Annotated in this window: 108 protein-coding genes, 2 tRNA genes and 1 other RNA gene (2 of these 111 cut by a window edge); 18 read left to right on the top strand and 93 right to left on the bottom strand. The window is 64.3% G+C overall.

Going from position 1 to position 113,791, the window contains the following annotated elements; genetic code table 11:
• From EV678_RS08025 to EV678_RS08170, 30 genes are all read right to left on the bottom strand, one after another.
• On the bottom strand, positions 1–775 hold the 5' portion of the coding sequence (locus EV678_RS08025) for a glycosyltransferase family 4 protein (RefSeq protein ID WP_130459109.1). It extends 329 nt beyond the left edge of the window; only the first 775 of its 1,104 coding nucleotides appear in the window; it begins with the start codon at positions 773–775; its stop codon lies off the left edge, out of view.
• Positions 772–1,746 carry a hypothetical protein gene (locus EV678_RS08030; RefSeq protein ID WP_207222206.1) on the bottom strand — a complete coding sequence of 325 codons (975 nt, stop codon included), beginning with the start codon at positions 1,744–1,746 and terminating at the stop codon, positions 772–774. Before EV678_RS08030 ends, EV678_RS08025 begins: the two co-directional genes overlap by 4 nt.
• Before the next feature lie 109 nt (positions 1,747–1,855).
• Complete coding sequence (locus tag EV678_RS08035; RefSeq protein ID WP_130459110.1) at positions 1,856–2,596, bottom strand: class I SAM-dependent methyltransferase; 741 nt, start codon at positions 2,594–2,596, stop codon at positions 1,856–1,858.
• 37 nt (positions 2,597–2,633) lie between these two features.
• On the bottom strand, positions 2,634–3,827 hold the full coding sequence (locus EV678_RS08040) for a glycosyltransferase family 4 protein (protein ID WP_165397471.1): 1,194 nt from the start codon (positions 3,825–3,827) through the stop codon (positions 2,634–2,636).
• Positions 3,828–3,868: 41 nt separating this feature from the next.
• Positions 3,869–4,906 carry an FkbM family methyltransferase gene (locus EV678_RS08045; protein WP_130459112.1) on the bottom strand — a complete coding sequence of 346 codons (1,038 nt, stop codon included), beginning with the start codon at positions 4,904–4,906 and terminating at the stop codon, positions 3,869–3,871.
• A gap of 1 nt (position 4,907) precedes the next feature.
• The gene (locus EV678_RS08050) at positions 4,908–5,651 is read right to left on the bottom strand and encodes a TylF/MycF/NovP-related O-methyltransferase (protein ID WP_165397472.1); all 744 of its coding nucleotides are present in this window, start codon (positions 5,649–5,651) and stop codon (positions 4,908–4,910) included.
• Positions 5,652–5,718: 67 nt separating this feature from the next.
• A complete protein-coding gene (locus tag EV678_RS08055) occupies positions 5,719–7,359 on the bottom strand; it encodes a hypothetical protein (RefSeq protein ID WP_207222208.1) in 1,641 nt (546 codons plus the stop codon).
• 42 nt (positions 7,360–7,401) lie between these two features.
• Entirely contained in the window at positions 7,402–8,304 is a 903-nt protein-coding gene (locus EV678_RS08060; RefSeq protein ID WP_207222209.1) for a hypothetical protein, read from the bottom strand.
• An 11-nt stretch (positions 8,305–8,315) separates the two neighbouring features.
• Entirely contained in the window at positions 8,316–8,858 is a 543-nt protein-coding gene (locus EV678_RS08065; protein ID WP_130459116.1) for a GNAT family N-acetyltransferase, read from the bottom strand.
• The gene (locus EV678_RS08070; protein WP_130459117.1) at positions 8,855–10,147 is read right to left on the bottom strand and encodes a DegT/DnrJ/EryC1/StrS family aminotransferase; all 1,293 of its coding nucleotides are present in this window, start codon (positions 10,145–10,147) and stop codon (positions 8,855–8,857) included. Before EV678_RS08070 ends, EV678_RS08065 begins: the two co-directional genes overlap by 4 nt.
• A complete protein-coding gene (locus EV678_RS08075; RefSeq protein ID WP_165397473.1) occupies positions 10,144–11,106 on the bottom strand; it encodes a Gfo/Idh/MocA family protein in 963 nt (320 codons plus the stop codon). The genes EV678_RS08070 and EV678_RS08075 overlap by 4 nt, the downstream gene beginning before the upstream one ends.
• Before the next feature lie 68 nt (positions 11,107–11,174).
• Positions 11,175–12,230 (bottom strand): pseudaminic acid synthase, encoded by a 1,056-nt coding sequence (gene pseI, locus EV678_RS08080; protein ID WP_130459119.1) that lies wholly within the window; start codon positions 12,228–12,230, stop codon positions 11,175–11,177.
• Positions 12,223–12,753 carry a UDP-4-amino-4,6-dideoxy-N-acetyl-beta-L-altrosamine N-acetyltransferase gene (gene pseH / locus EV678_RS08085; RefSeq protein ID WP_328590243.1) on the bottom strand — a complete coding sequence of 177 codons (531 nt, stop codon included), beginning with the start codon at positions 12,751–12,753 and terminating at the stop codon, positions 12,223–12,225. The genes pseI and pseH overlap by 8 nt, the downstream gene beginning before the upstream one ends.
• On the bottom strand, positions 12,746–13,885 hold the full coding sequence (pseG, locus tag EV678_RS08090) for a UDP-2,4-diacetamido-2,4,6-trideoxy-beta-L-altropyranose hydrolase (protein WP_207222211.1): 1,140 nt from the start codon (positions 13,883–13,885) through the stop codon (positions 12,746–12,748). Before pseG ends, pseH begins: the two co-directional genes overlap by 8 nt.
• A complete protein-coding gene (pseF, locus tag EV678_RS08095) occupies positions 13,846–14,544 on the bottom strand; it encodes a pseudaminic acid cytidylyltransferase (RefSeq protein ID WP_130459121.1) in 699 nt (232 codons plus the stop codon). The genes pseG and pseF overlap by 40 nt, the downstream gene beginning before the upstream one ends.
• Positions 14,545–14,596: 52 nt before the next feature.
• The gene (gene pseC / locus EV678_RS08100; RefSeq protein ID WP_130459122.1) at positions 14,597–15,757 is read right to left on the bottom strand and encodes a UDP-4-amino-4,6-dideoxy-N-acetyl-beta-L-altrosamine transaminase; all 1,161 of its coding nucleotides are present in this window, start codon (positions 15,755–15,757) and stop codon (positions 14,597–14,599) included.
• A gap of 2 nt (positions 15,758–15,759) precedes the next feature.
• Positions 15,760–16,758: a UDP-N-acetylglucosamine 4,6-dehydratase (inverting) gene (gene pseB / locus EV678_RS08105; RefSeq protein ID WP_130459123.1), complete on the bottom strand. Its 999-nt coding sequence runs from the start codon at positions 16,756–16,758 to the stop codon at positions 15,760–15,762.
• A 10-nt stretch (positions 16,759–16,768) separates the two neighbouring features.
• Positions 16,769–18,544, bottom strand: coding sequence for an ABC transporter ATP-binding protein (locus EV678_RS08110; RefSeq protein WP_130459124.1), 1,776 nt, complete (start codon positions 18,542–18,544; stop codon positions 16,769–16,771).
• A gap of 64 nt (positions 18,545–18,608) precedes the next feature.
• Positions 18,609–19,718: a UDP-glucuronic acid decarboxylase family protein gene (locus EV678_RS08115; protein ID WP_235832419.1), complete on the bottom strand. Its 1,110-nt coding sequence runs from the start codon at positions 19,716–19,718 to the stop codon at positions 18,609–18,611.
• 80 nt (positions 19,719–19,798) lie between these two features.
• Positions 19,799–20,890, bottom strand: coding sequence for a GDP-mannose 4,6-dehydratase (gmd, locus tag EV678_RS08120; RefSeq protein ID WP_014235211.1), 1,092 nt, complete (start codon positions 20,888–20,890; stop codon positions 19,799–19,801).
• A gap of 14 nt (positions 20,891–20,904) precedes the next feature.
• The gene (fcl, locus tag EV678_RS08125; RefSeq protein ID WP_130459125.1) at positions 20,905–21,876 is read right to left on the bottom strand and encodes a GDP-L-fucose synthase; all 972 of its coding nucleotides are present in this window, start codon (positions 21,874–21,876) and stop codon (positions 20,905–20,907) included.
• Positions 21,873–23,309 carry a mannose-1-phosphate guanylyltransferase/mannose-6-phosphate isomerase gene (locus tag EV678_RS08130; RefSeq protein WP_014235213.1) on the bottom strand — a complete coding sequence of 479 codons (1,437 nt, stop codon included), beginning with the start codon at positions 23,307–23,309 and terminating at the stop codon, positions 21,873–21,875. The genes fcl and EV678_RS08130 overlap by 4 nt, the downstream gene beginning before the upstream one ends.
• A 178-nt stretch (positions 23,310–23,487) precedes the next feature.
• Positions 23,488–23,563 (bottom strand) — tRNA-Ala (locus EV678_RS08135).
• Positions 23,564–23,618: 55 nt separating this feature from the next.
• Complete coding sequence (locus EV678_RS08140; protein WP_130459126.1) at positions 23,619–25,253, bottom strand: methyl-accepting chemotaxis protein; 1,635 nt, start codon at positions 25,251–25,253, stop codon at positions 23,619–23,621.
• A 132-nt stretch (positions 25,254–25,385) separates the two neighbouring features.
• On the bottom strand, positions 25,386–26,396 hold the full coding sequence (locus EV678_RS08145) for an L-threonylcarbamoyladenylate synthase (RefSeq protein WP_130459127.1): 1,011 nt from the start codon (positions 26,394–26,396) through the stop codon (positions 25,386–25,388).
• A 19-nt stretch (positions 26,397–26,415) separates the two neighbouring features.
• Positions 26,416–27,570, bottom strand: a complete 1,155-nt coding sequence (locus tag EV678_RS08150) for a 5-(carboxyamino)imidazole ribonucleotide synthase (RefSeq protein WP_130459312.1) — start codon at positions 27,568–27,570, stop codon at positions 26,416–26,418.
• Between the two features lie 23 nt (positions 27,571–27,593).
• Entirely contained in the window at positions 27,594–28,094 is a 501-nt protein-coding gene (purE, locus tag EV678_RS08155) for a 5-(carboxyamino)imidazole ribonucleotide mutase (RefSeq protein WP_014235217.1), read from the bottom strand.
• Positions 28,091–28,945 (bottom strand): bifunctional methylenetetrahydrofolate dehydrogenase/methenyltetrahydrofolate cyclohydrolase FolD, encoded by an 855-nt coding sequence (gene folD, locus EV678_RS08160; RefSeq protein WP_130459128.1) that lies wholly within the window; start codon positions 28,943–28,945, stop codon positions 28,091–28,093. The genes purE and folD overlap by 4 nt, the downstream gene beginning before the upstream one ends.
• Before the next feature lie 122 nt (positions 28,946–29,067).
• Entirely contained in the window at positions 29,068–29,685 is a 618-nt protein-coding gene (locus EV678_RS08165) for an indolepyruvate oxidoreductase subunit beta (protein WP_207222213.1), read from the bottom strand.
• A 9-nt stretch (positions 29,686–29,694) separates the two neighbouring features.
• The gene (locus tag EV678_RS08170; protein WP_130459129.1) at positions 29,695–31,560 is read right to left on the bottom strand and encodes a thiamine pyrophosphate-dependent enzyme; all 1,866 of its coding nucleotides are present in this window, start codon (positions 31,558–31,560) and stop codon (positions 29,695–29,697) included.
• A 267-nt stretch (positions 31,561–31,827) separates the two neighbouring features.
• Between EV678_RS08170 and EV678_RS08175 the strand changes: the two genes are divergently transcribed.
• Complete coding sequence (locus tag EV678_RS08175) at positions 31,828–33,645, top strand: methyl-accepting chemotaxis protein (protein ID WP_130459130.1); 1,818 nt, start codon at positions 31,828–31,830, stop codon at positions 33,643–33,645.
• Positions 33,646–33,764: 119 nt separating this feature from the next.
• Positions 33,765–34,205 carry a DUF411 domain-containing protein gene (locus EV678_RS08180; RefSeq protein ID WP_014235222.1) on the top strand — a complete coding sequence of 147 codons (441 nt, stop codon included), beginning with the start codon at positions 33,765–33,767 and terminating at the stop codon, positions 34,203–34,205.
• Positions 34,206–34,294: 89 nt separating this feature from the next.
• Here EV678_RS08180 and EV678_RS08185 read toward each other — a convergent pair whose 3' ends face one another.
• From EV678_RS08185 to EV678_RS08195, 3 genes are read right to left on the bottom strand one after another with little or no spacing between them, the layout of a single operon-like run.
• Positions 34,295–34,489, bottom strand: coding sequence for a YqaE/Pmp3 family membrane protein (locus EV678_RS08185; RefSeq protein WP_014235223.1), 195 nt, complete (start codon positions 34,487–34,489; stop codon positions 34,295–34,297).
• 3 nt (positions 34,490–34,492) lie between these two features.
• A complete protein-coding gene (locus tag EV678_RS08190) occupies positions 34,493–35,152 on the bottom strand; it encodes a BON domain-containing protein (RefSeq protein ID WP_130459131.1) in 660 nt (219 codons plus the stop codon).
• A complete protein-coding gene (locus tag EV678_RS08195; protein ID WP_014235225.1) occupies positions 35,149–35,742 on the bottom strand; it encodes a phosphoheptose isomerase in 594 nt (197 codons plus the stop codon). The genes EV678_RS08190 and EV678_RS08195 overlap by 4 nt, the downstream gene beginning before the upstream one ends.
• 166 nt (positions 35,743–35,908) lie before the next feature.
• Here EV678_RS08195 and EV678_RS08200 point away from each other — a divergent pair, with 166 nt between their 5' ends.
• On the top strand, positions 35,909–37,375 hold the full coding sequence (locus EV678_RS08200) for a 3'-5' exonuclease family protein (RefSeq protein ID WP_130459132.1): 1,467 nt from the start codon (positions 35,909–35,911) through the stop codon (positions 37,373–37,375).
• A 45-nt stretch (positions 37,376–37,420) separates the two neighbouring features.
• Here the strand turns inward: EV678_RS08200 and EV678_RS08205 are convergent, their stop codons facing one another.
• Both EV678_RS08205 and EV678_RS08210 read right to left on the bottom strand, forming a co-directional pair.
• Positions 37,421–37,870, bottom strand: coding sequence for a GreA/GreB family elongation factor (locus EV678_RS08205; protein ID WP_130459133.1), 450 nt, complete (start codon positions 37,868–37,870; stop codon positions 37,421–37,423).
• 356 nt (positions 37,871–38,226) lie between these two features.
• Positions 38,227–38,817 (bottom strand): TetR/AcrR family transcriptional regulator, encoded by a 591-nt coding sequence (locus EV678_RS08210; RefSeq protein WP_130459134.1) that lies wholly within the window; start codon positions 38,815–38,817, stop codon positions 38,227–38,229.
• Between the two features lie 109 nt (positions 38,818–38,926).
• Here EV678_RS08210 and EV678_RS08215 point away from each other — a divergent pair, with 109 nt between their 5' ends.
• Positions 38,927–39,421, top strand: coding sequence for an HPP family protein (locus EV678_RS08215; protein ID WP_130459135.1), 495 nt, complete (start codon positions 38,927–38,929; stop codon positions 39,419–39,421).
• Between the two features lie 64 nt (positions 39,422–39,485).
• Here EV678_RS08215 and EV678_RS08220 read toward each other — a convergent pair whose 3' ends face one another.
• The 6 genes from EV678_RS08220 to EV678_RS08245 all read right to left on the bottom strand — a co-directional run bounded on the left by EV678_RS08220 (position 39,486) and on the right by EV678_RS08245 (position 45,003).
• Positions 39,486–40,916 carry an aldehyde dehydrogenase family protein gene (locus EV678_RS08220; RefSeq protein ID WP_130459136.1) on the bottom strand — a complete coding sequence of 477 codons (1,431 nt, stop codon included), beginning with the start codon at positions 40,914–40,916 and terminating at the stop codon, positions 39,486–39,488.
• Positions 40,917–41,168: 252 nt separating this feature from the next.
• Positions 41,169–41,945, bottom strand: a complete 777-nt coding sequence (locus EV678_RS08225; protein ID WP_130459137.1) for a ferritin-like domain-containing protein — start codon at positions 41,943–41,945, stop codon at positions 41,169–41,171.
• 425 nt (positions 41,946–42,370) lie between these two features.
• Positions 42,371–42,700, bottom strand: a complete 330-nt coding sequence (locus EV678_RS08230; RefSeq protein WP_130459138.1) for a hypothetical protein — start codon at positions 42,698–42,700, stop codon at positions 42,371–42,373.
• A gap of 31 nt (positions 42,701–42,731) precedes the next feature.
• On the bottom strand, positions 42,732–43,160 hold the full coding sequence (locus EV678_RS08235; protein ID WP_130459139.1) for a hypothetical protein: 429 nt from the start codon (positions 43,158–43,160) through the stop codon (positions 42,732–42,734).
• Between the two features lie 41 nt (positions 43,161–43,201).
• Positions 43,202–43,987 carry a LytR/AlgR family response regulator transcription factor gene (locus EV678_RS08240; RefSeq protein WP_130459140.1) on the bottom strand — a complete coding sequence of 262 codons (786 nt, stop codon included), beginning with the start codon at positions 43,985–43,987 and terminating at the stop codon, positions 43,202–43,204.
• Positions 43,984–45,003 carry a sensor histidine kinase gene (locus EV678_RS08245; protein WP_235832420.1) on the bottom strand — a complete coding sequence of 340 codons (1,020 nt, stop codon included), beginning with the start codon at positions 45,001–45,003 and terminating at the stop codon, positions 43,984–43,986. The genes EV678_RS08240 and EV678_RS08245 overlap by 4 nt, the downstream gene beginning before the upstream one ends.
• A 119-nt stretch (positions 45,004–45,122) precedes the next feature.
• Between EV678_RS08245 and argH the strand changes: the two genes are divergently transcribed.
• Positions 45,123–46,508, top strand: coding sequence for an argininosuccinate lyase (gene argH / locus EV678_RS08250; protein ID WP_130459141.1), 1,386 nt, complete (start codon positions 45,123–45,125; stop codon positions 46,506–46,508).
• A 127-nt stretch (positions 46,509–46,635) separates the two neighbouring features.
• Positions 46,636–47,946 (top strand): protein kinase domain-containing protein, encoded by a 1,311-nt coding sequence (locus EV678_RS08255; protein ID WP_207222215.1) that lies wholly within the window; start codon positions 46,636–46,638, stop codon positions 47,944–47,946.
• 21 nt (positions 47,947–47,967) lie between these two features.
• On the opposite strand, the gene EV678_RS08260 is transcribed toward EV678_RS08255, so the two are convergent.
• The 3 genes from EV678_RS08260 to EV678_RS08270 all read right to left on the bottom strand — a co-directional run bounded on the left by EV678_RS08260 (position 47,968) and on the right by EV678_RS08270 (position 50,382).
• On the bottom strand, positions 47,968–48,231 hold the full coding sequence (locus EV678_RS08260; RefSeq protein ID WP_014235238.1) for a hypothetical protein: 264 nt from the start codon (positions 48,229–48,231) through the stop codon (positions 47,968–47,970).
• Positions 48,232–48,244: 13 nt separating this feature from the next.
• Entirely contained in the window at positions 48,245–49,684 is a 1,440-nt protein-coding gene (locus tag EV678_RS08265) for an ammonium transporter (protein WP_130459142.1), read from the bottom strand.
• Positions 49,685–49,887: 203 nt separating this feature from the next.
• Positions 49,888–50,382, bottom strand: a complete 495-nt coding sequence (locus tag EV678_RS08270) for a hypothetical protein (RefSeq protein ID WP_130459143.1) — start codon at positions 50,380–50,382, stop codon at positions 49,888–49,890.
• A gap of 116 nt (positions 50,383–50,498) precedes the next feature.
• Between EV678_RS08270 and EV678_RS08275 the strand changes: the two genes are divergently transcribed.
• The gene (locus EV678_RS08275) at positions 50,499–50,858 is read left to right on the top strand and encodes a carboxymuconolactone decarboxylase family protein (protein ID WP_014235241.1); all 360 of its coding nucleotides are present in this window, start codon (positions 50,499–50,501) and stop codon (positions 50,856–50,858) included.
• 42 nt (positions 50,859–50,900) lie between these two features.
• Here the strand turns inward: EV678_RS08275 and EV678_RS08280 are convergent, their stop codons facing one another.
• From EV678_RS08280 to EV678_RS08325, 10 genes are all read right to left on the bottom strand, one after another.
• Positions 50,901–52,544, bottom strand: coding sequence for a methyl-accepting chemotaxis protein (locus tag EV678_RS08280; protein WP_130459144.1), 1,644 nt, complete (start codon positions 52,542–52,544; stop codon positions 50,901–50,903).
• Between the two features lie 153 nt (positions 52,545–52,697).
• Entirely contained in the window at positions 52,698–53,018 is a 321-nt protein-coding gene (grxD, locus tag EV678_RS08285) for a Grx4 family monothiol glutaredoxin (RefSeq protein ID WP_014235243.1), read from the bottom strand.
• 31 nt (positions 53,019–53,049) lie between these two features.
• Positions 53,050–53,895: a peptide chain release factor N(5)-glutamine methyltransferase gene (gene prmC / locus EV678_RS08290; RefSeq protein ID WP_130459145.1), complete on the bottom strand. Its 846-nt coding sequence runs from the start codon at positions 53,893–53,895 to the stop codon at positions 53,050–53,052.
• A 1-nt stretch (position 53,896) separates the two neighbouring features.
• Complete coding sequence (gene prfA, locus EV678_RS08295; protein ID WP_130459146.1) at positions 53,897–54,994, bottom strand: peptide chain release factor 1; 1,098 nt, start codon at positions 54,992–54,994, stop codon at positions 53,897–53,899.
• Between the two features lie 61 nt (positions 54,995–55,055).
• On the bottom strand, positions 55,056–56,321 hold the full coding sequence (gene hemA / locus EV678_RS08300) for a glutamyl-tRNA reductase (RefSeq protein ID WP_043798505.1): 1,266 nt from the start codon (positions 56,319–56,321) through the stop codon (positions 55,056–55,058).
• Between the two features lie 106 nt (positions 56,322–56,427).
• Positions 56,428–56,898 (bottom strand): D-aminoacyl-tRNA deacylase, encoded by a 471-nt coding sequence (gene dtd / locus EV678_RS08305; RefSeq protein WP_130459147.1) that lies wholly within the window; start codon positions 56,896–56,898, stop codon positions 56,428–56,430.
• Between the two features lie 4 nt (positions 56,899–56,902).
• The gene (locus tag EV678_RS08310; RefSeq protein ID WP_130459148.1) at positions 56,903–57,559 is read right to left on the bottom strand and encodes a LutC/YkgG family protein; all 657 of its coding nucleotides are present in this window, start codon (positions 57,557–57,559) and stop codon (positions 56,903–56,905) included.
• Positions 57,560–57,568: 9 nt separating this feature from the next.
• Positions 57,569–58,537: a D-2-hydroxyacid dehydrogenase gene (locus tag EV678_RS08315; protein WP_130459149.1), complete on the bottom strand. Its 969-nt coding sequence runs from the start codon at positions 58,535–58,537 to the stop codon at positions 57,569–57,571.
• Between the two features lie 4 nt (positions 58,538–58,541).
• Complete coding sequence (locus EV678_RS08320; RefSeq protein ID WP_014235250.1) at positions 58,542–59,279, bottom strand: aldehyde dehydrogenase family protein; 738 nt, start codon at positions 59,277–59,279, stop codon at positions 58,542–58,544.
• Positions 59,280–59,387: 108 nt separating this feature from the next.
• Complete coding sequence (locus EV678_RS08325) at positions 59,388–60,827, bottom strand: LutB/LldF family L-lactate oxidation iron-sulfur protein (protein ID WP_130459150.1); 1,440 nt, start codon at positions 60,825–60,827, stop codon at positions 59,388–59,390.
• Between the two features lie 160 nt (positions 60,828–60,987).
• Between EV678_RS08325 and EV678_RS08330 the strand changes: the two genes are divergently transcribed.
• Positions 60,988–61,821 (top strand): IclR family transcriptional regulator, encoded by an 834-nt coding sequence (locus EV678_RS08330; RefSeq protein WP_014235252.1) that lies wholly within the window; start codon positions 60,988–60,990, stop codon positions 61,819–61,821.
• Between the two features lie 82 nt (positions 61,822–61,903).
• Here the strand turns inward: EV678_RS08330 and pbpG are convergent, their stop codons facing one another.
• From pbpG to EV678_RS08345, 3 genes are all read right to left on the bottom strand, one after another.
• Entirely contained in the window at positions 61,904–62,923 is a 1,020-nt protein-coding gene (pbpG, locus tag EV678_RS08335; protein ID WP_014235253.1) for a D-alanyl-D-alanine endopeptidase, read from the bottom strand.
• Between the two features lie 116 nt (positions 62,924–63,039).
• Positions 63,040–64,221 (bottom strand): patatin-like phospholipase family protein, encoded by a 1,182-nt coding sequence (locus tag EV678_RS08340; protein WP_014235254.1) that lies wholly within the window; start codon positions 64,219–64,221, stop codon positions 63,040–63,042.
• Positions 64,222–64,398: 177 nt separating this feature from the next.
• On the bottom strand, positions 64,399–66,675 hold the full coding sequence (locus tag EV678_RS08345) for an NADP-dependent malic enzyme (RefSeq protein WP_130459151.1): 2,277 nt from the start codon (positions 66,673–66,675) through the stop codon (positions 64,399–64,401).
• Between the two features lie 445 nt (positions 66,676–67,120).
• Between EV678_RS08345 and EV678_RS08350 the strand changes: the two genes are divergently transcribed.
• Together EV678_RS08350 and EV678_RS08355 are read left to right on the top strand one after the other, a co-directional pair.
• A complete protein-coding gene (locus tag EV678_RS08350; RefSeq protein ID WP_014235256.1) occupies positions 67,121–68,980 on the top strand; it encodes a phosphoenolpyruvate carboxykinase (GTP) in 1,860 nt (619 codons plus the stop codon).
• A 104-nt stretch (positions 68,981–69,084) separates the two neighbouring features.
• Positions 69,085–70,242, top strand: a complete 1,158-nt coding sequence (locus EV678_RS08355) for a pyridoxal phosphate-dependent aminotransferase (protein WP_130459152.1) — start codon at positions 69,085–69,087, stop codon at positions 70,240–70,242.
• 145 nt (positions 70,243–70,387) lie between these two features.
• Here EV678_RS08355 and EV678_RS08360 read toward each other — a convergent pair whose 3' ends face one another.
• The 7 genes from EV678_RS08360 to ispB all read right to left on the bottom strand — a co-directional run bounded on the left by EV678_RS08360 (position 70,388) and on the right by ispB (position 76,721).
• Complete coding sequence (locus EV678_RS08360) at positions 70,388–71,248, bottom strand: hypothetical protein (RefSeq protein WP_130459153.1); 861 nt, start codon at positions 71,246–71,248, stop codon at positions 70,388–70,390.
• A 471-nt stretch (positions 71,249–71,719) separates the two neighbouring features.
• On the bottom strand, positions 71,720–72,292 hold the full coding sequence (gene ampD, locus EV678_RS08365) for a 1,6-anhydro-N-acetylmuramyl-L-alanine amidase AmpD (protein WP_130459154.1): 573 nt from the start codon (positions 72,290–72,292) through the stop codon (positions 71,720–71,722).
• The gene (locus tag EV678_RS08370) at positions 72,292–73,665 is read right to left on the bottom strand and encodes a sigma-54-dependent transcriptional regulator (RefSeq protein ID WP_130459155.1); all 1,374 of its coding nucleotides are present in this window, start codon (positions 73,663–73,665) and stop codon (positions 72,292–72,294) included. Before EV678_RS08370 ends, ampD begins: the two co-directional genes overlap by 1 nt.
• Entirely contained in the window at positions 73,646–75,259 is a 1,614-nt protein-coding gene (locus EV678_RS08375) for a two-component system sensor histidine kinase NtrB (protein ID WP_014235261.1), read from the bottom strand. The genes EV678_RS08370 and EV678_RS08375 overlap by 20 nt, the downstream gene beginning before the upstream one ends.
• A gap of 9 nt (positions 75,260–75,268) precedes the next feature.
• Positions 75,269–75,493 carry a PP0621 family protein gene (locus EV678_RS08380; protein WP_130459156.1) on the bottom strand — a complete coding sequence of 75 codons (225 nt, stop codon included), beginning with the start codon at positions 75,491–75,493 and terminating at the stop codon, positions 75,269–75,271.
• 154 nt (positions 75,494–75,647) lie between these two features.
• Positions 75,648–75,724: transfer RNA gene (locus EV678_RS08385), tRNA-Pro, on the bottom strand.
• Positions 75,725–75,752: 28 nt separating this feature from the next.
• Positions 75,753–76,721, bottom strand: coding sequence for an octaprenyl diphosphate synthase (ispB, locus tag EV678_RS08390; protein ID WP_014235284.1), 969 nt, complete (start codon positions 76,719–76,721; stop codon positions 75,753–75,755).
• 233 nt (positions 76,722–76,954) lie between these two features.
• Here ispB and rplU point away from each other — a divergent pair, with 233 nt between their 5' ends.
• From rplU to proB, 4 genes are all read left to right on the top strand, one after another.
• Positions 76,955–77,266 (top strand): 50S ribosomal protein L21, encoded by a 312-nt coding sequence (rplU, locus tag EV678_RS08395; protein WP_014235285.1) that lies wholly within the window; start codon positions 76,955–76,957, stop codon positions 77,264–77,266.
• A gap of 18 nt (positions 77,267–77,284) precedes the next feature.
• Positions 77,285–77,545 (top strand): 50S ribosomal protein L27, encoded by a 261-nt coding sequence (rpmA, locus tag EV678_RS08400; RefSeq protein ID WP_014235286.1) that lies wholly within the window; start codon positions 77,285–77,287, stop codon positions 77,543–77,545.
• Between the two features lie 63 nt (positions 77,546–77,608).
• Positions 77,609–78,700 carry an Obg family GTPase CgtA gene (cgtA, locus tag EV678_RS08405; RefSeq protein WP_130459157.1) on the top strand — a complete coding sequence of 364 codons (1,092 nt, stop codon included), beginning with the start codon at positions 77,609–77,611 and terminating at the stop codon, positions 78,698–78,700.
• Positions 78,697–79,830: a glutamate 5-kinase gene (gene proB / locus EV678_RS08410; protein ID WP_130459158.1), complete on the top strand. Its 1,134-nt coding sequence runs from the start codon at positions 78,697–78,699 to the stop codon at positions 79,828–79,830. Before cgtA ends, proB begins: the two co-directional genes overlap by 4 nt.
• Before the next feature lie 147 nt (positions 79,831–79,977).
• On the opposite strand, the gene EV678_RS08415 is transcribed toward proB, so the two are convergent.
• The 7 genes from EV678_RS08415 to rpe form a co-directional block, all read right to left on the bottom strand.
• The gene (locus tag EV678_RS08415; RefSeq protein WP_130459159.1) at positions 79,978–81,063 is read right to left on the bottom strand and encodes a porin; all 1,086 of its coding nucleotides are present in this window, start codon (positions 81,061–81,063) and stop codon (positions 79,978–79,980) included.
• 222 nt (positions 81,064–81,285) lie between these two features.
• Positions 81,286–82,089, bottom strand: a complete 804-nt coding sequence (gene trpC / locus EV678_RS08420; RefSeq protein ID WP_130459160.1) for an indole-3-glycerol phosphate synthase TrpC — start codon at positions 82,087–82,089, stop codon at positions 81,286–81,288.
• Positions 82,086–83,108 (bottom strand): anthranilate phosphoribosyltransferase, encoded by a 1,023-nt coding sequence (gene trpD / locus EV678_RS08425; RefSeq protein ID WP_130459161.1) that lies wholly within the window; start codon positions 83,106–83,108, stop codon positions 82,086–82,088. Before trpD ends, trpC begins: the two co-directional genes overlap by 4 nt.
• Positions 83,105–83,677 carry an aminodeoxychorismate/anthranilate synthase component II gene (locus EV678_RS08430; RefSeq protein ID WP_130459162.1) on the bottom strand — a complete coding sequence of 191 codons (573 nt, stop codon included), beginning with the start codon at positions 83,675–83,677 and terminating at the stop codon, positions 83,105–83,107. The genes trpD and EV678_RS08430 overlap by 4 nt, the downstream gene beginning before the upstream one ends.
• Before the next feature lie 10 nt (positions 83,678–83,687).
• Complete coding sequence (trpE, locus tag EV678_RS08435) at positions 83,688–85,163, bottom strand: anthranilate synthase component I (protein ID WP_130459163.1); 1,476 nt, start codon at positions 85,161–85,163, stop codon at positions 83,688–83,690.
• Between the two features lie 205 nt (positions 85,164–85,368).
• Positions 85,369–86,031, bottom strand: a complete 663-nt coding sequence (locus EV678_RS08440; protein ID WP_130459164.1) for a phosphoglycolate phosphatase — start codon at positions 86,029–86,031, stop codon at positions 85,369–85,371.
• Positions 86,032–86,173: 142 nt separating this feature from the next.
• Complete coding sequence (gene rpe, locus EV678_RS08445) at positions 86,174–86,863, bottom strand: ribulose-phosphate 3-epimerase (protein ID WP_014235343.1); 690 nt, start codon at positions 86,861–86,863, stop codon at positions 86,174–86,176.
• A 126-nt stretch (positions 86,864–86,989) separates the two neighbouring features.
• Between rpe and apaG the strand changes: the two genes are divergently transcribed.
• Both apaG and EV678_RS08455 read left to right on the top strand, forming a co-directional pair.
• Positions 86,990–87,373: a Co2+/Mg2+ efflux protein ApaG gene (gene apaG, locus EV678_RS08450; protein WP_130459165.1), complete on the top strand. Its 384-nt coding sequence runs from the start codon at positions 86,990–86,992 to the stop codon at positions 87,371–87,373.
• Positions 87,374–87,380: 7 nt separating this feature from the next.
• Entirely contained in the window at positions 87,381–87,974 is a 594-nt protein-coding gene (locus EV678_RS08455; RefSeq protein WP_130459166.1) for a class I SAM-dependent methyltransferase, read from the top strand.
• Between the two features lie 9 nt (positions 87,975–87,983).
• Here the strand turns inward: EV678_RS08455 and EV678_RS08460 are convergent, their stop codons facing one another.
• Positions 87,984–88,889: a LysR substrate-binding domain-containing protein gene (locus EV678_RS08460; protein ID WP_130459167.1), complete on the bottom strand. Its 906-nt coding sequence runs from the start codon at positions 88,887–88,889 to the stop codon at positions 87,984–87,986.
• A 280-nt stretch (positions 88,890–89,169) separates the two neighbouring features.
• Between EV678_RS08460 and EV678_RS16065 the strand changes: the two genes are divergently transcribed.
• The gene (locus EV678_RS16065) at positions 89,170–89,313 is read left to right on the top strand and encodes a hypothetical protein (RefSeq protein WP_165397474.1); all 144 of its coding nucleotides are present in this window, start codon (positions 89,170–89,172) and stop codon (positions 89,311–89,313) included.
• Between the two features lie 155 nt (positions 89,314–89,468).
• Here the strand turns inward: EV678_RS16065 and argJ are convergent, their stop codons facing one another.
• The 3 genes from argJ to EV678_RS08475 form a co-directional block, all read right to left on the bottom strand.
• On the bottom strand, positions 89,469–90,710 hold the full coding sequence (gene argJ / locus EV678_RS08465; protein WP_014235348.1) for a bifunctional glutamate N-acetyltransferase/amino-acid acetyltransferase ArgJ: 1,242 nt from the start codon (positions 90,708–90,710) through the stop codon (positions 89,469–89,471).
• A gap of 77 nt (positions 90,711–90,787) precedes the next feature.
• Positions 90,788–93,505 (bottom strand): preprotein translocase subunit SecA, encoded by a 2,718-nt coding sequence (gene secA, locus EV678_RS08470; RefSeq protein WP_130459168.1) that lies wholly within the window; start codon positions 93,503–93,505, stop codon positions 90,788–90,790.
• Between the two features lie 122 nt (positions 93,506–93,627).
• A complete protein-coding gene (locus EV678_RS08475; protein ID WP_130459169.1) occupies positions 93,628–94,572 on the bottom strand; it encodes a M23 family metallopeptidase in 945 nt (314 codons plus the stop codon).
• Positions 94,573–94,595: 23 nt separating this feature from the next.
• Here EV678_RS08475 and EV678_RS08480 point away from each other — a divergent pair, with 23 nt between their 5' ends.
• Positions 94,596–95,036 (top strand): DciA family protein, encoded by a 441-nt coding sequence (locus EV678_RS08480; protein ID WP_014235351.1) that lies wholly within the window; start codon positions 94,596–94,598, stop codon positions 95,034–95,036.
• On the opposite strand, the gene EV678_RS08485 is transcribed toward EV678_RS08480, so the two are convergent.
• The 18 genes from EV678_RS08485 to rnpB all read right to left on the bottom strand — a co-directional run.
• Positions 95,023–95,211 (bottom strand): hypothetical protein, encoded by a 189-nt coding sequence (locus EV678_RS08485; protein WP_014235352.1) that lies wholly within the window; start codon positions 95,209–95,211, stop codon positions 95,023–95,025. The two genes, EV678_RS08480 and EV678_RS08485, sit on opposite strands and share 14 nt — an antisense overlap.
• Before the next feature lie 19 nt (positions 95,212–95,230).
• Positions 95,231–96,154: a UDP-3-O-acyl-N-acetylglucosamine deacetylase gene (lpxC, locus tag EV678_RS08490; protein WP_130459170.1), complete on the bottom strand. Its 924-nt coding sequence runs from the start codon at positions 96,152–96,154 to the stop codon at positions 95,231–95,233.
• A 224-nt stretch (positions 96,155–96,378) separates the two neighbouring features.
• Positions 96,379–97,530 (bottom strand): cell division protein FtsZ, encoded by a 1,152-nt coding sequence (gene ftsZ, locus EV678_RS08495; protein WP_014235354.1) that lies wholly within the window; start codon positions 97,528–97,530, stop codon positions 96,379–96,381.
• A gap of 66 nt (positions 97,531–97,596) precedes the next feature.
• Complete coding sequence (ftsA, locus tag EV678_RS08500; RefSeq protein WP_014235355.1) at positions 97,597–98,826, bottom strand: cell division protein FtsA; 1,230 nt, start codon at positions 98,824–98,826, stop codon at positions 97,597–97,599.
• A gap of 36 nt (positions 98,827–98,862) precedes the next feature.
• The gene (locus EV678_RS08505) at positions 98,863–99,597 is read right to left on the bottom strand and encodes a cell division protein FtsQ/DivIB (protein WP_130459171.1); all 735 of its coding nucleotides are present in this window, start codon (positions 99,595–99,597) and stop codon (positions 98,863–98,865) included.
• Between the two features lie 15 nt (positions 99,598–99,612).
• Positions 99,613–100,533: a D-alanine--D-alanine ligase gene (locus tag EV678_RS08510; RefSeq protein WP_130459172.1), complete on the bottom strand. Its 921-nt coding sequence runs from the start codon at positions 100,531–100,533 to the stop codon at positions 99,613–99,615.
• A gap of 19 nt (positions 100,534–100,552) precedes the next feature.
• A complete protein-coding gene (gene murC, locus EV678_RS08515) occupies positions 100,553–101,956 on the bottom strand; it encodes a UDP-N-acetylmuramate--L-alanine ligase (RefSeq protein WP_130459173.1) in 1,404 nt (467 codons plus the stop codon).
• Positions 101,953–103,020, bottom strand: coding sequence for an undecaprenyldiphospho-muramoylpentapeptide beta-N-acetylglucosaminyltransferase (gene murG, locus EV678_RS08520; RefSeq protein WP_130459174.1), 1,068 nt, complete (start codon positions 103,018–103,020; stop codon positions 101,953–101,955). Before murG ends, murC begins: the two co-directional genes overlap by 4 nt.
• Positions 103,017–104,183, bottom strand: a complete 1,167-nt coding sequence (gene ftsW / locus EV678_RS08525) for a putative lipid II flippase FtsW (RefSeq protein ID WP_130459175.1) — start codon at positions 104,181–104,183, stop codon at positions 103,017–103,019. The genes murG and ftsW overlap by 4 nt, the downstream gene beginning before the upstream one ends.
• Entirely contained in the window at positions 104,180–105,538 is a 1,359-nt protein-coding gene (gene murD, locus EV678_RS08530) for a UDP-N-acetylmuramoyl-L-alanine--D-glutamate ligase (protein WP_130459176.1), read from the bottom strand. The genes ftsW and murD overlap by 4 nt, the downstream gene beginning before the upstream one ends.
• A 30-nt stretch (positions 105,539–105,568) precedes the next feature.
• A complete protein-coding gene (mraY, locus tag EV678_RS08535) occupies positions 105,569–106,672 on the bottom strand; it encodes a phospho-N-acetylmuramoyl-pentapeptide-transferase (protein WP_014235362.1) in 1,104 nt (367 codons plus the stop codon).
• On the bottom strand, positions 106,672–108,081 hold the full coding sequence (locus EV678_RS08540; protein WP_130459177.1) for a UDP-N-acetylmuramoyl-tripeptide--D-alanyl-D-alanine ligase: 1,410 nt from the start codon (positions 108,079–108,081) through the stop codon (positions 106,672–106,674). The genes mraY and EV678_RS08540 overlap by 1 nt, the downstream gene beginning before the upstream one ends.
• Positions 108,078–109,583 carry a UDP-N-acetylmuramoyl-L-alanyl-D-glutamate--2,6-diaminopimelate ligase gene (locus tag EV678_RS08545; protein ID WP_207222216.1) on the bottom strand — a complete coding sequence of 502 codons (1,506 nt, stop codon included), beginning with the start codon at positions 109,581–109,583 and terminating at the stop codon, positions 108,078–108,080. Before EV678_RS08545 ends, EV678_RS08540 begins: the two co-directional genes overlap by 4 nt.
• Complete coding sequence (locus EV678_RS08550) at positions 109,580–111,313, bottom strand: peptidoglycan D,D-transpeptidase FtsI family protein (RefSeq protein ID WP_130459178.1); 1,734 nt, start codon at positions 111,311–111,313, stop codon at positions 109,580–109,582. Before EV678_RS08550 ends, EV678_RS08545 begins: the two co-directional genes overlap by 4 nt.
• A 1-nt stretch (position 111,314) precedes the next feature.
• Entirely contained in the window at positions 111,315–111,584 is a 270-nt protein-coding gene (ftsL, locus tag EV678_RS08555; RefSeq protein ID WP_014235366.1) for a cell division protein FtsL, read from the bottom strand.
• A gap of 1 nt (position 111,585) precedes the next feature.
• Positions 111,586–112,545, bottom strand: coding sequence for a 16S rRNA (cytosine(1402)-N(4))-methyltransferase RsmH (gene rsmH, locus EV678_RS08560; protein WP_130459179.1), 960 nt, complete (start codon positions 112,543–112,545; stop codon positions 111,586–111,588).
• Positions 112,542–112,991, bottom strand: coding sequence for a division/cell wall cluster transcriptional repressor MraZ (gene mraZ / locus EV678_RS08565; protein WP_014235368.1), 450 nt, complete (start codon positions 112,989–112,991; stop codon positions 112,542–112,544). Before mraZ ends, rsmH begins: the two co-directional genes overlap by 4 nt.
• A gap of 398 nt (positions 112,992–113,389) precedes the next feature.
• Positions 113,390–113,791, bottom strand: an RNA gene (rnpB, locus tag EV678_RS08570) — RNase P RNA component class A (it continues 35 nt past the right edge of the window).

Raw genomic sequence — 113,791 nt, forward strand, 5'->3', positions numbered from 1 at the left:
CGCCGCCTCCCATCTGCACCACCTGGTCGGGGCCCAGCCCGGCATCAACGATCATCTGGCGCTCGGCGGTCTGCAACTGGCCGCCGCCAAAGCAGAGCAGGTCAAACTCCTGGCGCAAACGCGGAGAAAGGGCAAAGGCCCGAACGAAACGCTCAAAGTTCTTGTATCCACCACGAGCCCCCACATAGAGGAGGAAGGGGCGAGGATGGTACTGCCGGCGGGGAGTGACGGCCTGCACGAAATCCACGTCGACACCGAGATAGACGACTGAGGTCTTCTCCTCGGGAACACCGCAATAGCTCACCAGATCACGGCGCGTACTCTCTGAGATGCAGATCACATGATCGACACGGTTGGCGGCTACGCGCTTGGGTCGGGTGGTTCCTTCGCTATTGACGAAGAGGTCCGGGTAACGCTCATGAATGAGATCGTAAACCGTCAGCACACGCCGCGCCCCATTGGGACGGAAATCGTCTTCGCAGTAATAGGTTTCATGGACGATATCGGGCTTGAAGCGTGCCATCTCGCGCCGTGCCATGACCTTGCTGGCGAACATGACCGGCCGCAGCAACTTCGGCGGCAGCCGGGACAATGCCCGTCCCCGCGACAGTTCATTCCCCAACCCGGCCAGATTGCGATTGACATGGAGGGGAGCAAACACCTGCGCCGTAATCGCCGGCATGGTCGCCAACTCGCGCACGAGACTGCACAAATAGCGGGAAATCCCGCCATATTCCTGCAGCAGGAAAACCTGCTGGTCAAATGCAATCTTCAAACGCTTACCTTCAGACTGGCTTTCCACTCAGGGGAGTACAACTCGCCCAACTGCCCCAAGGTGGTCAGTTCATTACGCTCCAGATCAACGAGCGGAAGATCGGCGATCAGGCAGGAGCGGTCTTCTCCGTTAAGGAAAAGCAGTCGCCCCTGGGCATCACGAGCCTCTCGGACCATGGAGGGAAACGCCCAAGCAGCCCCAAGCCCAGACGTGATGGCTGCAGCCATGTCATTCCGCACAAAAAAGGCGTTACAGCCCGTCGACGTGGTACCGACAAACGTATAGCCTTTGCTGGAGGCCAGGGATTTCAAGGCCGGCAGGGAGGCTCCAAAGTAAAGATTGGAATGATGGGCCCGGGTTCGCTGGAAGTCCGCCTGATACGGAACAGTCAGCGCATATCGGTCACCCAGCACGGCGTTGTACTCGCACACGACGATAACCGGGTCGGCAACGGTAATGGCTTGCCAGACCCAGTAATCATTACCATCGATATCCACGCTCAACAGCCCGATCTGGCCTCCGAACCCTTCTTCGGCCAGCAAATCGTTAATGTTGTCCTTGTCGATAAATGCGCATTTGGCAGTCAAGCCGTGACGCCAGTAAATATCCTGCCCCTGGATATCCCGTATGTGCGCCGAAGAGCCATCCATGACCAGACCACGCCAGTTGTGCAGTTGCAACAACAGACGGGTATTAGATTCACGATAATCCTCGACCCCGAATTCCACAAAGCTTCTGGGAATATCTGGCAACCGGGACACAAGCCAATCGATGATGCCGTCTTCCCCCCATTGCGAGAACGCACAAAATTCAGCTTCATAAAGCCCGGCCAATGTCTGAAGACGACGGTTATCCTTCGCTGCGATCAGCGCCTGAAGTACCGTCTGGCGCTCCGAAGTGCGCAAAAGAGGGGCATTTGCATGACGGAACTGTCGATGCAGATACTGACTGATTTTTGAAAGAAACCTCATGAAACCCCTTAGGCACCGATTGCCAAGCAGTGACAGGCACAAAACGACGTTACGATGCCTGTTGCACACACAAATCAGCACATGCTGACCACGAACATAAAAGCTATCCCTATTCTTTGGCTAGGGGCTTGAATACTAGCGTCACACCTGAGCCACCACTGGTGGCCAGAGAGATTACCGGCAATCCGGCTGCAAATAGTTCGGCGGCGGTTTTCCGGACCCCCTCCCACATAATGCTGTCGTGCAGGACCAAAGCTCCGCCCGGCATTAGAAGGGGCCAGTATTCATCCACATCTTTCCGCACCCCTGCATAGCTGTGGTCAGCGTCGATAAAGATGAGATTGGCGTTGGGCAACTTTCCGGCGGCGGCGATGGCCGCGCTGTCACCATGAAGGAACTGGGCATCGACCCCTCCGCCAAGCTCTTTGACTGCCGCCGCAATAGGAGAAAAGAAGGCGTCGGAGATATCCACACAGTGCACAGTCCCGCCCCCGTTGTCCTTGAGCGCCTGGGCAATGGCCAACGAGCAAGCACCTTTATAGATACCCACTTCGATGACTGTTCTTGCCTTGAGAAAACGGGACAAGTCGTACATCAAATTGATGACGTCCAACTCCGTGGACAACGGACTTTCCGGACTACGGCTAAGGGCCAATGAATAGGCAGGAGGCCCGCCTTCCCACACCCGGACCCCGGGGACCGTCTGGAAGAAATTAGACCAGCCCACGACATCCTGAATCTCGGCTCTGGAGAAAAAACGCCCAAGCTTTTCACCGTTCATAAAAAGAACAGCGAACAAGGCTTTTGACCGGAACGCCAAGGATTTAGCAATTCTATTGAAGATACTCAAACCATTCCCCGAGAAAAAACCAACAGATGACAAACCGTCAGCTGCGGATAACCTTGCTCACAGCATCGTAGATATTACGATGCATGACTTCCAATGAAAAACCCTCTTCAACCGTTTTACGCGCTTGGGCACCAAGCCTTGCCGCGCGGGAGGCGTAGGTGTCGATGAGTACCTGGAACTTTTGCTCCAGCTCGCCAGGAACTCTCGAGTTATAGACAAGCGAATTGACCTCACCCTTCAACGGCTCCGCCGCACCACCGGTAGCACTGCTGACGATTGGCAAACCAGCCGCCATCATTTCGATTTGGGCGATACCAAACGGCTCCTCCCAGGTGGAAGAGAAAACCCCCGCGTCGTAGCCGGACAGTTGCCGATACAGATCGGCACGGTTGACGAATCCCCTATGTACGACATTGACAGCGGAGGGGGCGAGAAGGCTGTTTACATACTCAGATTCACCATTGCCAATCAAAGTGAGCGTCAAATTCAACGCCGGGTTATTGGCGGCAATCCGATTCAGCGCCTCCTTGACTTCCGAGACCCCTTTATGTGGAGCCAACTGCCCTAGGAATACGACATTGAAGCTATTGTCTCGAATTTCGTACCGGTCCTTACACGTGATGGTTTCCACAGCAATCCCGGGGTAAACCACGGGCGCATACTCCGGACACACACCTTCTTTCCGGTAGAAATCCTTCATATAGCTGCTGAGAAAAACGATGTTCTTCAGGTGCCTGTCCGCAAGCCGATAGTCCCGCCAGGTGGAGTAGCGAATGCTGCGCAGAAATTCCCGGATGGAGGCGAAAAACGTCGCCCCTCGCCGCCGATAGGAAAGAAGATCGTACCCCATGATGTGATGGAGGACCGGCACCCCTTCCGCTTCGGCAGCCACAGTCGGACCTGCCCCCAGATTCGCCTGATTCCAGGCATAAACAAGTCTCGGCTTCAGTTTACGCAGGAATTCCTGGGTGACTAGGAAGTTATGCCGGGAGTTTTCCAGGGGATCACTCACTGGGTAATCCTCATACCAGCTTCCCATCAACTTCAGGTCCCGGGATATATCCTGCTCATCAGCCAGAGAAAACTCTTCTTTACGGTAATCGGAGGCGAGCACATGGACAGTCAGTCCACGTGCTCGCAACCCCTCGGCCACATCTCTGGCGGCAATCTCGTAGCCACCGATCTGAATCGGCGGATAGAGGTTTGATACAAGAAGAACATCACAGTGCATAAACACTCCGGGCATACGTCGCCTGACTGGTAGCAGGCATATTATCGAATGCCCTTACGCTCATCGTTATCGTAATAATGCTGGTTGAGATGCCGATAATGGGCATCGTCCGATATCTTGGAAATCCGGCTGGCAATGGCACGACTTACCATAGCCACCGCCCTCGCCCAGACTGAACGTGATGGCTGGTGAACGGGAGGAAAGTCACGACGACGAACATACTTGACACTCAGCGCCTCGAATGACTTGCCATCAATGAATGCCGCCCTCTTGAAGTGATCAAGCAAGGCCACGGCAAAATCCGAATACCCAAGCACACAGGAAAGCGCAACCATCCGTTCGATAGCACTGGGATCGCTCCGCAAGTTGTCCCAGTACAGGGCGGAGGAGGATAACGCGGGATCGCGCAAATAAATCGCGTCGGCGAACATCACTTGTCCCCGGCTTTCAACACCTTGCTCAGCACTCCGCTTCCACCAGTGACGGTTCAAGTCGAAAAGCGAAAACCCCTTGCTCCTAAGGTAGGCGTCAATATCGCCAAACAAGGGTTGTCCTGCATAAAGAGGGGAAAACTCAACCTCTACGGCGATACCGAAGACGTCATCCAGGGTCTTGTCGCCACCACGCAGGATTTCCAGTTCGGACCCCTGCGTGTCTAGCTTGATGAAATCCACCTTACCAACCTTTTCCCGTTGGCAGAATTCGTCCAGGGAAATACAGTCCAGATCGACCTTGGCATCTACAGAAAAGGCCCCCTCGCTCAGCAAACGAGGAACGGGGAACTGGGAGAGTAGGGCCTCGTTGGGCAAATAGAAGGAACTGAGGCGACGATCCTTATATAGGTACAAGGATCTTTGGGAGCGATCCTCAGCCAGAGCCCAGGGGAAATAGCGGGCCTGCACCAAGTGATCGGAAGCGTCGGGAGTACGGGCATTCAAAGCATCGCACTCTTCTGCATCCGGCTCAAAGCCAAGGACCAGAACGGGGTAGCGGGCCTTCTCCCAGATTGCCTGGACACCACTCCTGGCACCGACGTCGACAACAACGATGGGGGGCTTTTTCAGCTCGGACGAATTCACCTCAAACCCCCTTCCCGGCTACCACACCCATGCGACCGGTGTAATCAATCCGGTTCAGCAGTATTTTCACGTTGTGTTCCCGGAAATACTGGTCCACTGCTTCCCGCGCGCCCTTGAAATGACCGTAATCATCGATGATGACTACACCTCCTGGGACAATCCTGGGGAACAGATGCACCAGCTCATGATAGGTCGATTCATACCAATCGGTATCCAGATGCAGCAAGGCGATTTTTTCCGGCAGAACCTTGGGAATGGTCTGTAGCACATCACCCTGAACAAACACCTGATTGTCTTGCGGGTAACCGGTCATACTCATGTTGCTCTTCACTACATCGAGCGACACGCATGTCCATTCCCAGCCCTTGGTCTGCCACCACTTTTCCTTGGCTGCATCCCCCAGATAATCGACGTCCTTGCTGGTCGGCTCGGTCATGCCAGCGAAGGTGTCGTAAAGAAACAGTTTGCGGTGTGCCTGATTGCGGGACATCAGGGTTGATGCACCAAGCATCATGCTCCCGCCACGCCACACCCCGCACTCAACCACATCCCCTTCAAGACCACTGGTGGAGATGTAATCCAGGGCCTGATAAAACGCGTACATCCGCTCTATGGATGTCATTGAATAGGCTTTGAAACGCTCGTACAGTTCAATGAATTCCGGCTCCATATCGGGAGGAGGTGCCGCACTCCCCTCAACTTGCGGCCCTTGGGATCGGTCGACGATACGACGCAGTACATTCATAGCTCTACCCAACATAAAACCCCCACAGAAAATTCTATAAATAGTGCAGCTACAACTATCGTTGCAGTCAATTCTTGTAAATCAGCATCTCGGCTTCCGACAGGTAGTCAGATGCGACGAATTCATCAACAGCCTCAATGACCTGAGCCAATCGACCGTCACCTTCCCGCATGACCGTTTCAAAAATCTCATCGGAACGTACGTTCTTGGTCGCATAGGCAATCATTGATCCCCAGGAATCGAAATAACTACTCTGGTTAAGGCGCGACAAGCGATGGTGAACAAAGTAAAACTCATAAATTTTGTTGAGTTCCCTTATGTCCCCCAAACCATCCAGATCAAGCAGCATTCGCCGATACATATCTATCGATTTCGCGTGCCAATTGAATTCATATGCAATATGGGGGTTATAACCCGCATTGATCACTTTAAAACCGAGCAATGGAAGCTCGTGACCGACGGAACCATAGCAGGTGAGGATGTATCCGACACCTTCGGCCTTCAACTGATGCCATGAGGTATTGGGGTTGATGAGCTTGATACGCGGATACTTCTCAACCAGATCCTGGATCACCTTTGCAGTACCGGGCAGAAAATCCCGATGCGTCTTGATGTACCACTCATAATCGGTCTGCTCAGCCAGCGTGCCAAGAAAACTGATCCACTCGTAAAAGTCCGGAAACAACATCCCGCCATAGGCCCGGGGATTGTCAAAGAAACAATGGGTGGCAATGACAATCTTCTTTTTCTCAGTGGCCGCCGTCTGCCGATCAATGAAATCGCTGATATACGCACTTTTGGAGGAGTACGGCATGTTAACACCCACTGCCCCACCAAGACGCTTGCTGAGTTGCTCCTCGGCCCAGCGAATGCCGGCCTCTTGACTCCCCTTATCCAGCTGAGAGAAATACTCCGGATACTTTGAAAACTCGGACCATTTTTGATCCGGCCCTAGTGTCCGCTTCAGATCATGAGCATTGGCCAAATAGACGGGGACTTCATTTTTCCAAGCAATTTTCGCCAGGATACCCATCTGTATATAGATGTCGTGGGACAACACCGCACCCAGCACATTGTGCTGCTTGAAGAAGTCTTCAAAGAATACGAAATACCCAATTGCGACATAGATCAGGTATTGGCAAAGGAATCGATCCAACTCCGCCGTGGGGCGACTGAACGTCCTCAGATAGGACTCGTATATTTCATCACCGATCTGAACCCCGTTGATTGAATAGGAGAACAAGTCCTCCTTTGTCTTCAACGTGCGCAGGGCTTCCATATATAGCTGTCGATGCCGACGACGTTGCTCCGCCTGAAGGTCAATCACCACATGGCCATTGCATCCAAACGATGCATAAACCTTGTTCACCCAGGGGGAACGGCGACTATCTCCATAGCTGAGCAGTTCTGCGTCACATCTTGCAGCTAACCGATTGGCCAGGACCCCGTTAGCCACTACCCACACGGGAATGGGGAAGCAATCCATAAGGATGACCCCCTTACTTCCGCCCCCGGCTGCGCCCAGATTCCTCTTGTTGAACTCACAGTATTTTTGGGTCACCTCCGAGGCAGCCCATACCGCCTCAGCCTCATTGGGCTTACGTCTACGCCATGCATTTTTCAACTGAACGTACTGATCAGCCAAGCGCATGGCAATGTAAAACGAATAATGGCGTAAAAACTTCAGACTGCTTTTAACCGACCACATCAAGAAAACTTTCAAAAAGGATAAGGCGAACCTACCGGTTAATTACATCGAGGCCTGAGAATCCCGACGGGCTACCAACTCCGACAAAGACTCAATTTCTCGGTGAGGAAGGACGCAAGGCCGCCCGCCAGGAGGAATGGCCGAAACAACCCGACGACCGGCAATTAATGCCACCGCCATTGCCATTGATTCGCACCCCACTACCACATCGCTCTCCATTATCTCGCGTATCAGCGGCATGCCGCCGCCCAATCTTGCCAGCGGCTGCATTTCGGCTATCAGTGAGTCGTACTTTCCCACCGCCTCAGCTGGGTGGGGGCGAATAACGAGAGATTCAACATACCCCCCGAGAGCAGTCACGCCTCCATGCAGATAACGAATGGCGTCAAATTCTGTATACCCCCACTGCCGCGGATTCCCATGGGCCAAGAGTGCATGCTCGCTGATGGGCTCGCTCACGAAGAGGACACGCAGCCCCCGCCTCGCGGAGCCCCCCCTCACCTCTTCGTAGCAAAGGGAGAATTCATGCTTCATATCCTCAAAGTAGGGATTCATAACCAGCATGACTTCAATATCCGGGAAAACCCGGCTCGCCACCGCTTTAGCGTAGTGGTCGCCGACCAAAATAGCATCTGGCAGATGTTCTATCCCAGTACGAATAAAACGTTCCCGATAATTGACCCAGTGATCGAGGAAAGTCACCACACGTTTGCCTGCCTGGCGCGCGGCGCCAATAGCCCGCCACTCGAGATCAGACTGCCAACTCGAACCGGTCAGTACCTCATCGCAAGCTTCGATGGCATCAACGAGGGAAGAACAAGCCACCGCACCCAAGCGACGTGTGAACACCTTCCGAGCAGGGCCCTCCAGCACAAACAGCCAGTCACCGCCTTCTCGCACGACATAACTGGCCAGAATCTCGGCCCCGCCAGCGTCATGACTCACGACACAGCGCATCAGTTCGATACCAACCGTTCAATATCCTGGCGCAGCAGACCATACTCGACGACGTCCACCCATTGCCCATCAAGGTATAGGTGGGCTTTACGCCGCCCCTCCTCCCTGAAACCGAGGCTCAGGGCCAGACGTTGCATCCCCAGATTGGTGGCTGCGGTCCCACAGAAAATCCGGACCAGATTAAGTTTGTTGAAGCCGTGTTCAATCAGGCATTGGCCCGCCATCCTGCTCACCCCCCGTTGCCAGTGGCGACGATCCCCCAAAAGAATGGCGAATTCCGCATGTTGATTGATACTGGAAATGCCCTGCAGGCTGATGTTGCCGATATGGCCGTCCTGATCGTGGCAAATGGCCCACACCAACTTGTCGGCGCCATTCAAGGAATCGTAGAAGGCGCGGAAATACTCACGGTTCCGCGGATACTTGCCGTGGGAGTTGTAGCGGCAAACCTCCTGATCTTCAAACCAAGAAAGGTAGGGACCGTCCAGGTCCGTTTCACGGAGAGGACGGACAAAATATGAGTCACCAAGGCGGTAGATCATTTCAGCGCCTCCAGATTGGCCCAGACCTTGTGGAAGGCGGCGACAATGAGATCCACGTCGGCTTCACTCAGGTCGTGCAGGCACATGGCAAAGCCCAGGAAAGACGACTCATGCAGCTCTTCAGCCACCGGACAGACACCCTTGGCATAACTGACCTCACGCTTGCAGATTTCGGATGACCAGGGGAAGCCCCTCGAGCCATAAGCAATTTTCTTCTGGTACATGGGCAGCATATGTACATTGACATAGCCGGCAGCGAGTCCGGCAACGCCTTCTGCAGTGAGGGCTTCGACAATTCTGGCCCGGGAAACTCCAAGCTGGGCAATGTCTAGCACCATGGGGTACACATAATAGACATGGGTACAGCCCTCGCGCACCTTGGGCGTCCGGAGCCCGGGCAAGCCTGCCAGCCCTCGGTTTAGGTATTCGGCGACCCGCTGACGCCCCTGGACCAGCGCTTCCAGCTTGTTCAACTGACTCAGGCCGATGGCACACTCGATTTCACCGAGACGAAAGTTGTAGCCAATCATGTTGGCCAGGTTGGTTTCGCCCATGGGGCCGACCACGGCTTCGGCGTGATTGCGGATCAGGCGCAGACGGTCGGCGATCCTGTCGTTATCCGTAACCAGGATGCCGCCTTCGCCGGTATGAATGTGCTTGTGATAGTTGAGGCTGAAGCCCCCCACATGGGAAACGGTACCCGCGTACTTTCCCTTGTATAGCGCCCCAGGAGCCTGAGCCGTGTCGGTGATAACCTTCAGATTATGGCGACTGGCTATCTCCATCAGGGCATCAATGTCCGCAGACTGGCCAAAGATGTCCACCGCCATGATGGCCTTGGTCTGGGGAGTGATATTGGCTTCAACGGAGCGGGGGTCCAGGCAGAAGGTATCGGGCTCGATATCGGCAAAGACCGGAATGGCATTCCAGTGCAGGATGGCTGTCGCGCTTGCACACATGGTGAATGGAGAAACGATGACTTCGTCCCCCGGTTCGATATCCAGCGCCCCAACGGCGGCGATCAGCCCGGAGGTCCAGGAATTGACCGTTATCGCATGCTTGACGCCGAAATAGGCCTCGCACTTACGCTCAAACTCCCGCACCCTGGGACCACCAAGGAAGTCTTCACCCCAGGCACCGATGAACTGGGAAAGAACCCCGCTTTCCACCACGGCTTTGGCCGCTTCCACCTCTTCCTGGCCGATCGGGTTGTAGCGGACAAAGGCCCGATCAATTGCTTTGGGGCCGCCAAATAGGGCCAGTGCATCCGTGTTCGATTGAGTGCTCATAGGGAATTTTTGATGGAAGTGAGATGTTCGAGGGCGCCCAAAGCCTCCTGCCCGGAGCACAGGCAATGCTGTTCTCCGCTCAAGGCCAGCTTCAACTGGTCGGCTACAAGCCATTGAATGCGCGCCAGATGGCTGGGGATTTCATGCTCCACCCGGTCCAGGACCGTATAGCCGCTATTGGTCGGGCTCGGCACAGCCGGCTGCCAGACCAGTTTCCAGCCCCCCAGGTCGTAGCGCAAACGGCCGGAGGGGGAAACCAGCTCAGCGGTGTAGTGGGAATAATCCTCTTCCCGGGCAGCCAGGAAATGGATGCGTCCCCGGGCAAAGCTCAGTAGCAGGTCGGGCTCCGGATCACCCTGCCAGTCGCGCCCCGGTGCCACCACCTGGGCGGAAACCAGGTCGCCCAGCCAATACTGCATCAGGTCGAAAAAGTGGGAACCGTTATGCAGCAGGCCTTTGGAATACCAGACAACCCCCTTGAGGGGCGTGGATATTTCACCTGCATCGATACGCCGCCGCACCTCCTGCACCGCCGGGTCGGCACGCCGGATGTAATTGACGAACAGCTCGCAGCCGGCCGCCTGACAGGCGGCTACGATCTCCCTGGCTTCTCCGATATCGTGGGACAGCGGCTTCTCGCACAGAATGGCCCGGGGACGGGAATGCTCCAATACCTGGTGCACCAGGGAGCCATGGACCGCAGTCGCTGCCGCAATAGCGACCACCTCCGGCTGGCAGGCCGTCAACAGTTCGGGAACAGAGGCACAGGCCGGACACCCGTAGGTCTCGGTCATTTCCTGGCAACGCGTCCGGTCCGGATCCATCCCGCCGAGCAGGCGGAAAGCCGGATGTATGGCAAATGCCCGGGCGTGGGTGAAGATGAACCCCTCGGAACTCGACGGCAAGTCCGAAGTAAGACCGATCCTTCCCAGACCAATGACAACGGCGCCCAGACTCACACATTCTCCCTGCCACATTGCGCCGGGGCGGAGGGCCGCCCCGGCCTAAAGGTGCAAGTTTACCGGAGTCACTCGAAAGAATCAGGGGTAACCGGTGTATTTCGCATTATTTTGCGTGCTGCCCGGCGTCCCAGGACACTATCCAGGTGCTTCGGTGCCAGCCCGAAGCCGGGGCGAACGCTGCGAACAGCATCCACGCCAATTATCTCGCCAGCATCAAGATCCCGGACATAGTACAAGGAGCGGCGAAACTGGGCATTGCCCTGCTCGCTGGACTTACGCCCGTAATCCACCCGCCCCAGGGCCTCCCATGCTGTACGCGCGCCCTGGCACAGCGCCGCCAACTCCGGCGGCTCCAGGGAAAAGCTGTCATCTGGACCGCCACCAAGGCGGTCCAGAGTGAAGTGTTTCTCGATGATGCAGGCCCCCAGCGCCACGCTGGCAATGGCGGTCGTGTTATCCAGTGTGTGATCTGAAAGCCCCGTCACCAGACCGAAACGCTCCATCATGTCGGGGATGGTTCGCAGGTTATAGTCCGCCGCCGGCGCGGGATAGCCGCTGACGCAATGCAGGATTGCCAGTTGCTGACAGCCCCCTTCGCGGGCGGCCGCAATGGCCTCGGCGATTTCTTCCGCATCGGCCATGCCGGTGGAAATGATCATCGGCTTGCCGGTCGACGCCACGTAGCGGATCAAGGGCAGGTCGACGGCTTCGAAAGAGGCGATCTTGTAGGCAGGTGCGTTCAAATCTTCCAGCAGATCCACCGCAGTGGGATCGAAAGGAGTACTGAACACGGTGATGCCCAGCTCCCTGCCACGCTTGAACAGGGGCGCATGCCATTCCCAGGGCATATGGGCCTCTTGGTACAGGTCATACAGGCGACGCCCATCCCACAACCCGCCCTGAATGACGAAGCCCTCGCTGCTGCTGTCTAGGGTAATGGTGTCAGGCCTGTAGGTCTGCAGCTTGACGGCGTCGGCCCCAGCCTTCTGCGCTTCCTCCAGGATACGCAATGCCGTTTCAAGGCGGCCATTGTGATTGGCGGAAAGCTCGGCAATCACATAAGGGGGAAACGTGTCACCGATGGCACGACCATCGATACGAATGACTTCCTTACTATTCATCCTCTGCACTCTCTGTTCTGCAACACCACTCCTGCTCCAAGAGACCAAAGCAGATCAGGTCATGGTATTTGCCGTCAATTTGATACTGCTGCCGCAACGCTCCCTCCTGCTGGAAGCCAAGAGATAGGTGAAAGCGGATGGAAGCCGTATTAAAGCCCAGCGCCTGACCACACACCTTATGCAAAGCCAGGGAGTGAAAGGCGTACTCAAGCGCAGCAGCCCCCAACTGCCTGCCGGAACCACGGACGGCCTCCGGTGCAGTATAAAATCCCCAGTCGGCTGCCCCTGCCTTTGAGACACCGGAAAAGCCGACGAAACCAAAAGGACCGCCCTCGTCTTCAGCAATCAGCAGGGCACGGGATGCATCGGCATGAACTTTCTCAAACCATGCGCGATGCTCGGCAAGAGTTATTTCATGCTGGGTCAGCATAAATGTCCGCACCTCCGGAGAGTTCCGCCATACTAGGACCCGCTCCAGATCACCCTCATCCATGGGGCGGACAGTGCACTTCGATTTAGACATCGTTATCGGCAATTATTCTGGCCATCCTATCGGCGCCGCTACCATCGGTTATCTGCAGGCACGCTTCCCGCATTGCCGCATGCTGCTCAGGGCATAGAATCTGCGAGAGCTTCCCGGCGAAGTCACCATCGGAAAAGTCATTATCCAACAATAGGGCCGCACCTGCCGTAACCAAGGCGGTGGCGCCATCCCGTTGATTGTCGGCAAGAACCATCATCAAGGTCGGCAGACCAAGGCAACAGCGCTCCCACGCACTACCTCCTGCGGCGCCGATAGCGATATCACTGCCAGCCACTAAGTCAGCCATATTGGACACTCCGACCAGAACCCGGGTGGCACAGGGCATTTTTGCGGCCATTTCCTCAACGATCCGGCGCCATGGAGCATGGACTCCCAGCACCACGGAGATGGTAGAGCCCTCGGGCAAACCACGATGAGCCAAAGCGTTAAGCATGCGGGTCGTGATGTTGTCCCGATCCACCCCCCCCATAGCAATCAGTATCCGGGGAGCCTCTCCGCCATATCGACGCACGACACCGAGAGCCCTCCTAGCGGCGAAATCCGGCCGGAGCAGGGCAAACTGCGGACCAACGAGCAGCCGACATGACGCAGGCACCAGGGAAGAATAATCCTGCGGCGAACGGCCAAGGTTCTGGTCAAGCAGTACGGTGCAAGAATGAGGACGATCAGCCAGATCATCAACCACCATCAAGTGACGGCATGAGGACTGAAGCTGCGATTCCCACCGGGCGTCCAGTCCATAATGGTCGACCACCAGCCAATCTACAGAACCGGCCCCCAACGCGACTTGGGTTTGTTGTGCATCAAGAGCCCAGTCCGCGCCCAACCAGGAGAGGTGGGACGTAGAGGGATGAGGCAGGGGAGGCTCTTCCTGGTGACAACCTGGCAGAATCCGGATAGGAAAACCTGCGGCGCGTACAATTTCGGTCAAATTACCCGGATGCTCCCGGGAAATAAAGAAGACGTCGCATCCGAGAGCGCGCAAAGAGCCGGCCAACGTCAGGCAGCGCATGACATGGCCGGTCCCGATGATTAGGGAGGCATCGACGCGAAAAGCGACCCTCGCTGCGCTCATGCAGCCGTAGCTTGTTGTTGCGCCCTGAACATCCATTCGGCACGCTCCCAATCCTCAGGCGTGTCGATGTCTTGGACGCGGTGGCGCGGCAGAATCACTGGCGCCGCGTCCGGGGAAAAAATTGGCTTTCCGGCCAGCCAAGCATCGGCCCTCCCCCAATAGAATTGACCAGCATCATGAAATGCTTCTTCCAGATCCTGGGAGCGGGTGTGGAAATGCTCAGGATGGAACATTTCCACTCTGTGTTCCTTGGTGATGCGAATGGCCCGCTGAATTGGAAAGGCAAAACTGGTAACAGAGAAAGCGTAATCCGCCCCGGTATTCAGCAGCGTCTGAAAACCTGTTTGCAAATCCTGCGCATGCACGAACGGTGCCGTCGCGTAGATGCAGCAAACCTGGTCCGCCGCCTTCCCATTGGCCTGCTGCCACTGAACAGCGTGGGCAATCACAGGAATAGTGCCTGCATGGTCCCCCGAAAGCTCGGCTGGCCGAAAGAAAGGTACTTCCGCTCCCCAATCCCGTGCAACGGCGGCAATTTCTTCGTCGTCGGTGGAAACGATGATGCGGTCAAAACAGGTGCTCGCCAATGCCGCCTCGATGGACCAGGCAATCATCGGCTTGCCACAAAAGGTCTTGATGTTTTTCCGCGGGATGCGCTTGCTGCCCCCACGGGCGGGGATGACGGCGAGTCTCATAGATATTCCAGGTTCATGAACAGCAAATGACTGACAGCTTGCCCCTTCCCGGTCAGCTAGCCAGGGCCTCACTCAAGGCTTGAACAACCGCATCCTGGTCGTCCAGACTCATTCCCGGGTAGAGAGGAAGGCTGATGGCTTGCCGATAGTAGTCTTCAGCATGGGGGAAATCCCCCTCCCGAAACCCCATGTCCCGATAGAACGGCTGGGTATGCACGGGAATGTAATGGACATTGACACCGATTCCGCGACTGCGCAAAGCCTCGAAGACCTGCCGATGCCGCTCCGGCGACACTTCTCCCTGCAAGCATGCGATATAGAGGTGGAATCCGGAATAGCCGTCCGGATGCTGCCACGGGATGGAAACCGGCAGAGGGGCGAGAAGCGCATCATAGCGCCGGGCCAGTTCATGGCGACGAGCCACATAGGCATCCAACCGCTCCAGCTGGCTCACCCCAAGGGCCGCCTGCAGTTCGGTCATCCGATAATTGAAACCGAGGGCCACCTGTTGGTAATACCAAGGACCGTCAGGCTCGTGGGTCATTCGTGCCGGGTCCCGGGTGATCCCATGGCTGCGCAGCAAAGCCATCTGCTCGGCCAGGGAGGAGTCGTTGGTGAGGGACATCCCGCCTTCGGCCGTGGTAATGATCTTGACCGGATGGAAGCTGAATACCGTCACATCGCTAAAACGGCAGTTACCGATGTACTCATCCCGATATTTCCCGCCGATGGCGTGAGAGGCATCCTCAATGATCCTGATGCCGTAACGGCTCGCCAGCTCATGAATCGCCGCCATATCGCAAGGCTGCCCGCACATGTGGACGGGCACCAATATCTTGGGCAGACGCCCGGCCTTTTCCGCCGCCGCCAGCTTCGCTTCCAGTGCCCGGGGGCACATGTTGAAGGTGCGGGGATCGATATCGACAAAATCGACCTGGGCGCCGCAATACAAAGCACAGTTGGCAGAAGCGACAAAAGTTATGGGGCTGGTCCACAACCAATCACCAGGCCCCAGCCCCAACGCCAAACAGGCAATATGCAAGGCCGAGGTAGCGCTGTTCACTGCAACACCGTGGGCAGCTCCGACATGAGCGGCTACCCGTTCCTCGAAGCGGGGGACTACGGGCCCCTGGGTCAGGAAATCGGAGCGGAGAACCTGAAGCACCGCCTCGACGTCCCGGTCGGTGATTTCCTGGCGTCCATAGGGAATCATGGTCAGATGTTCCCGATCTTTTCCTGGTTGATGGCGATCCAGCGCTGCAGTTCCTCGATTCCCATCCACTCCGAATTATTGTCGCTGGTGTAGCTGAAGCCTTCCGGCACCTTCTTGCCATCCTTGATCCGGCCAGGACTCAAATGCCAGTTATGGATTGCCGGGAGTATCTTGAAATGCTCGGGGTATTCATAGGAATACAGGGCATCTTCTTCGCTGATCATCTGTTCGTGGAGCTTTTCCCCCGGACGGATGCCGACATATTTGAGACTGGCATTGGGAGCGATGGCCCGGGCCAAATCGGTCACCTTCATGGACGGAATCTTCTTGACGTAGATCTCGCCGCCCTCCATATCGCCGAAGGCGTGCCAGACCAGTTCCACCCCTTGCTCCAGGGAGATCATGAACCGGGTCATACGTTCGTCGGTGATAGGCAACACTCCCTTGTCCTTGATGGACATAAAGAAAGGGATGACCGAGCCGCGGGAGCCCATGACGTTGCCGTAGCGAACGACGGCGAAACGGGTGTCATGGCCACCGGCATAGGAATTCCCGGCAACGAACAGCTTGTCGGAGGCCAGCTTGGTAGCGCCATACAGGTTAACCGGACTGCTGGCCTTGTCGGTGGACAAGGCCACCACCCGTTTCACCCCCTTGTCGATGCAGGCATCGATGAGGTTCATGGCGCCATTGATATTGGTTTTCACGCACTCGAACGGGTTGTACTCGGCTGTCGGCACGATCTTGGTCGCCGCTGCGTGAACCACATAATCGATGCCATCGAGAGCCCGGTACAAACGCTCCCGGTCACGTACATCGCCGATGAAGAACCGGACCCGCTCGTCTCCGCCAAATTTCTTGGCCATTTCCCACTGTTTCATTTCATCCCGGGAAAAGATGACGATCTTCTTGGGGTTGAACTTGGCCAACGTCATCGGCACGAATGTGTTACCAAACGAACCGGTGCCCCCAGTGATCAGGATCGAAGTATTTGTCAGCATGGTGCTTCTTCTAGGAATTGGAGAGGATGTCTCGATAGGAGCCTACGCGGGCTACCTGCCCCTTTCCGAGCTCGACGATGATATTGCAACTATTAAGCGTATTCAGGCGATGTGCAATGATGAGCACGGTCGTATCGGCACCCAAGGCCTGAATCGATTCCATTACAGCCCGTTCGGTCTCATTGTCCAGCGCGCTGGTGGCCTCATCGAAAACGAGGACATCGGCACGCTTATACAGGGCGCGGGCAATGCCAATGCGCTGCCGCTGGCCGCCGCTTAAACGCACTCCGCGCTCCCCGACCCGGGTATCAAATTGCTCCGGCCACGACTGGATGGTATCCAGCAGTTGGGCCCGCAAAGCCGCCTCCCGAACACGTTCCATGTCTATCTCATCGACAGGAACGCCAAACGCTATATTGCTGGCGATGGAACTGTCTGCCAGGAAAACGCTCTGGGGCACATGGGCGATATGGGCTTGCCAGCCATTCCCGTTTTCCGCCCCAATGACCACCCCATCCACTGCCAGCGAACCTGAGGTTGGGGACAACAGTCCCATCACGATGTCCAGCATGGTGCTCTTGCCGCAGCCGGTTTCCCCCATCACCCCGACCCTGCTGCCCTTGGGTATTTCGAGCGACACTCCCCGGAGTACCCAGTCCGATTCGGGGGAATAGCGGAAGTACACGTCATCAAGCCTGATGTTCCGCTCGAATACCAGGGGGGGCACATCACCTTGCCGCGCATGTTCGGGCATGGGCTGCTCAAGCAGATCCAGCGTGTCCGCCAGGGATGCCTGATTGCTTCGAATGGACGACCAGGCCTGGAAACACTGCTGCAGCAGCGGCAACAGACGTTGCGCTCCAAGCGCCAGGGCACCCAGGACCGGCATGGCCGAGACAATCCCTCCATCGCCCTGCGCCAGGTTGTACGCCAGGGTTGCAATCAGCAGCATCCCCAATGCCTCCATGGCAAAACGGGGGCTCTGGGCAATGAAGGTGCTGTTGATCTGGGCCGCGCGCATGGACAAATCCGCTTTCCTGAAGGCGCCGCAGTACACATCCTGGGTCCTGTCGATCAGGACATCGCGAATCCCCCCAAGCCCCTCCTGCAGCGACTTGATCACCCTTCCTGCCTCGTCCGCCACCAGGCGGCTGTTACGGAACAACCGGCGATGGGTCAGCTTGATCACGCCACCGTAGATGACGCCGAATCCTGCCAGTGCCAGCAAAGAGGTAAACGGGTCCACTCCGATCAGGGTGACCAGTATCGCGGCAACCAGCGTGGCGGTACTGACGATGGTGACCAGGGGCAGGATCACATAGCTGCTGATTCCGCTCGCCTTGCTATAGACGCCGTTGATGATTTCGCTGCTGTTGCGGCTGGTATGAACGGCGTAAGGCTGGTACAGGGTCCGCCGGTAGACATCCAGGGCCAAATCTGAACCGATAGCATAGGAAATGTTGGTCTGCACCCAAACCAGCAACAGCCGCATACAGCCAGCCAGCACAATCGCCACAGCGAACAGGAGCGTAATGGGCAACAGCAACTGCCGGGGCTCCACCAATCCGAACAGGAAGGCGAAATACTGGCCGAGAGGATGATTGAAGACCCTTTCAGGCCCTGTCAGTACCGCCAGGAACGGGAAAATCGCGCCGATACTGACCATCTCGGCCAGGGCAACAACCATCATCAGCAGGATGAGAAGGAACAGCTGCCGCCGCTGGCCCTGGCCGATATGGGCCCACAGACGGGACAACAGGGGAAAGAGGGAATTGGCTGCGGCCATAGGCTAACGGAATCTGAGACTGCAACGGGACGGTTCAGGCATTGAACCTCCGCGTTGAGTAATATCAGCCTGCATCTTCAGTCGAGAGAAACTTGTCGAAATAATCGATCGTCTTGCGCAACCCCACTTCGACTTCAGTTTTGGGCGCCCAATCCAGCAGTTCACGCGCCCGGCTGATATTTGGCTGACGCTGCTTCGGATCGTCCTTCGGTAGAGGGCAATTGATCAAGCGTGATTTGGCACCGGTCATTTCGATCACCATCTCTGCCAACTGACGAATCGTGAACTCTCGGGGATTGCCAATATTCACAGGCCCCGGACAAACCCTTCCCGGTACATCCATGTACCGCAGGAAGCCCTCTACCATATCGTCTACAAAACAGAAGCTGCGGGTCTGGGAGCCGTCCCCGTAAATCGTGATGTCTTCCCCACGCAATGCCTGTACGATGAAATTGCTGATTACCCGACCATCGTTAGGATGCATGCGCGGGCCATAGGTATTGAAAATCCGGGCAATCCGGATATCGATACCGTACTGGCGGTGGTAATCGAAGAACAGGGTTTCGGCGCAACGCTTCCCCTCGTCGTAACAGCTGCGGGGGCCAATGGGATTGACATTCCCCCAATACTCTTCTGACTGGGGATGCACCACCGGGTCCCCGTACACTTCACTTGTGCTAGCCTGAAATACACGCACATTGAGGCGGCGGGCCAGCTCCAGCACATTGATTGCGCCATGCACCGAGGTCTTGATCGTTTGTACCGGATCATGCTGGTAGTGCACCGGGCTGGCAGGGCATGCCAGGTTGTAGATTTCATCAACCTCCAGGCTGATGGGATTGGTTACGTCGTGGCGGATGAATTCAAAGCGAGGATGGCCGAGCAAATGCTCGATGTTCTGCTTGATTCCCGTGAATAGGTTGTCCAGACAGACAACTTCATCGCCACGGGCAATCAGGCGCTCAACCAGGTGTGACCCCAGGAACCCTGCTCCTCCAGTCACCAGAACCCGCTTCCGAATACTATAGCCACGCATACAACATTCCTTTAACAATTCTTTGAGCAGACACTGTCGTTTGACCTGTCGCTGAACGACATTGAGCTTCGACGTCGACAACATGAGACGCGACCAGCGAAGGGCTTCGCTTCCAACACCCATCCAATGGGCGATCACGCTCCGACAACAACAGTGCTGCGCAATAGCTCTGCAACGAAGCGGGCGTTCCAGCCATTATGGCTGCAACACGGTCAACATCACTCGTGATAGTCCATGGCTTTGAAGCCATGCTTCTTGACCAGTTCGTCGCGCTCGGCACTCTTCAGGTCTTCGCGCACCATCTCGGCCACCAGTTCGGCGAAACTGGTCCTGGGGGTCCAGCCAAGTTTTTCCTTGGCCTTGCTGGGATCACCCAACAGGGTTTCGACTTCCGTCGGACGAAAATAGGCAGGATCGACGGCGACAATGCACTTGCCGTGGGCGTCGTAACCCTTTTCATCCACCCCGCTGCCCTCCCAGCGGATCTGCATACCCAGTTCCTGGGCGGCCGCATTGACGAAGTCCCGCACGCTGTACTGCACACCGGTGGCGATGACGAAATCTTCGGGCTTTTCCTGTTGCAGCATCAGCCACTGCATTTCCACATAATCCTTGGCGTGACCCCAGTCCCGTTTGGCATCCATGTTGCCGAGGAACAGGCAGTCCTGCAGCCCCAGCTTGATACGAGCGAGGGCCCGGGTGATCTTGCGGGTCACAAAGGTTTCGCCGCGAATCGGGCTTTCATGGTTGAACAGGATGCCGTTACAGGCATAGATACCGTAGGCTTCACGATAATTGACGACAATCCAGTAACCGTAAAGCTTGGCCACCGCGTAAGGACTGCGGGGATAGAAGGGCGTGGTTTCCTTCTGAGGAATTTCCTGGACCAGACCATAAAGTTCAGACGTGCTCGCCTGATAGAAGCGGGTCTTCTTCTCCAACCCTAGAATACGGATAGCCTCAAGAATCCGCAGCACCCCAAGTGCATCGGAATTGGCGGTGTATTCCGGCTCCTCGAAGCTGACGGCGACATGGCTCTGGGCCGCCAGGTTGTATATTTCATCGGGCTGGGTTTGCTGAATGATGCGGATCAGGCTGGAACTGTCCGTCATGTCGCCGTGGTGCAGGAAAAAGCGAACGCTCTCTTCGTGCCGATCCTGGTAAAGGTGATCGATACGGTCCGTATTGAACAGGGAAGTGCGGCGTTTCAGTCCGTGGACGATGTAGCCCTTGCTCAGCAATAGTTCAGCAAGATAGGCGCCATCCTGGCCGGTAACGCCCGTGATGAGGGCGACTTTGGGTTTAGACATACGGTTTATTCCCTCTATGAGCGGGGTAATTGAATTTCTACGAAATCCCTGTAGGCAGCAGACAACCCCTCTTCCAGGGATACTTTGGCCTGCCAGCCGAGAGCGTTGAGCCGGGAACTGTCCATCAGCTTGCGCGGCGTGCCATCCGGCTTGGAGGCATCAAACTCGATCTTTCCCGAAAAACCGGTTACCCGGGCAACGGTCTCCGCCAACTCGCGGATTGTAATGTCATAACCGCAGCCGACATTGATATGGCTCAGCATGGGCTGGGTATGCTGGTCATAGCGGGACTTGTCCAGATTCATAACATGCACGCTGGCAGCCGCCATGTCGTCCACATAGAGGAATTCCCGCATCGGCGTGCCGCTGCCCCATACCGTCACCACAGGCACATTGGCGCTTTTCGCCTCATGGAAACGCCGGATCAGGGCCGGGATCACATGGGAATTTTCGGGATGGTAATTGTCGCCGGGACCATACAGATTGGTTGGCATGACACTACGATAGTCCACACCATATTGCCGGTTGTAGCTTTCGCACAGTTTGATCCCGGCAATCTTGGCCACCGCATAGGGTTCGTTGGTCGGCTCCAAGGTTCCTGTCAGCAACGCCCCTTCCGCGATCGGCTGGGGTGCCAGCTTGGGATATATGCAGCTGGAGCCGAGGAACAACAGCTTCCGGACACCTGCACGAAAAGCCGCATCGACAACATTGGCCTCGATCATCAGGTTGTCGTAGATAAACTCGGCCGGGTAGGTGTTGTTGGCATGAATACCACCGACCCTGGCGGCTGCCAGATAGACCTGCTCCGGACGCTCGGCCGCAAAGAAGGCACGTACCTCCGCCTGGTTTGTCAGGTCCAGTTCCGCATGAGTGCGGGTAATGATGTCCTGGGAACGAACACCTTGCCCGAGTAAGGTCCGGACGATGGCGGAACCGACCATCCCGCGATGGCCTGCTACATAAATTTTGGGCATGGGACTCATTGTTGCTGGGGGGCTCTACCGTAGGTGTCGTGCAGGCGCACGATGTCATCCTCGCCCAGATAACTGCCGGACTGGATTTCCACAATCTCGAGTTCAACCACGCCCGGATTCCGAAGGCGATGCACTTCGCCGATGGGGATATAGGTGGACTGATTTTCGCTGAGGAGGAAGGTGTTTTCGCCACAGGTGACTTCCGCCGTACCCTTGACCACCACCCAATGTTCGGCCCGGTGGTGATGCTTTTGCAGGCTGAGGCTGGCGCCCGGCTTGACACCGATACGCTTGACCTGGAAACGCTCGCCCCGGTCTATGCTGTCATACCAGCCCCAGGGACGAGCCACCTTGCGATGGGTAACCGCCTGGGTGCATTGGGCCTGCTCAAGGCGGGTCACCACGTCCTTGACCTGCTCGGCCTTGTCCCGGTGGGCCACCAGCACCGCATCAGGCGTATCGATAATCAGCAGATTATCGGTCCCCAATGCCACCACCGGACGATGAGGAGCATGAATGAAGGTATTGCTGGAGTGGTGAACCATACCCTGGCCTGCCACCCGATTTCCGTCCCCATCCGGAACCTGAAGATCGGCAACTGCATTCCAGCTGCCTACATCGCTCCACTGCCCCTCGAAAGGGACTACCGCCACATTGTCATGCTGTTCCATGACAGCGTAGTCGATGCTCTGGGAGCGGCAGGTGCCAAAACTCCGGGCTTCAGGCCGAACAAAGGCATGACCGCTGGGAGACACCTCGACCTGCGCATCAGCCATGGCCTGACGGCACGTCAGCAGGATATCCGGAGCATGAGCCTCAAGCGCTTCCAGCAAAATGACTGCCCGACAGAGGAAAATACCGGCATTCCACAGGTTATCCCCGGCCAGCAGTAACTCCTGGGCCCTGGCCAGGTCTGGCTTTTCGATGAAACGCCCGGCATGGAAACTGCCATCGGCACGAGAATCGCCGCGCTGGATGTAGCCGTAAGCGGTACTGGGAAAAGAAGGAACAACCCCGAAGGTCACCAGCGCACCGGCCTGGGCTGCCGGCACACCCTGACGGATGGTCCGGAGGAAGCCTTCCACATCAGGGACATGATGATCTGCGGGGCAGAAGAGCAGCAGATCGAGGCCATCCTGGATCGCCTGCAAGGCCGCCAAGGCCATGGCAGCAGCTGTATTACGCGCAGCCGGCTCCAGAATGACGGCGCCCGCCACACGGGCTGCCAGCATGTCGTCCGTCACCATGAAGCGATGATCTTCCGCCGCCACGGCCAAGACCCGCTCTCCCAGTCCGCTGGTACGTTCAAAAGTCAGCTGCAGCAGGCTTTTGTCACCCAGGAGGGGCACAAACTGTTTGGGAAAACTCTTGCGGGACAGAGGCCAGAGCCGGGTCCCGGATCCACCACAAAGGATGACCGCTGTAATGGTGGGATTCTTCATGAAATGACTGCATCCTCTTGGTCTAGGAAACACCGCGCACCGACATGTACCCCCGTCGAGCTGGGTCTTGCCCTCCTCTGCCGCTTCCGGACCACCTTGCCAGACTCGGCAGCCGGAACGTCCAACCCTTGAGAGGAAAGATTGCAGGCCTGCCCCCGAAAGGGCTGCCTTGAAATGGTGGTGGAGAGGAGGAGGATCGAACTCCCGACCTTCGCATTGCGAACGCGACGCTCTCCCAACTGAGCTACCCCCCCACGAAGAGGAAAGAATTATAGCAACAAGGTCTTAGCTGTCAAAAAGACAACGTCTTCACGACACCCGGAAATAGCTGACGGTCTGGCGCAACTGGTCGGCCAAACCTTCGAGTTGCTCGGCCTCGGCGGCATTGTTCTGCATGGTGGCGTTGGTTTCCTCGGCCATGGAGGCAATGTGCTCCACATGTTTGGCAATGTCGGTGGCGGTGGTAGCCTGCTCGGTGGTGGCCAGGGCCACATCCCGCACCTTGCCGAGGGAATCCAGGGCCTGGCGATGGATTTCGTCGAGCATGGCGGTGGCCTGGGTCGCCAGTTCCAGCCCCTTGTCCACCTGGGGCGCAGCCGTCGCCATGGCCTGCACGGCGGTCTGGGTCTCCTCCTGGATGGAGTCGATCATCTGGGCGATTTCCGTGGTGGCCTTGGCGGTCCGCTCTGCCAGCTTGCGCACCTCATCGGCGACGACGGCGAAACCCCGGCCCTGTTCGCCGGCCCGGGCTGCCTCGATGGCGGCGTTCAGCGCCAGCAGGTTGGTCTGGTCGGCAATCTCCTTGATCACATTGGCGATGCCGCCGATCTCCTGGGAGCGCTGCTGCAGCAACTGGATCTGCTCCGACGAAGTGGCCACGGTGCGGGAAATGAGCTCGATTTCCTGGGCCGCGTTCTTCACCAGACCGGCCCCCTCCTCCGCCAGGGCAGCGGTCTGGGAGGAGTTCGCTTCGGTCTGGGTGGCGATTTCGGAAACTTCGCTGATGCTCACCGTCATCTGCTCGATGGAGGCGGCCGAGGCCGAGGTGGACTGGGCCTGGTTATGGGCCGCCACGCTGGTTTCCCGGGCCGCCACCGACACATGCTCGGCGCCGGAAGAGAGGCGGGAAGCCATGCCGTTGATGTCGCCGAAAATGTTGGCCAGCTTCTGTTGCATGGTCTGCATGGCAGCCAGAAGACTGTCGGGGGAACTGTACTCCACCGGCCGTACCAGATCGCCTTCGGCGATGTGGCGCACCACTTCCACCGCGTAGGCCGGCTCACCTCCCAGTTGGCGCAGGATGCTGCTGTTGATCAGCCAGGAGATGACGGAAAGGATGGCCAGGGTAATGACCACCATGATGCTGAACATCAGGGCCTGCTGGCGGAATACGGCATTGACGTCATCGACGTAGATGCCCGACCCAACCACCCAGCCCCAGGCCGGGAATTCGGCCACGTAGGAAATTTTCGGCGCCGGCTGGTCGAAACCCGGTTTCGGCCACAGGTAGTCCACAAAGCCCTTGCCGCTGGCCTTGACCACGTTTTCCATTTCCTGGAAGAACAGCTTGCCGTTAGGGTCCTTCAGGGCGGCCTGGGACTTGCCTTCCATATCCGGCTTGATGGGATGCATGAGCATGACCAGGTTGCGGTCCTGAACCCAGAAGTATTCCTTGCCGTCGTAGCGGACGTTGCGCAGGGAATCCATGGCCTGGCGCTTGGCCTCTTCTTCACTCAGCTTGCCGGCCTGCTGCTGCTTGTAGAAATAGTCCACCACCCCCAGCACCGACTCCACCACATTGCGGGTCTTGAGGCGGCGGTCTTCCATCAGGTTGTCCCGCAGGACGTAAAGGGAAAATATCCCGACCGCGAGCAGGCCAAGCACCACTCCGGCGAAGAAAATCATCAGGCGCGTACGCACCTTGATCCGTTCGAAATTAAACATTCGACCCCCTGACTAGAAGCCCCTCTGCGGGGGCCGCAACACGAACCGTTGAACCACCATCGGCGCTCCGACGCCTTTTTTTCATGGTGGCAGAAAAAGCAAAAGGGGCCAACAAGTGCCGGCCCCCAGGAATCACTCGCCCGAACCGAAGGCGGCCCGCCGTAGACGGTCGGCAACCGCCGCCCAGGCCGGGCCTTCCGGCAACGCCTCGACCACGATGGTGTCGGCACCGGCGCCATCCAGCTCCCGCAGGGCCCCATAGAAGCCGTGGGCATAGCCCGCCGGATCGGCCGGCAGCATCTTCCACACATGGGGCATGCCCGCATGGGGCGGCTGACTGTGGCAGATGACGCCGCAGAAGCCGCCGCGGTGGCGCACCACGTTGAGAAAATCGAGAAGACGCTCCCGGGCCACCACTTTGAGCCGGGTGCGGGGGGCGTAATGGGCTTCCAGGGTGCCGGAGGCTCGGGGCACGGCGCCCAGGGGCTTTTCCGGCCGGACACCGATGACGGTCTCGATCTGCTCCGGGGTGATGTGGCCAGGGCGCAGCAGCCGGGGGACACCGGAAGAAAAATCGATGATGGTGGATTCGATCCCCACCGGGCAGGCTCCGCCGTCCAGGATGAAGGGCACCCGCTCGCCCAGTTCGTCGGCCACATGCTGGGCGGCGGTGGGGCTGATACGGCCGAAACGGTTGGCCGAAGGAGCTGCCACACCACCGCTGCCGCCGGCCTGGGCAAAGGCCCGCAGCAGTGCCAGGGCCACCGGATGGCCGGGCACCCGCAGCCCCACCGTGTCCTGGCCGCCGGTCACGGCATCGGGCACCCAGGGCTGCTTCTTGAGAATCAGGGTCAGAGGACCGGGCCAGAAGGTCTCGGCCAGCTCCCAGACGGCATCGGGAATATCTGCGGCCCAGCGTTCGATCCAGTCGTGTCCGGGCAGATGGACGATGAGGGGATGATCCGCCGGACGCCCCTTGGCGGCGAAGATCTTGGCCACCGCCTCCGCATTGGAGGCATCCGCCCCCAGACCGTACACCGTCTCGGTGGGAATGCCCACCAGCTCGCCGGCCTGGAGCAGTTGCACCGCCCGGTCGATATCGGCCGGGCTGGGCGGACAGGCGGAAATGGCGGCGGCTTGCATCAGGATTCCGGCGCCCCTTTTACTCGTCCCGAATGCCGATGGCGGCGCGGGCCGCCATCGCGGCCTGCTGCACCTGCACCGAGTCTTCGCCGATGACGGTGAAGTGGCCCATCTTGCGGCCCGGGCGGGCGTGGTGCTTGCCGTAGAGATGCAGCTTCAGATTGGGTACCGCATAGAGCTTGGACCAGTCCGGCTCCCGGTAATGCTCGACCCCATCCTTCTCTTCGTACCAGATGTCGCCCAGGATATTCACCATGACGGCGGCGCTGTGGGCCCGGGCTTCACCCAGGGGCTGGCCGCAGAGAGCCCGCACCTGCTGCTCGAACTGGTCGGTGACGCAGGCATCCAGGGTGTAGTGGCCACTGTTGTGGGGCCGGGGCGCCATTTCATTGACCACCAGCCGGCCGCGGGAGATGAAGAACTCCACCCCCAGAGTGCCGATGTAGCCCAGCTTCTCGGCGATGCGCTCGGCGATTTCCTGGGCGCTGTCGGCGGTGCAGGCGGAGGCCCGGGCGGGGACGATGGAGACATCCAGGATGCCCTTGCGGTGCTGGTTCTCGCCCACGGGGAAGCAGGCCACCTTGCCGTTTTCATCCCGGGCCAGGACCACGGAGACTTCGTAATCCAGGGGCAGCTTCTGCTCCAGCACGCAAGCCTCGCCCTTGAAGCCGCGGAAGGCGGCCAGGGCCTCCTCCCGGCTGTTCACCACGGCCTGGCCCTTGCCGTCGTAGCCGAAGCGGGCCACCTTGAGGATGCCCGGGAACAGGCCGGCACTGGCCGCCTCCAGGTCGGCCTCGCTGCGGATGGCGGCGAAGGGGCCGTGGGGCAGGCCGTTATCCTGGAGGAAGGTCTTCTCGACGATGCGGTTCTGGCAGACGGAAACAGCCGCCGCAGCGGGACGCACCGGCAGGAACTTGGCCAGGTAGTCCAGGGTGTCGGCAGGAACGTTCTCGAATTCGGTGGTGATGGCGGCACAGCCCTGGGCCAGTTCGTCCAGGGCGGCATAGTCGTCGTAGGCGGCCGCCAGATGGCGCTCGGCGACCTGACCGGCGGGACTGTGGGGGTCCGGGTCCAGGACCCAGACCTTGTAGCCCATTTCGTGGGCGGCAGAAACGAAGAAGCGGCCGAGTTGGCCGCCGCCGAGCATGCCCAGGGTGGCGGGAGGCAGAATCATGGCCATGGTTTCCCGGTCTCCGCTCACACTTCCGGCAGCTTCATGGCCAGAACCTTCTCGCTCTGGGCCTGACGGAAATTGGCCAGCTTCTCGGCCAGCTCCGCATCATGGGTGGCCAGCTGGGCCACGGCGAAGAGGGCGGCGTTGGCGGCACCGGCTTCGCCGATGGCGAAGGTGGCGACGGGAATGCCCTTGGGCATCTGCACGATGGAATAGAGGGAGTCCTGGCCGGAAAGGTGCTTGGAGGGCACGGGCACGCCCAGCACCGGCACGATGGTCTTGGAGGCCAGCATGCCCGGCAGATGGGCGGCACCGCCGGCACCGGCGATGATGGCCTTGAGGCCCCGCTCGGCAGCCACGGCGGCGTAGTCGAAGAGCAGGTCCGGCGTGCGGTGGGCGGAAACGACGCGGGCCTCGAAGGGCACGCCGAATTCCTTGAGCATGACGGCGGCCGCCTGCATCACGGGCCAGTCGGAATCGGAACCCATGACGATGCCGATCACGGGGTGCTTGGGCTGGTTCATTGCGCTGCCTTTCGCTCGGCGGCCTCGATGGTATTGGCCAGGAGCATGGTGATGGTCATGGGGCCGACGCCGCCGGGCACCGGAGTGATGAGGGAAGCCACTTCCTTGCAGGAATCGAAATCCACGTCGCCGCACAGCTTGCCGTCGGGCAGACGGTTGATGCCCACGTCGATGACCACGGCGCCGGGCTTGATCATGTCGCCGGTGATCATGCGCGGACGGCCCACGGCGGCCACCACGATGTCGGCGCGGGAGGTGTGGAACAGCAAATCCTTGGTCTTGGAATGGCAGATGGTGACGGTGGCGCCCGCATTGGTCAGCAGCAGGCCCATGGGCTTGCCGACGATGTTGGAGCGGCCCACCACCACGGCTTCCTTGCCGGTCAGGTCCACGCCGCCCTTTTCGAACATCTTCATGACGCCGTAGGGAGTGCAGGGGATGAAGCGGGGATTGCCCTGGGCCAGGGCGCCCACGTTCTCGGCGTGGAAGCCGTCCACGTCCTTCTCGGCGGAAATGGCCTCGAGCACGGCTTCTTCGTCGAAATGCTTGGGCAGGGGCAGTTGCACCAGGATGCCGTGCACCTTGGGATCGGCGTTCAGTTCGGCGATCTTGTCCAGCACCACCTGGGGATTCACATCCTTGTCGTAGGTGATCTTCTCGGAATACAGGCCCACCTTCTCGCAGGCATTGACCTTGTTGCGCACGTACACCTGGGAAGCGGGGTCTTCACCCACCAGAATGACCACCAGGCCGGGGCGGTGGCCCTTGGCCGTCAGGACTGCGACGCGGGACTGGAAGCTTTCGCGCAGCTCCTGGGCCAGCGCGTTGCCGTCGAGAATTTGTGCCGTCATGGATTTCTCTGCCAACAAAAAAGAAAAGGGGAAAGGCGAATGCCTTTCCCTTTGAATTGCCGCAATTTTATCAGAACCCCGGGGAGAATGGACCCTCCCCCGGATCGCGGCCTGCCCGAGGCTTAGGCCAGAGCCACTTCGGCGGTGGCGGCCACCGCCGCCCGACCGGCGGCAAAGGCCTTGCGGTTCTGCTCCACCACCTTCTCGCCCTTGCGGGCGAAGCGCTGCAGGATGCAGTTAAGCAGGATGTCGGCGGAGAAGGGCAGATGGTCGGCCACCGCCCCCAGCATGACCGTGTTGCCGAGACGGATGTCCCCCAGATCCTTGGCGATGGCCATGGCGTCGAAGGCCACCACGCGGCAGCCGGAATCCTTCATGGAACCGACGGGATCCGCAGGGTAGTCGTAGAGCCCCAAGTCCACCACCGGCGGGGTCAGCTGGGCGGTGTTCATCAGGGCGATGCCATCGGGCACCAGCATGTGGCGCCAGCGCATGGCCTCGGCCGCCTCGAAGCCCAGCAGCACATGGGCGGTGCCCGGGGTGATCTGGGGCGACAGCACCTTGGGGCCGAAACGCAGATGGGACGAGACCACGCCGCCGCGCTGGGCCATGCCGGCCACTTCGGTCTTCTTCACGTCGTGGCCCAGGGCGATGGCTGCCTCGGCCAGGATTTCTGTGGCCGTCATGACCCCCTGGCCGCCGATGCCGACAACAAGAATATTGGTCGTTGCAATGCTCATGGCGCGCTCTCAGTGCTTCTTGAGGATGTTGATGGGCACCACCGTCTCCGCATGGACGATGGCATCGGGGGCGCAGGGCTGGACGCAGAGGCCGCAGCCGGTACAGGCAGCGGTCTCGATGCGCACGAAGTTGAGGTCCACTTCCCGGCCGTTGGGCTTGATGGCCTTTTCCCGCCGGGTGACGTGGATCGCCGGGCAGCCCACTTCGACGCAGTTGCCGCAGCCGGTGCACTTGTCGTCCATCACCGTGAAGGGCTTGAGCTTGTGGTAGGCCTCGGTCAGCACGCAGGGCTGGTCGGTGATGATGACGGAAGGCTCGGCCACCTTGACCTCCTCGCGGATGGCCTTGAACAGCACCGGCAGCTCGTAGGGGTTCACCTTGTGCACCCGCTCCGGCTTGACGCCCAGGGCCTGCACCAGCTTGACGAAATCCACCCGCGGCGCTTCGTTGCCGTGGATGTCCAGGCCGTTGCCCGGGTTGTTCTGGCCGCCGGTCATGCCCACGGCCCGGTTGTCCAGCAGCAGCACGGTGACGTTGCCCTGGTTGTAGACGATGTCCAGCAGGCCCTGCATGCCCATGTGCAGGAAGGTGGAATCGCCGATCACTGCCAGGATTCGTTTGTCCTTGTCCGACTCGCCCCGGCCCTTGTCCAGGCCCAGCGCCACTCCCATGGATGCCCCCATGGAAATGCAGGTATCCAGGGCATTCCAGGGGTGGCCGGCCCCCAGGGTATAGCAGCCGATGTCGCCGGCGATGGTGATGTTGCGCACCTGGGACAGGGTGTAATAGACGCCCAGGTGGGGGCAGGCCACGCACATGGTGGGCGGCCGCGGGAACACCTGCATCGGCGCCACCGCGGTGACGGCTGGCACCGGTTCGCCGCGCAGCTTGGCGATGGCGGCCTTGAGCACGGGCGGCGCCAGCTCGCCGATGCGGGGCAGGATGTCCTTGCCGCGCAGGGCGATGCCCTGGGCCTTCAGCTCGGTTTCCAGCAGGGGCTCCACCTCTTCCACCACCACCACTTCGTCGCACAGGGCCGCCAGTTCGCGGCACTTGTCGATGGGTGCCGGGGAGGAGAAGCCGAGCTTGAGCACCGGTGCCTCGGGGAAGGCTTCCTTGACGTGCATGTAGGCGGGGCCGGAGGTGATGAAGCCGAGGCGGCGGTCGCTGCCGGCCTCGATCACGTTCAAGGGAGAAACCTCGGCCTCGGCCTTGAGAGCGGCTTCCCGCTCGAACATCAGGGGCAGGCGGCGGGCGGCGCCGGAGGGGGTCATCACCCAGCGGGCCGGCTCCTTCTTGAAACCGGCGCCCACATGCTCCTGACGTTCGCCCACGGTGACCAGGGCCTTGACGTGGCAGATGCGGGTGGTGAGGCGCAGGATCACCGGCACCTGGAAGCGCTCGGACAGCTCGTAGCCGAGCTTGGTCATCTCGTAGGCTTCCTGGGAGTCGGCAGGCTCCAGCACCGGCAGGTGGGCGAAGCGGCCCCAGTAGCGGGAATCCTGCTCGTTCTGGGAGGAGGAGAGGCCCACGTCGTCGGCCACGGCAATCACCAGGCCGCCGGCGACGCCGGTCAGGGTCAGGGTCATGAGGGCGTCGGAGGCCACGTTCATGCCCACGTGCTTCATGCAGCAGAAGGAGCGGGAACCGGCGTAGGCCGCGCCCACCGCCACTTCCAGGGAAACTTTTTCATTCACCGACCACTCTGCGTAGAGGTCCGGATAGGTCGAAATGACTTCCAGCATTTCCGTCGCCGGCGTGCCCGGATAGGCCGCGGCAACCTTGACGCCGGCCTCCCAGACGGCGCGGGCAACAGCTTCGTTGCCGGACATGAGCAACCGGCTCTGGGCCGGCACGGGCGCGATAGCGGCCATGTTGTCTCCCCCTGCTTTGTTTCAGGTGTTGATAAAGCGGGGGATGTTAACAGGCTCCATACGGTAGCGTCTTGACACAAGTCAACGACACGGAGGGGATAGATGCCTGAAAACAATGACTTCTGGCCATGAAAAAGGCATGCATTGCAGTCGCTTTGAAAATGCATCGCATTACCCGGTAACCCCCCTAGTTTCGGCAACCGGATTTGCGTATTACCATTGGTCCCACCGCGAAAAACGTGAAATAGTTGGCACAGGAGACCCGGAATGAATAATGCACCGCAGCAAAAGAGTGCGTTCTGGCAGTTGTACGAAAATATAGAAAAAACCTTCTTCAATTCGCTTTCGAAGAAACTGTCCAGTTTTCTGCTGCTTTTCTGCGTAGACCTGGGTTATCTGGGCGTCTATTTCTACCAACAAAATACCATCCAGCAATTGCTGCATAGCGGCAATGCCAGCCCCGAACTGCTCGCCCGCATCGGCGCCAGCCTGGACAGCGGCCTCTACATCATGGGTGGGCTGACCCTGCTGGCCCTGGCCATGAACATCGGCCAGATCCTCTACCTGCGCCACCTCATCGTGCGGCCGGTGAAGGTCATCACCGGCATCTTCAACGAGATCGCCCGGGGCGAAGGGGATTTCTCCCGGGACCTGCCCCTCATCACCCAGGACGAATTGCGGGAGCTTTCCGCCGGTTACAACCGCTTTGCCGAAAAGATGCGGCAGATCATCGGCGAAGTGCGCAAGATGTCCGTCAGCATCGCCCGGGAGGCCGTGCTGGTGAAGGCCCGGGTCGAGGACACGGTGAAGAGCGCCCGGGAACAGGTACGCCTGACGGAGACCGTGTTCACCGCCAGCAGCGAAAGCACACGGGCCATCCAGGACGTTTCCGGCAGCACCCACGCCATTTCCGACTCGACCCACGGCAATCTGGACATCGCCCGGCAATCCCTGGGCGAGATGCAGGACATCGCCGGCAAGATCAACGCCGTCAGCGACAAGGTGACCCGTTTCAACCAGACGGTGGACGACCTTTCCCACCGCTCCGAGAGCGTCAAGCAGATCGCCGCCCTGATCCGGGACGTGGCCGACCAGACCAACCTGCTGGCCTTGAACGCCGCCATCGAGGCGGCCCGTGCCGGCGAGGCGGGCCGCGGCTTCGCCGTGGTGGCCGACGAGGTGCGCAAGCTGGCGGAGCGGGTGAACAAGGCCACCGCCGAAATCGCCGGCAACATCAACGGTGTCATCACCCTGGTGGAAAACACCCGCAGCGAAAACGACGAGATCAACGCCGACGTGCTGCAGACCCGGGAGGTGGTGAGCCGCTCCGCCGAGCAGTTCCAGCGCATGGTGGGGGATTTCGAAGGCACCAGCGAAAAGCTGCTGCAGATCGCCGCCGCCATGGAGGAACTGTCCGCCACCAACGAGCAGGTGCATGAGAACGTGGACGGCATCCACCGCCTCTCCGGCAGCGTCGCCCAGCACATGGAGGAATCGGAGCAACGTACCCTGGAGCTGGCCCAGGCCACCGAAGCGGTGCAGGAGCTGGTGTCCCGCTTCAAGATCGGCGCCGGCGCCTTCGATCAGGCGGTGGACCGCACCCGCCGCTTCCGCGACGACCTGCAGGCCGAACTGGAAGCCATGGCCAAGCGGGGCATCAACATCTTCGACCGCAGCTACCAGCCCATTCCCGACACCAACCCGCAGAAATACAAGGTCAGCTGGGGCGACACCTATGCCCAGACCTGCCAGGGCCTGCTGGAAAGCTGTCTCAAGGACATTCCGGGCTGCGCCTTCGCCGTGGGCATGACCAGCGACAGCTACCTCTCGGCCCATAACCTGAAGTACTCCAAGCCCCTCACCGGCGATTACGAGACCGACCTGGTGGGCAACCGGGTCTGCCGCAAGTTCGAGCGCCCCTCGGAACTGCGCTCCGCCGCCAACACGGAACCCATGCTGCTGCAGACCTACCAGCGGGATACCGGCGAAGTGCTGTGCGACATCGCCATGCCCATCTACGTCGGCGGCCGCCACTGGGGCAACGTGCGGGTCGGGGTGCCGGCCGACGCCCTGCTCGCCATGTGAGAAGCCGGAGCAGCCCCGGGTTCGCGCCCGGGGCGCCCAATTCCCCGAACCTGATCCAGGACAAAGCCGGGCGAACTTAGTCCGGCGACAATGTGCCACCGACCTGCCGAAGGAAAGCCATGACCAAGACTCCCCTCCTCGCCGCCGCCCTGCTGGCCCTGGGCGCCCAACTGGCCCACGCCGCCCAGCCCCTGCCCGCGGTGGATGTTTACAAGAGCCCCTACTGCGGCTGTTGCGGCCAGTGGGTGGAACACATGCAGGCCGCCGGGTTCACCGTGCGCAGCCACAACGTGGACGACGTGCCCGCCGCCCGCAAGCAGCTGGGCATGCCGGACAGCCTGGGTTCCTGCCACACCGCCCGCATCGGCAACTACGTCATCGAGGGCCATGTGCCCGCCGCCGACGTCCAGCGCCTGCTCAAGGAAAAACCCAAGGCCGTGGGCCTGGCGGTGCCGGGCATGCCCCAGGGCGCCCCGGGCATGGAGACGGCCCGACCCCAGCCCTACGACACCCTGCTGGTGAGCAACGACGGCCAGACCCGGGTCTTCGCCCGGCACTGAGACTAGCCCGCCGGGAAATAGCAGAAAACAGCAGCAAACAAAAAAGGGGCCGATGGCCCCTTTTTTCAATGGTGATGCTCCGCCAGGCGCTAGTCCGGCCGCCCCATGGCGTCGCGGATGGCCTGCTTCGTGTTCTCCTGGTGGATGATGAAGAAGGCGACGATGGTGGCCGGCAGCCAGCCGATCAGGGTCACCTGCAACACCAGGAGGACGATGCCCACCATGACGCGGCCCTTCAGCATGACCGCCAGGAAGGGCAGGAACAGGGCCAGGATGTAGGACATGGCTCAGCCGCCGGCGCGGGGTGAGGTGCTCTGCTTGGGATCCTGCTGCTGGCGCAGGTCCAGATCCTTGGCCTGGGCATCGCTGATGATCTCCAGCACATTCACCACCTTGCGCACGCCGGCGGTGGTGCGCGCCACCTCGATGGCGGCCTTGGCCTCGCGCTCGGTGACCATGCCCAGCAGGTACACCACGCTGGCTTCGGTCACCACCTTGACGTGGTTGGCGGAGAAGCGCTGGGCGTCGATGAAGCGGGCCTTCACCTTGGAGGTGATGTAGGCATCGTTGCTGCGGGCGGAAAGGGAACTAATGCCCGCCACCTGCAGGTCGTTGGTGACGCCGGCCACATTGGGCACGGCGGCGACGATCTGCTCGGCCTGGGCCTTGGCCTCCTCGCTGACCGCTTCGCCCGTCAGCAGCACCTTGCGGTTGTAGCTGGTGACATTGACGTGGAGCTTGTCCTTCAACTGCTCGGAGAGACGGCTGGCGGCCTTCACCTCGATGCCCTCGTCTTCCACATAGGTGCCGGAAGAGCGGCGGTCGGTGGCCATCAGCACGCCGGCGGTGACGCCGCCGGCAACCACGGGGAAGCAGCCCTGCAGGGCCGGCACCAGGGCCGCCAGCAGCAGGGGCAGGGCGATACGGGATTTCAGGGACTTCATCATTCTTCAACTCCCAGCAAGAGACAGTCGATGCCGTCGCAGATGCAGTGGATGGACAGGAGATGGACTTCCTGAATGCGGGCGGTGCGGTCGGCCGGCACGCACAGGTGCACATCGCCCTCCCGCAGCATTTCGCCGATCTTGCCGCCGCCCTTGCCGGTCAGGGCCACCACCCGCATGTCGGCATCGTGGGCAGCCTGGATGGCTTCCATGACGTTGCCCGAATTGCCGGAGGTGGAGATGGCCAGCAGCACGTCGCCGGAGCGGCCCAGGGCCCGCACCTGCTTGGCGAAGATGACGTTGTAGGCGTAATCGTTGGCGATGGCGGTAAGGATGGAGCTGTCCGTGGTCAGGGCGATGGCCGCCAGTTCCTGGCGCTCGGCCTCGAAACGCCCCACCAGCTCGGCCGCGAAGTGCTGGGCGTCGGCGGCGGAACCGCCGTTGCCGCAGGCCAGGATCTTGCCGTCGTTCACCAGGCAATTGACCATGGTTTCCACCGCTTCGGCGATGGGGGCGGCCAGCAGTTCGACTGCATCCAGCTTGGTCTGGGCGCTGTCCTGGAATTGCTGGCTGATGCGGGAAATCAAATCCATAGTGGTTTGAGGCAGTTGCGTTGGAAAAGTGAGGGCCATTCTAACATGGGGCCTTCGCCGCCCCGGGGTAACGGCTTGTAACGGGTGGGGGCGCAGCGGCGGCACGTATTGTCGCCCCCGGGCGAGAGGGCTAGACTTCACCCCCCGCTCAGCCCCGGTGCCCTGCATGGCCGACCAGCCCCTCGCCTCTCCCCCCGCTCCAGCCCCTTTCCGCGAACCTTTGGTGTTCGTGGACCTGGAGACCACCGGCGCCAACCCGGTGCGGGACCGCATCACCGAAATCGGCATCGTCGAGGTCTCGGCCGCCGGCGTGACCCAGTGGAGCAGCCTGGTCAATCCGGGCATCCCCATCCCGCCCTTCATCCAGGGCCTGACCAACATCAGCGACGAGATGGTGGCCGACGCGCCGCCCTTCGCCGACCTGGCCGAAGAGGTGCTGGGGCGCCTCAAGGGACGCCTTTTCGTGGCCCACAACGCCCGCTTCGACTACGGCTTCCTGAAAAACGAATTCCGCCGCCTGGGTCTCAAGTTCCACGCCACCGTGCTGTGTACCGTCAAACTGTCGCGCAAGCTGGAGCCCCAGCACCACCGCCACAGCCTGGACGCCCTGGTGGAACGCCACGGCCTCTACGACGAGCACCGGCACCGGGCTCTCTCCGACGCCCGCCTGATCCATCAGTTCTGGGACCGCCTGCACGGCAAGTACGCCCCCGAACCCATCTGGGCCGCCGTGGAGACCCTGACCCAGCGCCCCAAGCTGCCGCCCCACCTGCCGCCGGAAGCCCTGGACGACCTGCCGGAACTGCCCGGCGTCTATCTGCTGTACGGCCAGGAGGCGGACGGCGAGCCCCTCTACATCGGCAAGAGCAGCAACCTGCGGCAACGGGTCTTCTCCCACTTCTCCGGCGACCAGAAGGACGCCCGGGATACGGCCATGGCCGCCCAGGTATACCGGGTGGAATGGCGGGAGACCGCCGGCGAACTGGGCGCCATGCTGCTGGAGGCCAAGCTGCTGCAGGCCCACCGCCCCAGCCTCAACCGGCACCAGAAGAAGGGCGGCGAACTGTGCGCTTGGCAGCTGGTGCAGGAGGCGCCCGGCGACTTCCGTCCCCGCTTGGTGCTGGCCGACGAACTGGACTTCGGCCGCAGCCCGGACCTCTACGGCCTCTTCAACTCGGCCAAGGAAGCCCGCAACAGCCTGAAGAAGATCGGCGACGCCCACCACCTGTGCCACGTCCTCCTGGGCCTGGAGAAGCAGCGCCCGGGCAAGCCCTGTTTCGGCCACCAGATGCACAACTGCAAGGGCGCCTGCTGCGGCAAGGAGAGCCTCAGCCAGCACAGTGCCCGCCTGATGGCGGCCCTGGCCAAGCTCAAGATTAAGGAGTGGCCTTACGCCGGCCCCATCGGCCTGGTGGAAAAGGACGACTTCAGTTCCACCACCGACCTGCACGTGGTGGACCACTGGGCCTACCTGGGCACCGCCCAGCGGGAAGAGCAGGTGTGGGAAATCCTGCAGCAGCAGGGCAGCCGCCCCGCCGCCTTCGACCAGGAGACCTACCGCCTGATCAACAAGGCCATCGCCCAGGGGGCGGTGGAGGTCCGGGAACTGACGCCGCCCGTGCAGCCGGCATGAAAAAAGGCGCCCGCGGGCGCCTTTTCTACGACTGGGCCGCAGGCCTCACATGGTCAGCCAGCCCCGGGCTTCCGGCTGGAAGGGCAGGTCGGCAATGATCCAGCGGCCTTCGCTCCAGCCTTCCATCTCCAGGCGCACCGGGTCGCCGACGCGCAGGCCGAAAATGGCCGAACCGAGGGGACACAGCACCGACCAGCAGCCTTCGTCCGGATCGTGGTCTTCCGGATAGACCAGGGTCACTTCCCGGCGGCGGCCGCTGTCGGCATCGCTCAGCACCACGGTGGAATTCATGGTTACCAGGTTGGGCGGGATGGCTTCCGGCGGCACCGGGTTGGCGGCCCGCAGACGGCGCAGCACGGTGCCGGCAGAAACGTGGATGCTCTGGTCCCGCAGGTAGAGGCGTTCGATCAGCCCCACCAGGCGCTCCTGGTCCAGGGCGGAAATGATCAGGGCTCCCGGGGCGGGGAAAATCTGGGCGGTTTGGGATTGGGGCATGGCAGCTCCTCACGACAGGCCGTCCGGCTCGAGGGTCGGCGCGGCAACAAACAGTAAACGGGGAATGGGGTACAGGGTGAAACCGGCAACACGCCCGGCAGCGGCCGTCTCGGCAGCGCTACCGGGCCGGCGGGAGACAGGCCGGGAAACGCCGGCCGCCCCACCCGGACTGCACCGCCGGCTGCCGCGCAGCCGCCATCCGGGCCTCGCCACGGCGGGCGCCCCGGAAGAAAATGGCGGCAAAAAAAGCTGACGGCATGATGGCTGCACCAATATGGGGCACAAAGATGATGGCGCCAGTCTAGCCCAACCCCTGGCCGGGGGTAGTCGGCCAAGCACTTACGTCGATATACGGACTATTCGGTGCCAAACTCCGCTTCAACACGCTGCAACAGCCAGCGCCCGTCGTTGGCCAGCAGTTCGCCTTCGCCCATCTGGCTGCGCACGATCAGCCCTTCCACCACCACCATGGCGCAGCGGGCCGCCATGGGGGCCCGCTCGCCCAGGCGGGGGGCCAGCCACTCGGCCAGGAGGCGCTGCAGGTCATCCTTGTGGGCCCGGGCAATGGCGGCGACACCGGCGATGCCCTCCCCCACTTCCGCCACCGCGTTGATGAAGGCGCAGCCCCGGTAGTCCGGCTCCGCCGCCCAGGCCAGCAGGATGTCGACAACGGCGGCCAGTTCCGGCGGCCGGGCCGCCAGACGGGCCTGGAAGCCGGCCAGCCAGCGCCGGTGGCGCCCTTCCAGGTAAGCCCGGATGAGGTCGTCCTTGGCCGGGAAGTGACGGTAGAAGCTCATCTTCGCCACGCCGGACTCGGCAATGATGCGGTCGATGCCGACGCCCCGCAGGCCGTGCTGGTAGAAGAGCCGGGAAGCGGTTTCCAGGATGCGGGCCCGGGCCCCTTCCGGGTTCGGATCGTCGGGCGGGGCCAGCAGTGTATCGGTCATGGGAGGTTCCAGGAAGCGGTGGCTGAAAAATGGAATGGCGCCACATTGACAGACAGATCTGTCTTGCGCAATATACAGACCTGTCTACATCAACTCCCAAGGAATGCCCATGCTCCCGTTGTCCGCCGCCAAGGCGCCGCCCGCGCCACCCCTGGCCTATATCGCCATTTCCATGCTCGGTGCCGCCGTGGCCATCGGCAGCATCGCCGGACTCAGCCTGTGGAGCGGCACTCCCTGGCTCATGGCGCCCTTCGGCGCCACCTGCGTGCTGGCCTTCGGCCTGCCCGACAGCCCCCTGGCCCAGCCGCGCAACATCGTCGGCGGCCATCTTCTGGCCACCGCCGTCGGCCTGGCGGTGCTGCATACCCTGGGGGACGGCGGGCTGGCCTCGGCCCTGGCAGTGGGACTGGCCCTGGGCCTGATGCAATGGACGCGCACGGTGCACGCCCCCGCCGGCGCCAATCCGCTGCTGGTCCTGGCGACCAAGCCGGCCCTCGGCTTTCTCTTCAGCCCGGTACTGCTGGGCGCCCTGGTCATCGTCGCCTGCGCCCTGGCGGTCAACAACGCCCGGCAGCGGGGCAGCTATCCCAAGTACTGGTATTGAGGCCGGAGGCGGCCAGGGCCGGGGCACCAGCCCCGCGCCTGGCCGGCCCGCGGCGACAGAGGCCCTATTGCCGCTGGGGCAGCTGGATGGACTGGGTTTCCAGGAAATCCTCCACCCCGTGGCGCCCCAGCTCCCGGCCGTAGCCGGACTGCTTGAAGCCGCCGAAGGGCGCCAGCAGGTTGAAGAAGGCGCCGTTGATATCCACCTGGCCGGCCCGCAGGCGGCGGGCGAAGGCCAGGGCCCGGGCCTCGTCGGCAGACCACACGCCAGCCGCCAGGCCGTAGTCGGTGCCGTTGGCGATGGCCTCGGCCTCCGCCTCGTCCCGGTAGGTGAGGATGGCCAGCACCGGGCCGAACACCTCCTCCCGGGCCAGGGCGGCATCGGGCCGCACCCGGCCGAACACCGTGGGCCGCACGTAGTAGCCGGTGGGCAAGCCTTCCGGCGCGGCGCTGCCGCCGCACAGCAGCTCGGCGCCGTCGGCCACGGCCTGGTCGATCATGGCCCGCACCCGCTGCCGCTGCTGGCCGGAAACCAGGGGACCGAGACGGCAGCCCTCCGCCAGGGGATCGCCCAGGGTGTAGGCCGCCGCGGCCTGCACCGCCAGGGCGGCAGCCTCGGCATAGCGCTCTTGCGGCACCAGCAGCCGGGTCAGGGCCGAGCAGGCCTGGCCGGAATTGAGGAAGCAGCCGGCCACCGTGCCCTTCACCGCCGCCGCCAGATCCGCATCCGGCAGCACCACGGAGGCGGACTTGCCGCCCAGCTCCAGGGACACGCGCTTCACCGTGGCCGCCGCCACCGCCGCCACCCGTTTGCCGGCGGCCGTGCTGCCGGTGAAGGAGACAGCCGCCAGGGCGGGATGGGCGGCCAGGGCCTCGCCCACCACCGGGCCGTAGCCGGTGACCAGATTGAAGACGCCGGCGGGCAGCCCCGCCGCCTCGATCACCTCGGCCAGGAGGAAGGCGTTGAGGGGCGCCACTTCCGAGGGCTTCAGGACCACCGTGCAGCCGGCGGCCAGGGCGGCGCCGACCTTGGCGGCGATCTGGTGCAGGGGGAAGTTCCAGGGCGTGATGCAGGCCACCGGACCGGTGGGCACCTTCAGCACCAGGGACTGACCGATGCGCTCCTCGGCGAAACCCTCGGCGGCGATGCGGGCGCAGGCGGCGAAGGTGAAGATGGGATTGCCGGCCTGGACCCGGGTGGCCAGTTTCACCGGCATGCCCACCTCGCTGGCGATGAGGCGGCCCAGCTCATCCTGGCGGGCCTTGAGGCCATCGGCGATCTTCTGCAGGAAGGCGCCCCGCTGCGCCCCGGAGAGGGCGGCCCAGGCAGGAAAGGCGGCCGCCGCGGCCCGGGCTGCCCGGTCGGCGTCGGTGGCCGTGCCTTCCGGCACCCGGGCGATGACCGTCTCGGTGGCCGGATTCTCCACGTCGATGAAGGCGTTGCCGTCGGGGGCGACCCACTGGCCGCCGATGTAGAAACGGGAATGCTGCTGCATGGGGAAGTCTCCTCTTCTGGTTTTCTGGCGTGGGCCCGGCGGGGCCGATCGGGGCAGACGCGCGCCGGACCCACTCCCGGATTCTAAGGCAGGGCGGAGCCGGTGCAGGAACTGGCAAGGGCAGCGGCGAGGCATGCCGCCAGGAGGCAGGAAGGACGGCCATCCCGGGCATGGCATGGCGGAGATGGCCGCCGTTGCTGGCTCCCAGGCCATCGCCTGCGGCAGGCCGGCCCGGCCTTCAGCAAGGCCAGATCAGCGCCCGAGCAGGGCCGCCAGTTCCGCCGCATCGAAGCCCGCCGCCCGCCGCGCCTCCAGGTTGAAGGGCCCCCGCACCTTGGGGGCGCCATAGCGGGCCGCCAGCTCCGCCTCCGCCGCCAGGGGCTCCAGGCCCCGCTCGCGGCAGACGTGGCGATACCAGCGGTTGCCCGCCGCCACATGGCCGATCTCGTCCCGCAGGATGACATCCAGGATCGGGCCGGCGGCGACCTCCCCGGCCTGCACCAGCTTGTCGCGGATGCCCCGGTTCACATCCAGCCCCCGGGCTTCCATGGCCCGGGGCACCAGGGCCAGGCGGGCCAGCACGTCGTCCGCCGTCTTCTCCGCCATGTCCCACAGGCCCCGGTGGGCCGCAAAGTCGCCGTAGGCGTAGCCCAGGGTGCGCAGATGGTCGTCCACCAGGGTGAAGTGCTGGGCCTCCTCCCGGGCGATGCGCAGCCAGTCCCGGTAAAAATCCTCGGGCAGATCGGGGAAGCGCCAGACGATGTCCAGGGCCAGGTCGATGGCGTTGAACTCGATATGGGCGATGGCGTGCAGCAGGGCGGCCCGTCCCTCCGCCGTGTGCAGGGAACGGCGCGGCACTTCGGCCGGCGGCACCAGCAGCGGCCGCGGTGGCCGCCCCAGCAGGGGCGCGGTTGGCACAAGCCGCAGGCCCGGCGCCACCGGCCCCGCCGGATCGAGGGCCAGCACCGCCGCCACCTTGGCGGGCACGGTATCGAGCATCAGGGCGGCGAGGGCTTGCTGGCGGAGCATGGGCGGACGTTCATCAAAAGGAAACGGCAGTGTGCCAAAAATAGGGGACCGCTGCAGCGCGGGACAGACGACGGGAACGCCGGGACTGACGCCCGGCGGCAGTGCATCGCTAGCAAACAAGGCGCCACCGTGGTGCATGGCAAGCGCCCCCGGGGGAACGCGCCGGCCAACCTTTCCCACCACCCGGAAAGCCGCGTCCTGCCTTGATCCCGGAGGTCCGACAGCAAGCCTGGGAGCCTGACCGCGCATCGGGCACGGCCTTTGCTGAAAGCAAAGTGGGAGCGTCCGTCACCATCGACCTTTACGGAGAAAAATCATGAACGGAACTGAAATCGAAATGACCCTGCGGGAACTGGAAATCCACCACAAACTGACCCAGGTCCTGCTGCTGGCCGTAGTGGCCTTCTGCGCCGGCGCCGTGGCCCTCAGTCTCTAGGTGGCAGCAAGGAGCAAAGCCCCCGGGCGGCCAGCCAGGCCAGGCCGCCCCACAGCAGCAGCAGGAAGGCCCAGCCCGCCAGGCTCGGCGCACACCAGCCCCAGCCGCAGGCCCCATCGTGCTGCAGCAGCCCGGGGAGGCCCAGGGCGTGGAACAGGTAGATGGAAAGATAGGGAATCGCCGCCAGCAGCCCCAGGGGCGAATCCAGGTAGGCGGGGAAGAACAGCCCCGGCAGCAGCAACAGGCCGTAGAGGCCGACCAGGGCGACGAACACCGGCGCGGTGCGCCGCCGGGCGCTGCCGGAAGTGGCCGCCTTCATGGCCAGACGGGCTCGGCGATCGCCGGGCCGGTCACGGCGCTTCCTTGAGATAGGGGCCCCAGCACCGATCCGGCCGGGGTTCGACGCAGGCAACGTACTTGGCGTAATCCGCCGAGAAACGCACGAAGACGGTCCAGTCCCTGCCGGAAAAATCCTCACTGGAGCCTGAACAGTCGGGGCCGCCGCTGTCCTTCAGGTTGTGCCCGGTCAGGGTGTAAAACCCATTGACGTCCGGCACCGCCGACAGCTCGTAGCGTTCCTCCACATACTCCTCGCCGCTGGTGCCGGAGAGAAAGCCGTTCGCACGGTAGGTGTGTCGCTCCGTGCAGCCATTGGGCAAACGGAAAGACCAGGTCCCAACGATGGGACTGAACTTCAGCTCCACCTCGGACGACGGGGACGCGGCCTGGGCCGACAGGGCAGGGAATACGGCAGCAAGCAGCAGCAGAAATTTCTTCATCCCACTCTCTCTGTATAGCGAAAACTCACGCCAAACACCGCCTACTTGGCGTACTGCTTCACCGTCGCCCACTGGCGGCGGCTCACCGGCAGTTTTTCCGGCACTTCCTTGAGCAGGGCCAGCCACTGTTCGCCGCCCTCTTCCCCGTCCCCCTGGCCCCGCTCGAAACCGGCCAGGGCATCCTTGGCCACCAGCACGCTGCGGTGCAGGCGGATGAAGCGTTCGGCGAATTCCTGCTCCAGATGGGTGAGGGCCTCGTCCAGCAGGTATTCCCGCTCCCGGGTGCGGGCGGTGACGTATTTGAGATCGGCCTTGAGATAGAGCACGTCCTGCACCGGCACCAGCAGGATGCGGCCCCGTTCGTGGCAGGAGAAGTGGCGGCGGGCGCCCTGGCCGGACTCCTGACGCACCTTGGCCAGACGTTCGGCAGTGAGGGGACCCACCAGCCGGGCCTTTTCCAGGGCGGCCTGGAGGCGGGCCAGACGCACCGGCTTGAGCAGGTAATCCACCGCATTGAGGTCGAAGGCCTGGACGGCGTGGCTGTCGTAGGCGGTGGCGAAGATCACCGCCGGCGGCCGCGGCAGGCCGGCCAGGTGGCGGGCCAGCTCCAGGCCGTCCATCTTGGGCATGCGGATGTCCACCAGCACCACGTCGGGCTGCACCTGCTGGATCAGTTCCAGGGCCGCTTCGCCGTCGCCGGCCTCCCCCACCACCCGGGTCGGCAGTTCCAGGGCCAGGTCCTCCAGCAGGGTGCCCATGCGCCGGCGGGCCGGCGCTTCGTCATCCACCAGGACGATGCTGAGAGGGGCGGGCGTGGGCTCGGTCATGGCAACGGTCTCCGCAGGGGAAGGGTGATGCGCACCCGGTAGGTGCCGTTCTGTTCGCTGCTTTCCAGGCGCGCCTCCAGGTCGTAGTAGAGGTCCAGGCGCTCCCGGATGTTGGCCAGGGCCATGCGGTTGCCGGCATGGTGACCCTGGCCCGGGGGACAGGGATTGGTCAGTTCCGCCACCATGGCGTCGCCCTGGCGGGAAAAACCGATATGGATGGTGCCGCTGCCCTCCCCGGGCTCGATGCCGTGGTAGACGGCGTTCTCCAGCAGGGGCTGCAGCATCAGGGGCGGCACCAGGGCGTCGTCGGGCACGTCCACGATGTCCCACTCCACCTTGAGCCGCTCGCCCAGGCGCAGCTTTTCCAGCCCCAGGTATTGGCGGCAGAGGGCGATTTCGTCGGACAGGGGCGAGAGATTGCGGGCATCCCGCATCAGGGCGCGGAACAGGTCGGCCAGCTCCTCCAGGGCCGTCTCGGCCCGCCGCGGGTCCTGGCGGATGAGGGAAAGCACGGCGTTGAGGCTGTTGAAGAGGAAGTGGGGGCGGATGCGGGCGGTCAGGGCCTGCAGGCGGGCCTCGGCCACGGCGGGGGAGAAGGCCCGGGCCCGCAGGCTGAAATAGAGGAGCAGGGGCAGGGTCGCCGCCGCCGCCAGCAGGGCCGCCCGCAGGGCAGCGCCCCAGCCGCCTTCGATGAGGCCCATGAAACGCCAGAAGTCGAAGAACAGCAGGGCCTGGGCCATCACCAGCAACAGCACCAGGGCCTGGCCGGCCCGGGGCTTGAGGCGCCACAGCCAGTCCCGGCCCAGGGCCAGCAGCCCCAGGGTGGACAGCAGCAGGGGCTCGCACCAGGTGGCCAGTTCCACCAGGCGCTGGGGCCAGTCCTCCAGACGGGGCGCCAGCAGCAGGGCAGCGGCAGCCACCAGCAGGTTGGCCCCCAGCAGGATGCGCAGCATGACGCCCAGATTGCGGCAGTCCGGCAGGGGATGGGCAGCGGGGTTTTGCTTTATACTTGCCAACTTATTTGCGCTTTCCGTGCAGTTTTCAGCGGCTTTTCCTGGCAAATGGCGGCGAAATTCCAGCTTTGCGCCTCTTTGCTCCGGTTTGCCTCAAATTCGTCCCAAGTTTCCCACATATCATGACCCAACAGAACTCCTCCTACACCTGGGCCGGCCGTTTCTCCGAGCCCATGTCCGACCTGGTCAAGCGCTACACCGCCTCCGTCGATTTCGACCAGCGCCTGTGGCGCCAGGACATCAACGGCTCCCTGGCCCACGCCCGCATGCTGGCCAAGCAGGGCATCATCGCCGCCGCCGACCTGGCCGACATCGAGAAGGGCATGGCCCAGATCGTGGAGGAGATCGAATCCGGCAAGTTCGAATGGTCCCTGGACCTGGAGGACGTGCACCTCAATATCGAAAAGCGCCTCACCACCCTGGTGGGCGACGCCGGCAAGCGCCTGCACACCGGCCGCTCCCGCAACGACCAGGTGGCCACCGACATCCGCCTCTGGCTGCGCGACACCATCGACACCATCGTCGAACTGATCAAGGCTTTCCAGACCGCACTGCTGGTCCTGGCCGAGAAGGAAGCCGCCACCCCCATGCCCGGCTCCACCCACCTGCAGGTGGCCCAGCCGGTGACCTTCGGCCACCATCTGCTGGCCTACTTCGAGATGACCCAGCGGGACAAGGAGCGCTTCCTCGACTGCCGCAAGCGGGTGAACCGCCTGCCCCTGGGCGCCGCCGCCCTGGCCGGCACCACCTACCCCATCGACCGGGAATTCGTCGCCGCCCAGCTGGGCTTCGACGGCGTCTGCGAAAATTCCCTGGATGCCGTTTCCGACCGGGACTTCGGCATTGAATTCTGTGCCGCCGCCTCCCTGCTGATGACCCACTTCTCCCGCCTCTCGGAAGAACTGGTGCTGTGGATGAACCCCCGTTTCGGCTACGTCAAGATCGCCGACCGCTTCTGCACCGGCTCTTCCATCATGCCCCAGAAGAAGAACCCGGACGTGCCGGAACTGGCCCGGGGCAAGACCGGCCGGGTGAACGGCAGCCTCATCTCCATGCTGACCCTGATGAAGGGCCAGCCCCTGGCCTACAACAAGGACAACCAGGAAGACAAGGAACCCCTGTTCGACGCCGCCGATACGGTCATCGACACCCTGCGCATCTTCGCCGACATGATGGGCGGCATCGAGGCCCGGCCCGAGCGCATGCGCGGCGCCCTGGCCGAAGGCTTTGCCACCGCCACCGACCTGGCCGACTACCTGGTGAAGAAGGGCCTGCCCTTCCGCGAAGCCCACGAAGTCGTCGGCGCCGCCGTCAAGGCTGCCGAGACCCAGGGCAAGGACCTGGCCGACCTCACCCTGGCCGAGCTGCAGGCCTTCTCCCCCCTGGTGCAGAGCGACGTGGCCACCTGCCTGACCATCGAAGGCTCCCTGGCCGCCCGCAACCACATCGGCGGCACCGCCCCCGAACAGGTCAAGGCCGCCATCGCCCGGGCCAAGGCCCGGGTGTAAGCTAGCGACAATAGCAACACAACGCTGCTCCGCCGCCCCGGCGGAGCAGCGGGGCAAGCAGTCCCTGCCCGCATTCCGCCTCACCTGCCTCATCCCGCTTCAGCTGTCGCCGCCTGCAATAACAAACATGGAGCCTGACAGTCCCATGGAAAAGATCGGCAAGTACGACGTCATCCGGGAACTGGGCCGGGGTGCCACCAGCACCGTGTTCCTCGCCCACGATTCCTTCGCCGACCGCGACGTGGCGGTCAAGCTGGCCTTTCCCGAAGTCCTCAAGGACCCGGAACGGGGCAAGCTCTACTCCCACCTCTTCCTCAACGAAGCCTCCCTCGCCGGCAAGCTCAACCATCCCCACATCGTGCAGATCTACGACGCGGTGGTGGAGGAGAACCTGGCCTACATCGTCATGGAGTACGTGCCCGGCGGCACCCTGGAGGATTTCTGCGACCCAGCCAAGCTGCTGCCGGTGGAGCGGGTGGTGGAGATCATCTTCAAATGCACCCGGGCCCTGGATTTCGCCTTCCGCCTCGGCATCACCCACCGGGACATCAAGCCGGCCAACATCCTCCTGGCCGAATCGGACGCCCGGGGCTTCTCCGGCGACATCAAGATTTCCGACTTCGGCGCCGCCCTCACCGCCGGCACCGACCGCACCCAGGTCTCGGGCATCGGCTCCCCGGCCTACATGTCGCCCCAGCAGGTCAAGGAACAGCCCCTGGACCACCGCACCGACATCTATTCCCTGGGCGTGGTGATGTACCAGATGCTCACCGGCCAGCTGCCCTTCCAGGCCAGTACCAACTACAACATGGTGTACCAGATCATCCATCTGGCGCCGACGCCGCCCGGCCAGTTGCGCCACGACCTGCCGCCGGCCCTGGAGGCCATCGTGCAGAAGGCCATGGCCAAGGACCTGGACGACCGCTACGCCACCTGGGAGGAATTCGCCCACGACCTGGCCCAGGCGGTGCGCAACAAGCAGCTGCAGGCCCGGCAGGACGAGTTCGCCGACACGGAGAAGTTCGACACCCTGCGCGCCCTGCCCTTCTTCGCCGGTTTCTCCGACGTGGAGATCTGGGAAGTGCTGCGCTTCTCCCGTTGGGACAAGGTGACGCCGGGAGACGTCATCATGCGCGATGGCGAAAAGGGCGACTTCTTCTGCTTCCTGGCAGAAGGGGAACTGAAGGTGACCAAGGGCGGCAAGATCCTCAACCTGCTCACCGCCGGCGACTGCTTCGGCGAGATGGCGGTCATCGCCGGCGGCCACAAGACCCGGGGCGCCGACGTGGTGGCCCTGACCCAGGCCAAGATCGTCACGGTCAAGGGCGAAGCCCTGCACAAGGCGTCGGAAACCTGCCGCATGCACTTCTACCAGTCCTTCCTGGAAGTACTGGCCAGCCGCCTGGCCCTGGCCAACGCCCGCCTCGCCGCCTTCTAGGCGCCTTCCGGTCGCCCCGCCCTAGCGCAGGGTGAACAGGTACTTGGCCTTGGGCTCCGGGGCCGCAGCCACAGGCTCGGCCGGGTCCAGCGCCATGGCCTGGCGCAGTTTGCCCGCCAGCTGGGCCAGTTCCTCCTGGCCCGAGCCTTCGGCCAGGGCCACGATGGCCCGGGCGTATTCCTTGTTTTCCTTCATGTAATCCACATCGGTGATGCGGTTGAGGCTGCGCCGCATCAGTACGTGGATGCGCCCGATCAGGGCGAATATTTCACTGTCGCTGCTCATGGCCGTTGCGTCCTCATTCCAGATGCTCGCCGTGCTGGGAAATGTCGAGGCCGTCCCGCTCCTCGTCCTCCTCCACCCGCAGGCCCACCAGCAGGCTCACCACCACCAGCACGGCGGCCGTGGCCACGGCGCTGAAGAGGGCGGTGGCGCTGACACCCAGCAGCTGCTTCAGCACCGAACCGTGGGCACCGCCAATGGCCGGACTGGCGAAGACGCCGGTCATCAGGGCGCCGACGATGCCGCCCACGGCGTGGATGCCGAACACGTCGAGGGAGTCATCGTAGCCGAAGACCCGCTTCAGGGCCGTGGCCCCCACATAGCAGGTGAGGCCGCCGGCAATGCCGATGAAGAAGGCGCCGCTGGGCTCGACGAAACCGGAAGCCGGAGTCACCGCCACCAGGCCGCCGACGGCGCCGGAAATGATGCCCAGGGCGCTGGGCCGGCCCCGTACCACCCACTCCACCACCATCCAGGACATGGCGGCGGCAGCCGAGGCCACCTGGGTCACCAGCATGGCCATGCCGGCCCGGGAATCGGCCGCCAGGGCCGAACCGGCGTTGAAACCGAACCAGCCGACCCACAGCAGGGCCGCCCCTACCACGGAGAAGGCCAGGCTGTGGGGCATCATGGGTTCGCTGCCGTAGCCCAGGCGCTTGCCGATGAGGATGGCTGCCACCAGGCCGGCCACCCCCGCATTGACGTGCACCACCGTGCCGCCGGCGTAATCCAGCACCCCCATCCGGGCCAGCCAGCCATCCGGCTCCCACACCCAGTGGGCCACTGGGGCATAGACGGCGAGGGACCATAGGGCGGCAAACAGCAGCAGGGCGGAAAAGCGCATGCGCTCGGCAAAAGCCCCCACCACCAGGGCCGTGGTGATGATGGCGAAGGTCAGCTGGAACATGAAATAGACGGTTTCCGGGATGGGCGCCTCGCTGACGCCGGCCAGGCCGTCCAGGCTGAGGCCGTGCAGCAGCAGCCGGTCCATGCCGCCGACGAAAGCGCTGCCAGGGCGCAGGGCCAGGGTGTAGCCGAGGGCCATCCAGGTCAGGGTGACCACGGCGGCCACGGCAAAGACCTGGGTCATGGTGGACAGCACGTTCTTCTTGCGCACCATGCCGGCGTAGAACAGGGCCACCCCGGGCAGGGTCATGAGCAGCACCAGGGCCGAGGAGGTCAGCATCCAGGCCGTGTTGGCCCCGTCGGCATGGACCGGCAGGGGCACCTTCTCCGCCACCACGGCCAGTGCCGGGGGGGCCGGCTCGGCGGGCGCCACTTCGCTGGCCTGGGCAATCATGGCCCCGGGCGCCAGGCCCACGGTATCCGAATACTGGGCCAGGGCCGGCGTGCCGACGGAAAGGAAGAGGGACAGGGAAACGAGCCAGCGCAGCAGAAACAGGGGCGGCAGCTTGCTCAGGACGGTCAACAGGGGGGAAAACGCGGGCGGTCGCATGTGCTCTCCATTCATTTAATTTTTCGAATGGATGCACTCCTGCAAACCTTATGCCAATTCAATCACCCAGCCATGCCAAAACAATTTATTGCGTCGCATCAGACACTTACCCAACCACCTCAAAATCACTCCGGGGACAGGGGCTGCCCAAGGCTGGTGCGGCGCCGCAGGCGGGCGCACCGGGATAGCCGCCCCGGCTGCCGTCAGCGGCTGCAATAGCTGGGCAGGCGCCAGGTGTCCTCGCGCACGGTCAGGGTACTGCGCACGATGCCAGTGGTGCCGTCGAACAGCACGTTGAAGCGGGCCGGCATGGCCCACACGTCGCAGTAGCGCCATTCCCACACCAGCTCATTGCGCCACTCAAAGAACTGCACCCAGGCCGGCGGTCCGAAGCGGCGCAGGATTTCCTCCTTGCCGTCCTCCCCGGCCCGCACCTTGGCGAACTCTTCCTCCACCAGGGCATTGTGCAGGGACCGCAGCTTGCCGTCCGGAGCGAAGACCAGCACCCGGGTGACGAAACCCAGGGGGGCGGTGGCGTAGAGCAGGCGCTCGCCGCCGTCGGCCTCGGGGAAGCGCACGGTGGGCGCCCCCCAGGCGGCCACCACCTGATCGCGGGAGGTCTCGCCGGGGCGCAGGGGCTGGCCGCCGCAGGCAGCCAGCAACAGGGGCAGCAGAAGGATGAGGAGGATTGGACGCATGAATCGAAGCATGAACCAGTCGGCCGGACAGGGCAAGGTGACCCAGGTCACATACAGGGCGCCCGGCCCTCCCCATACTTGGAATATCAGAAAAACCTCATATATCAGGAGCAGCCATGAGCAAGTCCTTCACCACCATCACCGGCGACGTTTCCAAGGCTCTCGCCACCCTGCGCAAGGAAATCCCGGACACCATGCAGGGCTTCAACGCCATGGCCAAGGGCGCCCTCCAGGGCGGGGCCATCGACGAGCTGCACAAGGAGCTGATCGCCCTGGCCATCGGCGTCGCCAGCCGCTGCGACGCCTGCATCGGCTTCCATGTGAAGGCCCTGATCCGCCTCGGCGTGACCAAGGAACAGCTGATGGAAACCCTGGGCATCTGTGCCTACATGGGCGGCGGCCCCACCCTGATGTATGCCGCCGAGGCGGTACGGGCCTACGAGGAACTGACGGCCAAGCTGCAACCCGCCGCCTGAGCCTCCGGGGGCGCTTCCGGCCGCCTCGGACGGCACTCAGGCCTAGGCGGAGTGCGCTTCCAGGCGGAAGCGCCGCAAGGTCTGGTGCAGGGCCTGGGCCAGGGCTTCCAGGCGCCGCGCCGTATCGGCCGCTTCGTGGGTGGCGGCGCTGTTTTCCTCCACCATCTGGGCCACCTTTTCCACATTGGCGGAAATGTCGCCGCCGGCATGCTTCTGCTCCCGCAGGGCGTCGGCGATGGTATTGACCGCCGCCACCACTTCCTGGGAACTGCTGCGGATGGCCTGCATGGAGTCGCTGGCCTGCTCGGCCATGGCGACGCCCTGCTCGACCCGGGCCGTGGCCCCGCCCATGGCGTCCACCGCCTCCCGGGCGGCATCCTGGACGCCGGCGATCATGTCGCTGATTTCCGTGGTGGCCAGGGCGGTCCGTTCCGCCAGCTTGCGCACCTCGTCCGCCACCACGGCGAAGCCCCGCCCTGCCTCCCCGGCCCGGGCTGCCTCGATGGCCGCATTGAGGGCCAGCAGATTGGTCTGCTCGGCCACCATGCGGATCACCTGGACCACGCTGGAAATCTGCTCGGAGCGGCTGCCCATGGCCTCGATGGAGCGGGCCGCGCCGCCCACCGCCACCGCCACGGCCTGCATCTCCGCCACGGTACGCAGAATGACGTCGTGGCCGTCGCCGGAAAGCTGGCCGGTGCTGTCGGAAATGGCATGGGTATGGCTGGCGCTGTCGCTGACCTGGGCGATGCTGACCGTCACCTGTTCCACCGCCGCCGCCATGGCAGCCGTGGCTTCGCTCTGGGTCGCCGAGCTCTGGGCCAGCTGCACCGAATTCACCGACAGGTCCCGCGCCGCCTCGGACACCTCCCCCGCATTGCCCTGGATCTCGCCCACCATGGCCCGCAGGCTGTTGCGCATGGTGGCCAGGGCGGCCATCAGGCTGTCGCCCCGGTCCTGGGGATGCAAGCGCAGGTCGGCGCTGAGGTCGCCCTCGGCCAGGCGCTGCACCAGGGCCTTGGCCTCCTCCGGCTCGCCCCCCAGGGGTCGGGTGACGCTGCGGATGATCCACAACGCCAGGGCCGTGGCCAGGACGATGGCGGCCGCCAGGAAGACCAGCATCAGGTTGCGGGCCTGGGCATAGACCTCCCGGGCCGTGACGGCGGATTCCTCGAACAGCTCGCCCTGGAAGGCGACGAAGGCATCCACGGCCTGCACGTAGGCTTCCAGCTGGGGCATGCCCTCGCTGGCGAAGAGGCGGCTGGCCTCTTCCCGCCGCCCGGCTTCCAGCAGTTCCAGGACCTTCGGATAGGTGCCGGCAAAGGCCAGGCGCTTGGTCTTCAGGTCGGCCACCAGCTGCTTGCCCTTGGGGCGGTAGAGCAGCTTTTCCAGGATATCCAGGCGCTGGTTCACCATGTCCCGGTAGCCGACGATTTTCTGTTTCTGCTCGGCCAGGCGGGAGGTATCGTGGAACAGGGAGAACATGGTGCGAGCCACATCGTTGGCAGCGTAGGCAATGTCCTTGGCCATCTCCACCTTCTGCCAGTCCTTGGCGGCCATCTTCTCCACCTGCTCGTTCACCCGGGCCAGGGCCTGCAGCGCCACCAGGACCGCGGCCGTCAGGATCAGGGAAAAGATCCCGAAGCCCAGGGCCAGCCGCCCTCCCACCGTCAGCTTGCGTGCCATGTTGTCCCCTCCTATTTTTGGAAGGGCCCATTTAGCACTTTGGAATAACACAAAAACATAACCCAGATCAATTCCGGGCACTAAAGGCGGCACCAATGAAAACGCCGCCCTCCTTGCGGAGCGCGGCGTTGCGGGGAACGGAGCGGAACAGGCTCAGGCCTGGGCCACGCCTTCCAGCATCTGCTGCAGTTCGCCGGCCTGGAACATCTCGCGCATGATGTCGCAGCCGCCGACGAACTCGCCCTTGATGTAGAGCTGGGGGATGGTCGGCCAGTTGGCGTAATCCTTGATGCCCTGGCGGATTTCCGGGTTCTCCAGCACGTTCACGCTGTAGAACTGGTTCACGCCGCAGGCCTTGAGAATCTGCACGGCGGTGGCGGAAAAGCCGCACTGGGGGAACTGGGGGGTGCCCTTCATGTACAGCACCACCGGATTGCCGGTCACCTGTTCCTTGATCACTTGTTGTGCATCCACGCTTCTAAACTCCAGTCGTTGAATCGGTTGGTTAATCTGGCAGCCTGCCGCCGCTGACCCGCTCGATGCCGGCCAGGTCGCGCCAGGAAGTGACCTCTTTGAACCCGCCGGCGCCGAGAAGTTCGCGGACTTTTTCCGCCTGGTCGTAGCCGTGTTCCAGCAGCAGCCAGCCACCGGGCACCAGGTGGGCGGGCGCCCCCTCGATGATGGCGCGCAGACAGGAAAGTCCGTCGCCGCCGTCGGTGAGGGCCCCGTTGGGCTCGAAGGGCAGGCCGTTCTGGGAGAGGTGCGGGTCCTGGGCCGCCACATAGGGCGGGTTGGAGACGATCAGTTCGAACTGTTCCCCCGCCAGGCCGGCGAACCAGTCGCTGTGGCGGAACTCGACCCGGGCACCGAGACGCTCGGCATTCTCCCGGGCCACTGCCAGGGCGGCGGGGGACACATCCACCGCCGTCACCTTGGCCTCGGGCCACTCGCAGGCAATGCTGACGGCGATGGCACCGCTGCCCGTGCCCAGGTCCGCCACCCGGGGCCAGGCCAGGGGCTTGAGGCGTTCCAAGGCCTGCAGCACCAGCAGTTCGGTGTCGGGCCGTGGGATCAGCACGTCGGGCGTCACCTTGAAGCTGCGGCTGAAAAACTCCCGCTCGCCGGTGAGGTAGGCCAGGGGTTCGCCCCGCTCCCGGCGCATGACCAGGGCCATGAAGGCCTCGGAATCGGCGGCAGCCAGGGGCTCGTCGGGGCGGGTGAGGAATTCCACGTGGCTGATGCCCAGGCAATGCTGCAGCAGCAACCGCGCATCCAGGGGGGCGATGCGGCGCCGCACCTGATCCACCGCCTGGCGCCGGGTGAGGCCGGCGCTGCCACTCGCGGCCACCATCTCAGCCCTGTTCTTCGGCCAGGGCGGCCAGCTGTTCGGCCTGGTGTTCGGCCAGGAGGGCGCCGGTCAGTTCTTCCAGGTCCCCGTCCATGATCTGGTCGATCTTGTACAGGGTAAGGTTGATGCGGTGGTCGGTGATGCGCCCCTGGGGGAAGTTGTAGGTGCGGATGCGCTCGGAACGGTCGCCGGAGCCCACCAGGCTCTTGCGCGTGGCGGCCTCCTTGGCCTGCTGCTCGCGCACCTGCACGTCCTTGATGCGGGCCGCCAGCACTTTCAGGGCCGAGGCCTTGTTGGCGTGCTGGGAGCGGCCATCCTGGCACTCGGCGACGATGCCGGTGGGCAGGTGGGTGACGCGCACGGCGGAGTCGGTCTTGTTGATGTGCTGGCCGCCGGCGCCGGAGGCCCGGTAGGTGTCGATGCGCAGGTCCGCCGGATTCAGTTCCACGTCGGCCACCTCGTCCACCTCGGGCATCACCGCCACGGTACAGGCGGAGGTATGGATGCGGCCCTGGGTTTCGGTGGCCGGCACCCGCTGCACCCGATGGCCGCCGGATTCGAACTTGAGCTTGGAATAGGCGCCGAGGCCGGCGCTATTGCCGGCAATGCGCACGATCACTTCCTTGTAGCCCCCCAGGTCCGACTCGTTGGCGGAGACCACTTCCACCTGCCAGCGCTGGCGCTCGGCGTAGCGGCTGTACATGCGGAAGAGGTCGGCGGCGAACAGGGCCGATTCGTCGCCGCCGGTGCCGGCGCGGATTTCCAGGAAGATGTTGCGCTCGTCGTTGGGGTCCCGCGGCAGCAGCAGCTTCTGCAGGTCCAGTTCCAGTTCCGGCAGGCGGGCCTTGGCGGCTTCCACTTCCTCTTCCGCCAGTTCCTTCATGTCCGGATCGGCCAGCATTTCCTGGGCTGCGGCCAGATCGGCCTCGGCCTGGCGGAAGGCGCCATAGAGGCTCACCACCGGCTCCAGCTCGGCCCGCTCCTTGGACAGCTTGCGGAACTGGTCCATGTCCTTGGCCGCTTCCTCGCTGGAGAGCAGGGCATCCACCTCTTCGAGGCGGCGGGTCAGTTGGTCGAGCTTTTCGCGGATGCTGGGTTTCATGGGCAATCAGTAGGCGACAGCCACCCACGGCATGGGGACGGGCGCCGGGCGCCCGCGGGCCCTACTCGCCGTGATGCAGGTGGAAGAGACGGGTGATGAGGTGCTGCAGTTCGCCCCGCTCCTCCCCGGCCTGGCCGAGGACCTGGGTGGGGGCGTGCAGGAACTTGTTGGTGAGGCGCTGGGACAGGGCTTCCAGCACCTTTTCCGGATTCTCGCCCTTGGCCAGGAGCTTCAGGGCATGTTCCATCTCGTGGCGCCGCATGCGCTCGGCGGAGTCGCGCAGGGCGCGGATCACCGGCACGCTGTCCCGGGTGTCCAGCCAGTGCAGGAACTGGCCCACCTGGGTGGTGATGATGGATTCGGCCTCCACCACGGCGGCCTGGCGGGACTCCAGGCCCGCTTCCACCACCTGGGCCAGATCGTCCACGGTGTACAGGAAGACGTCGTCCAGTTCCCCCACCTCGGATTCGATGTCCCGGGGCACGGCCAGGTCCACCATGAACACGGGCTTGTGGCGGCGCGCCTTGACGGTGCGCTCCATCATGCCCAGGCCGATGATGGGCAGGGGGCTGGCGGTGCAGGAGACGACGATGTCGTACTGGGGCAGATGCTCGGCCAGGGCATCGAGGCGGATGGCGGTGGTGGGGATGCCGTCCGCCGCCAGCCGGTCGGCCAGGGCCTGGCCCCGCTCCACGGTGCGGTTGGCGATGGTCACCTGCTTGGGCTTCTGGGCCGCGAAGTGGGTGGCGCACAGCTCGATCATTTCGCCGGCGCCGATGAAGAGAATGCGCTGGTCGGCCACGGATTCGAAGATGCGCTCGGCCAGATGCACGCCGGCGGCGGCCATGGAGACGATGTTGGCGCCGATGGCGGTGGTGCTGCGCACTTCCTTGGCCACGGCGAAGGAGCGCTGGAACAGCTTGTTGAGCATGGTGCCCAGGGTGCCCGCCTCTTCCGCCACCCGCACCGCATCCTTCATCTGCCCCAGGATCTGGGGTTCGCCGATGACCATGGAGTCCAGGCCGGAGGCGACGCGGAAGGCATGGCGCACGGCCTCGGGCTGGGGCAGGGTGTACAGGTAGGGCTGGATGGTGCTGCGGGGCAGGCGATGGTATTCGGCCAGCCAGTCGGCGGCGGCTTCCGGCGTCTCCGTGGCGCAGTACAGCTCGGTGCGGTTGCAGGTGGAGAGGATCGCCGCCTCCTTCACCGGCTTGGCCCGCACCAGCCCGGCCAGGGCCTCGCTCAGGGTTTCGGCGTGAAACGCCACCTGCTCGCGCACGGAGACGGGCGCCGAGTGATGGTTGATACCGAGAGTGAAAAGGGCCAGGGACATGGAGGGGGCTGAAGAAAATCTGGAGCGGATTATAACACCGGCCCCGGAGGGGGCTTTTCTGATGAACATCAAGAGCGGAGCCGATTCCCGTCTGTCATGCTCACTCCGGCTGGCGGCTGTCCAGCACCAGGGTCACGGGGCCGTCGTTGTCCAGGCTCACCGCCATGTCGGCGCCGAAGACGCCGGTGGCCACCGGCCGCCCCAGGCGTTCCTGCAGCAGGGCGACAAAGCGGTCGAAGAGGGGCTCGGCCGCCTGGGGACCCGCCGCCCGGCTCCAGGAGGGCCGGTTGCCCTTGCGCGTCGAGGCGAACAGGGTGAACTGGCTCACCGCCAGCACCTCGCCCCCCACCTCCTCCAGGCTGCGGTTCATGACGCCCTCGGCGTCGGCAAAGATGCGCAGGCGCAACAGCTTGCCCACCAGCCACTCCATGCCGGCGGCGGTGGCCTCCGGCTCGGCCGCGTCGGCCGTCTCGATACCCACCAGCAGCAGCAGGCCGGGGCCGATCTGGCCCACCACCTGCCCCTCCACCCGCACCGCGGCCCGGCTCACCCGTTGCAGCACCACCCGCATGGGCTCAGGCGTCCTGCAGCAGGATCAGGTGCACCCGGTAGGGGCCGTGGGCGCCCAGCACCAGGGTCTGTTCGATGTCGCCGGTGCGGGACGGGCCGGAAACGAAATTGACGGCCCGGGGCGGCGCTCCCCGCTCGGCGCGCAGGCGGGCCCAGCCCTCCTCCATGCCCCACACCAGGCTGGAGGCCGGCACCAGGGCGACGTGGGTTTCCGGCAGCAGGCTGGTGACGCCGTGGTTGTCCACCTCGCCCAGCAGCATCAGGGTGCCGGTTTCGGCGATGGCGCAGTAGCAGGTGGTGAGGCCCAGGCGGTCATCGCCGCGGGCCGCGCCGATCCTGATCTCCAGGCCGGCTGCGGCCCAATCCAGATGGGCCAGGGCGGGCCAGGCCACGCCCTGGCGCGGCAGATTCTGGGCCGCCAGGTAGCGGGCCAGGGCAGCCGGGGCGTCGGCCCAGCCGGAGACCACGTCCACCGTGCTGGCCAGGGCTTCGGCGCGGCGGCGGAACTCGCCCAGCAGATCGGCGCGCTCCGTCGGCCGGGGGCCCTGGCGCTGGCCGGGGCGGGCGGCCAGGACGGCGGCGACCCGCTGCTTGCGGGCTGCGGCCTCGTCGGCGCCGAGGCGCAGGCGCACGCGGTTGAGAATGTCGTTGCGGGCGGACATGGAAACTCCTTAGGCGACGCGGTTCGCCGCACCGGGAGTCATGGCTCCCCGGGCGAAGGCTTCAAGGTTGTCGATCAGCTGGTCGGCCAGGGCCTGCATGGCCGGGGCGCTGGCCCAGGCCACGTGGGGCGTCAGCAGGAAATTGGGGGCAGCCAGCAGGTCCGGGGACAGCAGGGGGTGGTCGTCCGTCGGCGGTTCCGCGGTGAGCACGTCGAAACCGGCGCCGGCGATCCAGCCCTCCCGCAGGGCCCGGGCCAGGGCGGCCTCGTCCACCAGGCCGCCGCGGGCGGTGTTGATGAGCAGGGCCGAGGGCTTCATCGCCTGGAGCTCCGCCGCCCCGATCAGGTGGCGGGTCTCGGCCGTCAACGGGCAGTGCAGGCTGAGGGCATCGGCTTCGGCCAGCACGGTCGCGAACGCGGTGTAACCGGGACGCACCATGGCAGCCCCCTTCCGTTCGGCCTGCAGCACCTTCATGCCGAAGGCCTGGGCCAGACGCACCACGCCCTGACCCAGGCTGCCACCGCCGACCACCCCCAGGGTGGCGCCGTGCAGGTCCCGGATGGGATGGTCGAAGAAGCAGAACTGTTCGGCACGCTGCCAGCGTCCTTCGGCCACGCTCTGGCGGTAGGCCAGGAGGTTGCGGGAGAGGGCCAGGAGCAGGGAAAAGACGTGCTCGGGCACGGTGTGCACCGCATAGCCCTGGATGTTGCTGACGACGATGCCCTGTCGCCGGGCCGCCTCCAGATCCACGTTGTTGGTGCCGGTGGCGGCCACCGCCACCATTTTCAACTGGGGCAGCCGGGCCATCAGGGCGCCGCTGATGGGCAGCTTGTTGACGATGGCGATGCTGGCCCCGGCCAGGCGCTCTTCCAGCTGCGCCGCCGTGGTGCGGGCGTACTCGGTCCACTCGTGGGCGAAGGCGGGGCGCCGCACCTCGGCACGGATGGATTCCCGCTCCAGATAGACGATGCGGTGCATGGGTTCAGTCCTGCAGGGCGGCCTGCAGGGTGCCGGTGACGGCGGCCGGAGCCAGGGCCACCAGGGTGCGGGCACCGATCAGGGACTGGATTTTTTCCGCCAGTTCGGCGGCGCCGGCAAAGGCCAGCAGGTCCACACCCGGATGCTCGGCCAGGGCCTTGAGCACCGCTTCGTCGCCCTGGACCAGGTTGCAGGCGCCGTCAGGCACGCCGGCCCGGGTGAACAGCTCGGCCAGGGCCAGGGCACAGGACGGGGCCAGGGGACTGGGCTTGAGCACCACCACGGCGCCGGCGGCCAGGGCCGAGGCGGCCAGGGCGGCGGGGGCCAGCAGGGGCGCCACGTTGTCGCTGAGGCCGGCCACCAGGCGGGGCTGGCCGTGGGGCGCCGGCATCTGGCGCAGGCAGGCGATGGTGGCAGCCACTTCGGCCTGGGCCACGCCCTGGTCGCAACCGGTCTCTTCCACCAGCAGCTTGGCGAAATGGCCGGCGTAGCGGTCCAGGCTGTCGGCCACGCTCTTGAGGCAGCCGCGGCGGGTTTCCACGTCGGCGGCGGACCAGGTGGGCAGGGCCAGGCGGGCGTTGTCCACCGCCGTCGCCACCTCGTCGGCGCCGCACAGGGGCACCTTGCGCAGCACTTCGCCGGCGGCGTTCTGGATGTCGCGGAACACGGGAGCCATGGTCAGGTAGGCGCGGCCGCCGATCCACAGGGGCAGGGCCGGGGCTTCGTTGGGGGTGAGCATCATGGTGGCTGTCCTCAATAATTTGAAAATTCGTCTGGCCCCGGAGCGTAGGCGGGATCGGCGGTCAATACCTTGATCCGCTTCAATCCTGGCCGGCGCCGGGTGTTCGGCTCAATCCTGCGGGCGGCGGGCGGCGTACAGCTCGCGGAAGGTCTTGCCCTGGGGCGCCGGGAAATCCCGTCCCCGGCTCCATTCGGGCACGCCGGGCAGGGTGCGGATGGAGGCCTTGCCGCCGGCCAGCAGCTTCAGGGCCCGGGCGCCGAGGCCGGCGGCCAGGGCGTACAGGCGCGGCCGGGCGGCGAAGAAGCCCCAGGTGCGCAGGGCCCAGCGTTCCTGCCAGGGGCGCAGTTCCGTTTCCATCTGCTTTTCCCGCAGCTTGCGCAGCAGTTCGGGCAGGGGAATCTTCACCGGGCAGACGATGCTGCACTGGCCGCACAGGGTGGCCGCCTGGGGCAGGTCCGGCGCCTGTTCCAGGCCGGTGTAGAGGGGCGTCAGGACCGAGCCCATTGGGCCCGGATAGACCCAGCCGTAGGCGTGGCCGCCGATGCTCTGGTACACCGGACAGTGGTTCATGCAGGCGCCGCAGCGGATGCAGCGCAGCATCTCCTGGAAATCGCCGCCCACCAGGCCGGCGCGGCCGTTGTCCATGAGCACGAAGTACATGTGCTCGGGGCCTTCCACCGCGCCCTCGGCCCGGGGGCCGGTGAGCAGGGAGACATAGTTGGAGATGGTCTGGCCGGTGGCGGAGCGGGTCAGCAGGCGCAGCAGGGCGGAGAGGTCTTCCAGGGTGGGAATGACCTTTTCGATGCCAACCACCGCCACATGGACCCGGGGCAGGGTCGTCACCATGCGGCCGTTGCCTTCGTTGGTGACCAGGGCCACGGAACCGGTTTCGGCCACCAGGAAATTGCCGCCGGTGATACCCATCTCGGCGGAGAGGAAGTGTTCCCGCAGGGCCACCCGGGCTTCCCGGGTCAGGGCCGGGATGTCGATCTGGCCTTCCGGCGTCACCGGGCGGCCGTGGCAGCGGGCGAACAGTTCGTCCACCTCTTCCTTGTTCTTGTGGATGGCCGGCGCCAGGATGTGGGAGGGCGGTTCCTTGGCCAGCTGCAGGATGTACTCGCCCAGGTCCGTTTCCACCGACTGCACCCCGGCGGCCTCCAGGCCCTCGTTGAGGCCGGCCTCCTCGGACAGCATGGACTTGGACTTGATGACCTTCTTCACCCCGTGGCGCTTGGCGATGTCCACGATCAGCTGCTGCGCCTCCCGGCCGTCCCGGGCCCACAGCACGGTGGCGCCGGTGGCGGTGGCTTTGGCCTCGAAGGCCTCGAGCCAGGCATCCAGGTCCGTCAGGGCCGTATCCCGGATCTCGGCACCGATGCCGCGCAGGGTTTCGAAGTCGCCGGCCTGGCCGACGCTGTCGAATTCGGCCACCACCCGGGCCCGGCCGCCGACGAAGAGTTGCTTGGCGCCGCCCAGCTTGGACTGGAGGGCCGGATCGGCCAGGCGCTCAGCCGCCCGGGCGCGAAATTGGAGGGACTTAACTTCCACGAGAAGAGCCTTATGCAGGGAAGGGCAAGAAAAAAGTCAAAAATATATTGCGACGCACAATTCCATAATGCGAAAATTGCCCGTCACGGCTGCGAAAGCCGAATTATAGTGCTCCCGGGAACAAACCCAGGGATGCGATAAAGAAAGCGACCGAGAGAACATGGCAGAGAGTGCAAGCAGTGCAGGCAAGGCCAGCCCCCGGGCTGCCGCCAAGACGGCCGGCGAGAAGCCGGAAAGCCGCAGTTCCATCCAGGTGATCGAGCGCATGATGTCCCTGCTCGACGCCCTGTCCGCCCAGCCGGACCCGGCCAGCCTCAAGCAGCTGGCCCAGGCCACCCAGCTCCATCCCTCCACCGCCCACCGCATCCTGGCGGCCATGACCCACGCCCGCTTCGTCGAGCGCCACGACCAGGGCACCTACCGCCTCGGCATCCGCCTGCTGGAGCTGGGCAACCTGGTCAAGTCCCGCATCAATCTGCGGGAAGTGGCCCTGCCCTTCATGCAGACCCTGCACGAAACCATCGGCGAGGCCATCAACCTGGGCGTGCGCCGGGACGACGAGATCGTCTATATCGAACGCACCTCCAGCGGCCGCTCCCTGGTGCGGGTGGTGTACCTGGTGGGCGGCAGCGCCCCCCTGCACCTGACCTCCGTCGGCAAGCTGTTCCTGGCCGAGGCCGGCGCCCAGGAGGTGAAGGAATACGCCAAGCGCACCGGCCTGCCAGGCAAGACGCCCCACTCCCTGACCACCATGGCCGCCCTGGAAAAGGAACTGGACAAGATCCGCCGCCACGGCATCGCCTTCGACAACGAGGAAGCGGAAATCGGCCTGAAGTGCGTTGCCGCCCCCATCCACGACGACGAGGGCCATCTGGTGGCCTGCCTCTCCGTCTCCGCCCCCACCGACCGCCACAATCCGGACTGGGTGGACCAGGTGCGGCGCACCGCCGACGAAATCTCCCAGGCCCTGGGCTACAGCAAGCCGCGCAAATAGGCGGGTGGCGGGCGACAGCGCCCGGCCCCGGCAAAAGAAAAAGGCCGCGCAATGCGCGGCCTTTTTGCTGGGTGCCGAAAACTCAGGCGCGGCTGGTTCGGCGACCGAGGGAGGCGCTTTCCATCCAGCGCTTGATGCGGTTGGCGTCGCCGATGCGGGTCATCTTGCCGGCGGAATCCAGCAGCACGATGACCACCGGGCGCTCGGCCACCCGGGCCTGCATCACCAGGCACTTGCCCGCTTCCTGGATGTAGCCGGTCTTGGACAGGCCGATATCCCAGGTGGTGCTCTTCACCAGGGCGTTGGTGTTGTGGTACTCCAGCAGGCGACCATTGGTTTCCACCATGGCGCCGGAGGTGGTGGAGAACTCCCGGATCAGGGGGTAGGTATGGGCCGCGGCCACCATCTTGGCCAGATCGTTGGCGGTGGACACGTTGTTGCTGGTGAGGCCGGTGGGATCCTGGAAGTGGGTGTCCATCATGCCCAGGGAGCGGGCCTTGCGGTTCATGGCTTCGACGAAGGCATGCAGGCCGCCGGGATAATGCCGCGCCAGGGTGTGGGCGGCCCGGTTCTCGGAAGACATGAGGGCCAGCAGCAGGGCGTGTTCCCGGGTCAGCACGGTGCCGACGGAAAGGCGGGAGCGGCTGCCCTTGAGGGTGTCGATGTCCTCTTCGCCGATGGTCACCGGAGCCGACAGGTTGGGCTGGGAATCCAGCACCACCATGGCGGTCATCAGCTTGGTGATGGAAGCGATGGGCACCACGGCGGAGGCGTTCTTCTGGTAGATCACTTCGCCGTTGCCCTGGTCCAGAACCAGGGCGGCGCTGGACTGGACGGCCAGGCGCTGGGCTTCGCCGAAGTCGGCGGGAACGGCGGAAGCACGGCGCACATTGGAGTTGCGCACGTTCTGGGAAATCACTTTGGGCTTGCTGGCGGTGGCCGGCTTGCTCGTCGAGGCCTTGACCGGCTTGGCGGCCTTGGCGGCGGGGGCGGATTTTGAAGTCTTGCGTGCCTTGGACTGGGAGGCTTCGGCGGCCGGCGGAACGGCCACGGCAACAGCTGCCAGACCCAGCAGCAATGCGGGAATGAACGTCTTCCGCATTTATTTCTCCTGCGAGGTGTCGGGTTACAGGGATTTTACGTCAGTTTAATCAGAGTTCTTAATACTTCAAGAAAAATAATGAGATGGCACAGTTTCCTTAAGCAATTCAACAGGTTTCAACCCAGGTCAAGGAAGGCCCGCACCTCGTCGCCCCGGGCCAGGGTGTCCCGGTAGCCCAGATCCATCAGGGCCTGGGTGTAATCGGCCTGAAACAGGAGGTAGCTGGTGAGGGCGCCGCCATTGCGGCGCAGGGCACCGATGCCGGAAAGCAGGGTTTTCACCGGCCAGGGCAGGCTGCGGGCGTGGCGCGCCGCCAGGTGGTCGAGCCGCTCCGAGGGCGACAGCACCAGGGTCTGGATCGGCCGCAGGGCCAGGCCCGAGGCCTGCCGCACTTCCGGCGGGATGACCGAGAGGGTGCGGTTGATGCGGGTCAGGCGTTCGATATCCACCGCCAGGCCGTCGAGGAAAATGGAGGACAGGGCGTGGCCCGCCACCTGGGCCAGGGACGGGTAGCCTTCGCCGCCGCCCCGGGCCTGGCGCTCCTGGCCCAGGCGGCCGGCGGCCACTACCAGGATGCGTTCGGCCCCCAGGTGGATGGCCGGGGCGATGGGCGCCAGCTGGCGCATGGAGCCGTCGCCGAACCACTCCCGGTTGAGCTTCACCGCCGGGAAGATGAAGGGAATGGCGCAGGAGGCCATCAGGTGTTCCACCGTCAGGCGGGCCCGGGCGCCGACCCGCTGGGCCCGCTCCCAGGGGTCGATATGGGCCAGGCCCTGGTAGAAGCTGACGCTCTGCCCGGAGTTGTAGCCGGAGGCGGTGATGCACAGGGCCTGCAGGGCGCCGCTGCCCACCGCCCGGTCGATGCCGTGGAAATCCAGCTCCCCGGCCAGCAGTTCGCGCAGGGGGCCGTTATCGAGCAGGGAGCGGGGATTGCGCCGCAGTAGCCAGCCGAAGGCCAGGGCCGAGAGCCAGCGGGCACCGGCGATGCCGACGCCGAGGGCGTCGCCGCGATAGACCCGGTTGACCTCCATGGCCTCCCACACCCCCACCAGGCGCTGCACGGCGCCGCGAAAATTTTCCGCACCGCAGGCCAGGCCGGCGGCATTGATGGCGCCGGCGGAAGTGCCGCAGATGATGGGGAAGGGATTGCGCCGGGCATCGGGCAGCAGTTCGGCGATGGCCCGCAGCACTCCGGCCTGATAGGCGGCCCGGGCGCCGCCGCCGGACAAGACGAGGGCGGTGGCACCGGCACTGCCGGGAGGCAGGGAGGACGGGGAGTTTGAAGGGGAGTCGGCCATCATCCCAGTGTAAGGCGGGCCCCGGGCGGGATCACGTTGCAATGCAGCAGGGACGGGCCTCGCCGCCATGGCCGGCCCAGGCATGGCGCCCCGCCTGGGCCGGCGGGCAGACGTAAAAACGCCCCGGCGCCGGAGCGTCGGGGCGTTTGGGGCCGGCAGCCGGGGCCAAAGCCCGGATCAGCGCTCGGTGCCCGCATCCACCACCGTCAGGGCCGTCATGTTAACAATGCGGCGCACCGTGGCGGTGGGGGTCAGGATATGCACCGGCCGGGCGGTGCCGATGAGGATGGGACCCACGGTGAGGTTGTCGCCGGCAGCCGTCTTCAACAGGTTGAAGGAGATATTGGCGGCATCCAGGGTGGGCATCACCAGCAGGTTGGCCTGGCCCTTGAGGCGGGAGTTGGGGAAACCCTGCAGGCGGATCTGCTCGTCCAGGGCGGCATCGCCGTGCATTTCGCCTTCGGCCTCCAGTTCCGGCGCCTGCTCGGCCAGCAGCTCCAGCACCTTGCGCATCTTCAGGGAGGTGGGAGTGTCCTCGGTGCCGAAGGTGGAATGGGAGAGCAGGGCCACCTTGGGCGTGATGCCGAAGCGGCGGATTTCGTCCGCTGCCAGCAGGGTCATCTCGGCCAGCTGCTCGGCGCTGGGGTCGTAGTTCACATAGGTATCGCCGATGAACACGGTGCGGCCCGGCAGCATCAGCAGGTTGAGGGTGTAGTAGCTGCTGGAGCGGTCGTTGGTGCCGATGACGTGCTTCACATAGAAGCGGTGCAACTGGTGCCGGCCGAAGGTGCCGCAGATGAGGCCATCGGCCATGCCCAGGCGCACCGCCAGGGAGCCGCACAGGGTGTGGCGGCGGCGCACTTCGCGCTTGGCGTAGTCGAGGGAGACGCCGCGGCGCTCCATCAGGCGGTGGTATTCCTGCCAGAACTCGTCGTAGCGGGGGTTGTTGTCCGGGTCCAGGATGTCGAAGTCCAGGCTCTCGCGGATGCGCAGGCCGGCGGCTTCCACCTTGGCATTGATCACCACCGGGCGGCCGATGAGGATGGGCCGGGCGATGCGCTCTTCCACCACCACCTGCACGGCCCGCAGCACCCGCTCGTCCTCGCCTTCGGCGTAGATGATGCGCTTGGGCGCCGCCTTGGCCTGGGCGAACACCGGCTTCATGATGAGGCCGGAGTGGTACACGAACTCGTTGAGGCTCTGCAGGTAGGCGGGCCAGTCGGTGATGGGCCGGGTGGCGACGCCCGAATCCATGGCGGCTCGGGCCACGGCCGGGGCGATCTTGACGATGAGGCGGGGATCGAAGGGCTTGGGAATCAGGTACTCGGGGCCGAAGCCGGAGACCTTCTCGCCGTAGGCGGCGGCAACGATCTCGCTCTGCTCGGCCCGGGCCAGTTCGGCGATGGCCTTCACCGCCGCCAGCTTCATCTCTTCCGTAATGGTGGTGGCGCCCACATCCAGGGCGCCGCGGAAGATGAAGGGGAAGCAGAGGACGTTGTTCACCTGGTTGGGATAGTCGGAACGGCCGGTGGCGATGATGGCGTCGTCCCGCACCTCCTTCACCAGGTCCGGCAGGATTTCCGGGGTCGGGTTGGCCAGGGCCAGGATCAGGGGATTCTTGGCCATCTTGGCCACCATGTCCTGCTTCAGCACGCCGCCGGCGGAGAGGCCGAGGAACACGTCGGCGCCCTCGATGACCTCGCCCAGGGTGCGGGCATCGGTTTTCTTGGCATAGCGGGCCTTGATCTCGTCCATCTCCTCGACCCGGCCTTCATAGACCACGCCCTTGATGTCGGTGACCCAGATGTTCTCCACCGGCACGCCGAGCATCACCAGCAGGTCGAGACAGGCCAGGGCGGCAGCGCCGGCACCGGAGGTGACCAGCTTGATCTGCTTCAGGTCCTTGCCCAGATAGGTGAGGCCGTTGAGGATGGCGGCGCCGACTACGATGGCGGTGCCGTGCTGGTCGTCGTGGAAGACGGGAATCTTCATCCGTTCCCGCAGCTTCTTCTCAATATAGAAGCACTCGGGGGCCTTGATGTCTTCCAGGTTGATGCCGCCGAAGGTGGGTTCCAGGGAGGCGATGGTCTCGATCAGCATGTCCGGGTCGCGCTGCTCGATTTCCAGGTCGAAGACGTCGATGTTGGCGAATTTCTTGAACAGCACGCCCTTGCCTTCCATCACCGGCTTGGCGGCCAGGGGGCCGATGTTGCCCAGGCCCAGCACGGCGGTGCCGTTGGTGATGACGCCCACCAGGTTGGCCCGGGCGGTGACGGTGGAGACTTCGGCCGGATTGGCGACGATCTCTTCGCAGGCGGCGGCCACCCCGGGGGAGTAGGCCATGGAAAGGTCGTACTGGTTGGTCAGCTGTTTGGTGGGCTGGACCGAGATCTTCCCCGGCTTGGGATGGCGATGGTAGTAGAGGGCGGCTTCGCGCAGCTGCTTGTTGTCCATGGTTCTATCCACTATGCAAAAAGTCGTTTCACGATATGAAAGAATATATCAGGGTAATCCCCCATAGTCGAGTTTCTATTGGACTGATCCTGTGGCATAATCCCGCGCTTTCCTGAATCCCGCCGATTCATTCACTGTAGTCAAGGGCTCACCGCGCCACAACCAAGCCGAGCATGCTTTTCACGGCAAACCTCCGCAGGCAGGCCAGTTCCTCTCCTGCGATCTCCGACAGCGACGCCCTCCGCGCCGTGTGTCTGTGCGCGTGCCCCACAGTGAGCAAACGGTCGCTCCCCAAGAAGAGCCGCACTCAGGAAAACCAGGACAACGCGCTCCGCGAAAAGCTCGCCCGCCCTCACCGAGGTCGGGCGTTTTCGTTTTGGCGGTCCTGATTTCTCTTTAGTTTCATTTTTCGGATTTTTTACCTCTTCCTGGAGACCTGGAGACCATGAGTACTTCCAACACCGTCGCCCCGATCAACGCTCCCGATTACGTCAAACACGAGGGCCTCAAGAAATGGGTGGCAGAAATCGCCGCCCTCACCCAGCCTGACCGTGTTTATTGGGCAGACGGTTCCCAGGAGGAATACGACCGCCTGTGCGCCGAAATGGTCGCCGCCGGCACCCTGATCAAGCTCAACGAAGCCAAGCGCCCCAATTCCTACCTGGCCTTCTCCGATCCTTCCGACGTGGCCCGCGTCGAAGACCGCACCTACATCTGCTCCGAGAAGAAGGAAGACGCCGGCCCCACCAACAACTGGGAAGAGCCCGCCAAGATGCGCGAGACCCTCAACGGCCTGTTCAAGGGCTGTATGAAGGGCCGCACCATGTACGTCATCCCCTTCTCCATGGGCCCCCTGGGTTCCCCCATCGCCCATATCGGCATCGAGATCACCGACTCGGCCTACGTGGTTGTGAACATGCGCACCATGACCCGCATGGGCAAGGCCGTCAGCGAACTGCTGGGCACCGATGGCGAGTTCGTGCCTTGCGTGCACTCCGTGGGCGCCCCCCTGGAGCCGGGCCAGCAGGATTCCAAGTGGCCCTGCAACCCCACCGTCAAGTACATCGTGCACTACCCCGAGACCCGTGAAATCTGGTCCTACGGCTCCGGCTACGGCGGCAACGCCCTGCTCGGCAAGAAGTGCTTCGCCCTGCGCATCGCCTCCACCATGGCCCGCGACCAGGGCTGGCTGGCCGAGCACATGCTGATCCTGGGCGTGGAATCCCCCGAAGGCGAAAAGACCTACGTGGCAGCCGCCTTCCCCTCCGCCTGCGGCAAGACCAACTTCGCCATGCTGATCCCGCCCAAATCCTTCAACGGCTGGAAGATCACCACCATCGGCGACGACATCGCCTGGATCAAGCCCCGCGTGGACAAGGACGGCGTCACCCGCTTCTACGCCATCAACCCGGAAGCTGGCTTCTTCGGCGTGGCCCCCGGCACCAGCGAGAAGACCAACTTCAACGCCCTGGCCACCCTCAAGGAAAACATCATCTTCACCAACGTGGCCCTGACCGATGACGGCGACGTGTGGTGGGAAGGCCTGACCAAGGAAGCCCCGGCTCACCTGATCGACTGGCAGGGCAAGGACTGGACCCCGGAAGACGGCAAGGCCGGTCGCAAGGCTGCCCACGCCAACTCCCGCTTCACCGCTCCGGCCGCCCAGTGCCCCTCCATCGATCCGGCCTGGGAAGATCCCGCTGGCGTGCCCATCTCCGCCTTCATCTTCGGCGGCCGCCGCGCCACCACCGTGCCCCTGGTTTACCAGGCCTTCAACTGGAACTTCGGTGTGTACATGGCTGCCACCCTGGGCTCCGAAACCACCGCTGCCGCCTTTGGCGCCCAGGGCGTGGTGCGTCGCGACCCCTTCGCCATGCTGCCCTTCTGCGGCTACCACATGGGTGACTACTTCAACCACTGGCTGAAGATGGGCCACACCGTGGAAGCCACCCCGAAGATCTTCTGCGTGAACTGGTTCCGCGTGGACGAAGAAGGCAAGTTCATGTGGCCCGGCTTCGGCGACAACATGCGCGTGCTGAAGTGGATCGTGGAACGCTGCAAGGGCACCATCGCCGCCAAGGAAACCAAGCTGGGCTGGATGCCCCGCTTCGAGGACATCGACTGGACCGGCACCGACGTCGACAAGGCCGACTTCGACGCCCTCACCACCGTGGACGCCGATGCTTGGCAGAAGGAACTGGAACTGCACAAGGAATGGTTCGACAAGCTGGGCGAAAAGCTGCCCAAGGAACTGACCCTGAAGCGCGAACTGTTCGAACTGGGCCTGTTCAAGGACGTCGCCTAAGCACCAGCGCCTGCGCTAAGATTGAAAGGCCGCCCCAGGGCGGCCTTTCTTTTTGCCCGCAACCACCAGCCCCCTCTACACCCACCGCCCCACGGAAAACCGCCATGCCCGTCTCCGCCCCCCGCCTCGCCGACATCGCTCCCTTCCACGTCATGGAACTGCTGGGCCGGGCCCGGGAGCTGGAAGCCCAGGGGCGGGACATCATCCATATGGAAGTGGGCGAACCGGACTTCCCCACTCCGGAACCCATCCTCGCCGCCGCCCGGGAATTCCTGCAGGACGGTCGCGTCTTCTACACCCCGGCCCTGGGCCTGCCCGAGTTGCGGGAAGCCATCTCCGGCTTCTATCGGCAGCGCTACGGCATCGCCGTGCCGGCCAGCCGCATCGCCATCACCGCCGGCGCCTCCGGCGCCCTCACCCTGGCCCTGGCCTGCCTCGCCGCCCCCGGCAGCGAGTGGCTGCTGACGGACCCGGGCTATCCCTGCAACCGCCATTTCGTACGCGCCTTCGAAGGCGTTCCGGTCAGCATCCCGGTCGGCGCCGCCAGCAATTTCCAGCCGACCCGCCTGGACCTGGAACAGCACTGGAACGAACGCACCGCCGGCGCCCTCTTCGCCTCACCGGCCAATCCCACCGGCACCATGCTCGACGCCGCCGAACTGGCCGACATCGCCGACTTCGTGCGCCAGCGCCAGGGGCAGTTGATCATCGACGAGATCTACCACGGCCTCACCTACAACGGCGACGCCCCCACGGCCCTGGCGGCCGGCGACGACATCTTCGTCGTCCAGAGTTTCTCCAAGTATTTCCAGATGACCGGCTGGCGCCTGGGCTGGCTGGTCATTCCCGAACCCTTCGTGCGGGACGTGGAAAAGCTGGCCCAGAACCTCTTCATTTCGGCTTCCACACCGGCCCAGCACGCCGCCCTGGCCGCCTTCCAGCCGGAGACCATCGCCCTGCTGGAACAGCGCCGCACCGAATTCAAGGCCCGTCGGGACTATCTGGCACCGGCCCTGGAAGCCATCGGCTTTCGCATCACCGCCCAGCCCGAAGGCGCCTTCTATCTCTACGCCGACTGCAGCGCCCTGACCGACGACAGCTTCGGCTTTGCCCGCCGCCTATTGGAAGAGGCCGGCGTCGCCATCACTCCCGGCATCGACTTCGGCAACCACGGCGCCAGCAGCCACGTCCGCTTCGCCTACACCAACGCACAAGCACGCCTGGCCGAAGGCGTGGAACGGATTCGCCAGCTACTCGCCTGACACCCGCCAGCACCGGGCCCCACTCGCAGCCTCCAGCACCATGCATCCCAATCCGCCTGCTGACTTGCCCGGCGGATTCCCCAAAAGAAAACGGACAACAACCCCCTAGGTAGGGGGTTGTTGTCCGTTGTGCCTGTTCCGCCGCTTATTTCGGGCGGGAGCCGGTCGGAAAAGGCCAGGCGGCAGCCGGGTTCAGGGCGGACTTCAGACCCGGAGTGGCAGCGGTGGAGGGGGTCGGAGCAGGCGCCGGAGCAGCGGCCGGAGCGGCAGCGACTTCGGGCTTCTTCTCTTCCACCTTGGCGGGAGCCGCAGCGGGTTTGGCCGGAGCAGCCTTCTTTGCAGCGGGCTTGGCGGCAGCCTTAGCGGGAGCAGCCTTCTTCGCAGCGGGCTTGGCAGCGGCCTTAGCGGGAGCAGCCTTCTTCGCAGCGGGCTTGGCGGCAGCCTTAGCGGGAGCAGCCTTCTTCGCGGCGGGCTTGGCAGCGGCCTTAGCGGGAGCAGCCTTCTTCACAGCGGGCTTGGCAGCAGCCTTGGCCGGAGCAGCCTTCTTCGCGGCGGGCTTGGCAGCGGCCTTAGCGGGAGCAGCCTTCTTCGCGGCGGGCTTGGCAGCAGCCTTGGCCGGAGCAGCCTTCTTCGCGGCGGGCTTGGCAGCAGCCTTGGCCGGAGCAGCCTTCTTCGCGGCGGGCTTGGCAGCAGCCTTAGCGGGAGCAGCCTTCTTCGCGGCGGGCTTGGCAGCAGCCTTGGCGGGAGCAGCCTTCTTCGCAGCGGGCTTGGCAGCGGCCTTGGCGGGAGCAGCCTTCTTCGCGGCGGGCTTGGCAGCGGCCTTGGCCGGAGCAGCCTTCTTCGCAGCGGGCTTGGCAGCGGCCTTAGCGGGAGCAGCCTTCTTCGCGGCGGGCTTGGCAGCAGCCTTGGCCGGAGCAGCCTTCTTCACAGCGGGTTTAGCAGCAGCCTTCGCCGGGGACTTCTTGTCCTTGGCGGCCTCGGTCTTCGTCTTCTTTGCGGTTGCCATAAATAACCTCCTTCTCCAGGATCGAAAATTGGCTTTAAGACACAACGGACAAAACGAGATCCGCCCGGGAAAAGCACGGACCATTCATCGACCTTCCGGAGGAAGCGCCGGTTGAATACGGAGCGGCAACACGCGAACGAACTGAAGACGCGTGAGCGGCAATACGCAACGACGCCAGCAGGCGTCGGCAGAAAAATTCGGGGAGGAGGCTGGACGTTGCCGCAGGTCGACGGCAACGGAAAGAACCGGGGACAAACGCGATGGGATGGAAAGGGCGGGGCGTCATTCTCGGCTCTTGGCGATTCACGGTCGCGGAGGGGTGAAGAAGCCGAGTCCCGCGCCAGTCTTGGCGCTCCGGGATTTGCTTTGCAGCTGTTTTGGCGTGCTTGCGTAAGTGACCACTAGATTTAGTGTGCCCATTGTGATTTGGGCCTAATTCTAGTAATGGGGTATTTCCTATGCAAGTGTTTTTTAACTCTTTTGCATGGCTGGAAAGCGCACGGTTGCGAACTCGCAACGCAATTGCTGCCAGTCGAAATGGGGGCCGGGATCGGTCTTGCGCTGGGGGGCGATGTGGCAATGCCCGGCCACCGCACTGATGGGGTAGTGCTGGAGAATGGCTTGCAGCAAGGCTTTCAGGGCATCGTACTGGGCCGGCGCGAAGGGCATGGCATCGCATCCTTCGAGCTCGATGCCGATGGAAAAATCGTTGCAGCGCTCCCGCCCCAGCCACTCGGAGACACCTGCATGCCATGCACGCTTGTCGCAGGAAACGAACTGCACCAGCTCGCCATCGCGACGAATCAGGAAGTGGGAAGAGACACGCAGATGGTGAATGGCAGCGAAGTAGGGATGGGCCGCCGGGTCCAGGGTGTTGTCGAACAGATCGAAAATCCAGGGGCCGCCGAAGTCGTCGGGCGGCAGGCTGATGGCGTGGATGACGACCAGGCTCGGCCGCTCTCCCTCGGGCCGCTCGTCCTGATTGGGCGACTCGCGCCGCACTGCGCCGGCCAGCCAGCCCTCGGCATCGAAGCGTTCCGTCATCACTCGATCCCCAGACGGGCCATGCGATAGCGCAGGGATCGGAAGGTGATGCCGAGCAGGCGCGCCGCCGCCGTGCGATTGCCCTGGGTCTGAACCACCGCCTCCTGAATCGCCTGGCGTTCCAGACGGTCCAGATAGGTATCGAGAGACTCGCCGCCGCGCCCTTCGGAACCGGCATCGGGATGACCGTCATCGGCAGGGGAAAGCTGCAGGTCGCCTTCGTCGATCTCGCTGCCACTGCATAGCGCCGTGGCCCGCTCGAGAATATTCTCCAGTTCGCGGACGTTGCCGGGGAAGGTGTAGCGACACAGCGCCGTTTCGGCCGCGGGCGTCAGCGGCAACGCCGACGCCTGATGGGCCAGACGGTCGAGACAGGCACGAGCCAGCTGGGGAATGTCCTCGGCCCGCTCCCGCAGCGGCGGCATGCGCAACTCGATGACGTTGAGACGGTAGTACAAATCCTGGCGGAAGGTGCCGGCCTCGACGCAGGCCTTCAGGTCCTGGTGGGTGGCACAGATGAGGCGCACATCCACCGCCTCCTCCACGGTGGCGCCCACCTTGCGCACCCGCTTTTCCTGGATGGCCCGCAGCAGCTTGACCTGCATGGACAGGGGCAGGTCGGCTACCTCGTCGAGAAACAGGGTGCCGCCTCCCGCTGCCTGGAAGAATCCTTCCCGATCCTGCTCGGCACCGGTGAAGGCGCCCTTGCGATAACCGAAGAACTCGCTTTCCATGAGGTTCTCGGGGATGGCCCCGCAGTTCACCGGAACGAAAGGCGCCTGGCTGCGGTTGCTCTGCTCGTGGATGAGGCGGGCCGCCAGTTCCTTGCCGCAGCCGGATTCGCCGGAGATGTAAACCGGCGCCTGGCTGCGGGCCAGCTTGGCGATGATCTCCCGCACCGTGCTCATGGCCCGGGAATCGCCGAGCAGCTGCAGAGCCTCGCTGCGCTGCGCTCCCTCGGCCGCGGATGCCACCGGCAGATCGATGGCCGACTTGATCAGGGTACGCAGCTGATCCAGGGCCACCGGCTTGGCCAGATAGTCGAAGGCCCCGGCCTTGAGGGCCGCCACCGCGTTCTCGGTGCTGCCAAAGGCGGTGATCACGGCCACCGGCGTCTCGCTGTACTGCTCGCCGATGAGGCGCACCAGTTCCAGCCCTTCCCCATCGGGCAAACGCATGTCGGTCAGGCACAGCTGGTAAGACTCCCGGGCAAGGAACTCCCGAGCCTCGGCCACGGTGCCGGCGCAATCCGCCGCCAGTCCCATGCGCGACAGGGTGAGGTCCACCAGTTCCCGGATATCCGCTTCGTCATCCACCACCAGCACCCGGGCCAGCGCCCCCCTGGCGCGGCGTTCACTTTTGGCCTGAGCCATGCCCTCTCCTTCCCGTTATTCTGAAATGGGCTCCACCGGCCCTGGACTCGCTCAACAACTCCAGCTGCGCCCCGTTGGCTTCGCACAGTTCCCGCGCAATGTGGAGCCCCAGGCCGGTCCCCTTGCCATGGGTGGTAAAGAACGGTTCGAACACCTGCTCCCGGATGGCTTCGGGAATGCCGGGCCCATCATCCTCCACATGCAGCTCCACCATGCCGCCATTGCCGTAGGCAACGCGCAGTTGCACGCTACCGGGTTGTTGCCGACTGTGCCGCAAGGCATTGCTGAGCAGATTCCACAGCACCTGGTGCAGATGGGTGCGATCAAACTCCAGCTCGGCTCCGGCCAATCCTTCCAGACACAGCACACCGGGAGCCGCTTCCGCCTTGGACTGCAACTCGTCCAGATAGGCCGCCAATGCAGCATTGAGGTCGATGGACTCCGGATGGCAGCGGTCCCGCCGTCCCAGCTCAAGCACGTCGCGCACGATGCGCTCCAGGCGCTGGGTATTGTCCAGGATGATGCGCACCAGTCGGGCATCCCCGCCCTTCGGGTCCGCATCTTCCCGCAGCAGTTCACCGGCATGGCTGATGGCGGACAGGGGATTGCGGATTTCGTGGGCGATATTGGCGGTCAACCGCCCCAGGGCCGCCAGCTTCATCTGGCGGGACTCCTCGCGCAGGCGGTCCATGTCCTCCAGCAGAATCAGGGTGTCGCCGGCACTGCTCGGGGTCTCGAGAAAACGGGCAAACAGCTGCTTGCCGTTGCGCGGGACGTGGAAGACCAGGCCACTCTCGTCCTTGCTGCCTTCCCGCCGCCGCCAGCGGAGAAAGTGCCCTTCCAGGGCCGGCGAACAGCGCTCCAGGTTGCCCGCCTCCCCCGCCGTCAATCCCAGGAGCGCCTCAGCCCGGGGATTGTGCAGGTGCACCTCGCCCAGAGGGCTGACCAGCAGGACGCCATCCTGCATTTCCTCGATCACCCGCTGACTGACGCAGACCTGGTTGGCCAGCGCTTCGCCGCGCTTGCGCGCCAACTCTTCGTTGGCCACCACGCGACGGGCCAGGAGACGGGCCGAAATCGCCGAGGTAAAAAAGCCCGCCCCCAGCAGGCCGACCTGGAAAAAAGCGGAGGGGTCGAATTCGCTGCTCAAGGCCAGCAGCAACTGCTGGAACAGCATGGAAAGGGTTGCCAGGGCCGCATAGAAAAGCACCAGCCGCCCCTGCCCGACCAGCCCCGCCCCGGCCAGCGAGACCAGGAGCATGGCCCCCAGGCCACCACGCAGCCCCCCGCTGGCATGCATCAGGACCGTCAGGGCCACCACATCCAGGAGCACCTGGCCCGACAACTGCAGATTGAAATGACGACGCCAGAAGGCCAGCAACAACACCGAGCAGGCAGTGGCCAGGCAATAGACGAAGGCCGTCCACGTATACAGGGACTGATCGGTGGCCGGCACCAGCTCGAAGCTGGACGGATGCAGATAGGCCGCCCCATAGAGGAGGAAGGCGGCAACCAGGCGGTAGAAATTGAAATAGCGCAGCGACTTCCAGTGCGCTTCGGAAACCTCGACAGGCGGAACGTTCAGGAACGACAAGGCACGCCCTCAGCCATCGTCACGAACAACATGCTCGGCGCAGCAATAAGGATGCCCCCGAACCACCAGAGCATCGCTTTCCGGCAGATAGACGCCACAGCCACGACACACCACCATCCGCTCCACCGGCGGGTTGACGGGGGCCCCACCGCCCAATCCACGCGATACGCCGCGCCCCCTGAACCACCACCAGGCGAGGCCGACAAAAAGAATGAACAACAGAAACTTGGACATGGCATTCCGGCTGCACAAGCAATCAGAGCGACAGCATAGCAGAGGCTCCACCACGGCCACGAGGCCCGGGGCCGGCGAAGAACAGCTGCACTCCAAGGGCCACCGACACCCGGAAAACAAAAAAGCCACTCGGATGAGTGGCTTTTCTGAAAATTGGTCGGGGTGAGAGGATTCGAACCTCCGACTCCTGCGTCCCGAACGCAGTACTCTACCAGGCTGAGCTACACCCCGACTCGCTCACTGCAACTTTCGGGAAAAGTCAGAAACTTCTCGTCACAGCGAAGACTGACAATTCTACCAGTGAATCTTTGTATTGAGAAGCCGGAAGCGCTTGCAGTGCGCGCACCGCCACTTCCGACTCGAGCTTGGCCTGCTTCAGGGTGTGCTCCAGGGCACCGGTGGCACGAATGGCTTCCAGCACTGCGGGGAAGTCATCCCGCCCGCCTTCCTCAATGGCGCGACGCACACAGGCAGCCTGCTCCGGGGAACCGTTCTGCATCACATAAATGAGAGGCAGCGTAGGCTTGCCTTCGGCCAGGTCGTCACCCAGATGCTTGCCGGTCTCGGCCTCGTCGGCAGAATAGTCCAGAACATCGTCCACCAGTTGGAACGCGGTCCCCAGATGCATGCCGTAAGCCGCCAAACCTTCCTCGACCTCCGGCGTCGCCCCCCCCAGGATTGCCCCCAGCCGGGCCGCCGCCTGGAACAGCTTGGCCGTCTTGTAGCGGATCACCTGCAGGTAACGCTCTTCATCCACGTCCGCATCGTGGCAGTTCATCAACTGCAGCACCTCGCCTTCGGCGATGATGTTGGTGGCATCCGCCAGCACCTGCATGATGCGCATGTTGCCCACGGACACCATCATCTGGAAGGCGCGGGAATAGAGGAAATCGCCGACCAGCACGCTGGCGGCATTGCCGAACAGGTTATTGGCCGTCTCCCGGCCCCGGCGCAGTTCCGACTCGTCTACCACATCGTCGTGCAACAGGGTGGCGGTATGAATGAATTCCACCACCGCAGCCAATTCATGGTGATTGACACCCTTGTAGCCCATGGCACCGGCAGCCAGCAGCACCAGCACCGGACGCAGGCGCTTGCCGCCGCTGCTGATGATGTACTCGGCCACCTGACGAACGAGCACCACATCGGAATGCAGGCGCTGACGAATGACGGCATCCACCGACTTCATGTCGGGGCCGATCAGAGCATTGATTTTTTCGAGAGCCACGGGAACGTTTCGAGAGCGTAAAGGAAAGGACGGCCACAACAGCCGGAAAAGCAACGGCGGAGGCCTTCAGCACAGGCTCCCAGCCAAGCCGCTGCATGGTAGGCGCGCGCCCGAGGATGGTCAAGCCGCCCGGCCGGCGGACGCGGCGACCAAAGAACGGAAGTCTTTGACGCGACGTCTAAAATCCGTATAATGCACGGTTCTTTGTTACACCCTTTGTTATCGGAGTCCCTATGTACGCGGTCATAAAAACCGGCGGCAAGCAATATCGCGTCGTCGCTGGCGAAAAACTTAAAGTAGAACAGATACCGGCAGACATCGGCGCACAAATCACTCTCGACCAGATCCTCATGGTAGGCGAAGGCGAGGCTGTGAAAATTGGCGCCCCGCTGGTTCAGGGCGCCTCTGTCCAGGCTACCGTGGTTTCCCACGGCCGCCACGACAAGGTCAAGATTTTCAAGATGCGCCGTCGGAAGCACTACCAGAAGCACCAGGGCCATCGTCAGAACTACACCGAGATCCGCATCGACGGCATCTCCGCCTGATCGAGGAGTTAATACACCATGGCACACAAAAAAGCTGGCGGTAGTTCCCGCAACGGCCGCGACTCGGAATCGAAGCGACTTGGCGTAAAGCGCTACGGCGGCCAACTGGTGGCAGCCGGTAACATTCTGGTTCGTCAGCGTGGCACCGAATTCCATCCCGGCGAAAACGTCGGCATCGGCAAGGACCACACCCTGTTCGCCCTCGTTGAAGGTCGCGTGCAATTCACCATCAAGGGTGAAAAGCGCCGCCGCACCGTGAGCATCGTTCCCGCCGCCTAACCCGCGCTTTAAGGAACCAAGGAGAGCCCTATCCTCGCGGTAGGGCTTTTCTGTTTATACCCTATGAAATTCATCGACGAAGCCAAGATCCTGGTCATCGCCGGCAAGGGCGGCAACGGCGTTGCCTCCTTCCGCCGGGAAAAATACATCCCCATGGGCGGTCCGGATGGCGGCGACGGTGGTCGCGGCGGCAGCATCTATGTCATTGCCGACCGCAACATCAACACCCTCATCGACTACCGCTACACCCGCAAATTCCTCGCCCAGAACGGCGAAAGCGGGCGGGGCGCCGATTGCTACGGCAAAGGCGGCGACGACATCATCATGCACATGCCGGTTGGCACGGTCATTAGCGATGCCGTCACCGGTGACGTACTGGCCGACCTGGACAAGGACGGTAAGAAGGTCCTGCTGGCCCAAGGCGGCCGGGGCGGACTGGGCAACATCCACTTCAAGTCCTCCACCAACCGCGCTCCCCGTCAGTGCACCAAGGGAGAGCCGGGAGAGGAAAAAGAACTCAAGCTCGAATTGAAAGTGCTAGCCGACGTAGGCCTGCTGGGCCTGCCCAATGCGGGCAAGAGCACCTTCATCCGCGCCGTATCCGCCGCCCGACCCAAGGTTGCAGACTATCCCTTCACTACCCTGCACCCCAATCTTGGCGTGGTGCGGGTCGATGACAATAAGAGCTTCGTCATTGCCGACGTCCCGGGCCTCATCGAAGGCGCAGCCGATGGCGCCGGCCTGGGCATCCGCTTCCTCAAGCACCTGGCCCGCACACGCGTGCTGCTGCACATCGTCGATATTGCCCCGATGGATCCGGACGCCGATCCGGTTGCCGACGCCATCGCCATCGTCGGCGAACTGGAAAAGTACAGCCCCGAACTCGCCAGCAAGCCGCGCTGGCTGATCCTCAACAAGCTTGACCTGCTCCCCGAGGAAGAGCGCCAGGAACACGTGGACGCCTTCTTGTCCGCCTACCGGGAAAGATCCGGTTTCGACGGCCCCGTATTCCCCATTGCCGCCATCAGCGGCGAAGGCTGCCGCCCCGTGGTCTACGCCATCCAGGCCGCCCTGGAGGAAATCAGGAAGCAGGACGAGGCAACGGAGGAGTCCGGGGAAAGCCCCCTCCCCCCCTCACCAAGCGTAGACGAATGAGCCCAACCACCAGTCGTACGGCCAATGCCGGGCGCCTAGTCGTCAAGGTCGGCTCGGCCCTTGTCACCAACAATGGCGCCGGGCTCGACCTAGCCGCCATTCACGAATGGGCGCGCCAGATCGCCGAGCTCCACCACAACGGCAAACAGGTGGTCCTGGTTTCCTCAGGCGCCATTGCCTGCGGCATGCAACGACTGGGCTGGCAGAAGCGCCCCAAGGCCGTGCACGAACTCCAGGCCGCCGCCGCCGTCGGCCAGATGGGCCTGGCCCAGGTCTATGAATCGGCCTTTAGCGCCCACGGCCTGCACACTGCCCAGATTCTGTTGACCCACGACGATCTGGCCGACCGCAAGCGCTATCTGAATGCCCGGGCCACGCTGACCACGTTGCTCGAACTGGGTGTCGTCCCCATCATCAATGAGAACGACACGGTCGTTACTGACGAAATCAAATTCGGCGACAACGACACCCTGGGCGCCCTGGTCGCCAACCTGGTGGAGGCAGACTGCCTCATCATCCTGACCGACCAGCCCGGCCTCTTCACCGCCGACCCGCGCAAGGACCCGGCCGCCACCCTGATCACCTCAGCCCGCGCCGGCGACCCCGCCCTGGAAGCAATGGCCGGCGGCGCCGGCACCCAGATCGGCACCGGCGGCATGATTACCAAGGTCCTCGCCGCCAAGCGGGCCGCCCGCAGCGGCGCCGACACTGTCATTGCCAGTGGCAGGGAAAAAAGCCCTCTCACTCGTCTTGCCACCGGAGAATCCGTCGGCACTCTGCTGGTCGCCGACACCTTGCCGATGACCGCCCGCAAACAATGGCTGGCAGACCATTTGCAGCTGGCAGGAAAACTGACGCTCGACCAGGGAGCCACCCAAGCCCTGCGCCAAGGGAAGAGTCTGCTGCCAGTAGGGGTGCGGGAAGTTCACGGCGACTTCGAGCGGGGAGCCGCCGTAGCCTGCCTGGATGAAAGCGGCAGGGAAATCGCCAGGGGCCTCTGCAATTACGGCAGCAGCGAAGTTCGCCTCATCGCCAAGCACTCATCCAGCGATATCGAGGACATCCTCGGCTACATGGAAGAGCCGGAACTCATCCATCGCGACAACATGGTCTGCCTGCACGAGAAATAGCGTTCACGACCTCAACAATAAAAAAGGCGCCCTGGAAGGCGCCTTTTTTATTGTCCACTCCCGGCGGCGCCTGGAATGAGCAAAAACAAAACGGGCACCCGAAGGTGCCCGTTTTAACAACAACTGCTTCAGGTCGTCGAAAGACGATTAGAAGGAGTGGTTGATACCCAGGTTGAACTGGGATTCGTTGTTGCCGGAGCCACCGGAGGCGTGAGCCACGGTGTAAGCAGCGTTGTCGTCGTTGCTGATCTTGGAGAAAGCGGTGTACAGCTTGGTACGCTTGCTCAGCAGGTAGTCAGCACCGATAGCGAACTGCTTGGCGTCGGCGTTGTCGTTCAGCTTGTCCTTCAGGTTGTTGTAGGAAGCCTTCAGGACAACCTTGGCACCGATGGGGGCGGACACGCCGATCAGCCAGTTGCGAACCTTGTCAGCGTCGTTGCCGTTGGCTTCAACCTTGTTGGAGCCGTAAGCACCGGACAGGGCCAGCACGCCGAAGTCGTACTTACCAGCCAGGGTGTAGCTGCTCAGCTTGCCGTCAGAGCCAGCGCCGCCGATCAGGGCGTTGCCGTCCAGCTTCACCTGGTGGTAGTTCAGACCGACGGTCAGAGGACCATTGGTGTAGGTGGGAGCGATGGCGAACAGACGGTTCTGGTTGGAGGTGTTAGCAGCAGACTCCTGGTTGTCCAGGGAGTTGGTGCCGTAAGCAGCGGTCACGGACAGGCCGGAGAAGGAGGGGGACACGTAAGCAACGGTGTTGTTCACGCGGACCGGATCGTACAGACCAGCAGCGATGGAGGAGGAAGCGAACAGGTTGTTAGCGCGACCAGCGGTACCCAGGCCGAACGGATCGATCTGAGCCATCAGGGTGTAGTGGGGGGTGTAGATACGGCCACCGATCACGGTACCGAAACCACCGGTCAGGCCAACGTAGGACTGACGACCGAAGGTGCGACCTTGAGCGGAAGCGCCGTCGTCCAGGGTCAGACCCATTTCGAAGTTGAACAGAGCCTTCAGGCCGTTGCCCAGATCTTCGGTGCCCTTGAAGCCCAGACGGGAGCCGGAAGCGATACCGGAATCAAAACGGGTGTTTTGGCCGGTGGTGGTGCCGTTCAGAGCGGAACCGTTCACGGCCAGACCGAAGTCAGCAACACCGTAAACTTGCACGTTGGATTGAGCGAAAGCGGCGCCGGAAGCCAGAGCGGCAACGGCCAGAGCGATGAATTTCTTTTGCATCAGGTTTTCTCCTCTTGCAATTAGGAAAGGTAGCGTTCTTCGCCTACCCCTTTTAAATACCTCTCTTACGAGAAGTTGAGACGGATTGTGGCAAACCCACCTAGGGGGAGCAACGACAACGGCAGGATGCCGACATTCCCGCCTCAAAGTTGTTGTGTTTTTACAACACAACACTAAAAGCCAACGCCATCACCTACGCCCAAAGCCATAAGGGCCAGCCCTTCAGCCCTTGGCGAAGAGTTGTTGCAGGGCTTCCCCGGGGGACGGGCAGCGCATAAAGGCTTCGCCGACCAGGAAGGCTTCGACCTGGTTGGCTCGCATGAGGGCCACGTCCGCTGCACCCAGGATGCCGCTCTCCGTCACCACGATCCGCCCGTCACCGATCTCCGGCAGGAGGCCGAGGGTGGTCTGCAGACTGACCTCGAAGGAACGCAGGTTACGATTGTTGATACCCATCAGCGGAGTCTTCAGCTGCAAGGCCTGCTCCAGCTCCTGGCCGTCGTGGGACTCGACCAGCACCCCCATGCCCAACTCCATGGCCAGGTCTTCCATCTCCCGCATCTGCGGCAGGCTGAGGGCCGCCACAATCAACAGGATGGCATCCGCCCCCATGGCCCGGGCTTCATAGACCTGATAGGGGTCCACCAGAAAATCCTTGCGCAGCACCGGCAAAGCGCACGCGCCGCGGGCCGCCTGCAGGTATTCGGGCGCGCCCTGGAAATACTGCCGGTCCGTCAGGACCGACAGGCAGGCCGCACAGTGGGCTTCATAATCCGCTGCAATGGCGGCCGGATCGAAGTTCTCCCGGATGACGCCCTTGGAAGGACTGGCCTTCTTGATTTCCGCGATCACCGCAGACTGTCCACCGGCAATCTTGCGTCGGATGGCGCCGACGAAATCCCGGGCCGGATCGGTCTTCACCCGGGCTTCGGCGGCGGCGCGAACAGCGGCCAGGGGCATGGCAGGCAGGGCGGCAGCCACCTCTTCCCGCTTGGTGGCGAGAATCTTGTTGAGGATGTCGCTCATGCGGCAACCCCGGTAAAGTGCACGAATTCGTCCAGCTTGGCCCGGGCGGCGCCGCAGGCAATGGCGTCCAGCGCCTTTTCCACCCCCTGGGCCATGGAGTCGGCCAGGCCGGCCACATAAAGGCTGGCTCCGGCATTCAGGGCAACGATGTCCCGGGCCGGACCGTGATGTCCCTCCAGGGCGGCCAGCACCATGGCCTTGGACTCTTCCACATTGCCCACCCGGATCACCCGGGGGTCGTGCACCGGCAGGTTGAAATCCTCCGGATGGATTTCGTATTCCAGAATGCGCCCATCCTTCAACTCACCGATGAGGGTGCGGCCGGAATTGGAAATCTCGTCCAGGCCATCCACGCCGAAGACGGTGAAGGCCCGCTGGGAACCCAGGCGCTGCAGCACCCGGATGAGGATGCCCACCAGATCCGCATGGAACACCCCCAGCACCTGGCGCTGGGCACCGGCCGGATTGGTCAGGGGACCGAGGATGTTGAAGATGGTGCGCACGCCCAGTTCGCGCCGCACCGGGGCCGCATGTTTCATGGCGCCATGGTGGTTGGGGGCGAACATGAAACCGATGCCCACCGTATCGATGCACTCGGCAATGCGCTCCGGCGGCAGATTGAGGTTTACGCCCAGGGCTTCCAGCACGTCCGCCGAGCCGCTCTTGGAGGAAACAGAACGGCCGCCGTGCTTGGCCACCTTGGCGCCGGCGGCAGCACAGACGAACATGGAGGTGGTGGAGACATTGAAGGTGTGGGCACCGTCACCACCGGTACCAACGATGTCCACCACGGCACCAGCATCCTTGACCGGCACCTTGGTGGCGAACTCGCGCATCACCTGGGCGGCGGCGGCGATCTCACCGATGGTTTCCTTTTTCACCCGCAGGGCGGTGGTGATGGCGGCAATCATCACCGGGCTCATTTCGCCGGACATGATCTGGCGCATCAGCTCCAACATTTCGTCGTGAAAGATTTCCCGGTGCTCGATACAGCGGGTCAAGGCTTCTTGCGGGCTCATTTGGCGTGCTCCTTGAGGAAGTTCTGCAGCATGTCGTGGCCGTGTTCAGTGAGGATGGACTCGGGGTGGAACTGCACTCCTTCCACCGCCAGGGTCTTGTGCCGCACCCCCATGATTTCGCCGTCTTCGGTCCAGGCGGTGATCTCCAGGCAGTCCGGCAGGCTTTCCCGCTCGATGGCCAGAGAGTGGTAACGAGTGCAGGTCACCGGATTGGGCAGCCCCTTGAAGACGCCCTGATCGTTGTGATGCACGGGCGAAGTCTTGCCGTGCATCAGCTTCTTGGCATGCACGATGCGCCCGCCGAAGGCCTCGCCGATGGACTGGTGGCCCAGGCACACCCCCAGCAGCGGAATCTTGCCGGCAAACTCGCGGATGGCAGCCAGGGAAACCCCCGCCTGCTGTGGCGCGCAGGGCCCCGGGGAAATCACCAGATAGTCCGGATTGAGACGGGCGATCTCGCCCAGGGTGATGGCGTCGTTGCGATAGACGCGCACCTCCTGGCCCAATTCACCGAAGTATTGGACGATGTTGTAGGTGAAGCTGTCGTAGTTGTCGATCATCAGCAGCATGGCAGCGCCCTCACTCGAAACGGGTATCGAGGCCGTTCTCGGCCATTTCCGCGGCCCGCAGTACGGCCCGGGCCTTGTTCTGGGTTTCCTGCCATTCGGAGGTCGGGTCCGAATCGGCGACGATGCCAGCGCCGGCCTGCACGTGCAGATGACCGTCCTTGATCACCGCGGTACGGATGGCGATGGCCAGGTCCATGTCGCCGTTGAAGCCCAGGTAGCCGATGGCGCCGCCATAGATGCCGCGCTTGACCGGCTCCAGCTCGTCGATGACCTCCATGGCCCGCACCTTGGGTGCGCCGGACAGGGTACCGGCGGGGAAGGCCGCCTTCAGCACATCCAGGGCGGAGAGGCCGGCCTGGAGCTTGCCTTCCACATTGGAGACGATGTGCATCACGTGGGAATAGCGCTCGATGCTCATGCGCTCGGTCAGCTTCACCGAACCGGTCTGGGCCACCCGGCCCACGTCGTTGCGGCCCAGGTCCAGCAGCTGCACGTGCTCGGCAATTTCCTTCTGGTCCGCCAGCAGATCCTCGGCCAGGGCTGCATCCTCCTCCGGCGTCGCGCCCCGCTTGCGGGTGCCGGCGATGGGCCGCACCGTCACGGTATCGCCTTCCAGACGGGTGAGGATTTCGGGGGAAGCACCCACCACATGGAAATCCTCGAAGTCGAAGTAATACATGTAGGGCGAAGGATTGAGGGTGCGCAGGGCCCGGTAAAGGGAGAGCGGGCTGGCGGAGAAAGGCTTGGTCATGCGCTGGGACAGCACCACCTGCATGATGTCGCCTTCGGTGATGTATTCCTTGGCCTTGGCCACCGCCTGCTTGAAAGGTGCCTCGCCGAAGATGGAGACAGCCGGCTGGGAAGTGGCCGGCTTTTCCTCGGGGATGGGCGCCGGGGTACGCAACTGGGCCAGCAGTTCCTTCAGCCGCGCCTTGGCCTTCTGGAAGGCGCCGGGGAAGCCGGGCTCGGCGTAGACCACCAGGCTCAGCTTGCCGGAGAGATTGTCCACCACGGCGATCTCTTCCGAGAGCAGCAGCAGGATGTCCGGCGTGCCCAGGTCGTCGTGCTTGGTGCTCTTGGTCAGACGGGTTTCCACGTAGCGCACCGTGTCGTAGCCGAAGCAGCCCACCAGGCCGCCGCAGAAGCGGGGCAGGCCGGCGTAGGGAGCGACGCGGAAGCGTTTCTGGTAGCTCTCGATGAACTCCAGGGGATTGGTGTCGTTTTCCCGCTCGGCAATGCGCTGGCCGGTGAGCACCATGACCTGGTGGCCATAGACGGCGATGCGAGTGGGGCTGGCCAGGCCGATGATGGAGTAGCGGCCGAAGCGCTCACCGCCCTGCACCGATTCCAGCAGGTAGGTGTAGGGGCCGTTGGCCAGCTTCAGGTAGATGGAAAGGGGAGTATCGAGATCGGCAAAGGTCTCGAGGGTGACGGGGATACGGTTGTACCCCTGCGCGGCAAGCGCGTTGAATTCAGTTTCGGTCATGGGGACCTCGCAAGTACGACAGGTTGTATTTCAATGCTTGCCCGGGAGTTTGGTCTCAACTCGCCGCCCGGGCCCGGACGGGTAATATCAATAATGGCGCGGCGAGCGCCACCAGCCACGCCAGCCCCAGGCGGCGCGGTTACCCATCAGGAAAGCATTGAACTTGCGGGTCACGGTGAAGTGTCGATTCGGAGTCGGTATCGATTTAAGCGCCGGCCGCCCAACGGGCCGCTGCGACGAGGTCCGATACTAGCGCATCGCAATCGGCGCTGTCTACGGGCCGGCCTTCGTTGTAGCCGTAGGGCACGCAAATCACCGGACAGCCGGCAGCCCGGGCCGACTCGATGTCGTTGAGGGAATCGCCCACGTGCAGGTTGAGGCCCGGCTCGGTAGCCAGCAGAGCGCAGGCATGGAGCAGGGGCTCGGGCCGGGGCTTCTTGAAGGCCAGGGTGTCGCCGGCGATGACCACCTCGAAATACCCGGCCAGGCCCATGCGCTCCAGCAGCGGCGAGGTAAAGGCGGCCGGCTTGTTGGTCACCACCCCCAGGGGCAGGCCGAGGGCGCGAAACGCCTCCAGACCTTCCACCACACCGGGATAGACGGTGCTGGCCCGGCCGTTGATGTCGGCGTAGTGCCGGCGGAACGAAGCGATGCCGGCCTCCAGCAGGGACGCTTCGGGGGCGGCATCCCAGGTCAGGCAGCGCTCCACCAGCACCGCCATGCCCTTGCCGACGAAACGGTGGACGTCGCCATCCGTGCGGGGCGGCTGGCCCAGTTCGGCCAGCATGGCGTGGCAGGCGGCCGCCAGGTCGGGGATGGAGTCGACCAGGGTGCCGTCCAGGTCGAAGGTGGCGGAACGAAGGGGCATGGCGAATTTCCGGGGCAAGGCGGCGGCAAGGAGACGGATGGGGCGGGCGAGGCTGTCTAAAAGTCACCTCACCGGAGAAGCAACAGGGACGGCAACTCCAGGCATGCCATGCCGGAGATTGGCGTCCCTATTTGCTTGCAGCCTAGGCGCTGGCGAGCTGCTGGCGCAGGGCGGCGATGACCGAGTCGTAGCGGTTGGGATCGCTGTCCTGGCCGGCGCCATAGACGGCGGAGCCGGCGACGAAGGTGTCGGCCCCGGCCCGGGCGATCTCGGCGATGTTGTCCACCTTCACGCCGCCGTCGATTTCCAGGCGGATCTGGCGGCCGCTACGGGCAGTGTAGGCATCGATCCTGGCCCGGGCTTGGCGCAGCTTGTTGAGGGTCTCGGGAATGAACTTCTGGCCGCCGAAGCCCGGGTTCACGCTCATCAGCAGCACCACGTCCAGCTTGTCCATGACGTGATCCATGTAGTGCAGGGGCGTGGCCGGGTTGAAGACCAGGCCGGCCTGGCAGCCGCTGTCCCGGATCAGGCCCAGGCTGCGGTCCACGTGCTCGGAGGCTTCCGGGTGGAAGGTGATGATGTTGGCCCCGGCCTTGGCGAAATCGGGAATGATGCGGTCCACCGGCTTGACCATCAGATGCACGTCGATGGGCGCCGTGGTGTGGGGGCGGATGGCTTCGCAAACCAGGGGGCCGATGGTCAGGTTGGGGACGTAATGGTTGTCCATGACGTCGAAGTGGATCCAGTCGGCCCCGGCGGCGATGACCGAGCGGACCTCCTCCCCCAGCTTGGCGAAATCGGCGGAAAGGATACTGGGAGCGATGAGATGCATGGCGGCGGCCTTGTGGGGGTTGGTGTGACAGAAAGGTGATTTTATCGTGAACCCACGCCGAGGCCGGCTTGTCAGAGTGCACACAGTGATGTGCAATGAGACTTTCCACCCCACAGACCCGAGACCATGGCCGAAAGCAAAAAATACGAAATCGCCGTGACCACCGTGCCCCAGTACCTGGCCGAGCAGTCGGACCCGGACGCGGAGCGCTACGTGTTCGCCTACACCATCACCATCCGCAACATCGGCACCGGGGCCGCCCAGCTGATCTCCCGCCACTGGCTCATCACCGACGCCAACGAGGAGGTCCAGGAGGTACGGGGCCTCGGCGTGGTGGGACACCAGCCCCTGCTGCAGCCCGGCGAGAGCTTCGAGTACACCAGCGGCGCCTCCCTCAGCACGCCCGTCGGCACCATGCGCGGCAGCTACCAGATGGTGGCGGAGGACGGCACCCAGTTCGAAGCGGACATTGCCGAGTTCGCCCTGGCCGTTCCCCGGGTACTGCACTGAGACGCCAGTGGGCCTGCAACACAGCTATGCCCTGATCGCCCCGTTCTACGATGCAGCCCTGGCGGCGGCAACCCGGGGAGCCCGTCGCCAAAGCCTGGGCGCCCTGCCCCAGCCCCCGTCGGACGTACTGCTGCTGGGCATCGGCACCGGCCTGGATCTCCCCCACCTGCCCCGCCAGCACCGCTACACCGGGCTGGACCTGACCCCGGCCATGCTGGCCCGGGCCTGCCGCCGCAGCGACGGTCTGGACTTCGCGCCGGTCCGCGGCGACGCCCGCCACCTGCCCTTTGCCGATGCCGCCTTTGACACCGTGGTGCTGCATCTGATCCTGGCGGTGGTGCCGGAACCCCGCCTCTGCCTGCAGGAAACCGCCCGGGTGCTGCGCCCCGGCGGTACGGCCCTGATTTTCGACAAGTTCCTGCAACCCGGTCAGCGGGCGCCCCTGCGCCGCCTGCTGTCGCCCCTGGTCAGCCGGCTGGCGACCCATCTGGACGTGGTGTTCGAGACCGTGCATGAAAGCGAGCCGGCCCTGCAACTGGAGTCCGACAGGCCGGCCCTGGCGGCCGGCTGGTTCCGCCTGATCCGCCTCCGCCGCCGCTGACGGCCGCTCCTAGCGCACGTGCAGGTAGCTGGGGTTGTCGATCAGGCCGACGGCCTGACACAGGGCTTCCACCGCCTTGGGCCGGGTGAAGCCGACCCGCCAGGCCAGGGCCACCCGCCGCGACGGGGCCGGGGCCTTGAAGGGCACCACGCTGATGAGGTCCGTGGAATAAGGCTTGCAGAGGGCACCGGCCGGCAGTACGGAGAGGCCGAAGCCGGAGGCCACCATGCAGCGGATGGTCTCGATGGAATGGCCCTGCCGCACTTCCGTGTCGGAACCGCTGATCTGGGGACAGGCGTCCATCACCTGGTCGCGGAAGCAGTTGCCGGCCTTGAGCAACAGCACCTCCTCCGCATCCACCTCGTCCGAGGCGATTTCCTGCTTGCCCTGCCAGGGATGGCCCTGGGGCACCACCACCTTGAACGGCTCGTCGTAAAGGGGCCGCGTCACCACGCCGGGCAGCTCGAAGGGCAGGGCCAGGATGGCCGCATCCACTTCCCCGTGGCGCAGCATGTCGGCCAGGGTGGCGGTCATGTTTTCCTCGATGGCCAGGGGCATGTCCGGGGCAATCTGGCGCAGGGAGACGATCAGTTCGGGCAGGAGGTAGGGGCCGATGGTATGGATCACGCCCAGCTTCAGTCCGCCCTCCAGCTGGTTGCGTCCCCGGTGGGCGATCTGGCGCACCCGGTCGGCCTCTTCCAGGGCCCGGGCCGCCTGGGCCACCACCTGCTCGCCCACATCGGTCAGGGTCACCTGGCCCTTGCCCCGCTCGAACAGGATCACGCCCAGGTCTTCCTCCAGGCGCTGGATGGCAACGCTCAAGGTCGGCTGGCTCACGGAGCAGCGTTCCGCCGCCCGGGAAAAGCGGCCCTCCTGCGCCAGGGCGACGATGTAACGCAATTCGGTCAATGTCATGGCTGTCCTCCCAGAACTCAGCACGTTGGTCTTGCCCGGTATGTTCCGGACTATAGGCAACCGCTATGGCGGCAATAGACAAACCCTATATAACCCATTGATTTGTCGCCGCATTATACCCAGCCAAGAATGTCGGACCGGGCTCGTCTGGGCTTTGGTTGACCTAACGCAAAGAGGCCCGGCATCCGGTGCACGACGGCCCGCCACAGACAGCACGACTCAAGTCCGCGCCCCGGCGGCCGTTAAAGAGACATAAGGACAACGGCGACAGACCAAGGCCATGGCAGACAACCTGGAACGACTGGAACAATTGATCGAGAGCATCCTGCGCGGCGAGCGGGAAAGCAGCATGACCATCACCCAGCTCATGGAGCGCCTCTCCCAGCCCCTGCAATGCGAACGGCTGCTGGAGGAAATGCACTGACCCAGGCCAGCCCTCGGCCCCGCCCCAACGACCCGCCCCAACGACCCGCCCCGGCGGGTTTTTTGTTGCCTGTCGCTGACTGCCGAAGCCCCCGCCGGCCCATAAAAAAACCCGCCGTGAAGGGCGGGTTTCTTCGACGCAGCTGCAGCTGCCGTTCAGCTGCGGTAATCGGCGTTGATCTTGACGTAGTCGTAGGAGAAATCGCAGGAGTAGATGCAGCCCTGGGCGGTGCCCCGGGCCAGATCCACCCGCACGGTGATCTCGGCATTCTTCATGATGCGGGAACCGTCCTCTTCCTTGTAGGCGGCAGCCCGGCCGCCCTTTTCCGCCACCAGCACGGCATCGCTGCCGCTGGCCAGCCAGACGCGGATCTGGCCCACGTCCAGGTCGGTGATGCCGGCATAGCCGATGGCTGCCAGGATGCGGCCCAGGTTGGGGTCGGAGGCGAAGAAGGCGGTTTTCACCAGGGGCGAATGGCCGATGGCATAGCCCACCTTGCGGCACTCTTCCAGGTCCTTGCCGCCTTCCACTGCCACGGTGATGAACTTGGTGGCACCTTCGCCGTCGCGCACGATGGCCTGGGCCAGTTCGATGGAAACGGCGACGATGGCCGCCTTCAGGGGCGCCCAGGCGGGATCGGCGCCATCCTTGATGCGCAGGCCGCTCTGGCCGGTGGCCATGACGATGAAGGAATCGTTGGTGGAAGTGTCGCCATCCACGGTGATGCAGTTGAAGGACTGGTCCGCCGCCTCCTTGGCCACCTGCTCCAGCAGATGCTGGGGAATGCCCGCATCGGTGGCGAGGAAGCCCAGCATGGTGGCCATGTTGGGCTTGATCATGCCGGCGCCCTTGGAGATGCCGGTGATGGTGACGCTCTTGCCGCCGATCTCGACCTTGCGGGAGGCGGCCTTGGCCACGGTGTCCGTGGTCATGATGCCGTGGGCTGCCGCATGCCAGTTGTCGGCCTTGAGGTCGGCGATGGCGGCGGGCAGGCCGGCCTGCAGACGATCGACGGGCAGGGGCTCGAGAATGACACCGGTGGAGAACGGCAGGATCTGGCGGTCCTCATCCAGCCCGAGCAGGCCGGCCAGGGTGGCGCAGGTCTGCATGGCCGCCTGCAGGCCGGTCTCGCCGGTACCCGCATTGGCGATGCCGGTGTTGATCACCAGGGCCCGGATTTCCGACTCGCCGGCCAGATGCTTGCGGCACACCTGCACCGGGGCTGCACAGAAGCGGTTCTGGGTGAACACGCCGGCCACGGTGGAACCGGGGTCCAGGGCGATCACGGTCAGGTCGCGCCGATTGGCCTTGCGGATACCGGCTTCGGCAGTGCCGAGGCGGACACCGGCAACGGGGAACAGGGCTTCGGGGGCAGGCGTGGCGTAATTGACGGGCATGAATCTCTCACCGCAGGGGATAAAAGAAAACGCAGAGGGTAGCAGTTCGCTCCCTCTGCGTCAGTTCAGTTTTTATTTCAGTTGAGCTTGCCGTGGCAGTGCTTGTACTTCTTGCCGCTGCCGCAGGGGCAAGGATCGTTGCGCCCCACCTTGGGACCGGCCTGGGCCGGCTGCTGGCCGGCTTCCTCGCCGTCGCCGTCCGCGGTGCCCAGCACCTCGTCGTAGTCGGCATGGTGGTATTGCACGTTTTCCACCCCGGGCTGTTCCACTTCGCTCACGTCCTCGGGAGAACGGACCTGGACGGTGAGGAGCAGCTTGGAAACCTCGTTGCGGATACTGTTGAGCAGGCCCTCGAACAGTTCAAAGGCCTCCCGCTTGTATTCCTGCTTGGGGTTCTTCTGGGCGTAGCCGCGCAGGTGGATGCCCTGGCGCAGATGGTCGAGGGCGGCCAGGTGCTCGCGCCAGTGGCTGTCCAGGCTCTGCAGCATGACGTCCCGCTCGAACTTGCGGAAGACGGAAGGATCGGAAACCAGGGCCACCTTGTCGGCATAGGCCTGGTCGGCGGCGGCGATCACCCGGTGCAGCAGGTCCTCGACGGAGAGGGAGGTGTCGGCCTGCACCCATTCGGCCACCGGCAGGGTGAGCAGGAACTCGGCCTCCAAAGCCTTTTCCAGCCCGGGCAGGTCCCACTGCTCCTCGACGCTGTCCGGCGGCACATAGAGGTGGAACAGATCGGCCACCACCCCCTGGCGCATGGCCTGGATGGTTTCGGAAATGTCGTCCACTTCCAGCAGATCGTTGCGCTGGGCGTAAATCACCTTGCGCTGGTCGTTGGCTACGTCGTCGTATTCCAGCAACTGCTTGCGCATGTCGAAGTTGCGGGCCTCCACCTTGCGCTGGGCGGATTCCAGGGAGCGGGTCACCAGGGGATGCTCGATGGCCTCGCCCTCGGGCATCTTCAGGCGCTCCATGATGGCCTTGAGGCGGTCGCCGGCGAAGATGCGCAGCAGCGGGTCGTCCAGGGACAGGTAGAAGCGGGAGGAACCCGGATCGCCCTGACGGCCGGCCCGGCCCCGCAGCTGGTTGTCGATGCGGCGGGACTCGTGGCGTTCGGAACCGATGATGTGCAGGCCGCCGGCGGCCAGCACCTGGTCGTGCACCGGCTGCCATTCGGCCTTGAGGGCGGCGATCCTGGCTTCCTTGGCGGCATCATCCAGGGACTCGTCGAGGCGGACGGCATCGATCTGCTTCTCGATGCTGCCGCCGAGGACGATGTCCGTACCGCGGCCGGCCATGTTGGTGGCGATGGTGATCATGCCGGGACGGCCGGCCTGGGCCACGATCTCGGCCTCCTTGCCGTGCTGCTTGGCGTTGAGCACCTGGTGCGGCAGCTTTTCCTGGTCCAGCAGGCGGGACAGCAGCTCGGAGTTTTCGATGGAGGTGGTGCCCACCAGCACGGGCTGACCCCGCTGGTGGCAGTCCAGGATGTCCGCCTTCATGGCCGCGAACTTCTCGGCGGCGGTGCGGAACACCTGGTCGTTGTGGTCCTTGCGCTGGGCCGGGCGGTGGGTCGGGATCACCACGGTTTCCAGGCCGTAGATTTCCATGAACTCGTAGGCTTCGGTATCGGCCGTACCGGTCATGCCGGCCAGCTTGCCGTACATGCGGAAGTAGTTCTGGAAAGTGATCGACGCCAGGGTCTGGTTTTCGTTCTGGATGCGCACACCTTCCTTGGCTTCCACTGACTGGTGCAGACCTTCGGACCAGCGGCGGCCGGGCATCAGGCGGCCGGTGAACTCATCGACGATGATGATCTCGCCGTTCTGCACCACGTACTGCTGATCCTTGTGGAACAGGTTGTGGGCGCGCAGGGCGGCGTTGAGGTGGTGCACCAGGATGATGTTGGCGGCTTCGTAGAGGCTGCGCCCCTCTTCCAGCAGGCCGACGCGGGCGAGGATTTCCTCGGCATGTTCGTGGCCCTGCTCGGACATGTGCACCTGGTGGCCCTTTTCGTCCACCCAGTAGTCGCCTTCGGAGTTTTCGTCGGCAGCCCGGGTCAGCAGGGGCACCACCTGGTTCATGCGCTGGTACAGCTCGGTGTGGTCCTCGGCCTGACCGGAGATGATCAGGGGAGTACGGGCCTCGTCGATGAGGATGGAGTCCACCTCGTCCACGATGGCGAAATTGAGACCCCGCTGCACCCGCTCGCCGGCCGCATAGACCATGTTGTCGCGCAGGTAGTCGAAGCCGAATTCATTGTTGGTGCCGTAGGTGATGTCGGCAGCGTAGGCGGCCTGCTTCTGCTCGTGGGGCATCTGGGACAGATTGACCCCGACGGACAGCCCCAGGAAACGGTGCAGCCGGCCCATCCACTCGGCGTCGCGCTGGGCCAGGTAGTCGTTTACGGTAATGACGTGCACGCCCTTGCCGGAAATGGCATTGAGATAGGACGGCAGGGTGGCCACCAGGGTCTTGCCTTCGCCGGTGCGCATTTCGGCGATCTTGCCGTAGTGCAGCACCATGCCGCCGATCATCTGCACGTCGAAGTGCCGCATGCCCAGGACGCGCTTGCCGGCCTCCCGCACCACGGCGAAAGCTTCCGGCAGCAGGTCGTCCAGGGTTTCCCCCTGGGCGTAACGCTGGCGGAACTCGTCGGTCTTGCCGCGCAGGGCATCATCGGAAAGGGCGCTGATGGCGGCCTCGAACCCGTTGATTTTCTGGACGATCTGGGAGTATTGCTTGATCAGCCGGTCATTTCGGCTGCCGAAGATTTTCTTGAGGAGTCCGGGGATCATCGTGAGAGACGCTTAGGCGTCCGTTAGCGGGAAAGGGGCGATTCTACCACGCTAAGGAAGGCCGCCAATTTGGGGAAAATCAAAGGAAACGGGACGAAGGACTCGTCCCGCCGGGGATGCAACTAGTGACGGGACGCCAGCTGGGAGCCCTGCTGCAGGAAGCGGGCCGGATTCTGGGCCACGCCCTGGAAGCGCACCTCGAAATGCAGATGGGGACCGGTGGAACGCCCGGTATTGCCGGTGGCGGCAATCAGTTGGCCACGCTTGACCAGTTGGCCGACCCGCACGTTGATCTTGGACAGATGGGCGTAGCGGGTGGAAAAGCCGTTGCCGTGGTCGATCTCGATCAGGTTGCCGTACTGGGGATGCATGCTGCCCTCCACCACCACGCCGCCGGCGGCGGAAACCACGGGCGTACCGACTTCGGCGGAGAAATCCACGCCTTCGTGCATGGCATTGACCCCGGCGATGGGATCGGAGCGCACCCCAAACCCGGAGCCGATGCCGGCGCCCTGGATCGGCAAGGTGGTCGGCAGCAGCACCTTCTTGATGCGCTGGTCCATCAGCTGGTTTTCCAGAACACGCATGAAATCGACGCGCTGATCCACCAGCGCAGCCATGCGGTCCAGTTCCCGATGCAGTTCGTCCGAGGACTTGATGGAGGTGTCGCGTAGGGAAGTGGGCAGCAGGGGACCGCCCTGACCGCCGCCCTTGGCCACCGGCAACAACTGCCCCTTGTCTGCCGGCTTCATGCCTGCCAGCACGGAAAGGCGCTCGCCCATGGAATCCAGATGCAGCAGCTGCGCCTGCATCTCGCCCAGGCGGCCGGCCATGACATTCAGGTTTTCCCGCATGAACTCCTGGGTTTTCTGGTTTTCCTGGCGCTGTGCTGCCAGTACCAGATCCTGTACCAGGGGCAGGCGGAAGTGTACGGTGAGCCAGGAAAAGGCCATGGCGGCCAGCAACACCAGCACCATGAAGCCAGCCCCAAGGGAAAGGATCACCTTGGGGGTCAGGCTGACGGTCTTGGTGGTTGCCAGGCGGTCAGACACCAGAATAATATGCACGATGCTTCTCCTCGAAGTGATCCATGCACGAACCAGTTGAAAATTATCTTGGCAGAGCGGACGGAGCGGCCTCGGTCCTGGCCCATGCCCGACTCTTGATGCGCGCCCAGCGCGCCTACGACAGCTTTGCTCCGGGCCCGCTGGCGCGCTCGAGCAGTGTCGCGAATATCAAGTTGGGGAATGTCGTTATCCACGCCGATAACGGCGCGGTCGCTGCCAAATTGCGTCAGATGGCGCAAAGTTTGGCCGGCGAATTCTTGAAAAGGGGCTTTGAGTGTAACGGCGTGACCATCAAAGTGCAAGCACGCCCCCCCGCCGTGGCGCTCCCCTCTTCCACCCTCAAACCCCTGTCGGCAAGCACCGGCAACGAGCTCAAACAGCTGGCAGCCCAGCTGCCGGATGACTCCCCCCTGAAACGCGGCCTGGAAGGATTCCTGGCCCGGGCGGCGATCAAAGCGGAATGACGGCCACCCGCTCCAGCACCAGGAGCGCGAATATCAGCAGGGCCAACATCAGGGAATAGCGGAAGACCCGCCAGGAGAAATTCAGGTATCTGGCCTGGCGGGTGAACACATAGGCCACCACGCCCGCGGCCACGGCGATGACCGTGAGGACGGCCAGGATGCGCAGGAGGAACAAGGCGGCCTCCCGCGCCGGCTCAGGCCGCCTGGACCGGCAGTTCCAGCCAGCGGGCGACGCCTGCCGGAGCCTGGGACTGGTCTTCGAAGGTGGCCCACTCCCAGGACTCGCGCTCCTGCAGCAGCTGGCGGGCCAGCATGTTGTTCAGGGCATGACCCGACTTGTGGGCGGTGAAGGCTGCCAGCAGGGGATGGCCCAGCAGGTAGAGGTCGCCCACCGCATCCAGCACCTTGTGTTTGACGAACTCGTCGCCATAACGCAGGCCGTCGCTGTTGAGCACCCGGTATTCGTCGAGAACGATGGCGTTCTCCAGGCCGCCCCCCAGGGCCAGGCCGTTTTCCCGCAGCATCTCCACATCCTGCATGAAGCCGAAGGTACGGGCCCGGGCCACTTCCCGGGTGTAGGACTGCTCGGCGAAGTCGACGCTGACGGACTGGGCCGACTTGTCGATGGCCGGGTGGTTGAAAATGATGGAGAAGGTCAGCTTGTAGCCGTCGTAAGGCTCGAAGCGGGCCCACTTGTCGCCGTCCCGCACCTCGATGGGGCGCGTGACGCGGATGAATTTCTTGGCTGCCGGCTGCTCTTCGATGCCGGCCGACTGGATGAGAAAGACGAAAGGCGCGGCGGAACCGTCGAGGATCGGCACTTCGGCCGCATCCAGGTCCACGTAGGCATTGTCGATGCCCAGGCCGGCGAAGGCCGACATCAGGTGTTCCACCGTCCCCACCTTGACCCCATCCACCTCCAGGCAGGAACACATGCGCGTATCACCCACCAGCAGGGCGTCGGCACGGATTTCCACGGGCTGGGGCAGATCCACGCGACGGAAGACGATGCCGGTATCGGGCGCGGCAGGACGCAGGGCCATGGTGACCTTGACGCCACTGTGCAGACCGACGCCGGAGGCGCGGATCAGGGATTTGAGGGTACGTTGTTTCAACATGTCGGCAATCGTTTTTCCGCTTCAAAATCAAAGCGAAGACGGAACAAGGGGGGAGCCCGCATTCTAGCACGAAGGCAGGCTCCCCCTTAAGGAGGCGTTTTGTTACAACACGTTACCGCAGGTCTGGGCGACCGCCAGACGCCGGTCACCCCGGCGGGAGGCAGCGCCGTCCGCTTGCCCGTCAGACGGGCAGGCAAAGACGCCCGGCCGGTCGCCCCCGACCCTTAGTCCGCCTGCTTGCGCAGGAAGGCCGGGATGTCGTAACGATCGACGCCGCTGTTGGCCAGGGCTTCGACGGTGGCGTTGCGGCCCTTGCGGATAACGGCAGGCACGGCGTCCAGCTGGCCGTAGTCGATGGCCATGGGAGCGTCGTCGGTACCGGTACGCACGGCGGTGTTGATCACCTCGAAGGACTGGCGGCGGGCTTCCGCCTTGCCCAGGCCGGTGGCGACCACGGTGACGCGCAGCTGCTCGCCCATGGCTTCGTCGAACACGGCGCCGAAGATGATGTGGGCGTCCTCGGCGGCGAATTCCTTGATGGTCTTCATCACCTCGTTCACTTCCTTCATCTTCAGGCTGCGGGAGGCGGTGATGTTCACCAGCACACCGCGGGCACCGGACAGGTTGATGCCTTCCAGCAGGGGGGAAGCCACGGCCTGTTCGGCAGCGATGCGGGCCCGGTCCACGCCGGAAGCGTAGGCGGAGCCCATCATGGCCATGCCCATTTCGCCCATGACGGTGCGCACGTCTTCAAAGTCCACGTTCACCAGACCGGGGAGATTGATGATTTCGGCGATACCGCCCACGGCATTGCGCAGGACGTTGTCGGCAGCCTTGAAAGCCTCTTCCATGGAGACATCGTCGCCCAGGACTTCCATCAGCTTGTCGTTGAGGATCACCACCAGGGAATCGACGTGCTTCTGCAGCTCGGCGATGCCGGCCTCGGCGGCCTTCAGGCGCTTGCCTTCGAAGCCGAAGGGCTTGGTCACCACGGCCACGGTGAGGATGCCCATTTCCTTGGCCACTTCCGCCACGATGGGAGCGGCGCCGGTACCGGTGCCGCCGCCCATGCCGGCGGTGATGAAGACCATGTTGGCGCCCTTCAGCTGCTCGGCGATGCGCTCCCGCTCTTCCAGGGCGGCGGCGCGGCCGGCTTCCGGCTTGGCGCCGGCACCGAGGCCGGAGGCACCGAGCTGCATCTTGTCGGCTGCCATGTTGCGGCTCAGGGCCTGGGCATCGGTGTTGGCGGCGACGAACTGCACGCCGTTCACCCCTTCACGGATCATGTGATCCACGGCATTGCCGCCGGCACCGCCGACGCCAACCACCTTGATCACGGTTCCGCTCGATTCTTCTTTATCAATAATTTCAAACATGGATCGCCTCCTTCAATTAACCACATTCAAACTTGCGTTGAACAAAACAGCTTGCATAGAAACTTTTTAGAAATTCTTCTCGAACCAGGACTTCATGCTGGAAAACACCTGCTTGACGCTGCGCGTCTCCTGCACCTTCAGACCCCGCTTGCGCTGGGTCTGGGCCTCGATCAGCAGGCCGAAGGCAGTGGAGAAGCGCGGGCTCTGCACCACATCCGCGAGGGCGCCGGCGTACTTGGGCACGCCCAGGCGCACCGGCATGTGGAATATCTCTTCGCCCAGCTCGATCATGCCGGGCATCACCGAAGCGCCGCCGGTGAGGACGATGCCGGAAGACAGCACCTCGTCGAAGCCGGAACGGCGCAGCTCGGCCTGAATCAGTTCGAACAGCTCCTCCACCCGGGGCTGGATCACGTCGGCCAGGGCGCGGCGGGACAGCTTGCGGCTGGGACGGTCGTCCACCCCGGCCACCTCCAGCACCTCTTCCGGGTCGGCCAGCTGGGACAGGGCGCAGCCGTACTTGCGCTTGATGTCCTCCGCCTCCCGGGTGGGGGTGCGCAGGGCCATGGCGATGTCGTTGGTGACCTGGTCGCCGGCGATGGGGATGACTGAGGTGTGGCGGATGGCGCCCTGGGTCCACACGGCGATGTCGGTGGTGCCGCCGCCGATGTCCACCAGGCACACGCCCAGGTCCTTCTCGTCCTCGGAGAGCACGGCGAAGCTGGAAGCCAGGGGCTGCAGCACCAGGTCGTTCACCTCCAGACCGCAGCGGCGCACGCACTTGACGATGTTCTGGGCGGCGGAGACGGCGCCGGTGACGATATGCACCTTCACTTCGAGGCGGAAGCCGCTCATGCCGATGGGCTCGCGGATGCCGTCCTGGTCGTCGATGATGAATTCCTGGGTCAGGATGTGCAGGATCTCCTGGTCGGCCGGGATGGGCATGGCGCGGGCGGTCTCGATCACCCGGTCCAGGTCCATGGTGTTCACTTCCTTGTCCTTGATGGCCACCATGCCGTTGGAGTTGAAGCTCTTGATGTGGCTGCCGGCGATGCCCGTATAGACGTTGGCCACCTTGCAGTCGGCCATCAGCTCCACCTCCTGGATCACCCGGGAAATGGCACTGACGGTCTCCTCGATGTTGACCACGACGCCTTTTTTCAGCCCCTTGGAATCCTGGCTGCCCATACCGATGACGTTGAGACGCCCCTCCGGGGTGATCTCCGCCACCAGCGCCACGATCTTCGAGGTGCCGATGTCCAGGCCGACGACCAGTTCCTTGCTATCCCTGCTCATGATGTTCCTTTGCCTTCGCTACTTTTTGCATTGCACTCATTTCCCCGCGGCCGCCAGTCGCAGGGCGAAACCGTTGGGGTACCGCAAATCCACCACCTGGGGCCGGGGCGTGCGCTCCGCCAGCACCGAGTGATAAATCTCGATGAAACGTGACAGACGCTGGCCCACCGGCGCCTTGGGCTGTTCCCGCCCCAGCTCCAGCACCATGCCGTCGTCCAGCTTCAGCTGCCAGGCCAGCCGGGGCGACAGCACCAGCTGCAGCGGCTGCCGCCCGGTGGGCTGCAACTGCCGGGAAAACTCGTCGAAACGGCGCAGCACGTCCGGAGCCGTGCCAATGGGGCCGTTCAGCTGGGGCAGCCCCTCCCCCCGGGACTGGGGCAGGCTGGCGGCGAACACTTCGCCGTAGGTATTCACCAGCTGGCCGCTGCCCTCGCCCCAGCGCGCCGCCGGACGATGCTCCTCGACCCGCACTTCCAGGCGGGAAGGCCAGGCCCGGCGCACCTCCGCCTTGCGCACCCAGGGCAGCTTTTCCAGGGCGGTACGCAGGGCATCCAGATTGACGCTGAAGAAATTGCCCCGCACCAGGCCGGACAGGGCCCGCTCCACTTCGCCCCGCTGCACTTCGCGCAATTCCTGGGCGAACACCACTTCCTTGAGGGGGAACAGGGGCAGGCGGGCGGCGCCCAGGCCCAACGCCACGAGCAAAGCCGCCGCGCCCGCTGCAAGCAGCAGGTCGGCTACGGCCGTCATGAGCTGGGGCTTGTGCCACATGTCGCCTCGCTGTCCTTAGCCCAGGGTGGCGAGGGCCAGGACCCTCAGCACCAGCTGTTCGTAATCCATGCCCGCCACCCGGGCCGCCATGGGCACCAGGGAGTGGTCGGTCATACCGGGGGAGGTATTCACCTCCAGGTAGTAGTGGTTGCCGGCCTCGTCCATGAGGAAGTCCACCCGGCCCCAGCCGCGGCCGCCGATGGCTCGGAAGGCTTTCAAGGCGCCGGCCTGGATCTCGGCCTCCTTCTCGGCGGAAAGGCCGCAGGGGCACAGGTAGCGGGTGTCGTCCCGCAGGTACTTGGCTTCGTAGTCGTAGAACTCGTTGGCCGGCTCGATCTTGATGATGGGCAGGGCCCGCATGTCGTCGCCCTGGCCGATGATGGCCACGGTGTATTCGCCGCCGGTAATGCCCTGCTCCACCAGCACCAATTTGTCGTGCTCGGCGGCGGCGGCGTAGGCGGCCTGCAGGCCGCCCTCGGTCTTGACCTTGGAAATGCCGATGGAGGAGCCCTCGCAGGCCGGCTTGACGAACAGGGGCAGGCCCAGCTCCTCTTCCACCTCGGCGAAATCGCTGTGTTCGTTCACCAGGGCATAGGCCGGCACCGGCAGGCCCACGGCCTGCCACATCAGCTTGGTGCGCCACTTGTCCATGCCCAGGGCGGAGGCCAGGACGCCGCTGCCGGTATAGGGGATGCCCATCAGTTCCAGGGCGCCCTGGATGGTGCCGTCTTCGCCGAAGCGGCCGTGCAGGGCGATGAAGGCCCGGTCGAAGCCCTTCAGCTCGTCCAGGGAACGTTCCGCCGGATCGAAGGCGTGGGCGTCCACGCCCTGGTGCTGCAGGGCAGCCAGCACGCGGGAGCCGCTGTTGAGGGAAACGGCCCGCTCGGCAGACTTGCCGCCGAAGAGAACCGCCACTTTGCCGAAATCCTTGTTCATTGCTTTCTCACACACTCACTTACTTGGCCGCCGGCTGGGCGGCTAATTTGGCCGGGATGCCGCCGATGGAACCGGCACCCATGGTCAGCACCACATCGCCGTCCCGGACGCAATCCAGAATGGTCTGCTGCATGGCGGCGATGTCCTCCACGAACACCGGCTCCACCTTGCCGCCCACCCGCAGGGCCCGGGCCAGGGCCCGGCCGTCGGCGGCGACGATGGGTTGCTCGCCGGCCGCATAGACGTCGGCCAGGAGCAGGGTGTCCACGGTGGACAGCACTTTCACGAAATCTTCGAAGCAGTCCCGGGTGCGGCTGTAGCGGTGGGGCTGGAAGGCCAGCACCAGGCGGCGCCCGGGGAAGGCGCCGCGAGCGGCGGCCAGGGTGGCGGCCATTTCCACCGGATGGTGGCCGTAGTCGTCCACCAGGGTGAAGCTGCCGCCGGTCGGGCAGGCCACTTCGCCGTAACGCTGGAAGCGCCGGCCGACGCCCTTGAATTCGGCCAGGGCGGTGACGATGGCTTCGTCAGCCACGCCCACCTCGGTGGCCACGGCAATGGCGGCCAGGGCGTTGAGCACGTAGTGGCGGCCCGGCAGGTTGAGGGTGATGGACAGGCGGGTGGTGCTGCCATTGACCCGCACCGCGTCGAACTTCATCTGGCCGCCGGCCTCGACGATGTTCTCGGCGTAGACGTTGCAGGTGGCCGGGTCCAGGCCGTAGCGGATCACCTGCTTGGGCACCTGGGGCAGGATCTCCCGCACATTGGGGTCATCCACGCACAGCACCGCCACGCCGTAGAAGGGCAGGCGGTTGAGGAAATCGACGAAGGCGCCCTTGAGCCGGCCGAAGTCGTGGCCGTAGGTTTCCATGTGGTCGGCGTCGATGTTGGTGACGATGGAAATCACCGGGGACAGCAGCAGGAAGGAGGCATCGGATTCGTCCGCCTCGGCCACCAGGAAATCGCCGGAGCCCAGGCGGGCATTGGCGCCGGCCGCATTGAGACGACCGCCGATGACGAAGGTGGGGTCCAGGCCGCCTTCCGCCAGGATGGAGGCCACCAGGCTGGTGGTGGTGGTCTTGCCGTGGGTGCCGGCGACGGCGATACCCTGCTTCAGGCGCATCAGCTCGGCCAGCATCTGGGCCCGGGGCACCACCGGGATGTGGGCCTCCCGGGCCGCCACCACTTCCGGGTTGTCGGCCTTGACGGCGGTGGAGACCACCACGGCATCGGCACCGGCGATATTGGCCGCATCGTGGCCCTTGATGACCGTGGCGCCCTGGGCGGTGAGGCGGGCCGTGGCGGCGTTCTCGCCCAGGTCGGAGCCGGACACCTGGTAGCCAAGATTGAGCATGACCTCGGCGATGCCGCTCATGCCCGAGCCGCCGATGCCGACGAAATGCAGATGTTTGATCTTGTGTTTCATTCTTTGCTCGCAGCTTCCATGCATGCCTTGGCCACCATGGCCGTGGCATTGGGCTTGGCCAGCTCCCGCGCCTTCTCGCCCATCTGGGCCAGCTGGCTGCGGGGCATTTCCTTGAGGAGCGCCAGGCGCTCCGGCGTCAGTTCGTTCTGGGACAGGAGGATGGCGCCCCCCACCTGGGTCAGGAATTCGGCATTGCCGGTCTGGTGGTCGTCCACCGCATGGGGATAGGGCACCAGGATGGCCGGCACGCCGGCGGCGGCCAACTCGGCCACGGTGAGGGCGCCGGCGCGGCAGATCACCAGATCGGCCCATTCGTAGGCGCCGGCCATGTCGTCGATGAAAGGCACGCAGTGGGCGGCGACGCCGGCGGCGTCGTAGCCGGCCTTGAGGGCGTCGATCATCTTCTCTCCGGCCTGGTGCACCACCTGGGGCCGCTCGGCCTCGTCGAACAGGGCCAGGGCCTTGGGTACCGTGTCGTTGAGGGCCTGGGCGCCCAGGCTGCCGCCCACCACCAGCAGGTGCAGGTTGCCTTCCCGGCCTTCGTAGCGCTTCAGGGGATCGCCCAGGGCGGCGATTTCCGGACGCACCGGGTTGCCCACCCACTCCCCGTTCTTCATCACGTCGGGGAAGCCGGTGACCACCCGGTCGGCGACGCCGGCCAGGACCTTGTTGGCCAGGCCGGCGACGGAATTCTGTTCATGCACCACCAGGGGCTTGCCCAGCAGGACGGCCATCATGCCGCCGGGGAAGGTGATGTAGCCGCCCATGCCCAGCACCACGTCGGGCTTGACCACGCGGATGGCGCGGAAGGCCTGCCAGAAGCCCCGCAGCAGATTGAGGGGCAGCAGCAGCTTGCGCAGCAGGCCCTTGCCGCGCAGGGCGCCGAACTTCACCGGCACCAGGGGGAAGCCGCGCTGGGGCACCAGCCGGGCTTCCATGCCCGCCGGATTGCCCATCCACACCACGTTCCAGCCGGCCTCGTGCATGTAGTCGGCCACCGCCAGGGCGGGGAAGATGTGGCCACCGGTGCCGCCGGCCATGACCAGCAGGGTCTTCTGGCTCATACCTTGCCTCCCCGCATCAGTTGTCGATTCTCCCAGTCCACCCGCAGCAGGATGGCCAGGGCCACGCAGTTGGCCACGACGCCGGAGCCGCCGAAGCTCATCAGGGGCAGGGTCAGGCCCTTGGTGGGCAGCAGGCCCATGTTCACTCCCATGTTGATGAAGGACTGCACCCCCATCCAGATGCCGATGCCCATGGCCACCAGGGCCGGGTAGAGGCGCTCCAGGGCCACCGCCTGGCGGCCGATGGCAAAGGCCCGCTGCACCAGCAGGGCGAACAGGCCCACCACCACCAGGACGCCGACGAAGCCCAGTTCCTCGGCGATGACAGCGAGGAGGAAGTCGGTGTGGGCTTCGGGCAGGTAGAACAGTTTTTCCACGCTGCCGCCGAGGCCGACGCCGAACAGCTCGCCGCGGCCGAAGGCAATCAGGGCGTGGGACAGCTGGTAGCCCTTGCCGAAGGCGTCGGACCAGGGGTCCATGAAGCCGAAGAGACGGTCGCGCCGGTAGGGGGAGACGATGATGAGGATGGCGAAGGCGGCCAGCAGCACCACAAACAGCACGGCGAAGAGCCGGGCCCGCATGCCGCCGAGGAAGAGGATGCCGATGGCGATGCTGATGATGACGACGAAGGCGCCGAAGTCCGGCTCCTTCAGCAGCAGGCCGCCGATCACCACCATGGCGCCGGCCATGGGCAGGAAGGCCTTCTTCAGGTCGTGCATGTGGGGCATCTTGCGCACCGTGTAGTCGGCGGCGTAGAGCACGGCGAACAGCTTCATCAGCTCGGACGGCTGCAAGTTGGCGAAGCCCAGGGGCAGCCAGCGGCGGGCGCCGTTCACGTCCCGGCCGATGCCCGGGATCAGCACCACGGCCAGCAGCACGGCACCGGCCAGGAACAGCCAGGGCGCCAGTTCCTGCCACACCTTGACCGGCACCTGGAAGGCCACGGCAGCAGCCACCATGGCAACGCAGAGGAATACGCCGTGGCGGATGAGGAAATAGGCCGGCTGGTAGCCGAAGGCCTTGCTGCCCTCGGCGGTGGCGATGGAGGAGGAATAGACCATCACCAGCCCCAGGGCCAGCAGGCCGAGGACGGACCAGAGCAGGAGCATGTCCACTTCCGTGGGCTCCTGGCGCGGCTGATTGAGAGCCTGGACCATGCTCATGCCCGGCCCTCCAGCTGCTGCACCGCGTCGATGAAGGCCTGGGCGCGGTGGGCGTAGTTCTTGTACATGTCCAGGCTGGCGCAGGCCGGGGACAGCAGCACTGCGTCGCCGGCCTTGGCCTGGGCGGCCAGCCAGGCGACGGCGGCGGCCATGTCGGCGAAGGACTCGGTGGGCAGGCCGCAGCCGGCGATGGCCTGGCCGATGGCCGGGCCGTCCTTGCCGATCAGGGCCACGGCACGGCCGTGCTGCTGCAGGGCGGCCTTGAGGGGCGAGAAGTCCTGACCCTTGCCGTCGCCGCCGAGGACGATGGCCAGGGGCCGGCCCAGGCCCTCGATGGCGGCCAGGGTGGCGCCCACATTGGTGCCCTTGGAGTCGTCGTAGTAATCGACGGCGCCGATGCGGGCCACGTGTTCCACCCGGTGGGGCAGGCCCTTGAAGGCCTTGAGGGCGGGCAGCATGGCGGCGGGAGCGACGCCCACCGCCTCCAGCAGGGCCAGGGCGGCCATGGCATTGGCGGCGTTGTGCAGGCCGGTCAGCTGCATCTCGGCCAGGGCCAGCAGCTTGTCGTTGCCGCGCATCAAGCAGCCGTCGGCAATACCGTAATCCATAGCCCGGCCCGGCTGGTCCAGGCCGAAGGTGACGAAATTGCGGCCGCAGCGGCCCAGGCCCAGGCTGCGGTCGTCGTCCCGGTTGAGGATCATGGCGCCCTTGCCCTGGAAGATGCGGGCCTTGGCCTCGGTGTAGCGGTCCATGGAGCCGGCGTAGCGGTCCAGGTGGTCTTCCGAGACGTTGAGCACGGTGGCGGCGTCGGCGTTGAGGCTGTGGGTGGTTTCCAGCTGGAAGCTGGACAGTTCCAGCACCCACAGCTGCGGCAGGTCGTTGCCGTCGAGGGCGTCCATCAGGGCGTCCAGGGCGGCGGGGGATATGTTGCCGGCAACCCGGGTTTTAAGGCCGGCGGCGGCACCGAGGGCGCCGGTAAGGGCCGTGGTGGTGGTCTTGCCGTTGCTGCCGGTGATGGCGATGACCTTGGCGGCGGGGCTGTAGCGGCCCAGGGCCCAGGCAAAGAGTTCGATTTCGGAAACCAGGGGCGCGGCGCCGGCCACGGCGCTCACCTGCTCCACCGGCACCCCCGGGGAGATGGCGATGAAATCTGCCCCGGAGAAGGTACCAGCCTGGAACGGGCCGGTGACAAGCTCCGCAGACGGCACGGCGCTGCGGAAGGCGTCCGCATTGGGCGGCAGGGCACGGCTGTCGGCGACGCGCACCCGCGCGCCTTCCCGGGCCAGCCATTTGGCCATGGCCAGGCCGGACTCGCCGAGTCCCACTACCACCGCCTGTTTGCCTTGGACGTTCATTTCGTTCTATTGCCTTCGCTTAACGCAGTTTCAACGCAGCTTCAGAGTGGAGAGGCCGAACAGCACCAGCATGATGGTGATGATCCAGAAGCGGACCACCACCTGGGTTTCCTTCCAGCCCTTCTGTTCGAAGTGGTGATGCAGGGGCGCCATCAGCAGGATGCGTCGCCCCTCGCCGTAGCGTTTCTTGGTGTATTTGAACCAGCTCACCTGCAGCATCACCGACAGGGTTTCGACGACGAAGACGCCGCCCATGATCAGCAGCACGATTTCCTGGCGCACGATCACCGCCACGGTGCCCAGGGCTGCGCCCAGGGCCAGGGCGCCCACGTCGCCCATGAACACCTCGGCCGGATAGGCGTTGAACCACAGGAAGCCCAGGCCGGCGCCGCACAGGGCGCCGAGGAACACGGCCAGCTCGCCGGCACCCGGCACATAGGGCAGGAACAGGTACTTGGCGTAGCCGGCGTGGCCGGCGACATAGGCGAACACCGCCAGGGCCGCCGCCACCATGACGGTGGGCATGATGGCCAGGCCGTCCAGGCCGTCGGTGAGGTTCACCGCGTTGGAGGTGCCGACGATGACGAAGTAGGTCAGGGTGATGAAGCCGATCACACCCAGGGGATAGGAGAAGGCCTTGAAGAAGGGAATGATCACTTCGGTCTGGGCCGGGCCGGTGGCGGAAAGCCCCAGATAGACGGCGGCGGCCAGGCCGAAGACGGACTGCCAGAAGAACTTCCAGCGGGAAGCCAGGCCGTTGGGGTCCCGGTACACCACCTTCTTCCAGTCGTCGTACCAGCCCACGGCGCCGAAGCCCAGGGTCACCACCAGCACCACCCAGACGTAGCGGTTGGAGAGGTCGCCCCAGAGCAGGGTGGTGATGCCGATGGCGATGAGGATGAGGACGCCGCCCATGGTGGGGGTGCCGGTCTTCACCAGATGGGTCTGGGGGCCGTCGGTGCGCACCGCCTGACCGATCTTCTTCGCCGCCAGCCAGCGGATGACGCCGGGACCGGCGACAAAGGAGATGAGCAGGGAGGTCATGGCGGCCAGCACCATGCGCAGGGTGATGTAGTTGAAGACGTTGAAGGCCCGGATATCCTGGCCCAGCCATTGGGCGATCAGCAGCAGCATCAGCTGTTCTCCTTGGAATTTTGGTTGGCGGCCGGCGCCGTCAGGGCGTCCACCACCCGCTCCATCTTCATGAAGCGGGAGCCTTTCACCAGCACGGTGGTATCGCCGGTCAGTTCGGCCTGCACCGCCTGCACCAGGGCCTCGAGGTTCTTGTAGTGGTGGCCGCCGGCGCCGAAATTGCGCGCCGCCTGGGCCGCGGCCTCGCCCAGGCAGTGGAGCTGGTCCACGCCCTGGGACTTGGCGTAGCCGCCGATTTCGTCGTGATACTGGCCGCTCATGGCGCCGATCTCGCCCATGTCGCCCAGCACCAGAATCTTGCGGCCCACGGTGGCGGCCAGCACGTCGATGCCGGCCCGCACCGAATCCGGATTGGCGTTGTAGGTGTCGTCCAGGATGACGGCGCCGGCGGCGGCCGGCTTCTGCTGCAGGCGGCCCTTGACGCCACGGAAGGACTCCAGCCCGCCGACCACGGCCGCCAGGGAAATACCGCCGGCCAGGGCGGCGGCGGCGGCGGCCACGGCGTTGCGGGCGTTGTGCAGGCCGGGCACCCGCAGGCGGATGGCGGCATTGCCCTTGGGCGAGGTCAGGTCGATGCGGGTTTCCAGGCCGTGCAGCTGCACCTTGCCGCCCACGTCGGCGGGCTTGTCCAGGCCGAAGGTGACGACACGGCGACGCTCGTTCACACCCTTCCAGTAAGCGGCGAAGGCGTCGTCGGCGCTGACCAGGGCGACGCCACCGGGCTTCAGGCCGGCATAGATGGTGGCCTTTTCCTCGGCCACCTGCTGCAGGTCGCCCATGCCTTCCAGGTGGGCGCGCTGGGCGTTGGTCACCAGGGCCACGGTGGGCTGGGCCAGGCGGGTCAGGTAGCCGATCTCGCCCGGGTGGTTCATGCCCATCTCGATAACGCCGAAACGGTGGGTGGTGCGCAGCTTGAGCAGGGTCAGGGGCAGGCCGATGTCGTTGTTGAAGTTGCCCTGGGTCGCCAGAACCACCATGGCCGGATCGTAGCCATCCAGCACGGCCTGGGCCTGGAGGATGGAAGCGATCATTTCCTTGGTGCTGGTCTTGCCGTTGGAACCGGTGACGGCGATCAGGGGCAGGGAGAACTTGGCCCGCCAGTAGCCGGCCAGGGCGCCCAGGGCGAGGCGGGTGTCGGCCACCGCCACCAGGGGCAGGCTGACCTTGCCCTGCAGCTGTTCCACCGTATCCACGGCCACCACGGCGGCGCAGGCGCCCCGCTCGCTGGCCTGGGCCAGGTATTCGTGGCCGTCGAAACGCTCGCCGCGCAGGGCGACGAACAGCTCACCGCGGCCGACGCTGCGGCTGTCGGTGGAAACGCCGCCGAACAGCACGTTGCTGCCGTAGGCGGTGCCGTTGGTGGCCCGGGCCACTTCGAATAGATCCATCATGCTGCCATGCTCCCGGCGCGCTGTTGCAGGGCCCGCGCCACGGCCTCGATGTCCGAATAGGGGCGCCGCACCAGGCCGGCGGCACCCATGATTTCCTGATAAGGCTCGTGGCCCTTGCCGGCCACCAGCACCACGTCGGCCACGTCCGCCCGCAGCACGGCGTGGGCTACAGCCACCTCCCGCTCCGCCTCCAGCGCCGCCTCCGGCGCTCCGGCGCGGATCTCGGCCAGGATCGCCAGAGGATCTTCGCTGCGCGGGTTGTCGCTGGTCAGCAGCACTTCATCGGCCAGGCGGGCGGCGACGCTGCCCATGAGGGGGCGCTTGCCCTTGTCCCGGTCGCCGCCGCAGCCGAAGACACAGTGCAGGCGGCCGCCCCGGGCCTGGGCCACTTCCCGCAGGGCGGTCAGGGCGTTTTCCAGGGCATCGGGGGAGTGGGCGTAATCCACCACCACCAGGGGCAGGCCCTTGCCGCCAAAACGCTGCATGCGGCCGGCGGGCGGGGTCAGGCGGCACAGGCGCTGGCCCACCGTTTCCAGGGGCAGGCCCAGGGCCAGCAGGGCGCCGGCCACGGCCAGCAGGTTGGCCACGTTGTAGCGGCCCACCAGGCCGGTTTCCACCTCCACCCGGCCCTGGGGGGCGATCAGGGTGAAGGCCAGGCCTTCGGCGCCATGGCGCAGGTTTTCGGCAGACAGCAGCCAGTCGGCCTCGGGCGCCTGGCGGCCTTCCAGGGTGTAGCCGATGCGCAGGCTGGCGGTGGTCTGGGCCAACAGCTCCCGGCCGAAGGGATCGTCCAGGTTGATCACCGCCTCGTTCAGCTCGGGCCAGGCGAAGAGCCGCTCCTTGGCGGCGCCGTAGGCGGCCATGGTGCCGTGGTAGTCCAGGTGGTCCCGGGTCAGGTTGGTGAACACGGCGATGGAGAAGCGGGTACCGTGGCAGCGGCCCTGGTCGAGGCCGATGGAAGAGACTTCCATGGCGCAGGCGACGGCGCCGGCAGCCTTGTACTCGGCCAGCAGGCGGTGCAGGGCCAGGGCGTCGGGCGTGGTGTTGGCGGCTTCGCCCAGGGCGTCGGGAAAGCCGTTGCCGAGGGTGCCGATGACGGCGCAGGGGCGGCCGGCGCCGCCCAGGGCCTGGGCGATCCACTGGCTGCAGGTGGTCTTGCCGTTGGTGCCGGTGACGCCCACCAGGGCCAGCTGCTCCGAAGGCCGGCCATAGACCAGGTTGGCCAGATGGCCGGCAAAGGACTGCAGGTTGTCCACGCCCAGCTGGGGCACGGCGGCCCAGGCGGGATTCCAGGCAAAATCCCGGGCTTCCCAGAAGACGCCGGCAGCGCCCTTCTCCAGGGCGGCGGGGATGAAGCTGCGGCCGTCGGCGGCATGGCCGGGATAGGCAACGAAGACGTCGCCGGGCTGCACCCGGCGGCTGTCGTTCTCCAGCCGGGTGACGGCGACGCCCTGGGCGCGCAGCTGGTCGAGAAGGGCCTGGGCCACGATGGCGCCGCTCACAGGGCCTCCTTGCCGGCGTTGGAGCCGGCCACCTGCAGGGCCGCATCCTGGGGCACACCCAGGGTGCGCAGGGCGCCGCTCATGATGTTGGCAAAGGTGGGACCGGCCACGTCGCCGCCGAAGTGCTTGCCGCTGGAAGGCTCGTCGATCATCACGGCGACGATCAGGCGGGGGTCGCTGGCCGGGGCCAGGCCGACAAAAGAGGCCACGTACTTGCGGGCGTAGACGCCGCCTTCCAGCTTGTGGGCGGTACCGGTCTTGCCTGCCACCCGGTAGCCGGGGATCTGGGCCTTGGGCGCGGTGCCGCCGGGCTGCACCGCCATTTCCAGCATGGCCCGGACCTCGCGCACGGTCTGGGGCGAGAACACCCGCTCGCCCTTCACCGGATTGCCGTCGCCCTTGAGCAGGGTCAGGGGAATCAGCTCCCCGTCCCGGGCGAACACGGTGTAGGCCCGCACCATCTGCATCAGGGAAACGGAAATGCCATGGCCGTAGCTCATGGTGGCCTGTTCGATGGGGCGCCAGGTCTTCCACGGCCGCAGGCGGCCGCCCACTTCGCCGGGGAAGCCGAGCTTGGGCGCCTGGCCGAAGCCCAGGTTGTCGAACATGGTCCACATTTCCTCGGGCGGGAAGGTGCCTGCCACCTTGGCGATGCCCACGTTGGAGGATTTCTGGATCACCTGGGCCAGGGTCAGCAGGCCATGGGCGTGGGAGTCGGAAATGGTGGCGGTGCCGATGGTCAGCTTGCCCGGGGCGGTGTTGATGACCGAATCGAAACGGAACTTGCCCTTCTCCAGGGCCAGGGCCGCCGAGAAGGGCTTCATGGTGGAACCGGGTTCGTAGGTGTCGGTGACGGCGCGGTTGCGCAGCTGGGCGCCGGACAGGTTGGCCCGGTTGTTGGGGTTGTAGGTGGGCCAGTTGGCCAGGGCCAGGATTTCGCCGCTGCGGGCGTCCACCACCACGGCGCCGCCGGCCTTGGCGTCGTTGTCGTCCACCGCCTGCTTCAGCTGGGAGAAAGCCAGATACTGGATCTTGGAATCCAGGGCCAGGGTGATGTCCTTGCCGTCCTGGGGCGGCTTCACCGAGCCCACGTCCTCGACGATCTGGCCGCGGCGGTCCTTGATCACGCTGCGGAAACCGGGGCGGCCCAGCAGCTGGTCCTGGAAGGCCAGCTCGACGCCCTCCAGGCCCTTGTCGTCCACGCCGGTGAAGCCGACGATGTGGGCGGTCATGTCGCCGGAGGGGTAGTAGCGGCGGTATTCCTTGTTCTGGTGGATGCCCGGCAGCTTCAGGGCGGCGATGCGCTCCCCGGTGTCCGGCGGGATCTGCCGCTTCAGGTAGACGAAATTCTTGTCCTCGGCCAGGCGGCGGTTCAGCTCGCGGCCATCCATTTCCAGCATCTTGGCCAGGTTCTGGGACTGCTCCGGGGTCAGCTTGACGTCCGCCGGGATGGCCCAGATGGAGCGCATGGGGGTGGACACGGCCAGCACGTCGCCGTTGCGGTCGGTGATGCGGCCCCGGGAGGCGGAGATTTCCAGCTCCCGGCGATAGCGGGACTCGCCCTTTTCCTGGAGGAAATCGTTGTTGATCACCTGCAGATAGAAGGAACGGCCGGCCAGAACGGCAAAGCCCCCGAGCAAGGCGAGGGCGGCGAGGCGGGAGCGCCAGGCGGGGAAAGCCAGCTGGAGCACCGGGCTTTCGGTGTAGCGGTGGCTGCGGGCCCGGGCCATCTCAGCGGCCTCCTGCAGGCACGTTGATCACCTTCGCCGGCTCCGGCGCATGCATGTGCAGCTTGTCCCGGGCGATTTTCTCGATGCGGGGATGGGTGGCCCAGGTGGACAGTTCCAGCTGCAGCTGGCCCCATTCCACGTCCAGGCTGCGGGCCCGCTCCTGCTCCCCTTCCAGTTCCTGGAACAGCTTGCGCGCCTTGTGCTGGGAGGTGACCACGCCCAGGGCGCAGATCATGGCCGCCAGCAGCAGGAACAGGTTGAGGCGCAGCATCTCAGGCCACCTTCCGGCTCAGGGGCACTGCGGTGCGTTCCGCCACGCGCATGATGGCGCTGCGGGAACGGGGATTGGCCGCCACTTCCTCCCGGGAGGCCCGCACCGCCTTGCCCATCAGCACCAGGGTCGGCTGGGGCAACTGGTCGGCGCGCAGGGGCAGGCCCTTGGGCAGGTGACTGGCAGGCTCGGCTTGGTCACGCAGGAAATTCTTGACGATGCGATCCTCCAGGGAATGGAAGGAAATCACCGCCAGTCGGCCGCCGGGCTTGAGCAGCGCCAGGGCCTGGGAGAGGGCTAGCGAGAGCTCCTGGAGCTCTTGATTGATATGAATCCGTATAGCTTGAAAGCTTCGCGTCGCCGGGTCCTGACCGGGCTCGCGGGTCCGCACGGCTTCAGCGACGAGCGCGGCAAGCTGCCTTGTGGTTGCAACAGGCCGCTCGGACCGAGCAGCCACAATCTTCTTTGCAATCTGCTTAGCAAACCGTTCTTCCCCATAGTCCCTTATAACCTCCGCAATTTCCGTCTCATCGGCGCGGGCCAGCCATTCCGCGGCGGTTTCGCCCCGGGTGGTGTCCATGCGCATGTCGAGAGGGGCATCGAATCTGAAGCTGAAGCCCCGCTCTCCCTCATCGATCTGGGGCGAAGACACTCCGATATCCAGGAGCACCCCGTCCACCAGCCCGATTCCCTGTTGCTGCAACACCTCCCCCATCTCGCTGAAAGGGGTGTGATGCAGCGAAAAACGCTTGTCCTGGATCGCCGCCCCGGCCGCGATGGCCCGGGGATCCCGATCGAAAGCCACCAGCCGCCCCTCGGGCCCGAGGGACTCGAGGATCAGCCGGCTGTGCCCGCCGCGGCCGAAAGTGCCGTCCACATAGACGCCCCACGGGTCAACGCGGAGGGCCGTCACCGCTTCCTGCAGGAGCACGGTGACGTGGGTACTACGTTCGGTGGTCACAGAACAATGCCCTCGAAACTGGCGAGAGCCTCAGGATCCTGGAGCGCCGCCAGGGCCAGCTCGTTCTGCTTGGCCCAGGAGTCCTCGCTCCAGATTTCAAAGTGGTCCCCCATGCCCACCAGCATCACCTGTTTGTCCAGCTTGGCCAGGGAACGCAGGGCGGGAGGGAGAAGAAGACGTCCGGTGGAGTCGGCTTCCTGGACGGAAGCGGTCCCCAGGATCACCCGGCGCACCGCGGCGGTGGCGGGATTCATGGTGGCGATCTTGGACAGCTTGTCGGCGATGGGCTGCCATACCGACTCGGGATAGACCTTGAGGCAACCGTGGGGGTGGTAATTGACCACCAGGCGGCCGGCGGAATTGAGGGCGAGTTCGGGCCGGTGACGTGCTGGCACAGCCAGCCGCCCCTTCGCATCCAGACTCAGCGTATCCGCCCCTTGAAACATGACTTCCCCTGGTTTCCCCCGAGGTCCTTCGGCAGGCGGGAGGATTTCGCTCACTCCACAATTCACCACCGAACACCACGTTTCACCACTTTAGTGCACTCAAACCTTAGCGTCAATGGGGAAATGGCATTTTTTTCTTTTGCGACAAGGGCTTACAGCGCTTTCTGACAAAATTTTACAGAAAAAATTTCCTTAAAAATCAATATTGATACAAATCAAACTGAAAGTACTTTATTAGGAGTTGAAGGGCGCAATCCGCCCTCCGGGCATCCCATGCCATCGGAGTGACAGGCAAAACGACGAGCGCAAGAAAGAAGGATGGGGACAAGCTGAAAAAACGACGGGCGAACGCCTGCCGGCCCCGGCCACGGGCGGGGGTCTGGGAAATACGGGAAGGGATGTGAAGCTGGCCGATAAGCCGGGTTCTGTTGGGCGTTGGAGGCGAACCTCCGCCGCCTGGCAGCCATTCCTCTAGGCGCCGTGTTACCACGGCGCTCAAGCAGCCTACCCGGGAGCAGCGCGAGCCACGCCTGATGCTCCCCTATTTGGCCTTGCTCCGGATGGGGTTTACCGTGCCGTCTGTGTCGCCACAGCCGCGGTGGGCTCTTACCCCGAACCGGCTTGCGCCGGCCCGTCCGGACCTGAGGTCCGGCCACCGTTTCACCCTTGCCTGATCCCCGGTTTGCACCGGAGCCATCGGCGGTCTGCTCTCTGTTGCACTTTCCGTCGCCTTCGCCTTGCGGCTTATAGCGCCTGGCCGTTAGCCAGCATCCCGCTCTATGGAGCCCGGACTTTCCTCT

It is taken from the genome of Azospira oryzae (assembly GCF_004217225.1).
GTDB classification, from domain to species: Bacteria; Pseudomonadota; Gammaproteobacteria; order Burkholderiales; family Rhodocyclaceae; genus Azospira; species Azospira oryzae.

Bases quoted from the DNA above. Each gene is read 5' to 3' on its own strand.
- EV678_RS08030 (WP_207222206.1), bottom strand. From the start codon at position 1,746: ATGAGGTTTCTTTCAAAAATCAGTCAGTATCTGCATCGACAGTTCCGT.
- EV678_RS08040 (WP_165397471.1), bottom strand. From the start codon at position 3,827: ATGCACTGTGATGTTCTTCTTGTATCAAACCTCTATCCGCCGATTCAG.
- EV678_RS08050 (WP_165397472.1), bottom strand. From the start codon at position 5,651: ATGAATGTACTGCGTCGTATCGTCGACCGATCCCAAGGGCCGCAAGTT.
- EV678_RS08055 (WP_207222208.1), bottom strand. From the start codon at position 7,359: ATGTGGTCGGTTAAAAGCAGTCTGAAGTTTTTACGCCATTATTCGTTT.
- EV678_RS08065 (WP_130459116.1), bottom strand. From the start codon at position 8,858: ATGATCTACCGCCTTGGTGACTCATATTTTGTCCGTCCTCTCCGTGAA.
- EV678_RS08070 (WP_130459117.1), bottom strand. From the start codon at position 10,147: ATGAGCACTCAATCGAACACGGATGCACTGGCCCTATTTGGCGGCCCC.
- pseI (WP_130459119.1), bottom strand. From the start codon at position 12,230: ATGAATAGTAAGGAAGTCATTCGTATCGATGGTCGTGCCATCGGTGAC.
- pseH (WP_328590243.1), bottom strand. From the start codon at position 12,753: ATGTCTAAATCGAAGTGCACTGTCCGCCCCATGGATGAGGGTGATCTG.
- pseG (WP_207222211.1), bottom strand. From the start codon at position 13,885: ATGGATGTTCAGGGCGCAACAACAAGCTACGGCTGCATGAGCGCAGCG.
- pseF (WP_130459121.1), bottom strand. From the start codon at position 14,544: ATGAGACTCGCCGTCATCCCCGCCCGTGGGGGCAGCAAGCGCATCCCG.
- pseC (WP_130459122.1), bottom strand. From the start codon at position 15,757: ATGATTCCCTATGGACGCCAGGAAATCACCGACCGGGACGTCGAGGCG.
- pseB (WP_130459123.1), bottom strand. From the start codon at position 16,758: ATGCTGACAAATACTTCGATCCTGATCACTGGGGGCACCGGTTCGTTT.
- EV678_RS08110 (WP_130459124.1), bottom strand. From the start codon at position 18,544: ATGGCCGCAGCCAATTCCCTCTTTCCCCTGTTGTCCCGTCTGTGGGCC.
- gmd (WP_014235211.1), bottom strand. From the start codon at position 20,890: ATGTCTAAACCCAAAGTCGCCCTCATCACGGGCGTTACCGGCCAGGAT.
- fcl (WP_130459125.1), bottom strand. From the start codon at position 21,876: ATGAGTCCCATGCCCAAAATTTATGTAGCAGGCCATCGCGGGATGGTC.
- EV678_RS08130 (WP_014235213.1), bottom strand. From the start codon at position 23,309: ATGAAGAATCCCACCATTACAGCGGTCATCCTTTGTGGTGGATCCGGG.
- EV678_RS08140 (WP_130459126.1), bottom strand. From the start codon at position 25,253: ATGTTTAATTTCGAACGGATCAAGGTGCGTACGCGCCTGATGATTTTC.
- EV678_RS08145 (WP_130459127.1), bottom strand. From the start codon at position 26,396: ATGCAAGCCGCCGCCATTTCCGCCTGTCCGCCCAGCCCGGCCGATATC.
- EV678_RS08150 (WP_130459312.1), bottom strand. From the start codon at position 27,570: ATGATTCTGCCTCCCGCCACCCTGGGCATGCTCGGCGGCGGCCAACTC.
- purE (WP_014235217.1), bottom strand. From the start codon at position 28,094: ATGAACCAGCCCAAGCACCCCGTGATCGGCATCGTCATGGGTTCCGAT.
- folD (WP_130459128.1), bottom strand. From the start codon at position 28,945: ATGACGGCACAAATTCTCGACGGCAACGCGCTGGCCCAGGAGCTGCGC.
- EV678_RS08165 (WP_207222213.1), bottom strand. From the start codon at position 29,685: ATGAGCATTGCAACGACCAATATTCTTGTTGTCGGCATCGGCGGCCAG.
- EV678_RS08170 (WP_130459129.1), bottom strand. From the start codon at position 31,560: ATGGCCGCTATCGCGCCCGTGCCGGCCCAGAGCCGGTTGCTCATGTCC.
- EV678_RS08175 (WP_130459130.1), top strand. From the start codon at position 31,828: ATGAATAATGCACCGCAGCAAAAGAGTGCGTTCTGGCAGTTGTACGAA.
- EV678_RS08180 (WP_014235222.1), top strand. From the start codon at position 33,765: ATGACCAAGACTCCCCTCCTCGCCGCCGCCCTGCTGGCCCTGGGCGCC.
- EV678_RS08185 (WP_014235223.1), bottom strand. From the start codon at position 34,489: ATGTCCTACATCCTGGCCCTGTTCCTGCCCTTCCTGGCGGTCATGCTG.
- EV678_RS08190 (WP_130459131.1), bottom strand. From the start codon at position 35,152: ATGATGAAGTCCCTGAAATCCCGTATCGCCCTGCCCCTGCTGCTGGCG.
- EV678_RS08195 (WP_014235225.1), bottom strand. From the start codon at position 35,742: ATGGATTTGATTTCCCGCATCAGCCAGCAATTCCAGGACAGCGCCCAG.
- EV678_RS08200 (WP_130459132.1), top strand. From the start codon at position 35,909: ATGGCCGACCAGCCCCTCGCCTCTCCCCCCGCTCCAGCCCCTTTCCGC.
- EV678_RS08205 (WP_130459133.1), bottom strand. From the start codon at position 37,870: ATGCCCCAATCCCAAACCGCCCAGATTTTCCCCGCCCCGGGAGCCCTG.
- EV678_RS08210 (WP_130459134.1), bottom strand. From the start codon at position 38,817: ATGACCGATACACTGCTGGCCCCGCCCGACGATCCGAACCCGGAAGGG.
- EV678_RS08215 (WP_130459135.1), top strand. From the start codon at position 38,927: ATGCTCCCGTTGTCCGCCGCCAAGGCGCCGCCCGCGCCACCCCTGGCC.
- EV678_RS08220 (WP_130459136.1), bottom strand. From the start codon at position 40,916: ATGCAGCAGCATTCCCGTTTCTACATCGGCGGCCAGTGGGTCGCCCCC.
- EV678_RS08225 (WP_130459137.1), bottom strand. From the start codon at position 41,945: ATGCTCCGCCAGCAAGCCCTCGCCGCCCTGATGCTCGATACCGTGCCC.
- EV678_RS08230 (WP_130459138.1), bottom strand. From the start codon at position 42,700: ATGAAGGCGGCCACTTCCGGCAGCGCCCGGCGGCGCACCGCGCCGGTG.
- EV678_RS08235 (WP_130459139.1), bottom strand. From the start codon at position 43,160: ATGAAGAAATTTCTGCTGCTGCTTGCTGCCGTATTCCCTGCCCTGTCG.
- EV678_RS08240 (WP_130459140.1), bottom strand. From the start codon at position 43,987: ATGACCGAGCCCACGCCCGCCCCTCTCAGCATCGTCCTGGTGGATGAC.
- argH (WP_130459141.1), top strand. From the start codon at position 45,123: ATGACCCAACAGAACTCCTCCTACACCTGGGCCGGCCGTTTCTCCGAG.
- EV678_RS08255 (WP_207222215.1), top strand. From the start codon at position 46,636: ATGGAGCCTGACAGTCCCATGGAAAAGATCGGCAAGTACGACGTCATC.
- EV678_RS08260 (WP_014235238.1), bottom strand. From the start codon at position 48,231: ATGAGCAGCGACAGTGAAATATTCGCCCTGATCGGGCGCATCCACGTA.
- EV678_RS08265 (WP_130459142.1), bottom strand. From the start codon at position 49,684: ATGCGACCGCCCGCGTTTTCCCCCCTGTTGACCGTCCTGAGCAAGCTG.
- EV678_RS08270 (WP_130459143.1), bottom strand. From the start codon at position 50,382: ATGCGTCCAATCCTCCTCATCCTTCTGCTGCCCCTGTTGCTGGCTGCC.
- EV678_RS08275 (WP_014235241.1), top strand. From the start codon at position 50,499: ATGAGCAAGTCCTTCACCACCATCACCGGCGACGTTTCCAAGGCTCTC.
- EV678_RS08280 (WP_130459144.1), bottom strand. From the start codon at position 52,544: ATGGCACGCAAGCTGACGGTGGGAGGGCGGCTGGCCCTGGGCTTCGGG.
- prmC (WP_130459145.1), bottom strand. From the start codon at position 53,895: ATGGTGGCCGCGAGTGGCAGCGCCGGCCTCACCCGGCGCCAGGCGGTG.
- prfA (WP_130459146.1), bottom strand. From the start codon at position 54,994: ATGAAACCCAGCATCCGCGAAAAGCTCGACCAACTGACCCGCCGCCTC.
- dtd (WP_130459147.1), bottom strand. From the start codon at position 56,898: ATGCGGGTGGTGCTGCAACGGGTGAGCCGGGCCGCGGTGCGGGTGGAG.
- EV678_RS08310 (WP_130459148.1), bottom strand. From the start codon at position 57,559: ATGTCCGCCCGCAACGACATTCTCAACCGCGTGCGCCTGCGCCTCGGC.
- EV678_RS08315 (WP_130459149.1), bottom strand. From the start codon at position 58,537: ATGCACCGCATCGTCTATCTGGAGCGGGAATCCATCCGTGCCGAGGTG.
- EV678_RS08320 (WP_014235250.1), bottom strand. From the start codon at position 59,279: ATGATGCTCACCCCCAACGAAGCCCCGGCCCTGCCCCTGTGGATCGGC.
- EV678_RS08330 (WP_014235252.1), top strand. From the start codon at position 60,988: ATGGCAGAGAGTGCAAGCAGTGCAGGCAAGGCCAGCCCCCGGGCTGCC.
- pbpG (WP_014235253.1), bottom strand. From the start codon at position 62,923: ATGCGGAAGACGTTCATTCCCGCATTGCTGCTGGGTCTGGCAGCTGTT.
- EV678_RS08340 (WP_014235254.1), bottom strand. From the start codon at position 64,221: ATGGCCGACTCCCCTTCAAACTCCCCGTCCTCCCTGCCTCCCGGCAGT.
- EV678_RS08345 (WP_130459151.1), bottom strand. From the start codon at position 66,675: ATGGACAACAAGCAGCTGCGCGAAGCCGCCCTCTACTACCATCGCCAT.
- EV678_RS08350 (WP_014235256.1), top strand. From the start codon at position 67,121: ATGAGTACTTCCAACACCGTCGCCCCGATCAACGCTCCCGATTACGTC.
- EV678_RS08355 (WP_130459152.1), top strand. From the start codon at position 69,085: ATGCCCGTCTCCGCCCCCCGCCTCGCCGACATCGCTCCCTTCCACGTC.
- EV678_RS08360 (WP_130459153.1), bottom strand. From the start codon at position 71,248: ATGGCAACCGCAAAGAAGACGAAGACCGAGGCCGCCAAGGACAAGAAG.
- ampD (WP_130459154.1), bottom strand. From the start codon at position 72,292: ATGACGGAACGCTTCGATGCCGAGGGCTGGCTGGCCGGCGCAGTGCGG.
- EV678_RS08370 (WP_130459155.1), bottom strand. From the start codon at position 73,665: ATGGCTCAGGCCAAAAGTGAACGCCGCGCCAGGGGGGCGCTGGCCCGG.
- EV678_RS08380 (WP_130459156.1), bottom strand. From the start codon at position 75,493: ATGTCCAAGTTTCTGTTGTTCATTCTTTTTGTCGGCCTCGCCTGGTGG.
- rplU (WP_014235285.1), top strand. From the start codon at position 76,955: ATGTACGCGGTCATAAAAACCGGCGGCAAGCAATATCGCGTCGTCGCT.
- rpmA (WP_014235286.1), top strand. From the start codon at position 77,285: ATGGCACACAAAAAAGCTGGCGGTAGTTCCCGCAACGGCCGCGACTCG.
- cgtA (WP_130459157.1), top strand. From the start codon at position 77,609: ATGAAATTCATCGACGAAGCCAAGATCCTGGTCATCGCCGGCAAGGGC.
- proB (WP_130459158.1), top strand. From the start codon at position 78,697: ATGAGCCCAACCACCAGTCGTACGGCCAATGCCGGGCGCCTAGTCGTC.
- EV678_RS08415 (WP_130459159.1), bottom strand. From the start codon at position 81,063: ATGCAAAAGAAATTCATCGCTCTGGCCGTTGCCGCTCTGGCTTCCGGC.
- trpC (WP_130459160.1), bottom strand. From the start codon at position 82,089: ATGAGCGACATCCTCAACAAGATTCTCGCCACCAAGCGGGAAGAGGTG.
- trpD (WP_130459161.1), bottom strand. From the start codon at position 83,108: ATGAGCCCGCAAGAAGCCTTGACCCGCTGTATCGAGCACCGGGAAATC.
- EV678_RS08430 (WP_130459162.1), bottom strand. From the start codon at position 83,677: ATGCTGCTGATGATCGACAACTACGACAGCTTCACCTACAACATCGTC.
- trpE (WP_130459163.1), bottom strand. From the start codon at position 85,163: ATGACCGAAACTGAATTCAACGCGCTTGCCGCGCAGGGGTACAACCGT.
- EV678_RS08440 (WP_130459164.1), bottom strand. From the start codon at position 86,031: ATGCCCCTTCGTTCCGCCACCTTCGACCTGGACGGCACCCTGGTCGAC.
- rpe (WP_014235343.1), bottom strand. From the start codon at position 86,863: ATGCATCTCATCGCTCCCAGTATCCTTTCCGCCGATTTCGCCAAGCTG.
- apaG (WP_130459165.1), top strand. From the start codon at position 86,990: ATGGCCGAAAGCAAAAAATACGAAATCGCCGTGACCACCGTGCCCCAG.
- EV678_RS08460 (WP_130459167.1), bottom strand. From the start codon at position 88,889: ATGACATTGACCGAATTGCGTTACATCGTCGCCCTGGCGCAGGAGGGC.
- EV678_RS16065 (WP_165397474.1), top strand. From the start codon at position 89,170: ATGGCAGACAACCTGGAACGACTGGAACAATTGATCGAGAGCATCCTG.
- argJ (WP_014235348.1), bottom strand. From the start codon at position 90,710: ATGCCCGTCAATTACGCCACGCCTGCCCCCGAAGCCCTGTTCCCCGTT.
- secA (WP_130459168.1), bottom strand. From the start codon at position 93,505: ATGATCCCCGGACTCCTCAAGAAAATCTTCGGCAGCCGAAATGACCGG.
- EV678_RS08480 (WP_014235351.1), top strand. From the start codon at position 94,596: ATGCACGAACCAGTTGAAAATTATCTTGGCAGAGCGGACGGAGCGGCC.
- lpxC (WP_130459170.1), bottom strand. From the start codon at position 96,154: ATGTTGAAACAACGTACCCTCAAATCCCTGATCCGCGCCTCCGGCGTC.
- ftsZ (WP_014235354.1), bottom strand. From the start codon at position 97,530: ATGTTTGAAATTATTGATAAAGAAGAATCGAGCGGAACCGTGATCAAG.
- ftsA (WP_014235355.1), bottom strand. From the start codon at position 98,826: ATGAGCAGGGATAGCAAGGAACTGGTCGTCGGCCTGGACATCGGCACC.
- EV678_RS08505 (WP_130459171.1), bottom strand. From the start codon at position 99,597: ATGTGGCACAAGCCCCAGCTCATGACGGCCGTAGCCGACCTGCTGCTT.
- EV678_RS08510 (WP_130459172.1), bottom strand. From the start codon at position 100,533: ATGAACAAGGATTTCGGCAAAGTGGCGGTTCTCTTCGGCGGCAAGTCT.
- murC (WP_130459173.1), bottom strand. From the start codon at position 101,956: ATGAAACACAAGATCAAACATCTGCATTTCGTCGGCATCGGCGGCTCG.
- murG (WP_130459174.1), bottom strand. From the start codon at position 103,020: ATGAGCCAGAAGACCCTGCTGGTCATGGCCGGCGGCACCGGTGGCCAC.
- ftsW (WP_130459175.1), bottom strand. From the start codon at position 104,183: ATGAGCATGGTCCAGGCTCTCAATCAGCCGCGCCAGGAGCCCACGGAA.
- murD (WP_130459176.1), bottom strand. From the start codon at position 105,538: ATGAACGTCCAAGGCAAACAGGCGGTGGTAGTGGGACTCGGCGAGTCC.
- mraY (WP_014235362.1), bottom strand. From the start codon at position 106,672: ATGCTGCTGCTGATCGCCCAATGGCTGGGCCAGGATATCCGGGCCTTC.
- EV678_RS08540 (WP_130459177.1), bottom strand. From the start codon at position 108,081: ATGATGGATCTATTCGAAGTGGCCCGGGCCACCAACGGCACCGCCTAC.
- EV678_RS08550 (WP_130459178.1), bottom strand. From the start codon at position 111,313: ATGGCCCGGGCCCGCAGCCACCGCTACACCGAAAGCCCGGTGCTCCAG.
- ftsL (WP_014235366.1), bottom strand. From the start codon at position 111,584: ATGCTGCGCCTCAACCTGTTCCTGCTGCTGGCGGCCATGATCTGCGCC.
- mraZ (WP_014235368.1), bottom strand. From the start codon at position 112,991: ATGTTTCAAGGGGCGGATACGCTGAGTCTGGATGCGAAGGGGCGGCTG.